Below are 115,343 nucleotides of genomic sequence, written 5' to 3'. Positions count from 1 at the left end.
ACCCTTGAAGATGCAATTAAGACAATTCTAAGAGACCGCGATAAATCCTCAAATAATATAACTGAAGTTCAAGTCATAGAGCTTCGCAGTCGACGTGTGCTTGGGACATCTGATCCTGGTAATCAGTCGATTGTTGGCAAAAAAACGACGGAAGACATAATTAAAAGAACTCTTGTTTTAGGAGCTGCGGATCAGGATGTACTTTATGATCTGAAAACAAATAGACGTGTCTGGGTTTTAGCCGTACCGGTAGACTATAATGAAAAAGTTATTGGTGCAGTTTATGTAATTGCAGATATGGAGAATGTTTTCGACCAATTAGATGAAATTAATCACATTTTCATCACCGGGACAGCCATCGCTTTAAGCATCACCGCATTATTAGGTGTTTGGTTGGCAAAAACAATTACGAGACCGATGACTGATATGCGTAAACAAGCCATTGCTATGTCAAAAGGAAATTTCTCAAGAAAAGTTAAAGTCTATGGCGATGATGAAATTGGCCAGTTGGCGGTTACCTTCAATAATTTAACGAAAAGGCTGCAGGAGTCACAATCTAGTACGGAAGGTGAACGGAGAAAGTTATCTTCTATTCTTTCCTATATGACAGATGGTGTCATTTCGACTGATCGTCGGGGACGGGTCATTTTGATTAATGAACCTGCTGCAAAGTTATTAGATGTTTCACGTGAAACAGTACTAAATCAACCCATCATTGAATTATTGGATCTTGAAGATGACTATACGTTTGAAGATTTATTAGAAGAGCGGGATTCCGTCATTTTAGACTATAGCAAGCCGAAACAACCGTATATTCTCCGGGCTAATTTTTCCGTTATTCAAAAAGAAACAGGCTTTGTGAATGGTCTTATTACGGTGCTTCATGACATTACTGAGCAGGAAAAGATTGAAGAAGAACGCCGTGAATTTGTGGCTAACGTTTCCCATGAATTACGAACGCCGTTAACAACGATGCGCAGTTATTTGGAAGCACTAGCGGAAGGGGCCTGGAAAGACGAAGCTATTGCACCTTCTTTTCTAAACGTAACACAAAATGAAACAGAGCGTATGATTAGACTGGTTAATGACTTATTACAGTTATCGAAAATGGATAGCCGGGATTATAAATTAAAAAGTGGCTGGGTGAATTTTAATGATTTCTTTAACCATCTAATTGACCGTCTTGAAATGTCAAAAAAAGAGACGATCACATTTAAACGATACATTCCTAAAGAATCGTTCTTTGTTGATATTGATGAAGATAAAATTACCCAAGTCCTTTATAATATTATCTCAAACGCGACCAAGTACTCGCCTGAAGGTGGTCAGATTACATTCAGGGTTAAGGACGAGGAAAAGTCTATTATCATCAGTATTAGTGATGAAGGTGTCGGGATTCCTAAAAGTAATTTGGAAAAGATTTTTGAGCGGTTTTATCGCGTGGATAAAGCTAGATCAAGGAATCTTGGAGGAACTGGCCTTGGCTTGGCGATCGCGAAGGAAATGATTGTTGCCCATGGCGGGAAAATCTGGGCTAAAAGCGTGGAAGGAAAAGGGACAACAATCTATTTCACCCTTCCTTACGAACTGGAGCAAGAGGATGATTGGTCATGAGTTTTGAAAGAATGAAAAGCATTGTTCTGCTGATATTAGTTTTTATAAGCGCGTATTTAACTTGGCAAATTTGGACCTATCAGCCCACTCTAAAAAGGACAGATCAGAGTGAGTATTTTAAAGTATTAAGTGATACAAAAAGTATTGCGGATGTTGTGAAGCCAAAGAATGCCCTTTTCCATGTGGGAGAGCGACATTTCCAAATAAACGACGAAGAGAAAATGAATAACATCCAGTCTGCGTTCTTGAACTGGTCATTATACAGCTTTGAAAAAGTCAATGAAACGGAATTTCTAAATATCCAATCAAAAGCGAATACAGAAATTAACTTTGCTGATCAAATTCCATTCAAGCTCTATAAGTCTGTATTTAATGTGGAAATGAATGAGGTTCCTGAGTTTTCTTTTGATAAAATCATATTTACTTCCGCAGATAGTAATATGGAAGAAGCGAAGATTTACTTTATTTCAACAGAAAATAAGACAGTTATTCAAACCATCGTCAATGGAGAAAGTATTCGTACGTTCTATGAGATATATTATAAACATGCGAATGAGTATCCTGAATGTATAAAGTATCAGGTCAGTAAGAGAAAGGAAATCTATGTTTTAAAAGACCCCGCTCCTATGAAGCAGTCTAGTTATCAACTGGGATATAGGAAGTCGATTATGAATAACTTTAAGTATGCCTTATTTAGTGATCCAACATCCGTTCGCCAAGAGTATGTCTCCAATGTTGAAGAATTTACTGATGGGACCAGGCTATTATCTGTTGACCGTAATTCATCGATGATTAATTTTATCAACCCTTCACAAAAGAGAAAAGTAGTTAGTAGTACTAGTGATTTATTGCAGCAAAGCATTGACTTTGTAAATGACCATGCAGGTTGGGATACAGGCGACCATACAGGTGAGTATGAAAGCTCATTTCGATTTTCCGAGCTATGGCAAGGGGAGCGAAGAGTAGTCTTTCGTTTATTTGTCAAAGGACTTCCGGTATTTAACGAAGTAGGGATGGCAGAAATTGAACAGGTTTGGGGTAATGAGGAAATCTTTCAATATCGACGCCCGTATTTTTATCTAGATTTACTTTATCCTGCAGAAGAGCCTGCTGAATTGCTTCCTTCTGGTGAAGAGGCGGTGACAGCTTTGAAAAATATAAGGAATTTTAACCCCGAAGTGCTTGAAGATCTTGAAATTGGCTATCAAATGACCAAGCCTACACCTGATTCGAAAAGTGTCATCTTGAAGCCTGCTTGGTATTACCAGTATGGAGGAACTTGGATCATCTTACCTTTTGAGCAAAAAGGAGAGGATCGATAATGGACTGGAATCGAACGAAGACCATATTCATCATGGTGTTTCTCATTCTTGATCTTTTTCTTTTGGATCAATTTATGGGGAAGAAAAGTGATAATAAGTATGATTACATGTCTCAAACTCCTATTGATGAGCTTTTAAAGGAAGAAAACATAACATATCCTCCTATGCCTAAACAAAAGCAGAAGGGAAACTATTTAGTAGCAAAAACGAAGGTTTTTAAAAAGGATGATCTGAAGTCTTTGAAAGACCAGGATCTTTTGATCGTAGATGTAGAGAGAACGAAACTAGTAGGCACGTTTAAAAATAAAACCAAGGTCAGTGAAAAGTTACAAACAAGTGAAATGGATCTTTTCATGAAGGAAAATATCTTTCATGGTGAGGATTATAGCTACTGGGCATACGATAAAACAATTAATTCAATTGTTTATTACCAGGATTTTGATAGTAAGATCTTTTATAATAACAGCAAGGGTAAGGTAACATTATTTTTAAATGAAGATAGGGAAATCGTTTCATACGAACAAACATATTTAGAAGATATTGAAGAATATAATGAACCGAAAGAAATGATCCTCCCGATAAAAGCCATCGAAGCTCTTTATTTAAAAGGAGATATTCCGCCAGATAGTGAGATAACCAATTTTCAACCTGGTTATTATAATTCTTTACAATCTAACACTTCCTCTTCATCTTTGCTGTTAGTGCCTACTTGGCGAATTATTGTAGATGATAAAAACGACTTGTTCGTAAATGCATTTGATGGAGAAGTAATTGAATTGAATACGGAGGAAAAAATATTATCGGAGTGAGGGGTATGAGTATGCATTTTAGTGTTCTCGCAAGCGGGAGTACGGGAAATGCTATTTTCGTCGAGACAGAGGAGCACTCTTTTCTTGTCGATGCCGGTTTGAGCGGCAAGGCGATGGAAGCATTATTCAGTGAAATTGGCCGCGATATGTCCAAGCTGTCAGGCATTCTTGTTACACATGAACATAGCGATCACGTTAAAGGCCTTGGGGTCATAGCGCGTAAATATAAATTACCCATCTATGCAAATATGAGTACATGGAATGCGATGGAGAGAATAATTGGCGAAGTACCGGTTGAACAAAAGTTCACATTTGAAATGGAACAGATTAAAACATTTGGGAATTTAAATATTGAATCATTTGGTGTTTCCCATGATGCAGCAGAGCCTATGTTTTACGTGTTCCATCAAGGTGATAAGAAGCTTGTCTTAATTACAGATACAGGCTATGTGAGTGATAGAATGAAAGGCATCATCAAAAATGCCGACATGTACGTGTTTGAAAGCAATCATGATGTATCAATGCTTAGAATGGGTAAATATCCTTGGAGTATTAAACGACGAATTCTGAGCGATTTTGGGCATGTTTCAAATGAAGATGCAGCAATTGCCATGAGTGATGTTGCGGGAGATCGGACAAAACGAATTTATCTGGCACATTTAAGCCTTGATAACAATATGAAAGATCTCGCACGTATGTCTGTTGAGCAAACATTGCAAACTAAAGGAATCGTCGTTGGAGAGCAATTCTCTCTCTATGATACAGATCCGAAAAAACCAACTGAATTAGTACTTGTTTAGGAATGAAAAGAGATACTCTTTTCATTCTTTTTTTGATAAAACATTTGTATAAGGTGTACTTGAAAGGTCGAAAATGGTAGGAATACATAATGAAGGGAAATTTTTTTATCTTTAGTCTTAAATGAGTATAATGGAAGAGATAAACAAAGACTAATGTATGCATTTATTTAATCTCAAAAGGAAGAGAGGATTGAACAAATTTGGGATACTACGATGATCATATGTATGAAAACAGAAACCAAAAAGGAAAAAGACGCCTAGGAGGATACTTTTTATCAACGGTCGCAGGAGTAATTGTCGGAGCATTGCTCGTTTTCTTCATGTTACAAGGTTATCCAAATTCTAATGGGCAGAATCAAAGCGGAAACATGAACGGACTAGGGAAGACAGAGCAAATCCAGCAGCAAGTATCTGTTAATGTCACGTCAGCTGTGACGGATGTGGTTGACAAGGTTGGTGCGGCGGTAGTTGGGATTACAAATATCCAGCAATCTAAATTTTGGGGAAATCAAGAAAGTCGTGAAGCGGGAACGGGATCAGGTGTTGTATATAAAAAAGAGAATGGAAAAGCCTACATAGTGACGAATAATCACGTTATTGAAAATGCAACGGAACTAGAGGTAACCTTAGTGGACGGAACAAAACTTCCAGCTATGTTGAAAGGAAGTGACCCATGGATGGATTTAGCTGTCGTAGAAGTCGATGGTACGAATGTTCCAACGGTTGCTGACTTTGGGACTTCGTCTTCTTTAAAACCAGGTGAACCAGTCGTCGCGATTGGAAATCCGTTAGGCCTACAATTTTCAGGGTCTGTAACGCAAGGAATCATTTCAGGCTTAGAGCGTACGATTGAAGTGGATATTAATAATGATGGTCAGGTCGATTGGAATGCAGAAGTTATTCAAACAGATGCAGCCATTAATCCTGGAAATAGTGGAGGGGCTTTAATTAATATGCGGGGTCAAGTCATTGGAATAAACTCCATGAAAATTGCAGAAAGTGCAGTTGAGGGGATTGGTCTTTCGATTCCAATCGATTCAGCGATCCCAATCATTCAAGATCTTGAAAAGTTTGGTGAAGTAAAGCGACCATTTATGGGAGTAAGCCTTGCATCAGTTGAAGAAATCTCACAATATCATCAGCAAAACACGTTGAAGCTACCTACAGATGTAATAAGTGGTGTTGCTATTACGAGTGTTCAATCGAATTCACCAGCAACAAAAGCTGGTCTAGAGGAATTTGACGTTATTGTTGCATTGGATGGGAAGGAAGTTTCCGATGTCGTTGATTTGCGTAAATACTTATACAATGAAAAGAAAATTGGTGATAAGCTGGAAGTAACCTATTACCGCAATGGTAAACAATTAAAAACGACCATGGATTTGTCAGTAGAACAACAAATGTAATGAAAAAACGGGGGAGTCTCATAAGGGTCTAACCTCGCACTCTAAATCAGATATGTAGTGTTCCATACACTTATCTTATTCTGTAGTTAGTTGTTGCGTGGTTTGACACATTACCCTTGAGGCACCCTCATTTTCATTGCATTTTTTCTGTTTTTTGTTAAGATAACATGTGGATAAGCGGGAGATTGGAAATAAAATGAGTGCAATCGTTAGATTTGTGGATAACTAATTCATATAAGCAAATAAAGAAATTAACCATGAATAATGTCGATATAAAGGAGAGAAATGAATGATTTATTGCTGTGATGATCATGTCGATATGGCACTGGATACTGTGGTGGTAGAGCAAGAAACGTATCCGACGCTTGATATTATACCTAATGAATTGAAGTTATCAACAACTTGTGGATATTGTCGAAACAAGGCAATATATATGGTAGGGAACTAATATTCCTATACAAGATGTGGATACTAAATGTGGATATGTGGATAACATTTGTGGATAACGTGTTTGTAAGCTGTTTGTAAAGTGAGGATAACATGAATATAACAATTATAACTGTAGGGAAACTAAAAGAAAAGTATCTGAAACAAGGCATCGATGAATATATGAAGCGGATGTCTGCTTATGCCAAAATGGAAATTATTGAACTTCCAGATGAAAAAGCACCGGAAACATTAAGTGAAACCGAAATGCTGCAAATTAAAGAAAAAGAAGGGCAAAGAATTCTAACTAAAGTCAATCCTGATGCCCATGTCATTGCCCTTGCAATCGAAGGGAAAATGAAAACCTCTGAAGAACTGGCAGACACGCTTGATAAGCTGGCCACTTATGGAAAAAGCAAAATTACGTTCATTATTGGAGGGTCATTAGGTCTAAGTAAAGAAGTCATGAAGCGCGCTGACGAGGCCCTTTCCTTTTCCAAAATGACCTTCCCGCATCAATTGATGAGATTGATCTTGGTCGAGCAAGTGTATCGGGCTTATCGGATCAATCGGGGTGAACCGTATCATAAGTAAATGAGGTTTTTCTACCATTAGATAACTAATATCAATTTCCATTAGACCGACAGCATTCAAGGAAATTAGGTAGTGGCATCAATTTATTTAAACTAGAAATAGTAAAAATGACTTTAGAAGAGAAGCATATGGCTCCTCTTTTTTTCATCTCAAAGGCAGACCATAAGAGCAAAAATGAGGATAAAATGGAGGTAGATTACTTGTTAAAATGGGTCCAATAAACATTAGGAGGAGATAAAATGAAAAAGAGTCAGGAATTCGCAATGATGCATTCTTCAGAGAAAGTATTATTTTAGGAAACGTTAGGGATTTGCATTTTGCCTTAACGCTTATCCCTCTCTCCTCCCTTACAACTAAAGATATTGCTTTATCCAATCTAGTTCACCTATTTCACCATTTTCAAATTAAGATGTAATTGTATTCTAAAATGGTATGATAATATATACATGGGAAACCCAAACCATATATTAAAGTAAAATAAGAAATTTCTAATAAACTATCAAAAAAGGGGTATATATGAAGGAAATTTATACTCAAATAAATAAAAAAGTATACTATACTGCAATGTTAATTGTAATAACCATCATGATAATGGGGTTATTTATTGGTAATCCACGTATGGGTGAGCATGGGGGCGGCTTTATCTTACATGTTACACTTGTGGTCATTCTATCTGTCTGTTTATTACTTTATCCTAGATATGTAACCCATGTTTTTAGAATAATACTAATAATAGTAGCGTCCGTTTACTTTTATACTCTTTTCTTTTTATATCCAGAGACTGGGTCCAACTTTATCTATCTATGTTTGATTCCAATAATCTCTATCTTGTTTTTTGATGCAAAGCTCTTTTACTTTTCTTTACTATTAAACAGTATATCAATAATGTTTACTTTTAGTTATATTATACTAATTGATCAAGGCAATCAATTCTACTTTATAAAACAAGATTTAACAGGAAATGTTATAAACTTTATAGGTAGTCAAGTGATTATCTATTGTGTATTTTATTTATCGTATGGACGAATTAAAAAACAGCAATTATATTATGAAAAAATAAAACAGACAGAGCGTTTGAAGATATCTGGCCAACTAGCAGCTGCTGTTGCTCATGAAATCAGAAATCCTTTGACAGTTGTTAAAGGATTTTTGCAGCTAAACGAAAAAGATCCTTCAGTTAGTGATGATATAAAGAGACACTATACTTTGATGATTGGTGAATTGAATGCAGCTGAGCACGTGATTTCTCAATTGTTATCTGTTGCAAAGCCAAATAATGATCAAGGAACGGAAACTGTGAATGTAAAGAATGTTCTTCAGACTGTAACAGATTTACTTCATTCATATGGACTTTTGAATGAGAATAATATTGAATTAAATGTAATAGAAGATTGTATTATCGTCGCAAATCCCATAGAATTTAAACAATTATTAATAAATATAATTAAAAATGCAATTGAGGCCTCCGAAATAGGTGATTCGGTTAAGATAACGGCTAATATGAAGAATGATTTTGTTGAGATTAAAGTAATCGATTATGGACAAGGAATGACAGAAGCAGAAGTAGGGTCTTTAGGTACTCCTTTTTACTCTTTAAAAAGTAAAGGGACGGGATTAGGTATGATGATTTGCTACAATATTGCAGCAAAATATAAAGGAACAATTGATATCCAAAGTTCGAAAGGTGAAGGTACTACGGTTACTATTAGCTTTCCATCAAAGAATAATACAATAGGGTCTAAAGGTAGAATCTAAATCGAACTTCCTTTTAAGAAGACTAGGAGGGATTCCACTGAATGTCCAGGAATCCAATTCTCTTACTTATGAAAAGTGAAACCTCATTTTGATTAGGTACGGTGAACCGTATCATAAGTAAATGAGGTTTTTTTGAAAAGTAGGGAAAGCACCGTTCCATTTATTGTGGAAGGTGCTGTTTTTTATTGGATGGACATTTGCAATGTGGCGGGGAAGTGTATAAAGAGTATTATAAAGGAGTACATGGCAAAGAGTACAAAATATCGGAAATTCTCTAGATAAAGATGAAAGCTTTAGATAATTAGTCCTGGTGTATACTAAAAAGGCTCACATTCTACTTAAATTTCAGGAGTATTTTTCAAATCAAAATATTTACTAGAAAAGGGTGAGAACGTGGATAAGGAATTTAAATTAGCTAGCCAACTATTAACGCTACTTGATACTGAACAAAGATGGTTTACCTTAGCCGAGATTGAAAAAAATTTAGGTCTCTCAGATAAAACAATACGTAAGATGGTTGAGGAGATCAACAAGCAATTGCCCTCGACTATGACCATTGAAGTTTCTAGAGGAAAGGGTATCTTTCTTCAACGTGATGGGCGAAGTAGAACTGTTAGTGAAGTGATTTCTAGCATGTTCAGAGAAACTATATTTTATCGACTGATGAATTTATTGTTTACGAATGTTGGTCGGTTCTCAGTGGAGGAGCTTGCTGGAGCAATGTTTATGAGTACTTCATCCCTGAAGAAACTGATTGTGCAGTTAAATAATAATGATCTGAAGCCGTATAAGTTACGCATTACCTATTCTACCCCTATGGTAAAAGGGGATGAATTGAATATCCGATATTTTTATTGGAAGTTATATGGTGATGCCTATGAGTTTACAGGATGGCCCTTTACGAAAATCAACTTCGATTTTATCAATCAGTTAATCACAAATATAGAGAATGAGAAAAAAATTGTTTATTTTATTAATTCCAAAAGGCGATTATCCTTTTTAGTGGCGATTGTATTGGAGAGAGTGACGAAAGGGAAATCTGTAAAAATTACCGAAGGCGGTTATCCTTGGGAAAAGGGAGCTTTTCATTTACCGGTGAAAGCCCTTGCAAAAGTACTTGAAGAAAGCTTCTCTATTGAATTACTAAAAAGTGAAATATACTTTATGCAATCACTGTTCAGTCTTAGCCAATATCATTATTATGAAGGGTCAGAAATGACACCGATGAAAGAAGTCGAATTACACAAGGATAAAGAAGAATATCAAATGGGTAATCGCTTGTTAACATTATTGGCAAAGGTTTACCCCAATATTGATGTAAAAGAGCGATTTACCTTGGAAATATATGAATTCTTTGACAAGCTATTAATCGATAATGCAATTCCCGAATGGATGACGATTTCAAAAAGCAATTTAACGACATACGTTCAAAAAGAGTGTCAGCAGATTTATCAAGAAGTGCAAACTTGCATGCAAAAGTGGCATACAGCTTATCCTTCTGTCTTGTATAATGACTTTCATTTAACAAAACTAACCTTACTTGTTCGTTCTAGCTTACGTTATAAAAGTAAAAAGGCCTTCTTAGTGATCGGAGAGGAGTTTTCAATCCGCCATTACATAGCGAATTTGATAAAGAAAGAAATTGGGGACCAATTGATCATTAATACTTCCATAATGAAGGGGCTGACAGATGAAATGGTGCAGCAACATCATATTGATTTCGTCATAAGTAATTTCCCGGTTGCATTAAAGACAGTGCCCGTTGTTATTATTTCTACAATTCCATCTAAAAGAGATTTAGATAATATTCGTAAAGAATTGCTTCTATAAATTTGGTCAATTATTTACCGTACCCTGCGTAAGATTCTGGTCTAGTTTGTAATGATAAAAAACTTTATGCTCATAGTAGTTTCTGAACTGATAAAACCTTAGGGAAAATCGTTCGGAAAATGCTAGAGCATCTTTTTTTATGGAGAATAGAAACGGTTTCCCTAGTAAACCTGAATTTAACATTAAAATTAATTGGAGGGAAAAATATGAGTGGGCATTTAGGTGCAAAAAAAGGAGAAATAGCGGATCGCGTGTTGCTTCCAGGAGATCCTTTGCGTGCAAAATTTGTAGCAGAACAATTTTTAGATAAGGCTTATTGTTATAGCGAAGTAAGAGGTATGTATGGGTACACAGGATTATACAAGGGTGTGCCGGTTTCAGTTCAGGGGACAGGGATGGGAAATCCATCGATGAGTATATATGGAACTGAATTGATAAACGATTATGGAGTGAAGAAATTGGTTCGCATCGGTACATGTGGTGCGATGCAAGATGAACTAAATATCCGCGATATTATATTAGCCCAAGCAGTGTCTTCAGATAGTAATTTGACGGAGAAGATTTTCTATGGCTGTAATTATGCACCTACGGCAGATTTTTCATTGCTAATGAAAGCCTTTCAACAAGCACAAAGCAAACAAGTAAATGTCTTTGTTGGCAACATTTATAATTCTGATGAATTCTATCGTGAAACATTAGACCGGCTTCACAAGTTTATGGATTTCGGCGTGTTAGCGGTAGAAATGGAAAGCACAGCCCTCTATACCTTAGCTGCTAAATATGGTGTACAAGCATTATCTATTTTGACCGTGGGTAGTCACTTATTAACTAATGAACGCTTAACCCATAAAGAAAGTGAACAATCCTTTTATGAAATGGTAGAAATAGCTCTTAATACAGTTATCGATGACTAATGTATAGGTAAAAGTAATGGGGTACGAAAAGAGAGTGGGAAACAAATGAAGGTCGTACTGTCCGGGTTGCAGTGGATGATTTTTATGATCGCAGGTGCAATTGCTGCACCAATTGCTATCGCAGATTTATATAACTTAACACCCATTGAAACATCTGGACTGATTCAGAGCACAATTATTACTTTAGGGATCGCTGGCTTTTTACAAGGCCTGATGGGTCATAAATTACCTATTCATGAAGGTCCGGCAGGTTTATGGTGGAGCATTTTTACCATTTACGCAAGTTTGGTGGGTGTATTATATACCTCTAACATTGCTGCCTTACAAGCTTTATGTGGAGGAATGATCATTAGCGGTGTTTTATTTATCCTACTTTCAGCATTTAAGCTAATGGATAAGATAGCCCGTTTATTTACGCCAACTATCACTTTTATCTATTTACTTTTATTGATCTTCCAATTAAGTGGTTCCTTTATGAAAGGGATGATGGGGATTACATCAAGCCACACGATGGTGGATGGTAAAGTACTTTTACTTAGTGTGATTGTAATTGGTATTACCTTTTGGTTAGGGAACAGCCCTTATGCTTTACTACAACAATTTTCAATCATAATTAGTATATTGATAGGTTGGCTATTATTTATGATTGGCGGTAATATGCCGGTGATTTCACAGGTGGATACACTATTTAAACTACCGGAGATGCTTCCGTTTGGAAGGCCTCGTTTTGATAGTGGGACTATAACTACTGCATTTTTGTTAACGCTGTTATTAATAACTAATGCGATTGCATCCATCCGGTTGATGGAAACTGTTATGAAACAAAAGCAATCAATGGATAATCGCCGTTATTTGCGTGCAGGATTTACGTCCGGGATTACGCAATTAATTTGTGGTTGCTTGGGGGCGATCGGCTCAGTACCTATTTCAGGAGCAGCGGGATATGTTGAACAAACAGGTATGAGAGAACGAATATCTTTTTTAATTGGATGTAGCTTAGTTATCTGTATATCCCTGCTTCCACCGATTATGAATGTAATCGCAGGTATTCCAGCTCCTATCGGCTATGCCGTTACATTTGTTGTTTTTGTTAAGATGGTTGGAATATCTTTGAAAGAATTGAAAAAGGTTATTCATGAAGAGCGAACATATATGGTTAGTGGCGTTTCTCTTTTAGTGGGTGTAGGTTTAATGTTTATCCCTTCATCAGCCACGATCCAGTTATCTCCGATCGTGATAGCCATTTTAAATAATGGATTAATTTGTGGAAGCCTTTTAGCTATTAGTCTAGAACAAGGATTAATATGGAAGGAAAAACATTGGAGTAAGCTTAAACAGTAAACAATGATATTTCGGAGGGGAAAAGATGCACTATTTAATTTCTGCTGTTGGTCTGATTATTGTTCTATTACTAGCATGGCTTGCTAGTAATAATAAGAAAAAGATTAAATATCGTCCAATCATTGTCATGATTGTTCTTCAAATTGTTTTAGGATTGCTTTTACATAAAACGAGTATAGGGGAATTTTTAATTAAAGGTTTTGCCGATAGTTTTGCAAAATTACTTGCATATGCCAATGAAGGTACTAATTTTGTTTTTGGTGGGATTGCAAATGAAGGGGCCCATACATTCTTCCTTTTTGTTTTGATGCCAATTGTTTTTATGTCAGCAATCATCGGGATTTTGCAACATTACAAAATACTACCGTTTATTATAAAGTATATTGGTTTAGTCCTAAGTAAAATAAATGGTATGGGGAAATTAGAATCTTATAATGCGGTTGCAGCAGCAATAGTAGGACAAAATGAAGTATTTATTTCGGTGAAAAACCAGCTTGGATTATTGCCTAAACATCGCCTGTACACCTTATGTGCGTCTGCGATGTCGACTGTATCCATGTCAATTGTTGGTTCATACATGACGATGCTAGAACCAAGGTATGTAGTGGTTGCATTAATATTAAACTTATTTGGTGGTTTTATCATTGCATCCATCATTAATCCGTATGAAGTTAAACCGGAAGAAGATATTATTGAAGTTCAGAATGAAGAAAAACAAACATTTTTTGAAATGCTGGGCGAATATATTATGGATGGTTTTAAAGTAGCTATAGTAGTTGGGGTAATGTTAGTTGGTTTTGTTGGGTTAATTTCATTAATTAACGGAATCTTCAGTGGTATATTCGGCATCTCGTTTCAAGGAGTCTTGGGGTATGCCTTTGCACCAATTGCCTTCCTAATGGGTGTACCATGGCATGAAACTGTTAATGCTGGTAGCATCATGGCGACAAAGCTTGTTGCGAATGAATTTGTTGCTATGCTCGACTTTGTTAAAATACAAGACGGTTTAAGTGAGCGTACAACAGCGATTGTATCCGTTTTCCTAATCTCATTTGCTAACTTTGGATCCATTGGTACAATCGTTGGTGCAGTTAAAGGATTGAATGAAAAACAAGGGAATGTTGTTGCTCGTTTTGGATTAAAGTTGTTATATGGCGCTACACTTGTAAGCGTTCTATCAGCTATCATTATCGGCATCGTATTTTAAATAGGTCCATAAGTGTTAACGGATCAAGCTTGCGGGCTAATCTGGTTTAATTATTGATTTTCAAGAAAAAGCGGCGATCAGGAAATAATAAATAAACTGCCCCTTTTTAAATTTGAAACTACAAATTAAAAAACCTCATTTAGATTAGGCAAGGTGAACCGTATCATAAGTAAATGAGGTTTTTCTAATATTAGGTATCTAATATCAATTTCCATTGGACCAACAGTGTACAAGGAAATAAGGTAGGCACATAAGCTTATTTATTGATGAAGTTATAGTGAAAATAGCTTTAGAAGAGGAGCACAATACAGCTTCTCTTTTTTTCGTTTCGAAGACAGACCATAAGAGCAAGAATGAGGACGAAATGGGGGTCGATTCCTTGTTAAAATGGGTCCAATAAACATTAGGAGGAAATAAAATGAACAAGATTCAGGAATTTAATCTGATGCATTCTTTAGAGGAAGTATTATTTTTAGGAAACGCATGGGATTTGCTTTCCGCCTTAACTCTTGAAAAGGCAGGATTCAAAGCCATTGGTACGACCAGTTGGGGAATTGCTAACTCACTAGGATATGCAGATGGTGAATTGATCGATTTTGACAGACATTTAGGCATCATCAAAACGATAACATAGAATGTGAAAATACCAGTTTCCGCTGATCTTGAGGCTGGGTATAGTGAAGACATTAACAAGATTATTGATAATGTTTTAAGGACGGCGGATGTGGGGGTAGCTGGTATCAATATTGAAGATTCATTGAAAAAATCAAATGGATTAAAAGAGATTTCACAGCACTGTAAACTTCTAGAGAAAATAAGAATAGCGTTAGATCATAATGGTTATAAAGATTTTTATATTAACGCTAGAACCGATACTTATTTTCGAAGGAAAACCCCGTTATTGGAAACATTAGAACGAGCAAAGGCGTATGTTGAGAGTGGTGCTAGCGGGATTTTTGTTCCCGGTTTGATCGAAGAGGATGAGATTAAAGAAATCACAATGAATATTAGTGCCCCACTAAATGTTTTATCTATACCTGGACTAACGAATTGTAATAAGCTTAAAGAATTAGGAGTGAGACGTTTTAGTTTTGGAAATGCACTATCTGACAAAGTAATCGCTTTTTTAGAAAAAAATGCTGCACAATTATTAGAGTTTAAGGATACCAAACATTTGTATGAGGGCTAGCCTTGAAAGGATAAGGAGTTTGATGATGGGTAATAACAATCTTTCGTTTGAAGAAATGTGGGAAAAGATCATTGCTTGTGATCGAAAGTATGATGGACTATTTTTTACAGCTGTGAAAACAACTAAAATATACTGTCGTCCTTCCTGCAGATCAAGGAAGCCGAAAAAAATGAATGTAGAATTTTACCATGACATCAATGAAGTTGAAAAAGCTGGTTTTCGCGCATGCAAAAGATGTCAGCCGGAAGTTGAGCATTCCCCGCACGTTGGGCTTGTCAGAGATATCATTACATTTTTACTCAATCATTATAAACAAAATTTGATATTAAAGGATATAGCAGATCAAGTCGGTTTAAGTCCCTATTATCTGGAACGTTTATTTAAACAAGAAACCTCTGAGACTCCGCGTACTTATTTAGAAAAAATACGCATCGATAAAGCAGCCCATCTTCTTAAATGCACAGGCCTGACGAACCTGGAGATCTGCTATGAGGTGGGATTTCAGGGTTCTTCCAATTTTTACAAAGTGTTTCGAAGCTTAAAAGACTGTTCACCCAGTGAATATCGAAAGGAACTCCAAAATGAATTGGATTGATCATGGATCTTATTTGGAGATTTATCCTCCTAAGGAATTTAATTTTGAAGAGTGTTTAATTTTTTTAGGCAGGTCCAATCAGGAGGTGCTTCATCAAACTGAAGGAGGATCTGTATATAAACTAATAAAAGTGAATGAATCTTTGATTTTATTTAAAATTGGATATATCAATGCTTCCATAAAAGTTGAATTCCCAATAAGCATCCCATCTATTCACTCTCGCAAAAAAGTGGCAGAGTATATTTGGGAATGGTTTGATTTAGGTCAGGATTTAGGGGGATTTTATCAAGTGGCTAGTCGAGATAAAGTTTTAAAAAAAATTGCTCATAAATATTATGGCTTACGGATGATGTGCATTCCAGATTTATTTGAAGCGCTAGTATGGGCGGTTATCGGACAGCAAATAAATTTAACATTTGCTTACACATTAAAGAAACGCTTCGTAGAACAATTTGGCGAATGTCTAACTTTTGAAGGGGAACCGTTTTGGTTATTCCCCTCATTTGAAAAAATTGCATCATTGAATGTGGAGGATTTAAGGAAACTTCAATTTACTGCTAGGAAGGCTGAATATATCATTGGCATTGCTAAAGCCATGATAAATGGGGAATTAACGAAAGAATTATTGCTTCAGAAACAAGATGATCAGCAAGTACAAAAATCATTAATGCTGACAAGAGGTATTGGAGCATGGACGGCAGATTATGTAATGATGAAATGTCTACACTATACCTCTTCCTTACCAATTGCGGATGTCGGCCTTCATAATGCATTAAAGAATTTATTAGGACTTGAGAGTAAACCGACGAAAGAAGAAATCAAAGAATTAGCAGAAGATTGGAAAGGTTGGCAGGCTTATGCTACCTTTTATCTTTGGAGGTCCTTATATGACAAAAATACATAAATTAGATTATGAATCGCCGATTGGAGTAATAGAAATAATCGGTACCCATGAAGCGATCAGTTCTATTCTGTTCTCTGAAGAGAATAAAAAGGTGGATTTCTTGCAACCCGGGATTCCTTCGGCTATAGCAGAATGCTATAACCAACTTGACGAATATTTTAAAGGCGATCGCCATGAATTTACATTCCCATATCAATTTGAAGGGACAAACTTTCAAAAAACAGTTTGGAACGCTTTAATAAAAATACCCTACGCTGAAACGAAATCCTATAAGGATATAGCCGTTTCTATCGGGAATGAAAAAGCCATTAGGGCTGTAGGGAGTGCAAATGGGAAAAACAAGTTAAGCATTGTCATTCCTTGTCACAGAGTAATCGGTTCAAATGGGAAATTAACGGGTTATGCAGGAGGCCTGTGGAGAAAGGAATGGCTGCTTCAACATGAGAGATCTCTAAAAAGGAACTTAGCATAAATAGAAATTAAGAACTTTAAACCACCTCATTTAGATTCGTTACGGTGAATCGTACCATAAGTAAATGAGTTTTTTTAGAGGCGTTTGATTTATTAAGTAATTGTTCTTTTCAAGCTATGCTTCAAAGAGAATGGAAAAGCTTACGTCACACTGCTGATGTTGCACCAGCGCAAGGCTTAAAAATGAGGGGAACTATGGTTGTCTCATCCGAACGTATGACAAGATCATAGTCCCTACACACAACCCTAATTCTAAATAGAAATAGAATCAAAAAGGAACACGTGATGGTTTCAAAAAACAGGTGCGTGTTCCTTTTAATGTAGCGATAAACCTATTTTTTTAATTTTAACTCGTCCACAGCAGTGTATCCTGCTTGAATAGCACCTTCCATAAAGTTAGGGAATTTGAGTGCTAATTCACTACTAGCAAAAACGACATTTTCATGCGGTGTTCTTAAAATTTCAGGTGCATCGATGAGCCCACCAAATTTCACTTTCGCACTATATCCGCCGCCATAATATGGATGATTCACCCAAACACTTTCCTGAACGTCAGTGTAGCCATGCGCGATTTTACCAAAGTAGCGCTCGAGTAATGCAGTCGCTTTTTGTAGGCGAGTCGTCGCATCAAGGTTAGCAAATTCCTGTGCTGTCCCTGCTCCGATGAACATTGTTAAACGCGCATCCTCCTGTTTTTTAGATGAATCCACAACCGAAACACCAGGCACACTTGTATAAATAACCCCATGAAGTGGCTGTTTATCCTGCCAAAACTTTCGAGGGTAAAGCCATGTTATTTTGATAATCGCTCCATTCACATAGCTTTGAAGCGCTGGCATAAAGTGTGTATTCAACGATTCGCTAAATTGAATTTGGCTTGCAATCGTTGGAGGGACCGCTATAATGACTGCTTGCACATAAAACACTTGCTTCTTCGTATGAACTTCATAGCCATCATTCACCTTGTGAATAGCTATAACAGGATGATTGGTGAGAAGCTCTTCTTGAAAAAGGGAAGCGAGATAATGAGTCAGCTCTTTAAATGGTTTTGCCCCTTGAAGGAGTAAATCATTTTGCTCCGATATATAACGTTTACTACTTTCGAATGATGCGATTGTACTTGCTTGTGAAGGGTGGATATTTAAAATTTCACAAAAATAACTTTCTAAAATACGACGGTCCTGCTCATTCGTTATAAACTCTTCATATAGGGTTTGTAGCGGAACATCTTCAGATAAACTGTCTTCTTCTATAGCGTGAAGTTTTTGGAAAATCGGAGTGGCGTCTAGTTTAGAATGATCATCCACTTCTATCAATTCGCTGTCTAGTGCAGTTTCTGCAACGGGAATGTTTGCCTCGCTTAATAGTTGATTGAAGGCATGCATATCATCATTAATAAATTGAGGACCTAACTCAAAATAATGTCCATTTTCATGTGTGATGGAATCTATCTTACCCCCAATGCGTTCAGTCGCCTCTAATAATACAAATGGAGTGTTTTGTTCTTTCAATTTCTTAGCAGCACTTAGGCCTGCTAAACCAGCACCGATAATAATGACTTGTTTGTGCATCTTACAAACCTCCGTTTGGATAAATCATAATTTTTTCGCCGTTTTCATCTAATTCTTCTGTAAAGGAGAAACCAAATTTTTGATACAGTTGGATCGCCACTTTATTTTGCTCAAATACGCTCAAATATACAGGTTGGTTAGGGTAGCGTTCGAGTAAATCTTCTAGAAGTGCGCGGAAAAAGTAGCGTCCGAGCCCCTTCCCCTGAAAGCGCTCGTCGATTAAATAGCGGTCGAGCCAAATCTGTTCATCAAATTTTCCATACATCGAAAAACCAATAATTTCTCCATTTTCATATAAAGCTAAGGGAATATAACGTGTGTCTTTTTCAGCATCTGCTAAACAATGGCTGACAGGCTCGATAAATCCCTGCTGTTGCTCTGCAATTTTTAAATCTAAAACCTCTTTTTTGTTCGAGTCTGTAATAGCTCGAATCCCAGTGAACATAATGTCAAAACCTTTCTTTCTTTTGTATATATAACTTAAGGTATATAGTTACTATATAGTCAAGAGAGGAGACTTCGCATGTCTGAAAAATATTTGACAACAGGAGAGTTTGCAAAACTATGTAAGGTTAATAAGCAAACAGTAATCTATTACGATCAAATTGGCTTGCTAACGCCTACTTATCGAAATGAAAAAGGCTACCGATTTTATTCTTTTCGGCAGTTAGAATTATTCAATGTCATTCATCTATTAAAAGAACTTGGGATGTCTCTAGAGGAAATTCAAAGCTATATGGAAAAAAAATCACCTGAATTGTTTTATTCTTTAATGATGAAACAAAAAGAAAAAGTGCGCATGAAAAAGAGGGCATTAGACAATTTAGAAAAAGTGATGGATGTGAAAATCAATATATTGGAGGAGGCCGAAAGGATAGATTTCAATCAAATTAGCTTTAAATATTTACCAGAAAGTATTTTATATTTAAGTCTAGATATAAAAGATATAACGGATGAAGAATTTGCAAAGGTAGTCACCCAATTCATCAATGAATTAAACGCGATGGATCTAGATACAGGGTTTCAAATTGGGGGCATGACCTTGCGCGAACAAGTATTAGAAGGTGAGTATACAAACTACAGCTATCTTTATATGGAGCAGCTAAAGCGAAAAAAAAACCAGACGTACTTTAAAACAGCACCGGGAATGTATGCAATTGGCTATCATTTAGGAAAGGAAGAAAATATTCATCTAACTTATGAGCATCTATTTTTAGAAATTCAACGCCAGAGTTATGAAATAGGGGACTATGTAATGGAAGAATATATTTATGATGGGGTCGTAAAAAATAGCGATGAGCACTACATTACGAAGATTCGGGTTCATTTGAAATAAAATATAAGAGAGATACTTCTATAAAGATGTCGTTTTCATAACAATTTTTTATCGCAATCCACCATTCGGATACGTTTGAAACACGCGCCCGATTTGGCAAGAGCCGCTTATGGATATTAAGTATTAAAAACCGCACTTAGATCAATAACGGGGAACTGTATCATAAGTAAGTACAAATTTACTTTTAGTGAAAGTTCTAAAGAACAATTCACTGTTCTTGGTACTTCTTACAGCTGGGGAATTATTTTCATTAAAGGCTATTTTTAATGAAGTAATTCTTTTTGTTTAATTTTGTATGAAGGACATGGGGATTTAGTCTACACGACTTATTCATATAGCCAATCTACTTATTTTATTGAGAAAGCATCCCAAATGCCACCATTGTGATTAGGTGAGTGTAGTGTGATAAAGGGTATTGGTGGCATTTTAACGCCATTTAGGTTTTGTGTGTGGTAATCAAATAGAAATGTTTGTTTTGATGTAAACAAGTCGAAAATATATAAAGGTGAACAGAACCTTGTATATTTTCGACTTGATACTAAAGTACCGGTCTATCATTCACATCTGTACTTGAACTTAGGCTCTGTCTGAATATAAAAAGCATTCCTTACTTGTGCACTCCAATTTGCAAAGGCTGATCTCCATTCAGGAGTGTTAAAGAATTGATCAACAGTTTGGGTTTCAGAATGCCAAACTATAAATAGGTTGAGTGGGGCAATTCCTCCTGCCCAAATTCCATTATTTGCGTCAGTATCTTCTTCCCTTACTAATAGTAAGGGTAGACCAAATTGAAAAGCCATTGAAGGTTCTACTTGTGAATAAACTGATCCTACCCAGAACGGAGTGGATGATGGAGGGGGGCCTGTATTGACGTCAACTGTTTGGATTTTAAAACGACGAAGGTTTACTGCTAACATTCCATAGCTTGATGAAACTAACCGACGAATATCAGTTAAAATGGATTCGGGATAACTTTCGCTTAAAGGTAATGTACGCGGAAAAAGCAAAGCATTCTCAATCTCGAAAATTAGACGGTTTAGAAACTGTTGTTGTTTGTTATTTAAATGAGTTGTCGTACTTAAAAATATGGGAATGCGATAAGCACGATCAATACATTCTTGATGTGCCGACTCTACTTTTGCGTTATCTTGACATAAAGAGCTATCCTCATTATTACTCACTTTCTCTTCAATCTTGCGTGAAAAGCTATACTTATCATTCCCCATTTCCTCACCTCCTTTTTATTAGTATATGGAAAAGGAATAAGTGAGATTGGACATAACAGCTAGGTTCCAGAATATAGAGGGAGTATAAAACGTAAATTAATACATTTTAATAATTTTATAAAAATTGATTTGATTTAACTGAAGCTGGAAATAAGTAATTTATTATTAGCTATCCAAAATAAGCTTTTTGGATGAAGTCAGTGTTGAGGAAAAAATATAACCCACAACGAGATTGTGGGAAAATGTTATATAGATATGAATACTTTGTGTTCAAAATTAACCATGTTAGTATGTTTTTTTTGGTGAACCGTATCATAAGTAAGGTTTTTCTGAATTAGGAGGATAGAGTTTTCACGCAATGCACATTTTAATGAGTTGTCGTGAATTATCTTATAGTTATATAATTAATAAACTGATTATATAGAGGAGTTGAAAAAGAATATGTTCACGCGATATAAAGTATTTTATTTTGTCTTTAGCCTGATGGCGGTAGCTATTGTTTTGACGGGTTGTGGAACATCAACAGAAAGTGGACAATCAGAGGGGAAGACGATAAAGGAATCGGACGAAAAACCGGATTATTCAACAGCTGTGAAAGAAAATCCAATCGTAACGATTACTATGAACAATGATAAAAAAATTATTGTTGAACTAGAGCCTTCTACAGCTCCCAATACGGTAGCTAATTTTATTTCTTTAGTTGAAGAAGGTTATTATGATGGTCTTATTTTTCATCGGGTTATCCCTGATTTTATGATCCAAGGAGGGGATCCTTCAGGAAATGGATCAGGTGGACCAGGATATTCTATTGAAGGTGAATTTTCTAAAAATGGTTTTGAAAATAATCTGAAACATGAACGTGGTGTCATTTCAATGGCACGGACGAATGATCCAAATTCTGCGGGATCGCAATTTTTTATAATGGTAGATGAAGCGTTAAATCTTGACGGAGAATATGCTGCTTTTGGGAAAGTAATAGAGGGTATGGAAACAGTAGATGCTATCGTTGCCGCTGAACGAGATTCTGCAGATAAGCCGTTAGAAGATCAGCAAATGAAAAAGGTCGAAGTGGATACGAAGGGCTTTGACTACCCTGCTCCAGAAGTGCGAGAATAGAGGATGTGATAATCCGAAATTGGGTGACTTTATCGTATATTGGGAGCGTCAATCCAACAGCTTGTTATAAGGGATTGGCAAGGAATACAATTTGATTAAAAGGGACAAGGAGACAGATACCTTGTCCCTTCTGTATTTTCTAGAACAGATATGGCGGTTGATACACCTTTTGTTAACCTTAAACTTGTTCATCTAGGAAATAAATGTTAAGCAGGGACCTGTCCTTGTGTCCCTTAAACTATATCGATATATTAAAATAATATGTTTCTTTATATTAATATAATTTATTTTTTTATATTTAGGCTGCTCTGAATAAATATTTTTGGTGGTTATTGGAATGGGAAATGGTAATTATCATGTAGGGAGGAGAAGGACTAGACAAAAGGTGATAAAATAAAAATAACAAAGAAACAAATCGAGTATAAGGGGGAGATTAAACGTGAATATAAATGTAAATGATCCACCTGATTATTCATCCGTTCCACAGGATAATGTAATCTTAGAACATTACGGAATAAATGAACTGAACTTTGAATCTATTAAAAACTATCGAGATAAGTTTTCATCTATTAAACCAAGACATCCTTGGAATGGGTTAGAGACAAAGGAATTTCTATACAAAATTGGTGCGTGGGGGAAGGTACGAAATACGAATAAGGAAGGCTTGACTCTTGCTGGCTTATTGATGTTCAGTGAGGAAAGAATCATTACAGAGGTATTGCCACAGTATTTTCTTGAATATCGAGAAAGCTTAGAGGAGATAATGACAGGGAATTGGTCCCAACGTTTTACATCGCAGGATGGAACTTGGTCGGGGAATGTATTTGACTTTTACTTTAAAACCAGTGCGGATTTAGCTGCTGATTTTAATGATTCATATACAGGTAGCGGTTTTACTCAGTCTGATGCTATGTCTTGCTTGCATGAGGCACTGATAAATGCATTAGTTCATTCTGATTATTATGGAGAAGGTGGCATTGTAATTGAAAAAGAAAGGAATTTGTTTCGATTTTCAAACCCTGGTCTTTTTCGGATATCAGTAGAACAAGCATTAGAAGGCAATATAAGTAATCTTCGCAATCCCAACCTCTTCAAAATGTTCCTTTTAATTGGGCTTTGTAAAAGGACCGGTTCTGGATTGAAAAAGGTGGGAATAATATGGGAGAACTATGGAGAGGGTGCTTTTGATTTAACCCAAGTTCCAGAGTCAGAACGTACGGTTCTCATGTTACATGTAAAATCAAATTTGATAGAGGAAGAAGAACATGTAGAAGAAATAGTCGAAAGTGATCACTTTTTATCTTTTGGAGACGAAATATCTTTGATGGGGAGTTCTGATGACACAGATAACTCCGTAAATAAGGAGGATAACTCCTATAATAAGAAAGGGAGCTCCGTAAGTAATGAAGACGACTCCTTGAATAAGGGAGATAACTCCTATATTAACAATAGTAACTCCTATAATAAGGATGTGAACTCCTTTAATAAAGAAAATAACTCCGTGAATAAAGAAAATTCTCCTTTTGTTAGTACTTCTAACTCCGTTAATAGTGAAGTGCATGTAACAAACTATGAAAAAATAGATATAACGAGCATTGGTTCAATAGATGAACAAAAGGAGAAAGAAACAAACCTTTCTTCTTTAAAGGAAGTGGAAGAAGAATTATGGGAGATTGCAGAGCTTGCTAGAAGAAAAAGACGTTTAAAGCCAAGCACAATGGAAGAGATTATAGTCAGGCTCTGCACCAAAAAGCCATTAAGGTTAAAAGAAATGGCCTACTTATTAGAGAGAACACCTGATGGATTAAGAAATAATTATTTAGTAAAGCTATTAAACAATGAGAAAATAAGACTGAAATATCCAGATCAATTAAATCATCCGAAGCAAGCCTATATAGTTGTTAAGAAACAAGAAAATTAAAGGAAGTGACAAGGGGACAGGTATCTTGTCCCTTCTGTATTTTCTAGAACAGATATGGTGGCTATTTTCTTCTTTTCATAGAACTCTCTATCAAATGATTTGACTATGACCTTTTGACTTGTGGGATGGTATTGGGGGATTGTTTTCTTCCACATAGGGACATGGGACCTGTCTCTACCCATAAGAATAGGTTGACAACATCTTTTTTTTCTGTAATAATATGTTTAATTAAATACTGGTACCTTTAATTCAGTCCCGTGAGGCTGACAAGGACAGCGGAAATAATGAACATTGCTTTGGTAGCCTGTGTATATAGGATACCTATGTTCATTGTGTAAAAAAGCTTCTTGTCAGAAATGGCAAGAAGCTTTTTTTATTTCTTAATCTCCTAAAATTATCGAAGCTTTCTTCGGTACCAGTTTCTTATCAACTAACGTATTGGAGGAATTGGTATGACAAAGGTAGATACAGAATTCTCGTTTCAGGCAGTGCCACAAGTAAATCGGAATGGGTTTTGGAAAATTCTTGCGGTGATGCTCTCACTTAGCTTTTTCTCAGCGAGCATGTGGTCTGGAGGAACATTAGGAACTGGATTGTCGTTTATGCAGTTTTTATGGATTGTGTTAACAGGGAATCTTGTACTTGGGCTTTATACAGGTGCATTAGCTCATATTGCAGCAAAAACGGGGCTATCAACACATTTATTGACTCGATATGCATTTGGTGAAAAAGGTTCTTATTTATCTTCATTTTTACTAGCTTCAACTCAAGTAGGCTGGTTTGGTGTCGGTCTTGCGATGTTTGCAGTCCCTGTTGCAAAAGCGACTGGGGCCAATGTTTATCTGTTAATTGCGATTTTTGGATTGTTAATGACTGTATCATCCATTTTCGGGATGAAGACTTTGACAATTTTAGGAATTGTTGCTGTTCCTGCCATTGCGGTTTTCGGTAGTTATTCGATGTTTGATGCAGCTGATGTAGCTGGGGGGATTCAAGGATTGTTCGCTTATGAACCGACACAGGCAATAGGCCTTGCAGCAGCATTAACTATTTGTATCGGTTCATTTATTAGCGCTGGTACGCTTACACCCGACTTTGCTCGGTTTTCTAAGACATCGCGATCTGCTGTAATTGCTAATGTGATTGCATTCTTTCTTGGGAATTCGCTTATGTTTTTATTCGGTGCAGTCGGTGCTATGGCATATGGTAAATCTGATATATCAGATGTGATGTTTTTACAAGGGTTAATGATACCTGCTATTATTGTTCTTGGTTTGAATATTTGGACAACTAATGATAGTGCGTTATATGCTTCAGGTCTAGGATTTTCAAACATTACGAAATTACCAAAACATAAAGTTGTTGTTTTCAACGGAATTATTGGAACAATGGCAGCGATGTGGCTTTATAACAACTTTGTTGGATTCTTGACGATTTTAGGCTCCACATTGCCATCAATAGGAGCGATTATATTAGCAGACTATTTTTTACTAAAGCGCGGAAAATATCAACCATTCGAAACGATGAAATTTAAAGCGGTAAATTGGATCGCTATATTAGCATGGGTAGGTGGAGTAGCAATTGCTAATTTGGCACCAGGCATCCCACCAATTAATGCACTATTAGGATCTGCGATTATTTACGTAGTAATGATGAAATGTCTACCTCAACGGGAAGAAAAAGTGACAAATAAAATGTATGAAAAGGTGAGTTAATCCGTGATTATTAAAAACGCAAAACTTAGAGGAAAAGAAGGCCTTTGGCACTTAATTATACAAGATGGCAAAATAAATAAAATTACTCAAATACTCGAAGATGTTGATGGAGGAGAAATCATTGATGTTGATGGATCTCTTGTCCTGCCACCTTTTATTGAGCCGCATATCCATCTAGATACAACGTTAACAGCGGGTGAACCGGAGTGGAATAAAAGTGGCACCTTATTTGAAGGAATTCAAAGATGGGCGCAAAGAAAAGAAACGCTAACGATTGATGATGTAAAAACAAGATCAAAAACGGCTTTAAAATGGCAAATTGCTCAAGGTATTCAGCATGTCCGTACACATGTAGATGTAACAGATCCAGAATTAACGGCTTTAAAAGCAATGTTGGAAGTAAAGGAAGAAATGGCTCCCTATGTAGATCTTCAACTTGTTGCATTTCCACAAGAAGGCATCCTTTCATATCCTAATGGGGAAGAATTGATGGAGGAAGCATTGAAAATGGGCGCCGATGTTGTAGGCGGCATTCCTCATTTTGAATTTACAAGAGAATACGGAGTGGAGTCGTTAAAAATTGCTTTTGACCTCGCTGAAAAATATGATCGATTAGTTGACATCCATTGTGATGAAATTGATGATGAACAGTCACGATTTGTAGAAGTTGTAGCTGCGGAGGCCTACAAACGTGGATTAGGTACTCGCACAACAGCGAGCCATACAACGGCAATGGGCTCTTATAATGATGCATATACGTATAAATTATTCCGCTTATTAAAGCTTTCTTCCATTAATTTTGTATCAAATCCGCTTGTGAATATTCACCTTCAAGGAAGATTTGATACGTATCCAAAACGAAGAGGCCTAACAAGGGTAAAAGAGTTACAGGAAGCGGGTTTAAATATTTGCTTTGGCCACGATGACATATTTGACCCATGGTACCCACTTGGAACAGGGAACATGCTTCAAGTGTTGCATATGGGAATCCATGCTTCACAACTAATGGGCTATGAACAAATTGTAAATTCAATCGATTTAATCACTAGCAATAGTGCTAAAACGTTGCACATTGAAAAGGATTACGGAATCGAAGAAGGTAAACCAGCTAACTTCATCGTCTTGTCTGCAGAAAATGAATATGAGGCAATTCGCAAGCAAGCAACAGTTAGGTATTCCTTCAGAAACGGCAAGATTATTGCCGAAACAAAGCCAAGTGAAGCAACAATAACTTTGGATCAATTTGAAGAGAAGATTAATTTTAATAGATAGAAGACATTTAGGCACAACTTTAATAGGGTTGTGTCTTTTTTTATCCCACATTAAAGGGCAGAAAAACCCCTACCTCAAGAATTAAAGAGAAGCAAAGAAAGTAGGTGGCGGATAACTGCCGATAAGTATTGAATCAGGAGAGGGCTTTAAGGTTCGTATAAATCATTTAGATTTACTACGGTGAACCATATCATAAGTAAATGCTAAGTTTTTAACGGTATATTAAGTCTGTCCACTATCCTTAAATTCAGCAATGCAATGTTCCCATTCCTTTTACAATTCTGCTCGAGACACAAAAAAACCTCCTCAACTATCTAGTTGAAGAGATTATCTCATTGCTTCAATTTGGTTAGTAGCAGGAATCATTCGACGCTTACTATAAAATTAAAAATGAGGGTGCCCCTAAGAGCTTAACTAGGCAACCATACTATACAGTTCCAATTAAGTGTAAGTACAACTATGAACTGTGTATAGGGAGCACAATCAACCCTTAAGGCATCCTTATTTTTATTGATAACTATCAAATCTTATTTTGTATAGTTATCAAAATAACCTTGTATAAAGACAATAGGTGTACCTTTATCGCCGCTACCTGAAGTTAAATCGGATAGAGAACCGATCAGGTCAGTAAGTTTTCGAGGAGTAGTCCCTTGTGCTTCCATAGCACCGACAAGATCCGCATCTTTATTGTTAATGTATTGAGAGATCGCTTGTTTAAGTTCTTCACCTCTTAAATCAGCAAAGTTATTATCAGCAAGATATTTTAACTTTACTTCATTAGGTGTGCCATCAAGTCCTGATGTGTAAGCTGGTGATACGACTGGATCAGCCAGTTCCCATATCTTACCTACTGGATCTTTAAACGCTCCATCGCCATAAACCATAACTTCAACATCTTTGCCAGTTTTCTCTTTAAGCATTTGCTGAATTTTATCAACGATAGGTTGGCAATTACGTGGGAAAAGTTTAATACTATCTTCAGTTGCTTTATTAGATCCAAGCAACCCGTATGCTTCATTACATCCGCTGCCATCAATAGACTCCGATAAAATATTATCGAGGCTATAAATTTTTTCGCCGCCGTTTGCTTTTAAGATTCTCTTTGTTCTAAATCTTGTATGAATATCGCAAGTAAGGACACTCTTCGTGTAATCTAAGATTGTCTTTGCGTTGTTAGAGAAGATTACTTCGCATTCAACGCCGTATTCTTCAACTAGCGATTTATAATATTCAATATAATCAACACCAGTAAAAGGATGTTTATTATAGCCAAAATGATCACGGAATTGTTTTTCTGTTAAAACATCTGTCCAAGGGTTAATTCCCTTTTCATCAAGAACGTCTATATCAACTAAGTGATTTCCAACTTCATCAGATGGGTAGCTAAGCATTAAAACAATTTTTTTAGCCCCTTTTGCAATACCACGTAGCAAGTTTGAAAAACGATTACGACTTAAGATAGGAAAAATAACACCGACAGTATCTTCTCCGAATTTTGCTTGAACATCTTTAGCAATATGATCAATAGTCGCGTAATTCCCTTGAGCACGAGCTACGATTGATTCTGTTAATGTAACGATATCTTTATCATTAATGTTAAAACCTTCAACTTCTGCAGCTTTTAATACGCTATCTACAACGATTTCTTCTATATTGTCGCCTTGATTTATGATCGGACAACGAAGCCCTCTAACGACTGTTCCAACTATTCTTTCCAATATAATCTCCCCTTATCATTAGTAAAGTTAATTTATATTATGTCCCTTCTTGTACTATACATCGGTTTAGTGATATAAGTAAAATGAATATATCAAATGGTAGGTATAAGGGGTGGTTATATGATAAGTAAATTAGATTTGTATAAAGTATTTTGTAAGGTAGGAAAAAGTGAAAGCTTTTCTAAGGCAGCAAAAGATCTTTATATGACACAACCAGCTGTCAGTCAAGCAATTATGCAATTAGAAAGGGAATTAGATATACGTCTTTTTAATAGAACCCCAAAAGGTGTAACTTTAACAAATGGGGGTAGTCTTCTATTTGAGTATGTTCATTCTGCCATTAATTTAATTAATGTTGGGGAAGAAAAGATTTTAGAATTTAAGAATTTAACGACAGGGGAATTAAAAATCGGTGTAGGTGATACGATTTCTAGATATTTTTTACTTCCTTATTTAGAAGCTTTTCATACTAAATATCCTAATATTAAATTAAAGATTGTTAATGGTACAACATTAGAAATTTGTTCTATATTAAAATCAGGAGAGGTGGATATTGCAATTTGTAATTTTCCACTTGATGATCCTACATTAGAACTTATACCGTGTATTGATATCCATGATATTTTCGTTTGTGGGGAGAAATATAAGCATCTATTATCTAAGCCATTAAGCCTTAATGAAGTAGTAAAATTACCATTAATACTACTTGAGCCGAAATCTATTTCCAGAAAGTATGTAGAGGATTATATGATATCTAGAGGTATTAAGATTTCTTCAGAATTTGAATTAGGCTCACACGATTTATTATTGGAGTTTGCCAAAATAAATTTAGGGATTGCGTGTGTGACTAAGGAATTTTCCCAAGAATATTTAAATAATGGATTATTATATGAAGTTCAATTAATGGAGGAAATACCGAAGAGAAGTATTGGGGTCTGTTTTCTAAAAAGCGTGCCGCTATCACCAGCTTCAACAAAATTTGTTGAGATCATAGAAAGTAAATAAGCATAAGTGAATGTTCTAAAAGGAGCCGAGAAGTTCTGTTAGCGATTGTTTCAAACCTTTCGCGTATGCAGTAATACGCGAGGACTGGACTTTTTGAACAACCTCCTCTTTATTTGTATATCCCCCCCACTTCAAATTGTCGTTAGAAAATGAAGTGGTGGGTAGTTCAAACGCTCGCCACGTACATTGTAAGGATGTTGTACAGCATGCTGTCGATAAAAAACAAGATAAATTTTCATTTGACGTTTTGCCAGGTGTTCTTTATGATATGAAAGAAGAGAATGCCCGAGCTAAAACGGGAGAGGTTCATAGCTGATACCCTCTATAAAAAACTATGGATACATGACATTATGCCATGTCCATACTGGACATGGCTTTTTATATTTTATCCTTTTAGTTGGTATAGAATGATTAGCGGATTGCTCTTTTAAAACAGTGTCGGGAAACCATTTACAAGGGGGATTTTTTTATGTCTGGCCGAAGCAATGAAGAAGGTTTAAAGGATTTGACGTTATTAGGTAACCAACATACACAATATTCATTTGATTATGCACCGGAGGTATTAGAAGCAGTAGATAATCTTCATTCGAATCGTGATTATTTCGTGAAATTTAATTGTCCGGAGTTCACTAGTTTATGCCCACTGACACATCAGCCTGATTTTGCAACGATGTATATCTCCTACGTTCCAGATCAAAAAATTGTAGAGAGCAAATCACTAAAGTTATATCTATTCAGTTTTCGCAATCATGGTGATTTCCATGAAGATTGCGTTAATATTATTATGAACGATCTTATTAAATTACTTGACCCAAGATATATTGAAGTGTGGGGGAAATTCACACCACGTGGCGGAATTTCCATCGATCCATGGTGCAATTATGGGAAACCAGATACCAAGTACGAAGAGATGGCCCATTTTCGTTTGATGAATCATGATCTTTATCCTGAAAAAATAGATAATCGTTAAAGTAATGAATGGAAGTGGTCTAAGGATTATTTCCCTCTTAAACTGGGTAAACATATAGTAATTCAAGCATTTGTAAGTACGAAAATAAGGTATTCATGTGAGGTTGCTCATTTTCATTTAAAAACGGAAATTCTGCTGGATTTGTTTATTACCAGTGGAATTTCCATTTTTGTTTGTATGAGGATTAAAATTTTGCAATGATTAAACTTGTGTTCGTTTTCTTAAATGCATCGATGAGATTTTTATTTACGTTTTGATCTGTAATAATGTAATGAATTTTATCAAGTGATGCAATCCCAATTGTGACATTCTTACCAAATTTTGTGCTGTCAGCGGCAACATAAATTTCTTTAGATAATTCAATCATTTTTTTTCTCGTGTTTGCTTCTTCTAAATTATAATCAGAAATTCCTTTTTCGATCGTAATTCCACTGGTACAAATAAACGCTTTTACTATATTTAATTCGCTAAAATTAAATAAATAATCATAGGCTACTACAGACTGTTCATTATGTCTGACTTTTCCTCCGATGATAATCAGCTCGACATCACTATTTATTAGTTCTAATACAACAGGAATTGAATTCGTCACTACCGTTAGCTTCTTCTTATTTTTAATGTATTTTGCAATTTGATAGGTTGTCGAGCCACTATCTATAAAAATACAATCGCCGTCATAGATCAATTCGCTACATTTTTGTGCGATTACTTCTTTTTCATTTATATGACTGACCATGCGTTCGTCAATTGTAGATTCCCCAAATCTTGCTTCGATTAGTTTAACTCCACCATAAATTTTTTCGATTTTCCCTTGTTTTGTAAGCAGGTTTAGATCTCTACGAAGGGTATCAACAGAGATTTTTAGTTCTTCAGTTAACTCAGATATTTTGAGAACCTTTTTTACCATTAATAAATCAATAATTTTCTGTTGCCTTTCAACCGGAAACATATATTCACCTACTCAAAGTTATCATTTTTTAAAGCGGTATTAATTCTAGTGTACTGATATCCATTTATATATTCAATATATTTACATAAACAATAAGATAAGATAGTTATGAATGAAGTTTAAGTTATGCATAACTTGGTACTGAATTAGATAGAAATTATGCAATATTTACATAGTATTTACGTTAATCATTACTTTAATTTACATATAGTTTTTATACTAAGGTTGTGTTTAAGGAGGTGAACAGTTTGCTGAAATTACAAAATGTAAGCAAACAATTCGATAGAAAAGTAGTTTTAGATGACATAAATGTTGAAATTAAAACAGGTGAAATTGTTTCATTATTAGGTCCGAGCGGAAGTGGCAAAACGACATTATTAAATATTATTTTAGGATTAACCCAATTGGACCATGGCAGGATTATCTTTAATGATATGGATTTGAGCAATGTATCAATGAAGAATCGCGGATTCAATATCGTATTCCAAGATTATGCGCTTTTCCCTCATTTAAGTGCCTATGAAAATATTATATATGGTTTAAGAAATAAGAAGGGACTAGTATCAGAAACAGAACTGCAGGAGTATATTGATTTCTTAGAGTTAAAACCACATTTGGCTAAGAAAATCGGTGAGTTATCGGGTGGTCAGAAACAAAGGGTAGCTCTTGCAAGAACGTTAGTCATGAAACCAAAAATATTATTATTGGATGAGCCATTGAGTGCACTAGACGGGGTCATTAAAGAATCCATTAAACAACGTATTCAATCCATTGCTAGAGAATATAAGCTTACGACGATTATTGTAACGCATGATCCAGAAGAAGCATTAACATTGTCAGATAAAATCCTAATTATCAATCAGGGGAATATTTCTCAATTTGGAACACCTCAGGAAATCATTAATCAACCAAATAATGATTTTGTGAAAGAATTTATCCTTAAACAATTACAGATTAAGAGACAAAATATTTATAACTTATTTGGTGAAAAATATGCCTAATGTAAAAATAGAAATGCGAGTCATCTTCTTATCTATATTCTTGTTATTTACCGTCTTTCTATTATTGCCTCTTGGCACTTTATTTGTTCGCTCGTTTGAAACAGATCAAGGATTTGGTATCTCGAATTACCTTTCAATTCTGTCAAGCAAGGACTTAAATGAGGCATTTGGAAACAGTATAAAAATTTCTAGTATGACGGCTGTAATCACAACGATTCTAGCATTTACTCTTGCTTACGCCGTCAACTGTACAAGAATTTACCGCCCAATAAAAACGGTCATTAAAACGGGAATTCTAATCCCGATGTTACTTCCAACGATTACTTATGGATTTGCCATTATGTATTCATTTGGAAATCAGGGCTTACTAACTAAGATCTTTGGACGGAATTTATTTGAAATTTATGGATTTAATGGATTACTAATGGGCTATGTAATTTATACATTACCAGCAGCGTTTCTTCTTATTAATAATTCTTTTAAGTACATTGATAAAAAATTTATCATCGTTTCAAAGTTAATGGGTGATGGCTCGTTAAGAAGTTTCTTGAATACAATCGTACAGCCATTGTTGGGAACCTTAGGTGGAGCATTTGTTCTTTCCTTTATCTTGAGTTTTACGGATTTCGGAATACCTGCTTCAGTAGGTGGGACGTATTATGTTGTGGCGACTCAATTGTACCAAGTTATGCTTGGCTCCATTCCAGATTTTAATAATGGTGCTGTCATTGCCATACTGATGTTACTACCAGCGGTGTTTGGTGTATTACTACTGAATTATCTCGAAAAACTGAATTTTCATTATGACAAGTTTAGCAATATAGAGCTAATTCAACATAAATGTAGAGATATTTGTTTGGGGATCATTTCCTCGGCAATTATAGTGGCAATGCTCTCTGTTTTTGCCGTCATGTTTATTGCACCTTTCTTAAATAGTTTTCCTTACGATCTTACTTTCACATTGAAACATGTGTTAAGCATATTTCAATCAAGTAATTTAACAGATATCTATAAAAATTCATTACTAGTTGCTGTATTAACGGCTGTATTAGGTACGTTGGTCGCCTATTGCTCAGCCATTCTAAACGCTCGAACATCTTTAAGAGGGAAATCAACAATTGATATTGTTTCAATGATTACGAACACAGTCCCAGGTATGGTATTAGGTTTATCGTATTTACTGCTTTTTAATGGCAGTAGTTTAAAAGGGACATTCACAATTATCATACTATGTAATATTGTTCACTTCTTTACTACACCCTATTTAATGGCGAAAAATTCGCTGTCTAAAATGAACCCATCTTGGGAAACAACTGGAGAATTATTGGGGGATAGCTGGATAAGGACAGTCTATCGAGTGATTCTACCAAACTCAGCATCGACAGTGATTGAGATGTTTAGTTACTATTTTATCAATTCAATGGTTACAGTTAGCGGGATTATCTTTTTGGTTACAGCCCAAACTTCATTAGTCGCTAGCGAAATTAAGGAGCTACAGCATTTTGCTAAATTCAACGAAATATTTGTTTTATCTTTACTAATCTTTGTGACAAATTTATTCATTAAATTACTTTGTGATTATTTTCAAAAGAAACAATCAATAAATCGTTAAACATTGACTATTTAAAGTGGGGGAAAATGATGTTTAAAACCATTAAGGGAATTATGCTGTCTCTGTTTGCTTTAGGTTTAGTATTTGCATTAGTAGGTTGTAACAGTAATAAAGAGGATGGGTCAGAAAAGGTTGTTATTTATACAAATGGTGATGAAGAAGCAACCATGGCTATGGAAAGTGCATTAAAGAACGCTGGATACGAAGGAAAGTATGTTCTCCAGTCTTTAGGAACATCTGAATTAGGTGGAAAGCTTATGGCAGAGGGAGACCAAATTGAAGCCAATTTAGTCACCATGAGCTCTTATTTCCTAGAAAGTGCTCAAGAAAAACATTCGATGTTTACAGACTTAACTTTTGAAACTCATGCATTAGAACAATATACACCATTTTATACACCCATTTTAGCTATCACAGGTTCAATTTTTGTAAATACAGAAGTAATTAAACAAAAAGGCTTAACAATGCCAACAACTATTAAAGATTTAACGAAACCAGAATATAAAGGTTTAGTGTCAATTCCAAATATTATGGACTCTTCAACAGGTTGGTTATTAGTTCAAGCAGTTATTAGTCAATATGGCGAGGAAGAGGGAAAATCCATTCTTCATGATTTAATTGCAAATAGTGGCCCACATCTTGAAAGTTCAGGTTCAGGTCCAATTAAGAAAGTACAAGCTGGGGAAGTAGCGGCTGGTTTTGGACTTCGTCATCAAGTGGTAGCAGCTAAAGAATCAGGTGCACCAATTGATTATATTGATCCAATTGAAGGGAATTTTTCTCTTACAGAATCAATTGCAGTTGTGAAAAAAGACGACGAAACGACGAAGCTAGCAATGAAAATGGCCGAAGTAATTATCAAAGATGCTAGAAAAGATCTATTGAAATACTATCCAGTAGCACTTTATGAAGGTGAAACGGTTTCTGATACTCACAAACCGACATACTCTATGAAATTTGAAAAACCACTAACAGTTGAACTATTAAAGCAACACCAACAATTTTTCAATGAAGCAAAATAGTTAAAAAGGGAGTGAAGGGAATATGAAAAACTATAAACTTTTAACACCAGGTCCATTAACTACCACAATTGCAGTAAAAGAGGAAATGCTCTTTGATCGTTGTACTTGGGATCATGACTATAAAGAAATCACACAAAAAATAAGAGCTCAACTTCTTGAATTCGCAGGTGCTACTAGAGAAGAGTATACAGCAGTACTCATGCAAGGAAGTGGTACGTTTGCCGTTGAATCTGTGATGACTTCTACCATTTCGCAACAGGATAAGGTTTTGATCGTAACGAACGGCGCATATGGCGAGCGTGTTGTAAAAATGGCCCAATACATCGGACTAAACTTTAGGGAATATAGTGTAGCGTACAATGAATATCCAAATGAAGTGGAAATCAGGGACATTTTAGAAGAAGATCAGGAAATTACGCATATCGTTATGGTACATTGTGAAACAACGACAGGCATTTTAAATCCAATCGACATGATTTCAAAGCTGTCGAAGGAGTATGGAAAAACATTAATTATTGATGCTATGAGTAGTTTTGGAGGAATGGAAATGAATGTTCCTGAACTAGGAATTGACTATTTAATTAGCAGTGCAAATAAATGTATTCAGGGTGTTCCAGGATTCGGATTTGTCATTGCTAAATTAGAGAAACTTAAAGCATGTGAAGGGCATGCCCGGAGTTTGTCACTAGATTTATTTGACCAATGGAAGAAAATGGATCAATATGGAAAATGGCGCTACACTTCGCCAACACATGTAGTGGCTGCATTTTCTAAAGCAATTGATGAATTAGTAGAAGAAGGCGGTATTTCAGCTAGATTTACTCGCTATCAAAATAATAATCAGATTTTAAGAGAGAGACTTGAAAAAGTAGGGATTCATGCCTATATTTCAGCTGAAAAACAATCACCCATCATTACAACATTTCTTTTTCCAAATGAACAATTCAACTTTGTAGACTTTTATTCTTTTGTGAAAGAGAGAGGGTATGTCATCTATCCAGGGAAACTAACGGACGTAGATACATTCCGAATTGGAAATATCGGTGAAATCTATGAAGAAGATATTCAGGAATTATGCAATATTATCGAAGAATATATGGGAGTGGTGGCAAAATGAATAAAATAGAAGGCGTAATATTGGATTGGGCTGGAACAACAGTTGATTTTGGATGTTTTGCACCAGTGAATGTATTTGTTGATATTTTTAAGAATGCGGGTATTGACGTAACGATGGAGGAAGCAAGAGCCCCAATGGGGATGCTGAAAATTGACCATATTCGTACGATGTTGTCCATGCCTAGAATATCTGCTTTATGGGAAGAAAAACTTGGGCGAATATTTAATGAACAGGATGTAAAGAATTTGTATGCTGAATTTGAACCTGCACTTATGGCTTCATTATCAGAGTATACAGATCCCATTCCCAAGGTGATTGAGACTGTTGAGGTATTGAGAAATCAAGGGCTAAAGATTGGTTCAACAACAGGATATACAAATCTTATGATGGATGTCGTCGTTCCTAATGCTTTGAAAAAGGGCTACAGCCCGGATTGTTATATTACCCCTGATGAAACAAATTCTCTTGGAAGGCCGTATCCGTATATGATTTATCGAAATATGGAGCTACTTAAACTATCAGCATCATGGAAGGTAGTAAAAGTAGGTGATACCATTTCAGATATTAAAGAGGGAGTCCATGCAGGAGTTTGGTCAATTGGTGTTATAATCGGCAGCTCTGAAATGGGATTAAGCTTCGATGAATTTAATAGTTTATCAGAATCTGATAAAGAAGCTGTCACCTTTAAGGTAGAACACTCTTTCATGCAAAACGGGGCAGATTTTACGATTAAAACAATGAGTGAACTTCCCGAACTAATAGAAAGAATTAATGGTCTTATTTCAGAAGGTAAGCGACCTAACGCAAGATAAACAATTTAGCCAGATACGAATAGAATGATTGAACCAGTTACACTCTAAAGTATTCCAAAAGACAACTTTTAAGGAAATAGAAAGATAAAAGGTTAGTCAGGGAGAGCAACAAAAGAACCAACTAGTCAAGCTAAATAGGGAAAGAATAAGTAAGAAAGACCATACCCCCCTTGAGAATATGTCCATTCTTAAGGGGAGATGGTCTTTCTTACTTTTTAAATAGTAAATACATAAAATAAGGCGCACCGATTAACGAAACCATAATGCCTGCAGGAATACCATCAGGGTCAACTACATTACGTCCGATTGTGTCTGCAAGTAATAATAACCAGCCCCCAATTAGAATTGCCACGGGGATAAATAATTGATTTCGAGGGCCAACTAAGGCTTTGGCAATATGTGGAGCCATAAGGCCGATAAATGCAATTCCTCCTGTTACAGAAACGGCCGAAGCAGCCAGCGCAACGGCTGTTAAAAGCAACACGATACGTTCTTTTTCGATAGAAACTCCAACACCGATTGCCACTGGCTCACTTAATCCAAGAATATTCAAGCGATTTGCTTTGTATAAAGTAAATGGGATAAGTATGGCTAACCATGGAAGAATCGCCCATATGAAAGGCCAATCAGTACCCCAAATATTCCCTGCGAGCCATTTTGCAATAAAATCTACTTTTGAACGTTCAGCAGATGAAATGAGGACAATCATAATCCCGGAAAGTGCCATGGAAAATCCAACGCCGATTAGAACTAATCGAACTGGTTGAAGGCCTGTATGTCTGTTATATGAAAAAACATAGATCAGACATGCAGTGATTAAAGCACCGATAAAAGCAACAAGTGGAAGCAAATAAACAAATGAACCTGCTTCTATAGGGAAAAATAAAAAGAAAACGGCAATTGCAACACCTGCTCCTGAGTTAATCCCGATAATACCAGGATCAGCTAGGTCATTTCGTGTAATCCCTTGTAAAATTGCACCAGATAAGGCAAGTGCCATCCCTGCCAAAAGTGTAATAATGATTCGGGGGAATCGAACTGAAAATAAAACAAATTCCTCTTTAAACGTACCTTGACCTAGAAAGGTTGGAAGCAATCTGTCATAGGATAAAGAGGAATATCCTAGCCCTAACCCAATAATGGTTGTAATCGTAATAAGTACTAATAAAGCGAATAAAATTAGTCGCTGCTTTTTTATTAAAGCTGGTTGAATCATGAGAATGCTTTACCTCCTTTACGTACAATTAATAGGAAGAAAGGTAAACCTATCATCGCAACAATGGCTGCCACAGGGGTTTCATATGGAGCATTGATTATACGTCCAAGTGTGTCAGCAAAAAGCATAAAGGTGGCCCCTAGGATGGCTGACATGGGTATGATAAAGCGGTAGTCCGTTCCGACAATTGCACGGACCATATGTGGTACCATTAAACCAATGAATGCCATATTGCCTACAAGTGCAACAGCAGCACCAGCAAGAAGTACAATGACAAGAAAAAGAATGGACTTTATTTGTGCTGTCTTTTGGCCTAATCCAACCGCTACTTCTTCACTTAAACTAATAATGGTGAGCTGTCTGGAAAGGAACAAGGAAATAAGTATACCTACAGAAATAAATGGAACAATGACTTGAAGTTGATTCCATGAAGTTCCAATCATTCCCCCGGCAGTCCACATGGACACATCTTTTGATAGTTTAAAGTAAATGCCAATACCTTCTGCAATTGCGTATAAGAATGCAGAAACAGCAGCACCAGCTAATACAATCCGAAGTGGAGAAAAGCCTCCCTTTTTCATTGCCCCAATACCGAAAACCATAGCGGCTCCGACTGCTGCTCCAATAAAACATGCAATCATCAAACTAAAGTAATTGGCTGAGGGAATAAATGCCAAAGTAAAGGCAAGTGCCGCATTTGCACCAGCGGTTAATCCGAATAAACCTGGATCAGCAAGTGGGTTTCTCGTCATTCCTTGCATAATAGCCCCAGCGACGGCAAGTGCGGCTCCAACAAAAATTGCTGCAATTTCACGTGGTAAGCGAATCTCACGAATGATAGAAGTTTTATCATCTGTAACATGAGAAGTAAGCGCTAGCCAGACATCGTGAATGGCGATATTTGCTGCTCCAAATATTATGGAAACAATAAACATACCTAAAAACAAAAGGAAACCTATTATCAGTTTATATCCAAATGGAATGAATTTTTTATTATTTATAGTCATGAGCCTCTCATCTTTTCATTTTTATTTAACATGTTCTTATTTAAAGTAAAGAGGAATTCTTAATAAGAATTCCTCTTTACTTTAAGTATTAGTTACCAAGAAAGCTTTTTATAAAGTAGTCAAGTTGGAAATCTAATGTTATTGGATCGTTAAAATAGAACTCTTTCGCATTTACTTCAAATAGATGATGGTTTTTAACAGCTGGAATGTTTTTATATGTCTCTGTTTCTTGGAATGAATTATCCTGATCAGAGTCTTTACTAAAGATGACATAATCTCCAGCATACTCCGGAAGAACTTCTAGCGACAATGCAAAGTACCCATCCTTTAAAGCCATTTCTTTTACTTTTTCAGGCATTTTTAATTTCATTTCTTGGTAAAGAATTTCTGTGCCACGGCCCCAGTTATCGCCGAATACATAAAGCTGTTTGTCAAAATTCTCAATGACAGAAACAGTAGTGTCTGCACCGATTTTTGCTTTAATGTCTTCCCCAGCATTATGTGCACGTTTTTTGAAATCATCAACCCAAGCTTGGGCTTCTTTTTCCTTATTTAAAAGTTTCCCGATTTCTAAATGTTGTGTTAAGTAATCTACTTTTCCGTATGTATATGTGACAGTAGGAGCAATCTCACTTAATTTATTAATATTTTTAATCGTTGATAGACCGATGATTAAATCTGGATTTAATTCAATAATCTTTTCTAAGCTTTCATCAGATACCTCTTCAACATCTTTTAATTCCTTTTCAAAACGGGGGTTCATTTTAGACCATGAATCTACACCAACAAGATTCACGTCTAAAGCCATCACGTTACCTGTAAAGCTGGAAAGTACAACAACACGTTTTGGATTAGCAGGAACTTCAATTGGTCCATTTTCAGATTGGTATGTAATTGTTTCTGACTTTTCCTCTTTTTTTGCTGTGCTCTCTTTCTTTTCATTCCCCTCGTTACTACAAGCACTAATAATTAGCACTAGCAGTAGAGTAAATGGGATTAGGAACTTTTTCATTTTCATAGTCTCCTTTTAATAAGTTGTATGTGACACACATAGGTTTGTTAGTTCTAGGATCCCGTCCAATTTCTGCGTCAATATGAAAGACCTTTTTTAAAACGTTATGATTAATAACTTCTTCGCAATTCCCGGCTTTCACAATTTCGCCATCTTTTAAAGCAATAATATAGTCAGCAAACCGAGCTGCTTGATTTAAATCATGTAGGACCATGACAATCGTACGTTCCTGTTCAATATTTAGTTTTTGCAAAAGCTCTAGAACCTCTAGTTGATGAGCCATATCTAGATAAGTTGTAGGTTCATCTAGAAAAATCATTTCGGTTTCTTGTGCAAGAGCCATAGCGATCCAAACACGTTGACGTTGTCCTCCTGATAGTGCATCTACAGGGCGGAACTTAAAGTCTTTCGTACCTGTGACTTCAAGTGCCCAGTCAATGACTTCATAATCTTTTTTTGACAAGCGGCCGAAGCCTTTTTGATAAGGAAAGCGACCATAAGATACTAGTTCACCGACTGTTAATCCACTTGCACTTTCGGGCGTTTGTGGAAGGATTGCCATTTTTTTTGCAAGTATTTTTGTGCTCTCTTTTGAAATATTTTCTCCATCTAATACGACTGCTCCAGATTGATGGGAAATAATACGAGTAATAGCTTTCAATAGTGTTGATTTGCCACACCCATTGGAACCAATGATAGTAGTGATTTTTTTATCTGGAATTTCTATATTGAGATTTTTTACAATTAACCGTTCACCATAACCAATGTTTAGGTCATCTGTATATAGGCGTGCCATGGTGCAACCCCCTTTTGGAACATTTAAGCTTTATGTAGTGATAATGATTATCAGTTTCAAACACATTCTTAATATAAATCTATACAATTCTGCTGTCAACCATTATTTTTATTGTAAAAGTCAAGAATAGGATGTATTCTTTATTGATAATGATAATCAATTTTAATTAGATGTTAAGAGGTGTATATAGATGGAGAAAGAGGAATTATTTGATGTGACTGTCATTGGAGGAGGTCCAGCAGGTCTTTATTCAACTTTTTATAGTGGACTTAGAGAAATGAAGACGAAACTTATCGAATATCAGCCCCAATTAGGTGGGAAAATACATGTATATCCTGAGAAAATGATTTGGGACGTTGGTGGCCTGACGCCACTACCAGGAGCAAAATTAATTGAACAACTTGTTGAACAAGGATTAACATTTAACCCAAAAGTCGTGTTGAATGAAAAAGTAGAGTCTATTGCACGTAATGAAGATGGCATTTTTGTCTTACAAGCCGCCTCCGGTCAATTGCATTTCTCGAAAACAGTGATTGTTGCTGTTGGGGGTGGAATATTGAATCCTCAAAAGTTAGAAATAGAAGGTGCGGAGAGATTTGAAGTATCTAATTTAAATTACACAGTAAAATCATTAAAACAATTCAAAGATAAAACAGTGATTATCTCAGGTGGAGGTAATTCTGCCATAGATTGGGCTAATGAATTAGAACCCATTGCCAAAAAAGTGTATGTAGCATATCGAAAGGATGAATTAACAGGACATGAAGCACAAATTACACAATTAATAAAAAGTTCTGTGGTTTGCTTCTATAATACATCGATTACAAAACTAATGGCTAGTGAGAATCATGAGGTCATTGAACGTGTCGAACTGACGAATTCTGAAACAGGGAAGGTTTCATATTTGCCAATTGACGAAGTAATTATTAATCATGGTTATGAACGTGATGCGGCACTACTTGAAAATAGTGCATTAAATATTGCACTCGCAGAAAATTATTATATTGCAGGCACTGCCACTAGTGAATCTTCAATAGATGGGCTATACGCCGCTGGAGATATTCTACAATACGAGGGGAAGGTCCATTTAATTGCCGGTGCTTTCCAAGATGCAGCGAATGCCGTTAATAAGGCTAAACAATTCATTCAACCTGAAGCTAGTAAAATTGCGATGGTCTCCTCCCATAATGAAGTCTTTAAAAAGCGGAATAGGGATTTAGTTCAACAAATGATTAGGTAGGTGGTCATATTAAGATATCCAGTTAAAAGGGCTGATTCTCATCGTGTTGCTGTAAATAATCATTAATCAGTCCTTTTTAAAGGAGTGGCATATCGTTTCCTCCGTATAAGTCAAAAACCAGATTATCAATGATTCGATTTAACATCGTCTTTTCAAATGGGGGTGTTATCAGTAAGGCTCTATTCTAGCTCCTTATTACGGAACCATTTGGATATGAAGCTGTTTATCATTGTAAAGAGCGGAGAGCGCATTTTTGCCTCATATTGCGTTCATAAACAAGCTATAAATGGTAACTAAATTTCCTATTGTTTCGTTGAAAAATAATTTTTATAACGCTTACAAAAATGTTATTGACGAAAGGAATGGAGGGTGCTATTCTACTTATACAGTAGTTAATTAGTTTATTAAACTAATTACCTACATATCTCGAGATGCAATAAAAAAATTTTTTATATGTTGGTGTAAGGGCTTACAAATAAAGGCAGAACAGTTTTCAAGGGGTAAGGTAAATCTATTTATGATCCATTTACTATGTAGTAGTTATTGTTAAATAACGAACTGGAGATTATGAATGGAATCAAGATGATGGGGAAATGACGCTTATAAATGGAGGGGTAAAAAATGGGTCAAGCTGCCAGGAAACTAACTCAAGAAACAGGAACAACAAATGGGGTAAATAGAAAGTTTGGTATGAGAGATAAACTTGGTTATTTGTTTGGTGATTTCGGGAATGATTTCTTCTTTATTCTTGTTGCTTCATTCTTAATGGTTTACTACACAGACGTTTTTCATATTAATGCAGCCACTGTGGGAACGCTCTTTTTAGTTGCCCGATTATGGGATGCTGTGGCGGATATTACATGGGGTCGTTTCATTGATACAAGAAAAGCAGGGAAGAATGGTAAATTTAAGCCATGGATTTTCAGAATGTCTTTCCCACTCGTTATTTCAGGTATATTAATGTTTGTTCACATTCCAGGTATGTCTAATGGGTTTTATCTGGCATATGCTTTTGTCTCGTATATTATCTGGGGGACTTTATATAGTACAGTAAATATCCCTTACGGCTCAATGGCGTCTGTAATTACAAGTAATCCTGTTGAACGTACATCTTTATCCACTTTCAGAGCTTTGGGTGGTGCGATGGCAGGTCTAATTATTAATGTAGTTGGCCCATTGATCTTATTTGTAGATAATAAGGCAGATTCAGACCGTTTTCTAATGGGAGCCATTATCTTTGGTATTCTTTCTATCTCTTGTTATATGGCATGTTATAAATTATCGACTGAACGTATTGTCGCACCTGAAACTGACAAGCCAAAAGGTAATTTAGGTCAAACAGTAAAAGGTCTTATGAAAAATAAACCGTTAATTTGGCTTCTTGCCTCAGCTCTAATATTTTTAGTGTGTTTCATGCTTACGGGCGCAGTTAACGTGTATTTATTTAAAGATTATTTTGGTACGGCTGCAGCATTAAGTATCGTAGGATTTATTGGAACAGCTACTACATTTATTGCTATGCCAATGGTGAAACCATTAGTTGCTAGGTTTGGTAAAAAAGAAGTAGCAGCAGCAGGTGTGTTATTGGCAGCCGTTGTATATGCTATTTTATACTTCTTACCTAACTTATCTGCTACTCAATTTATTTCTCTATTAACTGTTGCAATGTTTGGATATGGATTCTTTAATTTAGTAGTTTGGGCATTCGTAACAGACGTGATCGATTACCATGAATACTTAACAGGTTTACGTGAAGATGGAACGGTATATTCTATCTATTCATTTGCTCGTAAAGTGGGCCAAGCAATTGCTGGTGGTGTTGGTGGTTTTGCGATTGCAGCTGTTGGGTACGATGCAACTCGTGAAGCGCAAACGCAAGGCGCATTAGATGGTATTCATGCACTAGCTACTTTAGTGCCGGCGGTCATCCTTCTAATTGTGTTCTTAATTTTAACATTCTTATATCCATTGAATAAGAAACGTACTATCCAACTTGCTATTGATTTGGCTGAAAAAAGAAAAGCCTAAAATTGGATCATACAAAAGTAGGAGTCCCAAAGGGGTCTGCCCTCGCACTCTATAAACTGTATATAGAGTGCGAGGGGACAGACCCTTTCGTTATGTGACACCCTCTAAGTTTTGCTGTGATTTTATTTATGTATTAGCATCTGATAGTAGATTTGCCATAGAAAATCTTATCAAAGACAGTTGCAAACCAGAGATTAAAATAAAAACACGATGAAGCGATTAAAGCCTTCATCGTGTTTTGCATTTCTAATAGGATAAGGTTATTCTAGTCCTTCAATTACTAGATCTTTCGCAGGCAAGAAATCTTCACCCGTCGCCAAATAGGTAACGTTTACCTTATCTCCTTCTTTTAAGTAGATGGACTTTGGATTTTTTTCAGAAGAAATCATATAGCTTTGGTGGTTGTCTAATAGAAAAGAAACAACAGTGAAATCTCCAGCCTTTTCTTTATAGACTCTGATCACCGTTCCGTTTATTTTCCTATCATCTGCTTTGGAGCTTCCATCGACCGTTCCTCCTCCTCTTTGCAAGGCTGTTTTATACTGTTTTAACGCTTCATTTGGGGTAATCCCATATACAGATATTTCTGGATTAGCTGCAGATACGATAAAGTAATTTTGCAGAAAGCCGTTAGAATCAAGTACAGGTGTTAACCAGCTAGCTTCACCGTAAAAGTTATAGAGAACAGACATTTCTCCATGCCATTTCTTTTCAATGAATTTTTTTTCAATAATTTGCAAAGCCCCTTGTGAATCCATATAAGATTCTTCTAGGTTACCCGTATAGTAAGTGGCAATGCCCGTTCTTGAGTTTGTCAGTGAGTAACCAAGCATGGAATCGACGCCTTCTTTCGGACTTGTAAAATCAGTGAAATAATACATCTCTCCATCTTCGTTAAAAATCGGCGTTACATTGGCCACTGTTCCTTCATCTGATGGAAGTTTCACGTCTGATTTACCAAAAATGCTATTCCAAAATCCATGGACATAGTTTCCGAAATAACTGTTTTGTAAGCTGACTACTTCAGGAGAGACAGCACCATCTATAAACTCTGGGACGTCTGCTAAATTATATGCTTTCGTTTTGCCGTTTTTCGGATCTACAACAACTAGACCTTTTACAGTAAATCCATTTCGTGCGGAAATAAATTCACCAAACGAACGGATATAATAAGGTTTCCCCTCATCATCAATCTCTAGATATGCATCCCCATAAAAGATATGTTTCGGGTATTGCATCCGAATATGACGCTCAACATTTTTATTGAAATAGGAGGAAGGAGTATAAATCATTTCTTCCTTCATAAATTTTGGATTAGCAGTAGAATCAGTAGCACTTAAAATAAAGTAGCCAGGAATCTCTTCTCCATTCCACCATTTGAAAAATCCTGAAAATTCAACTGGAGCAATGTATACATATTCCCCATTTACCTTTTGGATCTGCAAGTTTCCAAGCTCGTAATAGCTTGTATTTGGGACTTGGCCAAATGCCTTTCTCATTTTGTTGCGTGCAAATTGTGGTGGTACACTCGCAGGGGTCACCTTCTCATCAAAAGGCTTGATTTCTACCTTTTCTTCCATTTTTGCTAGTTCATATTTTTCATCCGCATTAAATATACCAGCTGTTAGGAAATAGGCCCCAAGGATGAGACTTCCAATCAATAGAACAGCTTTAATTAACCTTTCCTTCCCAGATGCAAGTACAGCCCCACCGGCGGTAATAATGATTACGAACAGCCATAAAGAAGATAGGTTTCTATCCAGATTACTTAGATAATAGAATGCAAACATAATAAGGATTAAAAGGACAATTGCAACGATCATGGCACTGATTTTTAGCGATTTTTCCTCTTTTTTATTTGATTTTTTACTTTTATAGACGGGTACAAGAATTATTGCAGAAACTATTCCAATAATAAGTGAAAATAGCAAGATGTTTCCCATAAAGCATCCCCTTTCAAAATTTATTGTCCCATTGTTTCATTAGTAATACGGATAACTTAGTGGAAAAGATTCATAAAATTTTTACCAAAAGTTTTGCTAAATAGTGTGCCACTTCTTTCTTTAAATACAACTTTACTTATTGGATTAATTATAATTGTATATAATTATTGATATCAAATATCACAATAGTCTGCTAAATCAATAGAAAGTTTGTAGTTTTCCTTAAATGAAGGACTTGCAAAGTGAACTTCATTTAACCTATTGATTTATTGCCCACGGTTTGAATATCGTGCGCCATATCTCGGATCGAATTGGTGTGATTTATTTGGGGAAACTTGTTGAAATTGCGACAAGTGAAGAGTTGTTCTTGCATCCAGCTCACCATTATACAAAGGGACTTATTAGCTCCGTTCCTATAGCTGACCCATCCCGTCCTAGAGAGTTGATTTCCATCCAAGGAGAAATACCCTCACCGGCTAACCCCCCGTCAGGTTGCAGATTACACACTCGTTGTAGAGAAGAACAGCCTAAATTTCACGAGGTTTAAAAAGGACACTAGGTCGCTTGTCATTTCCCAGCCTGATATGGATCGGGAGAAAAGGGTAGAGGTTTTAGTGAGCAATATAGCCATAGCCCTTCAAGTTCAAAGATCCTTGTTAATCTTAACCTTTCTGAGAATTGTGGTAGGCATTTTTCATGAATACAGCAGAAGATACGAACAAGCATAATGTGACTAGAAGGAATGAGATGTATCTTGTCAGTCATCTATGTTTCTTCTAGGAACGGCAAGTGGATTATCCAGGATTCATCCTGCTTAAACAGCCAAAAAGGGGCGTCTCAAGCAAAGTATCAGATCCTTTACTTGAGACGCCCTTGTTTTGTTACTTTATCATGCTATAAAAGTTTGGTGGGAAAAGCCAGTTTCATTATTTGGTAGATTCTTGTCGCAGTTTTTTCACTTCTTCAAGCTCAGAAATTGTGACTAATTGATAGTCTTGTGCTTTAAGCTGTTTAATGATGTCCACAGCAGCCTCTGCACTTGTGGAGTAAATGTCATGCATAAGGACAATCTTACCATCACTAACTTTGCTCATCACTGAATGGACAATATGGTCTTTGTCTCGTGATTTCCAATCTTCGGGATCAATATTCCACAGAGCAACGCTCAAATCCCCCAAGTATTGACGAACGTCATTATTAATTGCTCCATATGGTGGACGGATATGAATAGGCTCATGACCGCTTACTTTCTTTATGATCGCTTGAGTGTCAAAAATTTGGTGCTGTATTTGTTCTTCCTTCAGGCGGGTTAGCTGCGGGTGATTCCAAGAGTGATTGCCAACCTCATTGCCTTCCTCAAACATTCTTTGAATGATCTCTGGATAATATTGAACTCGATTTCCTAGTACAAAGAATGTGGCGTGACTGTCATATTCTTTCAATGCATCCAGGATTAAAGTTGTCGGTCCTTTACTTGGACCATCATCAAAGGTAAGGGCGATGACTTTTTTATTAGGGTCAATTCCACTCGGCTTTGGAAGCTCTGACACGATATGACTGGGTGGAGTTTCTTTAATCTTATTTTTGTTCGCTTTTGTGTTTTTGTATGAATCTTTAAGAATTGAATCGAATACTGCTTTTTTAACAGCAATCGATTTTGTATCGGAATACCCAGTTGCTCCTAGAAACGGTTGGAAATACAAGACGATGGCATCTTCAAGCAAAGAAAATTGGCTGAAGTTATCTTTGTTCGGTTCAGTTTTTGCTTTTAAAATCTCTGATTCCGCAAGTTCTTTATTCTTCTTCAATTCGGTATAAGCAATCATCGATAAACTGTTCAGATAATCACTATTTTTATAGAAAATATCTTGTAATGAAATCTGTTTTTGTGACGGAAGATCAAAGGTAAATGTTTGGATGGAAGGTACTCCCCATTTACCATCAGTAAATTGATACTTATTAAATAGAACGGTTACTGTTTGTTCACTATAATGAGTGATATCGTATGTAATCGTTAGTTCAGTGGAGGTTTTCTTTGGGATATTCTTCTGCGCAATCGTTTGCTGATAGCTGGCTATTTCTTCATTTACATAAGCTTTTAACGCTTGATCAATTTTTTTTATTTGTAATGTTGGATAACTAACAGAATATCCCCCATGGGTTTGGTCTTTAATCATTGTTTGTATTTCTACTGTCGGATATTTTTCATCTGTAAAAATTTCTACTTCCTTTTTGACAGTGGCCTGTGCTCGTTCTGAAATGACATATCTTATGGAGATTACTAGTACGAATATGCATACTAATAATGTAAAAACGCGCTTTAATTTGATTCTTTTAAATTTCTTCACTTTTTTTTTCATATTACGAGTCCCCTTATACTATCAGTCTATCAGATAGACGTTTGGAGGAAAAGATTTGTTTCAGGAAACGTCAAATTTCTTACCTTTTCTTTGTTTGTAAATTTCACCAATATTTTTTATGGACCGTACAAACTTTTTCAAATAGTTACACGTCTATCCAATGTAACACCAAATGGTACGTACCAACTTCAAGAAAAAGGAGCTCTTTCGTGTAATGAAACAGGATGTCTGCCAATTACTTGTAACAACAATTACTGAAAAAAAGAAAACTATTACGGGCTGGCTTTCAGCTATGTGAAAAATAAAGAAGACGCCCTTGATATTATTCAGGAGTCCATAAAAAAGGCATTAATCACCGTCGACAAGATTAATGATTCTCAATCGATTAACAGCTGGTTTTATAAGATTATTGTTCACGCTGCATTAGATTTTTTGTGCAAACAAAAGAAAGTGACACTTACTGATGTAGAAACGTTAGAGTTTTTCAGTCAGGGTCAAGTGGATGATTATCAAAATGTTGACTTGCAGAAGGCACTGGACGAACTGCCGGTTAAATATAAATCTATCATCATCCTCCGTTATTTTGAGGATCTTAAGAGTGAAAATATCAAAGCGCAGATGGTTGAGCAGATGAAAGCAGATCCGAACAAAATTTACTGGATGAATGACGATGTACCAGAAAGATTTGAAAAAATAGATAAAGATCAAAATTTTTATATTAATGATCAGAACAAGTTAGTTATCGCATTTGATCAATTTGAGGTTGCACCGGGCTATATATGGGTTTAGTAGAGTTTACTATTCCGACAGACATCATTTCAGACATTCTGGTTGGGAAAGGCTATATTAGGTAACGTTTCAATGGGAGGATAGGCTTTGCCTTTCCTCCTATTTTTGCGTTTTAAATTCCCTTGATGTTTTAAATCTCCATATTACATAGAAATGTTTAGAAGCTGTTTATAGGACTTTGGTATAAATGGTGATTTTTGTTAAGTGAATTACCTTTTGGGTATGTAACTATTTTAAAGTATAGTAAAATAAGCGTACGGTATCATTAAATTGATAGTATGCAAGAGTTTATGAAGATTCACTTTATCCCGCATTGACGGGCAGTAATCCCCTTAAAGATTAGTGGAATCGAAGAAGCGTAGGTGAGATAACTGTCCGTAAAAGCCCGATTGGTTCAGCTAACAATCAGTGGGATGAAGAACCCCCACTGATTGAAGATTCACTTTATCTGCTTAGAAATTCATAATAAAGGTTGGAAAAAAACATTCATATGAAAAAAACAAAAATAAAATTAATTTTTGGATTGGCTATATTCTTAGTCGTATTCTTCACGGGTGTAAATATCCTCGCATCCTATTTTACTATTAAAAAGACAACAGAAGAATCGATTGCTGTCCACAATATAGAGACAGCAAAGAGCATCGCAGCTTCCATGGATATAGATTTGTACAAGAAGTTTCTTGAAAACCCGGTAAAGGGTAAAGAATATAGGGCTATCCATAAATACTTTAATGATGCAAGAGATAAAACCGGAGCTTTACATCTCTATTCACTAGCTATTGATAACCCTAGAATCTCGAAAGTGATGATAGCAGGAATGCCAATGGCGAAAAATGTAGAAATAGGCATGGTGTGTACGGTTCCAGAAAAACAGGTTAAGCAAGCTTATTATGGGAAAACCTTTTATACGGGCATTATTAATGATCCGGTATATGGACAATATCTTACCGTTGGGGCGCCTATTATTGATAACAAAGAAGAGATAATTGGTTTTCTAGCCATTGATATAAGTACAGAAGCGCTTAATCATATCGGTGACAATGTAATAAAGAATAATTTATATATGCTGATTTTTAATGGCCTGTTCGTAGTAGTTTTGCTCTTTTCTTTTTTTATCATTGAAAAATGGTACCAAAGAGAATTGAAAAAAGAAGTGGGTGAAACAGAAGTAACGTATCAATCGGAGTTTCGTTCCTTAATCTCTTCTGTGCAGTCTTTACGACATGATTTTTCTAACCATATTCAAGTAATCCACGGTTTATTGAAGCTGGGCAATCATGAACAAGCTTTAGAGTATTTAACGTATCTCTTTAAAGAAGTACATGCGATTGAGAATATTAACTTGAATGTAAACAACCCAGGTTTATCTGTATTAATGGAAACAAAAAAGCTTACCGCAGAAAATCATATGGTAGAGATCGAGTTTGATATATCCGATGATTCATTCTCAAAAATTAAGTCGACTGATTTGATAAAAATCCTGTCTAATTTAGTTGATAATGCGATTGAAGCTACAATTGAACTTCCAGAGCCCGATCGGAGAATTAAGGTAGCTTGTAACGTAAGTAACAGTCAATATATATTTGAAGTAACGAACACCGGACTTGTTATGAATGAAAAGGTGATAGAGAATGTCTTTGAAAGAGGCTTTTCAACTAAGAAAGAAAAGGCGGGCAAGATAAGAGGGCAGGGATTGTTTATCGTAAAAGAAATTGTGAAAAGATACGATGGACATATCAAGTTTCATGTGACCGATCGTGAAATAGTGGTTACATGTAATATACCTAAGCCATAATTCTACAAAAAACCAACCAGATGAGAAGATCTCTGGTTGGTTTTTTGTAGAATTATCGTTTTCGAGGCGTGTAGTTGAGCTCGGAAAATAATTCTTCCTTTTCAGCTTTAGTCAGATCACGCCACTGTCCTACCGCAAGTCCGCCAAGCTTAATATTCATGATACGAATTCGCTGCAAACTCACTACTTGATAATCAAGAGTAGAGCACATACGACGAATTTGCCGATTTAAGCCTTGAGTCAGTATTATTTTGAAACTGTTTTTAGAAAGTTGAATGATTTTACAAGGAAGAGTCTTAGTATCTAAGATATCTACGCCTGAAGCCATATTGCTTAAGAATGAGTCGGTGATGGGCTTGTCTACTTGTACAATATATTCTTTCTCGTGTTTGTTTTCAGATCGTAGAATTTCATTTACGATATCGCCATCATTAGTGAGCAAGATTAACCCTTCTGAATCTTTATCGAGTCTTCCTATATGAAAAATACGCAATGGGTGGTTCACGAAGTCAACAATATTTCCTTTAATATGTTTTTCCGTAGTGCTTGTAATGCCTACTGGTTTATTGAGAACAAGGTATACACTTTGTTGTTCGATTATAACCGGTTTCCCATCTACTCGCACATCATCTCCGGGTTCAGCCTGGCTGCCCAATTCAGCCGTAACTCCATTAATCGTCACTTTGCCTTCAGCAATCCACTTATCGGCACCCCGTCTTGATGTAATCCCGGATTCACTAATATACTTATTAATTCGCAAAAGTACGCACACCTTTACATTTAGATTTGTGATTCTAAGATAACGTAAATACATGTCAGTACACAAGGGCATACGTAAGAATCTTCAATTTCTTTCACTCCACTTTCAGCCGGTTGGCAATGATCATGACTGATATAGGTAAAGTTAGAGAAATAGAAAAGAGAGAATTTAAGCACGAGCATTCCTACCCGCGAAAAGTGGGAGCGCTCGGTACTACATATCAAGGTTACAATCCGGAATGAAAAGAAAAACGGAGATCTTTCACTCAACATATATAATCTGCATAAAAAAATCTGGTGTTTAAATCCGGCCGTCTAGTACGGGGCATTCTCAGTAAAAATAGCAAATTCTATTAGATGGTGTAATAGAAGTGGTAGCATACTAGTTTATTCTTCAAATTAATGGATCATGCTTTTAAAATTCATGCAGATCTGTCCCCTTTTTATGAAAAAATAAGGGAGGAATTGTAATTTGTTAATATTTAAAAAATTTCGTGTAACTGCAATTGAACTGTGATACGATACTATTTGTTTCAAGTAGTATATAAAATTAAGAAGGTGAAATTTTGGTTTCAAATTCTACGAAAATGCAGAAGGATTTTAATATATTCTCCCTCACATGGCCTATTTTTTTAGAGATTTTTCTATTTATGCTTATGGGGATTGTCGATACATTTATGTTGAGTGCAATTTCTGACAATGCTGTTTCTGGTGTAGGTGCTGCCAATCAATACCTTCATATCGCCATTCTTATCTTAGAAGTAATCGGTAATGGTGCGGCCATCGTTATTGCTCAGTATATCGGTTCAAGAAAAATACTGGAAGCCGCTAAAATATCAGCTATCGCAGTTGTCCTTAATTTAATAGTCGGTGTCATGATCAGCGTTGTCTTTGTTTTTTATAGCGAGAGAATGATGCAAGGCTTAAACTTATCAGGGGATATCCTCTTTTATGCTCAAAGTTATTTGAAGATTGTTGGAGGAGCCATTTTCCTGCAAGCGATTATTAATTCATTGGCTGCCATCATTCGCGTTCATGGTTTCACGAAGGAAGCGATGTTTGTTTCACTTGGAATGAATGTAATTCATATACTAGGGAATTATGCACTCATCTTTGGGAAATTTGGTTTACCCGAATTAGGTGTTCAAGGTGCGGCTATTTCTTCGGTCATTAGTCGCTTTCTTGCGCTGCTTGTATTCTTTTGGCTTCTGTATCGAGTGATGGAAGTTCGTGTGAAGCTGGAGTATTATTTCTCTTTATCACGGGAGTATATTAGTAAAATACTAAAAATTGGTTTACCATCTGCCTTGGAGCAGGTCATGTATCAAACATGTCAAATCGTGTTCTTATATTATGCAACTTATCTCGGTGCTAGCTCACTGGCGGCAAGACAATATGCTACGAACATCTCTATGTTCATTTACTTGTTTGCTATGGCAATTGGGATGGGAACAGCAATTATAGTCGGTCGTTATGTCGGTGGAAATCGGAAAGATGACGCGTACTTTCGAGTATGGAAAAGCGTGAAGTGGGCAGTAGCCGTTACATTGGGTATGGTAATGTTTGTTATTCTACTTCGAAAACCATTGATGGGACTGTTCTCTGATGACCCCGAGATTATTCGAATGGGTGCAAGTGTCCTGCTTTTGAGTATCCTGCTTGAAACCGGTCGTACGATAAACATTGTTTTGATTAATTCATTGCGTGCATCAGGAGACGCCAGATATCCAGTTTTGATTGGGGCGTTTTCAATGGTTGGAATGAGTCTTCCACTAGGATATTTCTTTGTCTTCCACCTTAATCTTGGCTTACCTGGGATTTGGCTTGCGATTGCAGCTGATGAGTGGACACGGGCATTTATCATGATTTTCCGGTGGAAGAGCCGAAAATGGGAGAAGCATGCACTTGTTAAACATGATGATCTAAAAGTGGAACCAGTTGTTTCTCAATAAATAATGAAGCAAAGAGACCTTATCTCAGAAAAAGGTCTCTTTTTATTTGATAAACGTCCACTATGTTATTAATCAAAAAATCACCATATGCAAATGTTGCCATTTTGATTATAATTAAAATATAGAATATTCAAACAAATCAAGGGGGAAGATATTGAAGATAAGAAAAATACAAAATAATTGTCGAACAGATTACTTATTTGAACTACGATTTTGCTATCTTTTTGTGCAAACGTTTGCTGCTAAGAATACGAAAGTAACGATCTATTATCTAGAAGTAGCAAACGACAAGAAAGAGTATGGTCTTTGGCTCTTGTTTGAAGGGAAAGATGGTCAAGAGGTAGCTTACACAGGAGATATTGAATATGGAAACATGGCCAGGCTGACTGTATCGGATGAAGAAGGAATCAAGAAACTTGGTTTCATACTTCGTCAAAGCAAGAATGCCGAGACTTTTGCAAATAAGAAATTTAAAGACTGTTTTATTACAAAATTCAAAGAAGATGGGACCGTGGAAATTTGGATCATGCAAGGGGTTGAACGGGTGTATTATGATTCATCATAAAAAGACCAGATGCCGAAAATTTTTAGTGCAAAAATAGATAAGGTGAACGAAATTACATTAGAAACCAATTTTCATTTTTTGTTAAGTGATGGAAAATTTGCTGGGGTTACATTGGAGGGAGCACAAATTAAAGAAATTCAAGCCTTTGAGGAAAATGAAACGACGACAAATAGGATAAAAATAATGACGAAAGAAAATCTTGATTTGGAAACGACGTATACAGTATCGAAGCGGTTATTTGGAACTTCAACTGTGGAGATGGGCGCTGCGATTCGATCTGAAGAATTTGATACCCTTTATTATTACGATGGAAATGATTTAGGGAATGTGTACACCAAAAAGAAGACCGCTTTTCGACTTTGGGCCCCTACAGCAAGCGAAGCCAAGGTTGTGAAGTATGATAAGTGGGACGACCAAGTTGGGAAAGAAATAACGATGACACAAGCGGAAAAAGGAACATGGAAGCTTGAAATACAAGGAAACCAAGATGGCTTGATTTATACGTATAAAGTGAAGACTGGTGACGAGTGGACAGAAGCAGTCGATCCGTATACACGTGCTGTTACCGTAAATGGTAATAAAGGTGTGGTCGTGGACTTAACGAGTACAAATCCAAAGAACTGGTCAACAAAGAAACCCGCTCTGAAGAAAGCGGAGGATGCTATTTTTTATGAGTTGCATATTCGTGATGTATCGATCCAAGAAGAAAGTGGTATTAAGCATAGGGGGAAATATTTGGGGGTAGCTGAGCTTGGTACAAAGGGTCCGCAAGGTGTGAAAACGGGACTTAGTCATATTAAAGACCTAGGCGTTACCCATGTTCAAATTATTCCGATGTATGATTACCACACCGTTGATGAAACAAGGTTGGATGAAGAACAATATAATTGGGGCTATGACCCGAAGAATTACAATGCACCAGAAGGCTCCTATTCAATGAATCCATATGAACCAAAGGTACGGATCAGGGAAGTGAAACAAATGGTTCAAGCACTTCATAAGCAGAACCTTCGTGTTGTCATGGATGTTGTGTATAACCATATGTACTCCGCTTGTGAATCGAATTTCCACCAATTAGTTCCGGGCTATTATTTCCGTTATAACGAGGATGGAACATTGGCGAACGGTTCCGGTGTCGGCAATGATACTGCTTCTGAACGGAAAATGATGCGCAAGTTCATCGTTGATTCAGTCACTTACTGGGCAAAGGAATATCATCTTGATGGTTTCCGTTTTGACTTAATGGGGATCCACGATGTTGAAACGATGAATGAAATACGTAGGGCCTTAGATAAAATAGACCCAAGCATCATTGTAATTGGCGAGGGCTGGGACCTAAATACTCCGCTTGATGCCGAAAAGAAAGCTAACCAAAAGAATGCAGCTACGATGCCGCGAATTGCTCATTTCAATGATCGTATTCGTGATGGTTTAAAGGGAAGCGTATTTGAAGAGCGTGACACAGGTTTTGTAAACGGTAAATCGGGGCTCGAGGAAATAATTAAAAAAGGAATTTCCGGAACAAGTATAGATAGCTATCTTGATCCGGAGCAAATTGTTACGTATGTAGAAGCTCATGACAACCACACACTTTGGGATAAGCTTGCATTGACGAACCCTGAAGCCACGGAAGTGGAAAGGAAACAAATGCATAAGCTTGCTTCATCAATCATTCTAACCTCACAAGGAATTCCGTTTATTCATGCTGGTCAGGAATTCATGCGCACAAAAGGCGGAGACCATAATAGCTATAAGTCACCAGACGCGGTCAATCAACTTGATTGGAAGCGGAGAGCGGAATATTACCAGGAAGTTGAGTATATGAAGGGACTTATTCAACTACGAAGGAAATATCCAGCATTTCGCCTTGGAACAGCGGAGGAAGTTCATCAACATTTGACCTTCTTGGAAGCACCGGAAAATGTTATTGCCTATACTTTGACAAGTCCGGAAAAAAAGTCAAAAACGGAACTAACTATCGTTCATAATGCAAATAAGCAGGCTATTGATTTTAGTATTCCAAACAGAGGAAAATATTCTCTGCTTGTAAATGGGCAAAAAGCTGGAACAAAAGCATTAGCGAAAATCCAATCCAATGAAATCACAGTTCCTGCATTAAGTACTTTCGTGTTGGAAACAAAGTAAATGTAGAATCAAACAGCACCCTATTCAGGTAAGTTCACTGAATCGGATGCTGTTTTTAAAAGTATAAGTATTTTCAAGGAGTTTTGGTGTTGAGCGTAAGCGCCTATCCTCTCCATATAGCTTTATTGGCTTATGCTATGTCTGAAATTGACCAAGGCACTTACGCATTTCTTATCAGGAGGCTTCCGTTTTTGACCGTTCTACTAATAGGGTTTGTGGAATTTTCCATAGTTGAGTCCATTTGATGATGGAAGCAATGATAATTAAAAGACCTAGAATTAGCATAATGATAGAAAGAATTCCATTTAATACACTGTAGCCGGCATTTTCTGCATTTAAGTAAACATTTTTAATCATCCAGTACCCTGCTACGTTAACTGTTACATACAAGTATGCTAAGGGGATAAGGCATGTTAGCATATACCACCGCTTGTCGGCTATCTTGAGGACAACAGTTGCACCGACAATAAGACCGATAGCAGCCATTAATTGGTTCGATACTCCGAATAGTGCCCAGATGGAACTAATATCACCGGAGAAAAGGAGATATCCCCAGATAAAGCAGGCTAGAGCACTTGCAAAAATATTAGCAGGTAGTGAATCTGTCCGTTTTAACGGTTTAATAAAGTCTCCCAGGAAATCTTGGATCAGATAACGCGAAACTCGTGTTCCTGAGTCGATGGCCGTTAAAATAAAAACAGCCTCGAATAGAATAACAAACTGGTAGAAATAGGACGCCAGTTTTTCGAAAATTGGAATTTCAGTGAAGATGTACGTCATCCCGACAGCAAGTGTAACGGCTCCACCCGTTCTTCCTTCGAGATCCATTCCAACTTCTTCGCTCAGTTTATCGAGATTAACCGTTTCCATTCCTAATGTTGCATATTTCTCTGGAGTTGAGTTGATTGCGAAATAATCGCCTGGTTGCAGGGAAACTGCTGCAATTAAAGCCATAATCGCAACTAAACATTCAACTAGCATGGCCCCAAAAGCAACGCCTTTAATGTCACTCCAACGATTAATCATTTTTGGTGTTGTACCAGAACCAACGAATGCGTGGAAGCCTGAGATTGCTCCACAAGCAATCGTAATGGAGATGAATGGCCAAACCGGACCGGCGATAATTGGTCCACCACCATTAATAAATTCTGTAAAAGCTGGAAACTGAACAGCTGGGTTTACATAAAATACGCCAATAATCAATGCTGCGAATACACCAATCTTCATGAATGTGCTTAAATAATCACGTGGTGCTAGCAATAACCAGACTGGTAAAGCGGCTGCAAAGAATGCATAGATTGGTAGAATAAGAGCAAGTGTACTTTTTTCAAACGTTAACAAATCACCAAATGCCGTGCCTTGGATGTTTGGTCCAAAGAAGATAGCAGCCATGATAAGAGCAAAACCTACAATCGTCGCACCTTTTAAGTTGCCTGTTTTTTTATGATACAATCCAACCCCCATTGCAATTGGAATTGTTATTCCGACAGCGAATGTTCCCCATGGGTTTCTTTCTAATGCACTCAAAACAACTAATGATAGACCTGCCATTGTAATCGTGATGATAAATAACATCGCTAAGCCTGTACAAAATCCCGCCACAGTGCCGAGCTCTTCTTTTGCTACTTCTGATAGAGATTTTCCATCTCGGCGCATGGAAGCGAAGAGAACAACCATGTCGTGGACAGCTCCACCGACTACAGCCCCAATCAGTAGCCAAAGTAATCCTGGTAAATAACCGAACTGGGCAGCCAATATTGGGCCAACTAACGGACCCGCTGCAGCAATCGCCGCAAAATGATGACCAAATGTAACCCATTTATTTGTAGGTACATAATCTTTCCCATCTTCTAATTTATGGGCCGGTGTTAGCTTTGAATCATCAAGCTTCAAGACCTTTGCAGCCATGAATGTACCATATAAACGATATACAATTAAGAGTATACAAATAGAACCGATGACTATTGTAATCGCATTCATTTCTTCTTTCCCCCATTCCTTCGTCCTCTACTACTATCATACTAAACGGAAATAGAGATTATAGCGTTTTCATTTTGAAATACACAAATAGGAAGTTGAGTTGCAGAAACGGAAAGGTGAGATGCAAAATACTCAGAAACCAAGAATTTGCTTCAATTCTTTAACATAGGTGCGACTAACAGGAACTTTTGATCTGTCTTTCATAATTAAATGATAGGTGGAATTAAACCAAGGCTCTATTTCTATAATATGATCCATGTTCACAATGAAACTGCGATGAACGCGGATAAATTGTCCTCTGTTTAGCTTCTTCTCTAGAACAACCAATGCTTCACTGACTTTATATGTGTGTTCCATCATTTTGATGATAGATTTTCCCTCAAATGATTCTAAATAAAGAATATCATCACATGTTAATAAAATAATTCTTTCATCTACAAGGACAGCCATTTTACCAGTGTGGTCTTTTTTCAAAGAAGGGTGGATGGTGCTTTCCTCCTCACCAATTCTTTGCATTTGCTGGATTTTCTCTAGTGTTTTTTGAATACGATTTTCATCAAAAGGTTTTAATAGATAGTCGAGTGCGTTTAATTCAAATGCTTGGAGGGCATATTCATCATAGGCTGTTGCAAAGACAATCGCCGGGATTGGGTCTAGAGTGAGTAAATGCTTGGCTAGCTGTAAACCATTATCTTCAGCAAGTTCAATATCTAAGAAGACTAGATCCGGTTTAAGCCTTGAAATATCTACAACTGCATCTTCCAGACAATCACTTTCTCCTAAGATTTTGACTTGTTTGCTTTGAATGAGTAGATATTTCAATTCATCTCTTGCTAATGGTTCATCGTCAACTATATAGGCTTTCAACATTTTGATCAAAAACTCCTTTACTATCGAGCGGGATGGCAATCGTAATGGTTGTTCCAAAGTTCACTTCACTGTTTATAGTTAAACGGGCTTGACCATTATAAATGCCCTTTAGACGCTGACTAATATTAAAAATGGCAGTGCCTGTCCCTTTTTTTGACTGCATGATTTGTTTACCAAGTACTTCAATTTTTTCGGCAGGAATTCCTTTTCCATTATCTGTGACAACGATTCGCATCGTATTATTTTGGGTGAAAATTCTTATTGTGATAATTCCATTACTATTGCTCTTTCTAATGCCATAATGAATGGAGTTCTCAACGATAGGTTGCAAGGTAAATGGTGGAATAAGTACTTTATCGAGACCGGGCTCTATTTGAAAGTTAATGTCGTACTTGTCTGGGAAACGAGTTTGTACTAATGACAAGTAGGCTTTAACATTTTCTAATTCCTTTTCTAAGGGAATGAGCATCTGTCTCGCTCCATGTAAATTACCCCGGAAAAATGAACTTAGATCAAGTAGTAATTTTCGAGCCTTATTTACATCTGTGCGACATAGTATGGAGATTGTATTCAGGCTGTTAAATAAAAAGTGCGGATGAATTTGTGCTTGTAAAGCTTTAATTTCTGCATCTTTCAATAGCTTCATTTGCCTTTCTGCCTCTGCAAGCTCTAATTGTGTGGAGAATAAGTTAGCTAAACCTTCTGCTAACTGTTGCTGTACCCGATCTAATTTGTCTGGTTGGGTAAAGTACATTTTTAATGTACCTACTGTTTTCCTTTGTACCTTTAAAGGCAAGACGATGGCTGCTTGTAATGAACAATGGTTATGAAAGCAGAAGATGTCTTCTCTTGACCTTGCAATGGAAATGACTCCGCTTCCAAGAACTCGTTTGGTTAAACCTGTAGCAAGTTGCGCTTTGGGTATATGATGGTCTGAACTTTCCCCAACATGGGCAAGGACTTGACGTTCATCTGTTATAGCAACCGCGTCGGCATCTGTCAGCTTCAGTATGATTTTTGATATTTCCTTGCTGGAGCGAATGTTTAAACCTTGGCGGAAGAATGGTAAAGTTTGATCGGCAATATGAAAGGCTTGGTTCGTTTGGCTTGCACGTGCACGTTCTTCATCACGGATCATCGATTGAATGATGAACATAAATAGCAATGTTCCGAATCCGTTGACGAAAATCATAGGAAGCCCAATGATTTGAACAAGATTCAGTGCATGGTCAAACGGCTTGGCGGTCATTAAAAGGATTAGCATCTGTACAGTTTCTAATGTCATTCCGGTCAAGACAGCAAAAGTAGACGTTATTTTTTTCCCATTCTGCTTTCGTTTTCTGCCAAAATATCCAGCAGCCACTCCAGCCAAAATAGTAGAGAGTGCACAAGAAAATGCTGTAAATCCACCAAGTGTATACCGGTGGATACCTGCAATGAAACCTGCTCCAATACCAACCGAAGGACCACCGAGTAACCCGCCAATGACGACACCCATCACTCTTGTATTGGCTAGTGCACTTTCTGGGTTTATTTCTGAAAGCCATTCAGCTTTCGCGATGGTATTGTGATGAATTTCAATTCCTGTGTAATTGCTGATGACTCCGAATGCCCCGAATAGCAAAATGAGCATGACTTTCTCATTTGTTTTGTGCTCATTTTGTACAATTTGGCGAAACGATTTCATTTGTGAGAATAGAAAAGCAACAATAACAATAATTCCAACTTTTTCAAGCATTAGTGGTGCTAAATTGAACATTGTCACTCGTCCTTTCAAACACGATTATTAGGTTATGGACAGTATTTCGAACTCACACCTTATTATAAGGATTTTTTTGCATACACAAAAGAACATAATTTATAAAAGCCGAATCAAATTTTTAAACTGGACTGTTTTCTCGTTGTCTATTAAAAAGCTAATATATACTTTGAATAGGAATCCATCATTGCTACCGTAAATATTGGCGTAAAAAATTTTCTGTCTATAAATTGAACGATTGAATTTTGCTTTTTTCAAGAAGGTTTCAGACTTTTTTGTGATTACGGTAATTATATGTTTAACTAAAGGAATAGTAGCGTGCATTCGATTTTTCGTCTCCCCTTTGTTAAAACTTAGAGCGACAGGTACCTCAGATTATCCTGAATGATAGGAAAAAGCGGGGATCTTTCATTCAACTTATATTATAAAGAAACATGCAAGTAGCGAAAAATTATTGGGTATTAATGAAAGGATGAACATGCAGCCATTTACTGAAAAAGTAATTACTATTATTCAAAATATCCCAGAAGGAAATGTAATGACCTATGGCCAAATTGCTAAATTGGCTGGTAGTCCAAGAGGCGCACGACAGGTTGTTAGAATCCTACACTCCATGAGTGAAAAATATCATCTTCCATGGCACCGGGTAGTAAATTCAAAAGGGTTGATTGGAATTAAGGACGATGAGCATTTTCATGATCAAAAGCTTTCCTTACAAAGTGAAGGAGTTGAATTCATGATGAATGGTTCAATAAATCTTAGTGAATTTCAGTTTCATCCGGAGACTGTGTATGAAGACTATACATAAACAAAGTGACTGGTGACGGAATCTTATATTGTGAAAAAATAAAGGAGGATATCCCAGGGTCTGACCTCACGAAAGGGTCAGACCCCGCAACCGCAATTTACAGTTCAAATTAAGCGTAAATACTACTATGAACTGTGTATAGAGTGCGAGGGCAAGACCCTTGTGGGACATCCTCTTCATCTCACTTCGCCTTTTCCTCAAATAACTCAGCAATGCCAACAATTACGTTTACAGACTTCATCATATTGTCTACTGAAACAAATTCGTATTTTCCATGGAAGTTCTCGCCACCAGTAAAAATATTCGGTGTTGGCAGTCCCATATAAGATAGCTGAGACCCATCTGTCCCGCCTCGGATTGGCGAAATCTTTGGTTTAATATTAAGATTTTTCATTGCTTCATAAGCAATATCAACAATCTCTTTGACCGGCTCAATTTTTTCTCTCATGTTGTAATATTGATCAGTCATTTCAAGCAAGATACTGTCATGACCGTATTTTTCTTTTAATTCGTTTACGATGTTTTCAAGCATCATTTTCTTCGCTTGAAACTCGCCTTTATCAAAGTCGCGAATTATATACACGAGCTTCGTTTGTTCAACATCCCCTTGAAATGAAAGCAGGTGATAAAAGCCTTCGTAGTTTTCCGTAAGCTCAGGCGCTTGTTCAGCTGGTAGCCTGTTTTGCAGTTTCATAGCAATTTTCATTGAGTTGACCATTTTCCCTTTTGCTGTACCAGGATGGATATTGGTTCCATTCACTGTAATCTTGGCGCCGGCCGCGTTAAAGCTTTCATATTCCAGTTCACCAAGTGGGCCACCGTCTACTGTGTATGCGTATTTCGCATCAAAAGCAACAACGTCGAATTTATGAGGACCTCGTCCAATTTCTTCATCAGGTGTGAAGGCAACACGAATTTTCCCATGTTTGATTTCAGGGTGCTGAATCAAATAGCTCATTGCTGTCATAATCTCGGCAATCCCCGCTTTGTTATCGGCACCAAGAAGCGTCGTGCCATCTGTCGTAATCAGCGTGTGGCTTTTATAGTTAGACAAAGAAGGGAAATCCTTAAGTGATAGCACAATATGTAGGTTTTCATTCAACTGAATGTCTTTTCCGTCATAATTTTCAACGAGCTTAGGCATTACATTTCTTCCTGTGAAATCCGTTGCGGTATCAATATGTGCTAAGAAACCGATTGTTGGTACGTTCTTCGTTGTATTCGTGGGCAACGTTGCCATTACATACCCGTTTGCATCAATCGTCACGTCTGCCATCCCAATTTCTTTTAACTCATCAACAAGCATATGTGCGAGCGTCATCTGACCAGGTGTTGAAGGACAAGATAGACTTTCTTCGTTGGATTGAGTATCGACTTTAACATAAGAAGTAAAACGGTCGATGATTTCTTTTTTCATTTTAGTTCAGCTCCTTTAAGATATGTATGATTATCTTATCACGATTAGATCGCCCGTTCATATAGGGAGTTCATGAGACAATATTCACTTTACTAATCATAGTTTCGAAAACGAGAATGAATGGAAGTACGTTACCGAAGAATATCCTATAACAGGTGTCCTGTTCATCGTTTTCTGCTGAAGAAAGAGCGAATGATATTGTTCAATGATGGGTTTTCTACACATCCTATGTTATAACTGTAGTACGATTTACGATTGAAGGGAGCAGAATCATTGTATTTTTTAGAGAAAATTGAACCTCATCTATTGAGCGAGGATATTCATATCAAGGAATTTGTCTTACAAGTATTACGTGATTTTCCAAATGTTCCAGAAGAGTGGACGGCAAAATTGGTTAAAAGGATGGTCGATTCTAATTCTATCTTTATGTTTATGGAGCTAAAGAAGCATACACTTAACGAAGAAGCTGTGCAGTTTTTAATCGAAGGAGCAAAAGTCGCAGCCCCAGAAAAGCTACATATGTATCAGCAGTTACTTACGATAGTGGAGCCGGAGTTAGCAGTAGAGTACAAGCAAGAATTATCTACTTTCTTACCTGAGGATGTCTTTCGGTTATATGACATTCTCATTCATGGAGATGAACACCAAGTATGGATGGAGTATAGAAGGTTACTTAATAAACTAGATCGATCCCAGGAATATAATGAAGCCCTTTTTCAACAAGCAAGACATGCGGCCAATGTTCTTGCAAAAAAAGGTTGGATTACAGATACTGAGATTGCTCACATATTAAATGAAAACTTGAATGAGGATTATTTCAAGTTTGCAGGGATCTTCGCTGTTTATTTAATTGGAGCTCTCGGAAAAAAAGAGTATATTTCACTACTGGCAGGGCTTCTGACGAGAGAAGATGATGTATTATTGGAGGTTACAGCGGATGTATTGATCAGCTTTCAAACCGACCAAGTGGTGAATGAGGTTTCTCTTTATGTAAAGAATCCTGATGCCATTATTTATGGAGCGTCTATACTTGGGACGATTAAATCAGATTTGGCTGTGCAAGAGCTGAAGCAAGCATTCGATATGTTAGAGTATGAAGAAGATGCAGTATTTCTCATTGAAGCATTAGCGCATCAATTAACCGATGAAGTAAAACCGTTCATTGACGAATATATGGAAGAAGGCATGGAATCGTTTATGATTGAATCTGAACAGCTTGCATATAGCTATTATAAGATCATGGGATATGAGCATCCAGAACTGGAAAACTGGCGAAGGATTGCAGATGCTAAGGAAAGTTCTTTTTAGAGAGACAAAAAGGGGGTAGACAAAGTCTGTCCCCTTTCCTCATGTATGAAGGATACGGGGCGGGGCTTCGCGACTTATTAATCAAGACAATCTACTTAGCAGGTATACTTATTTTATTATAGAAAGTACCTTGAAATTCAGCTTCGCACCGCCACCATTGTGATTAGGTGAGTGTAGCGTGCTATATGATTGATCCTTCATAGTAAATGGTGGTGTTTTAATGCCATATAGGTTTTGTATGAAAAGATCCAATGTACCATAGAATTTTAATTTTATTCATCGTCTGAACTCACTTCCGCTAACGCCCAAACCGAAACACTTCCGCCTGTAACGGGGAATTCCGCAAAGCCGTCATCTGCAATCGTAATCTTATCTCGCCGATTATTCGTCAGATCGACCCATTCTTCACCAGCACGCTCTTCGCCAACGAACATTCTTTTTTTACCACTGTCGCCATTAGAAATAATAACAGCACAGCCAGAATATTCAATTTCTCGAACGCCACGGCGGACCCAGCCGATAATATTCTTATGATCGAAATAATCTTCTTGATCGCCATAGGCTTTATGGTAACGGGCAAAGAGAAGCGGGTCGATGTCTGCTTTTTTTTCCGGGATAGGCTCGGGACCGCCTATTCCATAATAATCGCCATAAAAAACGCAAGGATAACCATCTTTTCGAAGCAAAATTAACGCATAGGCCGTTTGTTTAAACAAATCTTCTACCCACGATTCTAATGATTCATTAGGTTGTGAATCGTGATTATCAACAAAAGTTACGACATTCATTGGATGGGAGTGGACGAGTGTATCATCAAATATCGTTGCGAGGTTACACTTTCTGCCAGCCTTGGAAGCATGGCATAATTTATAATGAAGAGCCACATCAAAGAGGTCAATCTTATATTCGGTATGATCAAGGTAGGAGCGACAAGCTTCCAAATTAGGATTCCAGAATTCCCCGACGAAATAGAAATTTCCCTCTGTGTGTTCAAGCATGGCATTTGAAAAGTCTCGAATAAAGTCGTAGTTAATATGTTTAATGGCATCTAGTCTAAACCCGTCACAATGAACGGTATCAATCAGCCATTTCCCCCATGAAATCATCTCGTTGGTAACATCAGGGTGTTCATAATCAATATTCGCAAACATTAAATAATCGTAGTTTCCAAATTCATCAGCTACCTTGTCATTCCATTTTTTTTGCAAAATGCGGTAGATGCCCCTTTTACCAGTTTTGGCATCGTAGTCGGTGCCATTAAAATGTTCATAATTCCAGGTAAAGGAAGAGTATTGACCACCGCGATTCGGAAAAGTAAATTTCGTCCAGCCTTCAATTTCAAATGGCTCGGAAATTTCATCATTTCGATTGAATGGGTCGACTTCAATGACTTCGAATACTTCCGTTTCATCTGCTCCAGCTTTATGATTCATGACTAAATCGACATAGACACTGATATTGTGATCATGACAGGCCCTGATTGCCTTGTGTAAATCATCCTTCGTGCCATATTTTGTCCGCACCGTTCCTCTTTGGTTAAATTCACCAAGGTCGTAAACATCGTATATCCCATAACCGTTATCTTCAGCTGCTTGACCTTTTGTTATAGGGGGAATCCATACACAGTCTATTCCACTTTCCTTCAATTTCGGTGCAGTTTCAGCCAACCTCTTCCAATGTGTACCGTCCGTCTCAACATGCCATTCAAAAAACTGCATCATCGTATGATTCCGATTCATGATTATCCCCCGTCTCGACACTTCTTTTTGTATTAAGCACATGGGGCGGGGCTTCGCGATTTACGAATATAGCCAATCTACTTAGTGGGTATACTTCTTTTATTGAGCTACCTTTCAATCCGGCTTCGCACCGCCACCATTGTGATTGGGTGAGTGTTGCGTTCTACTTCATGGTAGATAGTGGCGTCTTAACGCCATATAGGTTTTGTATGAACCAAGTTACCTCAAATTGTACCCTAGTTAGCGCCGCTTTAAAACCTTAAGAAATTCTTAAGAATTCTAGTTAGTAAATGTTAAGATTTACCCTTTAGAATGTAAATTAATTCAAACTAACTCTGATATAGTAAAGAAGGGAGTGTGGAAAAAATGACAAAATCATTTTCTGTGTTGGTGGTAGATGATGAAAAAGAAATTCGCGATGCAATCGAAATATATTTGAAATACGAAGGCATTAAAGTCATCCAAGCTGGTGATGGCATCGAGGCAATCGAAAAGCTGGATGAGCATCCGATTCATCTTATTATCCTAGATGTGATGATGCCAAGAATGGATGGGATTGCGACAACCTTCAAAATTCGTGAACAAAAGAATATCCCGATTATTATTTTAAGTGCGAAAAGCGAAGATACAGATAAAGTATTGGGGCTCCAGGTTGGTGCAGATGATTATGTCACAAAGCCCTTTAATCCGCTTGAGTTGATAGCTCGCGTTAAATCGCAGCTGCGTAGGTACGTGACGCTTGGGACGTATGAAGACTCTAACAAGATAATCGATTTAAATGGACTGACCCTGGACCCGGAAGCCAAGGTAGTTGAGGTCAATGGAGAGGCAGTAAAGTTGACTCCGATTGAATATAGAATCGTCGAGCTTCTGATGAATCATCCCGGTCGAGTTTTTTCGATTCAAGACATTTATGAACGTGTTTGGAAAGAGCCGGGCTATAATGCAGAAAATACAGTTGCCGTACATATTCGAAAGATCCGTGAAAAAATTGAAATTGATCCGAAAAATCCAAGGTATCTAAAGGTGGTATGGGGAATTGGGTATAAAATGGAAAAGTAATTATCTATTCGTTATTTGGTTGGTTTTATTTGCATTTGGTTTAAAAGGAGTCTTTTTTATTGGCGATTATAGCAACCGATATTTGAACAAGGATTACTATGAAACAGACTTCTTTGAAAATCATTTTAGTCAGTTTGTGGATACTATTAATTTGCTAGAATTAAATGGCGTAACAGTAGAAGATGTGAAAAAAAAACTGGTTGTTACATCTGAGGAAATTGAAGAACATCGTTATCGATATGGCGGACTATCTGAACAGCTTCAAAATATAAAAGATCAATACGAGAGTCGCATTTCGGACGCGAATCTAGCTGGAAATAAGGAATCAGTCGAAGCCTACACGAAAGAACGTGATAGAAAAATAGCAGACATAACGAAAAACTTTAATAGTGATGAGTATGTAGAAGCTAAGATTCGCAAAGAAAAGGAGCAACAGGTCGATCGTTATTTTCAAGAACGTGAACTTAACTATCGCAATGAATTGAACGATTATAAAGAGGTGTTTAAATATTATCTAAAAGACACATCAACGGGTAAAGTGTTCACTAATGTGAATATGAATGAAAAGGACCATCTTGATGAAATTTTTACGAATAAAAGTATGTGGTATGTGCGGACATTTCCTTCCGGTAAATATGGCTATCTACAACCAGGAAGTAATGACTCAGCATTAGAATCTTTATCTGGCATCCCAGGAATCGGAGCAAATAATCGGTTTGAGGGAAAAATAGGCGTTTCAAAATCTGCTCCAGCGAGCAATCCAGTCATTCTGGATTACAAAAATTATCAAACAGATAAAGTTTACTTTTATACAATTCTTGGACTTACTGTTTTGGCCATCTTTTTATGCTTGTATTTTTATAGAAAAATAAGGCCCTTTCAGCGGATGGCTGAAGTTAAGTGGATTACTTATTACGAGCGGTTTCCAATCGATATCAGGGTGGTTATTTTCGGAATTACGCTGGCGTTGGCTGTACCAACTTTGGCCTTCAATCTGGAACCTGGTAGCTATGGTAATGTGGGTATTTCTGGGTATGGTAATGTGGTAGATTGGGTTATTGATGTAATTGGACTTTTTTTCCTTACAATAATGATAATGATGTTAGTCACGTTCCAAGCAGTCGAATTAATCAATGTTTATAAAAAAGGCAGTGATCATCTAAGAGTTGAAGGGGAGCGATCCGTATTAGCCCGTTTGTTTCAAACATTGCAGCAGTCGTTTCTTTATACAAGTGTGGGCGTCCGGATCACAATTATACTATTCGTTATTTACACTTGTGGTTTCGCCTTTTCTGCTGTAGTTTGGGAACCTTCACTTATTATCGGTTATGTCCTAGGGTTACTATTTATAGGGCTGCCGACCGTATTGTATATATTCAATCGCACCGGTTATTTTAATAGGATCATTAAGCATGCGAATGAGCTCGTAAATGGAAATATGAACGGTGATATAGAGGTGAAGGGGAAATCGGTGCTAGCTGGCTTAGCTCGAGATATTAATAGTATGAAACAAGGTGTTAAATCTTCAAAGTCTGAACAGGCCAAAAGTGAACGATTAAAGACAGAGTTAATTACAAATGTCAGTCATGATTTACGTACACCGCTTACGTCTATCATTACTTATTCTGAGTTGTTGAAGAATCCAAATCTAACAGACGAAGACCAGAATGCTTATATTGAAATCGTCAATCGCAAATCCAAGAGATTGCAAGTATTAATTGAAGATCTTTTCGAAGCTTCAAAAATGGCAAGTGGAAGTATTAATCTTAACAAGGGACAGGCGGATATCGTCCAGCTTCTTCAGCAAGCACTTGCCGAACATGATGAAGCCATAAAGAAATCAACGCTACAATTCCGTATCAATTGTCCAGATCATCCTGTGTATGCCATTGTTGATGGGCAGAAGATATGGCGGGTATTTGATAATCTGATTGGCAATATTCTAAAGTATTCGATGGAACAAACAAGGGTCTATATATCCGTTGAAAAAATGAACAATCAAGCCGTGATCACGTTCAAAAATGTGACAAAGTATGAGCTCGGTGACAGTGTCGATGAAATGTTTGAACGATTTAAACGAGGAGATACGTCACGTCATACAGAGGGTTCAGGACTTGGGCTTGCCATTGCCAAGTCTATTATGGATATGCATGGCGGTGATTTGGAACTTGAAATTGATGGAGATTTATTTAAGGTTACCGTGAAAATAAATACGATGTAAGTCAAATAGAAGAGGTGGACCCAAAAGAGTTAGACCTCACGCTCTATAACACCGTTTATTGTGTCATGTTCACGCCTTAAACGTAATATAGTGGATGTGGGGACTGACCTTTTCGTCATATTATTGATCTCAACTTCATTTTGACATGAATAAATGAATCGATTCGCTTCTTTTATTGTTATCAATCTAGTTTTGCTATTTTTAACCCAAAAACTATATGAACCTTTTTAAACAGGTTGGGCTTCAAATAAAGAAAGAGGGTGTCACCATTTCATAATGGGACACCCTCTTTGTAACATAAATGGTTTCGTATTAGATAACACCTTGTGCAATCATATTGTCCGCAACTTTAATAAAGCCAGCGATGTTTGATCCAATGACTAGATTTCCTGGTTCACCGAATTCTTCTGATGCTTTTAAGCTATTTTCATAAATGTTTTTCATAATCGTTTGCAGTTTTGCATCAACTTCTTCAAATGTCCAAGAAATTCGTGAACTATTCTGTGCCATTTCTAAAGAAGATACAGCTACTCCACCAGCGTTTGCAGCTTTTGCTGGAGCAAAGAGCACTTCATTATTGTGGAAGAGGTCGATTGCCTCTAATGTAGAAGGCATATTTGCTCCTTCTCCAATTGCTTTTACTCGATTTGAAATAAGGATCTCTGCATCATATTCATCCAATTCATTTTGCGTGGCACATGGTAGGGCAATATCGCAAGGTACAGTCCAGATGCCCTTGCTACCTTCAAAGTACATAGCGTGCGGATGAATGTCTGTGTATTCGCTAAGTCGTTTTCTTTCGACTTCTTTCAGTTGTTTCAAAGTAGCTAAATCAATGCCCTTTTCATCGTAAATATATCCATTCGAATCACTGCACGCAACAACTTTCGCTCCAAGCTCAACGGCTTTTTCAATTGCGTAAATCGATACATTACCTGATCCTGACACTGTCACAGTACTGCCTTCAAAGCTCAAACCTTTGCTCTGTAGCATTTCTTGTACGAAGTAAACGACACCATATCCAGTTGCTTCTGTTCTGGCAAGACTACCTCCATAGCCAATTCCTTTGCCAGTCAGTATACCAGCTTCATAACTACCGCGGATGCGTTTGTATTGCCCGAATAAGTAGCCGATTTCTCTTGCCCCTACGCCGATGTCCCCTGCTGGAACATCAATATCAGGACCGATATGGCGATAAAGCTCTGTCATGAAGCTTTGTGTAAAGCGCATCACTTCAAGATCTGATTTTCCTTTCGGATCAAAGTCAGAACCGCCTTTACCGCCACCTATTGCTTGACCTGTAAGGGAGTTTTTTAGAATTTGCTCAAAGCCTAGAAATTTAATAATGCTTGCGTTCACAGTCGGGTGAAACCTAAGTCCGCCTTTGTATGGACCGATTGCACTATTAAATTGAACGCGGAAACCACGATTCACTTGAACTTTTCCCTTATCATCAACCCATGGTACTCTAAAGGTAATCATTCGCTCAGGTTCTACAATTCTTTCAAGTATGTTATGTTCAATATATTGTGGGTATTTTGCGAATACTGTAGTAAGAGAGAGGAAGATTTCTTTAACGGCCTGATGAAATTCAGACTCATGCGGATTGCGCTGTTTAACAAGCTCATATACGTTGTTTACATATTCTTCAGCTGCTTGTAATTGACCTTGTAATGGCTCTTGAACCACCATGATGTATCACTCCTTGAATAGTTTAATTTTGATTTAATTACATTTTATCTCTTACAATTAACCTTAACAATCTGAATAATAGATAATAATCATGCCTTTTTGAGATGAAAGAATTAGATGACAAGTTGAATGCTCGAAAAAAATGCTTCACCCTGCACTTTTTCTCATCATGTTACAAAGGACTGAGAAGGACTATTTTGATCACGCTCATTGTTACAGCCTCTAAATAAGTAGCTGGTGTAAACTTAAATGAACCCTTTTGCATTTTTCCTATAATGCATGAGATGATAGAATGAAGCGTGAAAATTATTTTAAAGGATGTTACAAATGAATATAAAAATAAAAAACAACTTCATCAATAAGATGGCTAAGGGATATCCGTTAATTGAAAAAGATGCTGTGATAAACAGCCAAGATCTTCAGGAAGAGGGAAAGATCATCAGAGTAACAGATGAGAAAGGGAAATTTCTAGGTAAAGGGTATTATGGCATTCAAAACAAAGGAATTGGCTGGATTCTTACGCATAGCGAGTCGGAAGAAGTGAACCAGTCTTTTTTTGATAAAAAGCTGCAAAAGGCGATTGCGTTAAGAAAACCGTTTTTTGAAGACCCTGATACGACAGCTTTTCGTATCTTTAATGGCGAAGGAGATGGAATTGGTGGCCTAATTATTGACTATTATGATGGTCATTTTGTGTTGAGTTGGTATAGTGCGGGAATTTACTCATTTAAAGAGCTTGTGCTGAAAGCTTTGCTTAATAGTGTGGTGGTTAAATCAGTGTATCAGAAGAAACGCTTCGATACAAAGGGGCAGTATATGGATGAAGATGATTTCGTCATGGGAGAAGCGCCTGAATTTCCACTGATAGTCAAAGAAAATGCTGTGAATTTTGCTGTGTATTTAAATGATGGAGCTATGGTTGGTGTATTCCTTGATCAACGAGAAATCAGAAAAACCATTCGTGATACATATGCAAAAGGGAAAACGGTGCTGAATATGTTTTCTTATACAGGAGCTTTCTCTGTTTTTGCAGCACTGGGTGGAGCGATTAAAACAACAAGTGTTGACCTTGCCAATCGCAGCCTGCCAAAAACGAGCGAGCAATTTAGTGTGAACAGTATTGATCCCATCGAGCAGAATATTGTTGTAATGGATGTGTTCAATTATTTTAAATATGCAATCAAGAAGAACCTAACGTTTGATATGGTGATCCTCGACCCACCAAGCTTTGCTAAATCAAAGAAATTTACTTTTAGTGCAGCCAAGGATTACAAGAATCTATTAAAGGATACAATCGCAATCACAGAGGATGATGGAGTTATAGTAGCCTCTACCAACAGTAGCACTTTTGATATGAAAAAATTCAAAGGTTTCATTGATGCAGCATTTAAAGAAAGTGGTTTTAACTATAAAATAGAAAAACAATTTTCGTTACCGGATGATTTTAAAACGATTGAGGAATTCAAAGAAGGAAATTATTTAAAGGTTGTTTTCATTAGAAAGCTGAAGTGATAACTAAAATGGTGCTGTCCGATAACGAAAGGGTTAGACTCCTATATTATATCGTTTATAATACGAGTAAATGAAACAATAAACGGTGTATATAGTGTGAGGCCAGACCCTTTCAGGACAACCCCGTTTCACGTGAAACAATTTGTCACTTTAGCGAGAAAAAGCCAGACACCTCAATAATCTGATCTCTATAAAGTTATACGATTTCACTTCTAGAAATAGACCTCTTCAACCAATTTTCCCCTTCAACGAGTCGTGTGACCATCATGGCACATACTGTATTTCCCGTAGAGTTTAACAGGGTCGCTGGAGCATCAATAATCGTACTAATTACAGCGATAATCGGCAGAACGCTTGGTGGAAAGCCAAAAATGCTAAGAATCAACATTTCGCCAATCATGCCACCTCCAGGAATTGCACCCATTACTGCTCCGACTAAGAAAGAGACTGCAATAATACTTAAGATGTTTGACGGGCTTGTCACGTCTTTGCCAAACAAAGTAAATAAGAAGACGATTTTCAATACACCACCAAATACCGAGCCGTCCTTGTGCATGTTTGCACCAAGTGGGATCACCGTTTCAGCGATATCCTTTGGTACGCCCATCTTACGAGTAGATTCGAGATTCGCCGGAATACTGGCAGCACTTGAACAGGTAGCGATCGCTGTGATGGATGGTGTAAATGCATTTTTCCAGAAAATCTTAACACCTTCACTACGTCCTGCAAGATAAGCATATAAAGTGAAGAATCCGAAGTAGTACACGAGGGTTAATAAGAGATAAAGAACAAATCCTCTGGCATATCCTTCAAGAATATGTGGTCCGAGTTGACCAATCACCGCGGCAAAATAAGCGCCAAGGCCAATGGGAGCATAATACATCACCATTTTGACCATTTTCATCATAACCGCTGTTTCGCCCGTTAGAAATGCAGCGACTGGCTTGGCCACTTCACCAGCTAATGCTGTAGCAAGGCCGAAAAGAACAGAGAAAACAATTAGTTGAAGCATATTGCTTCGCGATAACAATAAAGAAAAATCGGAAACGGTAAAGGTATTTACAAGCTGCCCGAGCACGGAGATATTTTCTAATGAAGTTTCTGGTTTTTCCGCTTGCTCCATTAAACTTTTAATAGCAGAAGTATCAGTGCCCTCTAATGGATTGACAATACTTGTTCCTATAAAAGCAAGAAGAGCAGAAATAATTGCAGTCCCAAGGAAGACAATGACAATACTCCCCATAATCCTACCAAGGCGTTGCATACCGCCCATATTCGCGATGGCAGCTATGCTAAAGAATACGAGAGGGACAATCATCATGAACATGAGGTTAAGAAACAAGTCACCTAATGGTTGTATAACAGATGTCTTTGTTCCGAATACAACTCCAGCAATACCACCAATGATAATTGCGATAAGTAACGTAAGTGATGATTTATAATTGGATAAAAATTTTTTCAAAACATCTAATCCTTCTTTCATGAAAAATGATATAGATACATAGAGTTTATTATTATATGTAAAATACAGTTTTGCAGTCAATTTTTTGAAGGACTGTAGTAAGCTCTGTCCAATTTATTAATAAAAAATATCCATGAGCGTCTGCTCTCAACTTAACGATGAAAAAGGTTCAGATTCTCAGATTGTATCACCTAATGAAGGTGGCGGTGCGGAGCTGATTTTGCGAAGCCCCACCCCTTTTCCACAGAATGGGAGGGTTTTGATGGCTTATGTAACGGTTGAGCAAGGGATTGACATCTATTATGAAGAAAAAGGGACTGGAAGACCGGTAATTTTCCTGCATGGTGTATGGATGAGCAGCCGCTTTTTTGAAAAGCAGCTGTCTTATTTTGCAGAGAATTATCGCTCTATCCTTCTAGACTTTCGAAGCCATGGACGTTCTTCACATGTTCACCATGGAAATACAGTAGCGACGTATGCCAAGGATTTGCATGCATGTATTGAAAAATTGGATTTAAAGGATGTTGTGCTCGTTGGCTGGTCGATGGGTGCTTTCGTCGTATGGGATTATATAAGGCAGTTTGGGTCAGAAAATATTCATTCAACCATCATAGTAGATGAGCTAGCTTCGGATTTTAAATGGCCTGACTTTGACATTGGAGCCTTCGATATTGCGACATTAAGTGCCTTTATGACGGAAATCCAGACGAATCGTTCAGAGTTTTTGACAGGGTTCCTAACTTCTATGTTTAAAGATGAATTGAAACCAGATGAGGTAGCCTGGATGCTTGAAGAGGTAACAAAAATGCCTGAATCTATTGCGAGTGCCATTTTATTTGATCAGTCGATTGTCGATTACCGGGGTTTTTTGCCAAGTATCACCGTACCTACACTGCTTTGCTTTGGCCGAGAAGAAAAAGTTATTCCTGTTGCAGCTGGTGAACATCTGAAGGAAAATATATCAGGTTCACAACTTGAAATATTTGAAAACAGCTGTCACTGTCCATTTTTAGAAGAAACAGAAAGGTTTAACGAGGTAGTTGATCGATTTATACAAACAGAATAGCTGATACAAAGAGCATGATTATCCTATCATGCTTTTTTACGTCGAATGCATCTATTTATGAATTCTTTTACTGGAATTATCGTAATAAAGGTAGATGGTGGAAAAATGATTAAATATGAATACAAAACAAGTAAACTTGAAAGCAGAGGCTTTTTTAAAACCAATTTGGAAAATGATGTAGTATTAAATGAATTAGGTGCAGAGGGATGGAAGGCGATTTCGCCTTTTACTCAGGGAATATCTGGTACTGCTGCTGTTGTTCCCTTTACTACAGGCTTAAGTATGATTCTTTTGTTTTCTACGATCTAGCCATTTGATTTTCATGAAAATAACGATACTATAAAGGAAACTAGGTTTTGGAGAGATGTAGATGGAAATAAGGACAACGACCACTTACGAGATTATTGAGGTCTGTTTATTGGCAGGGAAGATTATGCTCAGTAGCGGTGCAGAAACGTATCGGGTTGAAGATACGATGACTCGAATTGCTGCTTCATACGGAATCCGCTCGTCTCATTCATTTGTGACACCCACGGGCATTATTTTTTCAATGGATGGAAACGATCCGACAAAGTTGATTCGGATTTCAGAACGCTCCACAGATCTGCGTAAAGTAACGAATGTAAATAGTATTTCCCGGCAAATAAGTAGCGGTGAACTAACAGCGAAAGAAGCGTTGGTAAAGTTAAAGGAAATAGAGGTTTCAAATCTTGCTTATCCGAAATGGCTTCAGATCTTTGCTGCGTTTATTGCAAGCGGCTGCTTTATGATTATGTATCAGGGGCTGTGGACGGACTTCTTGGTAGCATGCTTTGCTGGAGGTCTTGGCTTTTCAGCTCTTGTTTATCTGCACAAACTGCTAGAGATTAAATTTTTTGCTGAATTTATTGCATCTTTAATCATTGGAACCTTTGCGTTTATCGCCGTTTCCTATAACTTGGGTACATATGTAGATAAAATTATTATTGGAGCAGTTATGCCGCTTGTACCTGGTCTCCTCATTACAAATGCAGTGAGAGATTTAATTACCGGCCATCTAGTATCGGGAATTGCTAAAGGAGCGGAAGCGTTTTTGACAGCGTCAGCAATCGGGTCAGGGATTGCGGTTGCCTTAATATTTTTGTAATAGAGGTTGGTTCAAAAACTCCGGTAAAAAAACTTGCGAATTGCTTCGAGGCTCTTTTTATCCTCCTTTTTGAACACGCACTAATACTACGAGGGAGACGTAAATGATTACACAGCTTATTACGAGTTTTATTGCGTCAGCAGCATTTGGGGTTATTTTTAACGCTCCAAAGGGATCTTTAGTGAAATGCGGCTTCATTGGAATGGCGGGGTGGTTTGTCTATTATATGCTTTATTCCAGGGATGTTAGTAGCATTATGGCTACACTCGTGGCCTCATTAATTGTGGCTATTATCAGTCAGTTCTTTGCAAAGTTGTACAAAATGCCGGTTATTATATTTAGTGTGGCAGGGATTATTCCGCTTGTTCCAGGCGGGTTATCGTATGACGCCATGCGTCATTTTGTTGAAAATGATTATAACATCGCGATTCAACTTGCAGCCAAGGTTATCATGCTTTCAGGAGCTATTGCGATGGGCTTACTGTTCTCAGAAGTGATCAATCAGTTACACCAAAAATTTATCAAACGAAGGAAATTAACAGGTACTTTAGAAGGGGATTGAAATTCCTATTGTATGAATAAATAGATCCCTCTATATAGAAAACGGCTGAATTTATTTCGGTCTTTTTTTTATTCTTTAAAAGTTTTTTAAAAAACTTGCAGGGGATTTACATGATTGTACGTCTAAATAAATAGAGAGAAAAGAGGTGATACAGGTGGAGAAGGATGAACAGCTTATAAAGAGAATCGTAGCCGGAGAACAGGATCAGTATCGTGAGCTGATATCCCGTTATCAGGTTAGGGTGTTTGCAATTGCGTATAAAGTAAGTAAAAGTACCAAAGATGCTGAAGATATCACCCAGGAAGTATTTCTTCAGCTGTATCGTTCTCTTTCTCAGTTCAAAGGTGATTCCAGTCTTTCTACATGGATCTATAAGATTGCGATGAGTAAGACTCTTGATTATCGGCGCAAGCAGATTAGACAAGTAGCCTGTGAAGGGGAGGCAAATCTTTATGACATTCCTTTCGGGGCTACACCGGAAGATCTACTTCTTCAAAAAGAAGACAAAGAACTTGCACGTGCCTATATGGAAAAACTCCCAGATACATATAAGGAAGTGGTCCATCTTTATTACTTTCGGCAGCAATCTTATCGTGAAATAGCCTCTACATTAAATGTTGCGGTCAAAACCGTGGAATCTAGACTATATCGAGCCAAACTTATCATGAAAAAACAAGGGAAGGGAGAGGAACTTTGATGAAGCACATCACCGAAGAACAACTTATCGCGTATATACAGAATGAACTCTCCGGCAAAGAAATAGAAAATCTAGAAAATCATTTAATCGGTTGTAGTCAGTGTAAGGGAGAGTTCATTGTAATTGAAGAATTAACGAATGAATGGAATGAGCCATCTCTTGAGCTATCCGTTGATGTAACGCTTGATGTTATGAGCGAGATTGAGAAAACGGAAAAGCAAAAATTTGTACGGAAAAACAAACGTAGTACCTATCTCGACTTTATCCTTGCGGCAGCGGCAACAATCCTATTTTCTCAGCTGAAAATTGTTGATTATATCATTGATACCTCTGATCATGTGATAGGGATTTCGTCCGTAACAGTAGAACAAGCTAATCATTCTTTAGAAAAAGGAATGAGTTCTCTGAATAAAATTAACTTGAAAATACAGTCAAAAACTGGAGGGGAGAATAAATGAAACAGCCAAAGAAATGGATATATATCCTATCAATCTTGCCGGGACTTGGGCAATTTTATCTAGGATTGATGAATAGAGGCCTGCAATTAATGTTGTTATTTTTCGGGGGAGTGTTCATTACCGCTCAATTATTCGGTGGTCTTGCCATATTCCTGCCAGTGCTTGTTTTCTATGCGTATTATGACGCATTAAATCATTATCGCACGATTATTGAAACCGGTGAAAGAGACGACGAAATGCTATTTCACTGGGATGTTCTTCAAGGGAAGAAGAACGTAATCGGATGGATCCTGATCGTAGTCGGTCTAATAAGTTTCATGCAAATGTTCATGAACTGGCTTCCAAGCGGACTTACCCAATATATACCTTATAATTTCCTGCAACAGATTGTCTTGGCGTCAATCTTAATTGGGTTTGGGTCTAAGCTTCTTCGCGGCAGAAAAGAGGAAACACAATGAGGAATTGGAAGATTGGTTCGATTACTGCGGGCATTCTTTTAATCGTAATTGGGTTGCTGTGGCTTATGCAATCCTTCTTATCCATTCCTTTTGCAAAAGTACTAGTCTATTCATGGCCAATCATTTGTATTTTACTTGGCGTGGAAATTCTCATTCTTCACTTTTTTAGAAAAGATCAAAAACTAGGTATCCACTGGCTTAGTATTATATTACTAATACTAATTGGTGGGGCATCCTTAGTCTTCAGTTTCGGAAAAGCGGCCATGGATGAGCTGGGATTTAGCTTCCAGCCTTCTACCTATAACATGCAAGAAGAGCTTGCACTTTCTTCTACGATAGAGGAAGTGGTTATTTCGCTGCCCAGTGAAGATGTATTTATAACAGGGACTGATGAACAGAAAGTTAAGATAGAAGGAAAATTGAGTGCAAATGTAAGAAACGATAAACAGCTAAAGAATAAAGTAGACGAGCAGTTTTCGCTGAAACAAATTGGAAATAAAGTGTATCTGGATTTGATAGATTCTGAATTTGAACTAAATGATATGACTAGAATAACAGGACGCCTGCATATATCTGTGCCAAAGCAGGCGGTAGTGAAAGTAGATGTAGGCAAGGGCTCTATCGGGATTGATAATATCCATGCACCAGCAAAGCTACAAACGTCTAATGGAGATATCACTGTGAATGCCTATACCGGTACATTGTTTGCGCAGACTCATGGGGGAGACGTGATGCTGACAGATAGTTTTCTTACTGGAAGTTCAATCATTGAATCATCTAGCGGAGATATTGTCTGGAGTATTTTACAGGATCAACCAATTACACTGGATGCCTCCACAAATTATGGTGAAATCAAAGGGAATATTAACTGGAAAATTTCAGCTCCAGTAAACGAATCGGAAGAAAAAAGACAAGGAACGGCGAAGCTTGGCAGTGGAATTCATTCTATAATGCTGGCAGCAGAAAATGGGAATGTCATTGTTACGAAAAATTAAAGGTTGACTGTGAAGGGGTGAGAAACCTCTTCTTTTTTGTCCTTTCATTGGCTTATGCCCAAGAGAAATCAATGAGCTAGAAATGAAGATTCATAATATTCAATATAAATTTCCGGATCTGGGATATTGTACTTTACACCATCTTTATTCCTTGGGTCATTTTTATCAACGCTAGGGACCATATCGTTTTTGTCATGGGAACTCCCCATTCCACTTATAATCTGTCTTTTTAGATCCTGTGCGTATTGGTTCCTCCTGAAAGGCCAATTATGGGAGAAACTTTCATAGAGTATACAAGTAGAATTCATTCTATTTTGCCTGTGACAGATTATTGTCACGAAAAATTAGAGAGTAGCTGTGGAAGGGGAGTTCACCACTCTTATTTTTGTAAAGTTCAAATAGAACTCTCAATAATTTACCAGTATATGTTAGGATGATAATATAACTATTGGGGAATGTGGTGATTAATTGATGGAAAGAAGTCCTGTCATTCGAATGAATAACGTAAGAAAGAATTATAGCGGTGTAGATGTGTTGAATGGAATTGATCTTGAAGTCTATGAGGGGCAAATTATCGGGTATATTGGCCCGAATGGAGCGGGGAAGAGTACGACCGTCAAGCTTATGCTGGGGTTGATTGAAGACTATAGCGGCAGTATGGAGATCTTTGGTCGTGACATTGCAGATGGAGATATTTCATATAAAAAAAGAATTGGCTATGTTCCTGAGGTCGTAGATATATACGATAATTTGACAGCACGTGAATACCTTACATTTATTGGTGAACTGTATGGACTTGATTTCCAGACAGCGGATACTAGGGCCTTTAAGATGGCAGAATGCTTTGGGATCAAGGATGTATACGATAGTAGAATTGCTTCTTATTCAAAAGGAATGAAGCAAAAGGTGATGCTGATATCTAGTATGCTGCATAATCCAGATCTTCTCTTTTTAGATGAACCATTGAGCGGGCTCGACGCGAATAGCGTGATGGTTGTGAAAGAAATTATGTCTTTACTCGCAAGTCAGGGGAAGACGATATTCTATTCATCACATATTATGGATGTTGTTGAAAAAATCAGTGACCGTATTATTTTGATTAATAAAGGACAAATTATCGCAGATGGAACATTCTCTGAACTGCAGCACAGCAATAAGGAAGGATCATTAGAGCAGATTTTCAATCAGCTTACCGGCTTTAATGAACATAAAGATATTGCCATGGAGTTTGTTTCAAGCTTCCAAGAGGTTCACGAATGAAGGATTTTAAAATATTGTTGTTATTGGATCGGTTAAGATGGTTGTTTGCGAAGTTCGGTATTGATTATCCAATTATGAGGAAGATTCTTCAAGTGAAATTACTGATGGACAGTCGGAAGGCCCCTGCGATCATTGGGCAAAGGAATAAGAAGAAACAAAGAAATGATTCAAATCAGTTTATTCAATCACTTTGGATATACCTAATCATAGGCTGTTTTATGATCATCTTTATTGTGTTCGGTGATCATTTTCTATTCCAAATGAGTCTCTATTTCGGCGTATTAATGTTCATGGTCATGATGTCTGTTGTTTCTGACTTTTCGACAGTTTTGCTGGATACAAGAGATAAAGGAATGATTCTAACGAAGCCGGTAAACAGCCGGACACTAGGATTGGCGAAAGCGATTCACGTGACAATTTATATGTTTTATTTAACTATTGCTTTTTCCGGGCCAGCGCTAATCGTGTCCTTATTCAAGCATGGTTTTCTTTTCTTCATTCTTTTTATTATAGAGCTCATATTTGTAAATATTTTAATTGTTGTATTAACAGCTCTATTATATATGTTTGTACTTCGCTTTTTTGATGGAGAAAAGCTGAAAGACGTAATTAATTACTTTCAGATTATGTTGTCATTAGGGATGGCTATTGGCTATCAAGTTTTAGTAAGGGTGTTTGAATTTGTCGATTTGGAGATTGTGTTTAACTTGTCTTGGTGGCATTATTTGATCATTCCAATTTGGTATGGCGCTGCATTCGAATATGTAATGAATGGCATGGATCGTATGTATTTAATGCTCACACTATTCTCGATTGCTGTGCCAATTCTAGCTATTTTCTATTATCTTAAATTACTTCCAACCTTTGAACATAATCTTCAAAAATTGTCGAGTGTACAAATACCAAAAAGGAAGAGTACAAAAAGTTTATTTTCACGGGGTGGAAAATGGATTTGCCAAAGCCGTGAAGAGAGAATCTTTTATCAGTTTGCCCATAAGATGATGAAGAATGAGCGTGAATTTAAACTGAAGGTTTATCCAATCTTGGGCATGTCGATTGTCATTCCCTTTATCATTCTATTCAGCTTTCTTCGGGAAAGTAATCTGAGCGAGATTACGGCTAATAATAGTTATATCATTATTTACTTCTCAGGACTAATGATTCCGACTTTAGTCCTGATGGTCCAGCATTCATCTAACTATAAAGGCGCTTGGATTTATAAAGTGGCACCGCTTGGCGATTTGTCCGCTCTGAAAACAGGTACACTTAAGGCAGTGTTAATGAATTATGTAGTGCCAACTATGCTGTTTGAAGGTGTCCTTTTTACTATATTGTACGGGGGTAGGATTATCCCGGATCTATTTGCGGTATTACTAGCCTTTAGTTTTTTGACTGTACTTTGTTTTCAACTGTTTACTCCATCCCTCCCTTTCTCAGAACCGATGGATACGGTCCAGCAATCGCAAGGCGTTAAGACCTTTCTTAGTTTGATCCTGATTGTACTGTTAATGGGTGTGCATTATTTGGCCATCCGTTTGTGGGATTATGGCGTGTATATGTATCTTATTGTCCTATTCTTTGCGAATGCACTGATGTGGAGAAAAATCAATTGAAGGAACAGCGTGTCGTTAAAAGGTTACTCTACGAAGGAAGATCTATTTAAAATTGGGAGACCAACTCCCAGAAGTTGACGGAGAATCTCTGCAATTGTATAGATGTTTCAATTTAATTGGTTCCCGTATAAGGTAATGGCGCAAAGCTCCTATTCCTTTACACAAAAACCCGAAGCTTAATTACCGTTTCGGGTTTTTCTCTGTACTGTTAAATTGTTTACTTTATTCCTGTATGAGACAGATGAAAATGCTTTAGACCAACTACTTCCTTGATCAACAACTCTGCCAATCACCTGTATGGTTTTTAGCAAGTTATCTAACTAATAGCCAAATCCCTGTCTGGTTTATAGGTGGGGATTATTTGGCGATTGCTCTTTAACGAGAATTTCATCAAATTTCTTGCTAGTTACTTTTCTTGTAGAAAAGAGTGTTACAACAATGAGATTTGGTACGATTCCAGGGGTGGTAAGTGAGAAAAGTGGCGTCCCAAATAGAATGGCTAATTCATCTTCTGCCCCTATATTTTAGGATTATGCCTATAAATAATTAAAGCAATATTCTAATAACAGTGAATATAAATAATCATAGTTTTATATGATTAGGAAAGGGGTACAAGTATTTTAAGATGTTGTACGGAAGAAAGTTACATAATCACTACACTTAAGTAAGGCTTAAATAAAAATGGGGAGGATGGTTTGATGAAAACATTTAAGATAGTGAGTTTGTTATTCGTGGTGGCGCTAGTATTGGCTGCGTGTGGCACAAAAGAGGTTGGGAATGCTGGAGCAGGAGATGCCGAAGCCAAGAGCTATCGAGTAGGAATTGATACGACATATCCACCATTCGAATATGAAGAAAAAAATGGAGACTACACAGGCATTGATATTGATCTCATTAATGCCATTGCTGAAGATCAAAATTTCAAAGTAGATTTCAAACCGATGGATTTCGGTGGGATTATTCCTGCGATGCAGGCGGGTCAGCTTGATGTGGCAATTGCTGGAATGAGTATTACAGATGATCGGAAGAAAGTCGTAGATTTCACAGATCCATATTTCAAAGCAGGTTTGACAATGGTTGTGAAGCAAGGGGAGACAAGTATTAAGTCAATTGAGGATCTGGCAGGTAAAAAGGTAGCGGCGAAAAAGGGAACAACGGGAGCTAAATTCGCAACAGAAAAAGCCGAAGAAATAGGTTTTGAATTGGTCCAATTCAATGATAGTCCTGCGATGTTCCAAGATGTGGCGAACGGAAATTCAGATGTTTTAATTGAAGACTATCCTGTTATCGCCTATGCGATTGCCCAAAGTACTCTTGACCTAGAAATCGTCGGTGATCGTTTAAACGGGGATGAATACGGCATTGCTGTTTTGAAAGGAAAAAACGACGAATTACTAAAGAAAATGAATGAAGGCTTGGCTAACTTGAAAGATAGTGGTAAATACGATGAGATTGTTAATAAATATTTGAATGAATAATCAAGGGATATGTAGTTGGTCGGGGCACGAATGTACTCGTGCCCTTTTTTTGAAAGGGGAGTCCTTATGGATGTAGTTAGGAATGCACTGCCCTATTTAATGGACGGGCTGAAGGTTACATTATATATCTTTATCATTGCTCTTATTTTAGGTTTCATAATTGGATTAATCGTGGCATTGCTACGTTTGGCGCCGATAAAACCCTTAAACTGGATTGCTAAATCCTATATAAATGCCATTCGTGGAACACCATTCATCGTACAATTGTTCTTCATTTATTTTGGCTTAAATACAATACCATGGATTTCGATGGACAAAACAACTGCGGGGATCGTAACGGTCGCCATTAATGCCGGAGCTTACTTTGCTGAAATCATCAGGGCGGGCATTCAGTCCATTGATAGTGGTCAAGCAGAGGCAGCGAGGTCACTTGGGTTAACAAGTACACAAACGATGCGATATATCGTTCTCCCACAGGCATTTCGACGAATGCTCCCAACCTTTACAAACCAATCAATTATTAGTTTAAAGGATACATCACTGCTATCAATTATTGGCATTGCTGATTTAACCCAGCGTGGACAAATCCAGCAGGCGGCGACTTACGAATCCTTTAAAATTTGGCTAATAGTAGGAATTATCTATTTCATTATTATCTATGCATTAACCCTACTAGCCAATTTCTTAGAAAGGAGGTTTGAATTACGATGAGCATTATTCAAGTGAGACATTTAAAGAAGTCATTTGGAAATCTTGAAGTTTTAAAGGATATCAGTACGGTTATTCAAGAAACCGAAGTGGTTTGTGTGATCGGCCCGTCTGGTTCTGGGAAAAGCACGTTTTTACGATGCTTGAATCGACTTGAAGATATTACTGATGGCGAAGTCATTGTGAACGGTCATATCATTTCAAGTAGTACTGTGAATATCAATAAAGTACGTGAGGAAGTCGGCATGGTGTTTCAACAGTTTAACTTATTTCCGCATAAAACGGTGCTAGAAAATATCACACTGGCGCCGATGAAGGTTCGGCTAACAACTAAAGATGCAGCGAAAAAAAGGGCGTATGAGCTGCTAGATAAAGTAGGCTTGAGAGAAAAGGCAGATAGCTACCCAGCCCAGCTTTCTGGCGGGCAAAAGCAGCGGGTCGCGATTGCAAGGGCGCTTGCGATGGATCCAAAAATTATGCTATTTGATGAACCAACTTCAGCTTTGGATCCAGAGATGGTTGGCGATGTACTTGATGTCATGAAACAACTTGCCAAAGAAGGTATGACGATGGTTGTTGTCACACATGAGATGGGATTTGCCCGCGAAGTAGGCGATAGAGTCATGTTCATGGACGGTGGCTATGTGGTGGAAGAAAACGTTCCTGAAGAACTATTTAGTCATCCACAGCATGTACGGACGCAATCATTTTTAAGTAAAGTTTTATAGATCCATAAGGAGGGGGCGTCCCATTAGGGTCTGACCTCGCACTCTAAATCAGTATGAAGTGTTTTATACACTTATCTTATCCTGAATTTAGTTGCTGCGGGGTCAGACTCTTTGCTTTGGACACCCACCTTCCTATTTTTTCAGTTTCTATATACTAATATAATTTAAATAAAATTAGTAAATCGAAATTATTTTATTATTTTTACTAATAATTATGAGAAATAAACACTAAAATGGGGATTATAATAATAGAACTAAAAAATAAATCGAATTTGCACCATTAGAAGGAGTCTTTATTTTGTATACCTTGTTAGCCTAATATGTTTTTGCTATAATCAATTTTGCTTAATGATCTTATCATTTGTACAATGCGCAAGGGGAAATTGGAATGATTTTATTTTTGAATACGTTTTCGTTAATGGGAAATGTACTGTGTATTTGGGCATGATATAAGTTGTAAATGAAAACTTATATGAATGATAAGTAGTCAGACGTTCAACTTTAAAATACTACCTAGTGGAGGTAACAAATGAATTATTTAATCTCAATCGTAGGATTAATTGTAGTTCTTGCTCTTGCCTGGATTGCAAGTAACAATCGCAAACAAGTAAAAATTAGACCTATAATCCTGATGATTATTATCCAATTAATCCTAAGTTATGTATTATTGAATACTAAAATTGGTCTTGATGTCATTCAAGCAATTGCAAATGGGTTTACGAAGTTATTAAGCTTTGCGAATGAAGGGATTAGCTTTGTTTTTGGCGGAATTACCAATAAAGGCGAATTTCCTTTTTTCCTAAATGTTCTACTTCCCATTGTATTTATTTCTGCATTAATTGGAATTCTACAGCATATTAAAGTTCTTCCTTTCATAATGAAATGGATTGGATGGGCACTTAGTAAAGTGAATGGCATGGGGAAGCTTGAATCATACAATGCTGTAGCATCTGCACTTGTTGGACAATCTGAAGTATTCATTACTGTAAAAAAACAGCTCGGTCAATTGCCTGCTCATCGTCTATATACATTATGTGCATCAGCGATGTCCACAGTCTCCATGTCAATTGTTGGGGCATATATGACAATGGTTGATCCGAAATACGTCGTGACGGCTGTTGTTATTAACCTATTCGGTGGTTTCATTATTTCATCCATCATTAATCCATATACAGTGACGGAAGAAGAAGACATCCTCGTTGTTCAAGAGGATAAACAAAGCTTCTTCGAAATGCTGGGTGAATATATTATGGATGGTTTCAAGGTCGCGATTATTGTTTCTGCGATGTTAATTGGCTTTGTTGCCCTAATGGCACTCGTGAATAGTTTGTTTGATATGATTTTCGGGATTTCCTTTCAAAGTTTAATTGGATATGTCTTCTCACCAATTGCTATTCTAATGGGGGTGCCTGCCTCAGAATCGGTAATGGCTGGTGGCATTATGGCGACTAAATTGGTTACGAACGAATTTGTGGCGATGCTTTCTTTAGGCGATGTAGCTTCTAGCTTAAGTGAAAGATCAATTGGCATCATTTCTGTATTCCTTGTTTCCTTTGCGAACTTCTCTTCAATTGGTATCATTTCTGGTGCTGTCAAAGGCCTTCATGAAAAACAAGGGAACGTTGTTGCTCGCTTTGGTTTGAAGCTTCTATACGGTGCAACCTTAGTTAGTGTATTAACATCCATTATCGTAAGCTTTATTCTATAATCTGAAGTGGTAGAGTTGTCTTATAAGGGTCTGATCTTGAACTCTCTATACAGTATAAAGTGTGATATATACTTTATACTGTATTTAGTTGTTGCCTGGTCGGGCCCTCTTTCTTTTGAGACAACACCTAAGAACCAGAGTAGAGTATTTTATTCCAAGTTAACAAATTGCAATACCCCACGGATGGTAGTTTCACTAATATTAACAAGGAGTGATGCGGATGAATGATTTTGGTGATAAACGGGAATTAGAATTAGCAACGTTTGCTGGTGGTTGTTTTTGGTGTATGGTTTCTCCTTTTGATGAGATAGAGGGAATTCTTCAGGTTGTTTCCGGTTATACAGGAGGACATGAACCAAATCCTACGTATAAACAAGTGAAGTCAGGCACCACTGGACATGTAGAAGCCGTCCAGATTACGTATGATCCTGCCAATATATCCTATACAAAATTATTAGAGCTATATTGGCAGCAGATCGATCCAACGGATGCAGTCGGGCAGTTTTCTGACAGAGGCCCAGCATATCGGTCTGTCATTTTTTATCATAATGAACATCAAAAGCAAGAAGCTGAGAAGTCTAAAGTGCAATTAACGGAAAGTGGCCTGTTTCAAGAACCGATTGTAACTGCAATCCAAAAGGCTAAGATTTTCGTTAGAGCAGAAGAATATCATCAGGATTTTTACAAAAAGAATGCATTTCGATACGCCTTATATCGACAAGGAAGCGGTCGTGAACTTTTTCTGAAGAAGTACTGGCCTAAGGATAAATCAGAGCTGAAGGACCGATTGTCTGCTATGCAGTATTTTGTGACTCAAGAAAATGGCACGGAACCACCTTTTGAAAATGAATATTGGGATAATAAGCAGGAAGGGATTTATGTTGATATTGTTTCAGGAGAGCCTTTATTTAGTTCAAGCAATCAATATGACAGCGGCTGCGGTTGGCCAAGTTTTACTAAGCCGATTCTTTCCGGATATGTGAAGGAAAACATAGACGTAAGTCACCGTATGACAAGAACAGAAGTACGGAGTAAAGAAGCTGACTCGCATTTAGGCCATGTTTTTGAAGATGGTCCTGGTCCAAAGGGACTCCGCTATTGTATTAACTCTGCTTCTTTGCGGTTTATTCCGAAAGCGAGAATGAAAAAGGAAGGCTACGGTGACTTGCTACTGTTATTTCATGTGAAATAATGAGTAACATGGATAGGATAAGTATCAAGGGGATTCAAAGTAATATAGGTAGAAAATAGAACGATTCTTTTTTAGCTGGAGGTGGAACATGGACTATCAATTACACCCATTTGGAGACAATGGAATCATGATTGAGTTGGGGACTGCAATTTCTCCGGATATACAGAAAAGAGTGCGTACAATTGCTTCTTTTCTTGATCAATATCCATTTGTGTGGATGATTGAATATATCCCGGCATTTACGTCTGTGACTGTGTTATATGATATAGGGCATCATGAACTTGTTAAGGATGGTTGTTTCCCATATGAACAGGCATGTGAGGAGCTAAGAGAGGCAATTGAGGGATTATCGCTTGAAGAAGGTCAGCTTCCAAGGTTGATAGAGATTCCTGTCTGCTACGGAGGTGAACTAGGTCCGGATTTGAAATTTGTAGCTAGACATAATGGACTTAGCGTTGAAGAGGTCATTAGAATTCATAAAACAAGGACTTACAACATACATATGATTGGGTTCGCGCCTGGTTTTCCATATATGGGTGGAATGTCTGAAAAGATTGCTACGCCAAGGAAAGAAACACCTCGCTTAACCATTCCTGCTGGTTCTGTTGGAATTGCAGGTAAACAAACGGGTATTTACTCAATTGAAACTCCTGGAGGCTGGCAGATCATAGGGCGTTCACCCGTTCAATTATTTCGACCTTTCAATAATCCACCTAGCTTATTACGGGCAGGGGATGTGATCACATTTAAAGAAATCACGTATCAGGAATACATAGAATGGGAGGATAGGGATGATAAAAATAATTAAACCAGGCCTTCTTACAACCGTTCAGGATTTAGGAAGGTATGGCTTTCAGAAATATGGGATTATTGCAAGCGGAGCGATGGATCAGTTGTCACATCGAATCGCCAATCTTCTAGTTGGAAATGACGAAAGCAAACCAGCGCTTGAGATTACATTAATAGGTCCAGTTATTGAATTTACTGAGACAGCCCTTATCTCGCTTGCGGGAGGGAATTTATCTCCGAAAATTAATGGATGTGCAATTGACCTGTGGCGCCCAACTCTAGTAAGCAAGGGTAGCACACTATCATTCGGCCCGTGTAAAACGGGCTGCCGCGCGTATCTAGCGATAGCAGGAAGTTTTCAAATTACAACGGTTATGGGGAGCGACTCCACTTATTTAAGAGCAGGAATAGGTGGTTTTAAAGGGCGAGCGTTAAAAGCTGGTGATGTTCTCAGGTCAGAACCAATGAGTAAATGCAGTACAAGGATTTTTCAGCGATTATCGAAAAGGTTAGCTGAACGGGATTATATTGAAGCTACTTGGATGGCAGACCCGATTCTCTCTTCTTGCTATATGGGCAAACCACCAATCAGAGTGATAAAGGGTCGACAATATCACTGGTTTACAGAAGAAAGCAAACAGGATTTTTTTCAAAAAGAGTTCATGGTGACTTCGCAATCAGATCGGATGGGCTACCGATTAAAAGGGGAACCACTGGCTTTAGCTACTGCAGAAGAAATGGTTTCCGAGGCGGTGGGCAATGGATCTATCCAGGTACCAGCTGAGGGAAACCCGATTGTTTTATTGGCAGATCGGCAAACAACAGGCGGCTATCCAAAAATTGCTCAAATCGCAACAGTTGATTTGCCAATTATCGCCCAAGCAAAGCCAGGGGACAAGCTACAATTTAAACTAATTTCGCTCAAAGAGTCTCAATTGATGTATTTGGAAAGAGAAGAGCGGATCAGACAATTAAAAATAGGTATCTCGCTTTTACATGGATAGGAGGGACAAAATGTTTAAGGTAGATTTAAACTGTGATATGGGCGAAAGCTTTGGTACATATAGGATGGGGAGAGATGAGGAAATACTAAATTATGTTAGCTCTGTAAACATTGCTTGCGGTTTTCACGCAGGCGATCCTTCTACGATGAGAAAAACAGTGAAGTTAGCTTTAGAGAAGAATGTTGGTATTGGCGCTCATCCAGGTTTTCAAGACTTAGTTGGTTTTGGTAGAAGGGAAATGAGCTTGACCCCTAAAGAGATAAGCGATCTTGTATTGTATCAAATTGGTGCGCTATCTGCATTTGTAAAAGCGGAGGGGGGGAAGCTTGCGCATGTAAAACCACATGGAGCTCTTTATAATATGGCAGCGAAAAACGCAGCTTTATCTGATGCAATCGCAGAAGCCGTTTATCAGGTAGATCCAGAGCTTATATTGTTTGGGTTGGCTGGTAGTGAACTCATTAACTCAGGAGAGAAAATCGGACTACATACTGCTTCGGAAGTTTTCTCTGATCGGACGTACCAACAGGATGGCTCATTAACTCCTAGAAAAGATGCTGATGCATTGATTACAGATCCTAAGCTTGCGGTCGGTCAGGTGCTGAAGATGGTTCTGGAGAATAAGGTGAAAACCGCCCAAGGAACAGACTTCATAATCCAAGCAGACACAGTTTGCATTCATGGTGACGGGGAGCATGCGGTCGAGGTAGCTCAGTTTATTTCAGCTGGGTTGGAGCAATCTGGGGTTAAAGTCAGTAAAATAAGTAGATGAAACATCGTAAATTACTTTCTTATCTGTAATTTTCGTATTCAGATAGTCAGAAATAAAAGGAAAGAGGCTGCCCCACATGCAGGGCCGAGACCCCACATCTGCTATATATCGTTTATATTTCGCGTAAATGACAGAATAAACGGTGTATAGAGTGTGAGGACAAGACCCTTTGAGACATCCTCTTCTTTTTATTTTATAGTTTAAATGAGCTTTTCAATTCAACGATTTGGTTCAGGACCAGATGTCCCTCTGTTGTATGTTTTGGATCTACATTGTAATAGCCGTGACGGAAGAACTGGTACTTATCTTGCGGTTGAATATCTTTCATATTTGGCTCAACAAACCCTTGTAAAATCTCAAGTGAATGAGGGTTTATAAGTTCAAGGAATGTTTTTTCTTCTTCCTCTTCATTAGGCTCTTCATCAAGAATTAATGGTTGGTAATTACGGAATTCCGCTGGTACTGCATGGGTAGCATCCACCCAGTGCAAGGTTCCTTTTACTTTGCGGCCAGTAAATCCAGAGCCACTTTTCGTTTCCGGATCATATGTGCAGCGAAGCTCAACTACATTGCCTTCTTCGTCTTTAATAACTTCCTCACACTTAATAAAATAAGCATGCTTCAAGCGAACTTCATTGCCTGGGAAAAGTCGGAAGTATTTCTTCGGTGGATTTTCCATGAAATCATCTTGTTCCACATAAATCTCACGAGAGAATGGAATTTGTCTTGTACCCATTTCTGGATTTTCCGGATTGATTTCTGCTTCAAGCCACTCTACTTGGCCTTCTGGGTAATTTGTAATGACCACTTTAAGCGGTTTTAAGATTCCCATTGTCCGAGGTGCTTTTAGCTTCAAATCTTCACGAACGAAATGATTGAGAACTTGACTGTCAATGGTTCCATATGCTTTTGATACACCGATTTCATAACAGAAAGCACGAATGGCTTCAGGTGTATAACCACGTCTTCTTAACCCTGAGATTGTTGGCATACGAGGGTCGTCCCATCCATCCACAACGCCTTCATCGACAAGTTGCTTCAGTTTACGTTTACTCATTACGGTATTGGTCAGGTTCAAACGTCCAAACTCATATTGTTGTGGGATACTTGCCATCTCACATTGCTCGACAACCCAGTTATAAAGTGGACGTTGGTCTTCGAATTCAAGGGTACAAATGGAATGTGTCACGCCTTCAATCGCATCCTCAAGTGGGTGAGCGAAAGCGTACATTGGATAGATACACCATTTGTCGCCTGTGTTATGGTGTTCGGCATGTGCGATTCGGTAAATGACGGGGTCACGAAGGTTAATATTCGGAGAAGTCATATCGATTTTTGCACGGAGAACTTTTTCACCGTTTGCAAATTCGCCATTGCGCATTTTTTCAAAAAGATCCAGATTTTCTTCAATCGACCGATCACGATACGGGCTGTTCTTCCCAGGCTCAGTTAAGGTCCCTCGGTATTCGCGAATTTCATCAGCGTTTAAATCATCAATATAAGCTAAGCTCTTCTTGATTAATAAAACAGCGCGGTCGTACATTTCATCGAAGTAATTGGAAGCAAAGAAGAGGTTATCCCAGTCGTAGCCGAGCCATTTTACATCCTCTTTGATGGAATTTACGTACTCTATATCTTCTTTCAGCGGATTCGTATCATCGAAACGCAGATTGGTTTTTCCGCCAAATTCATCCGCTACACCAAAGTTCAAAATGATTGATTTAGCATGTCCAATGTGTAAATATCCGTTAGGCTCAGGTGGAAAGCGAGTGATGACGTGATCATGCTTTCCTGTCTCTAAATCTTCTTTAATAATATTCCTAATAAAATTTGAAGAATTATGTTCCAATTAAGTTCGACCTCTTTCATATATAAACTCGTATACTTTACATTTAATTTTATCTTCATATATACCATAAATACAGATTTTTTTCCATGGATTGCGCCAATTGTGATTGTACATGCGTTCATTATCGGTCGTCCATACGCTCCTTATTCATATCTTTTCCAAATAAGCAGGGAATACCCTGAATGAAGACAGATTATGTACCTTCTGTTTTTTAGCGTGAGTTCCTCAAAAAGACGCTTAATTCAAATGAATTCCTCATTTATTCTTCCCTTGGCCTATACAACCGCTTCGTTTTTTTGAGACCCTTTATACAGGAGTACGTGCCTTAATCCTATTTTCAAGAACGATTTTATGGAAATATCAGAAAGTAAAGGAGTGGAATAATCGTTAGGACCTACTAATTGTCCTGCTCTTTCTATAATTATTCACTTTGTTCAGCTACAGGAATGAAGTATAATAGAGCAAATCTAGTAAAGAAAGTTGGAATAACTAATGACACCATTTGCTCAAGATCACTTACCTACATTTAAGGAAAATAAAAAAAATACAGGTAGACTTATGATAAAATGTCCCGATCAGCCAGGTATTGTTGCAGCTGTATCTTCTTTTTTACAAAATTTTGAAGCGAATATCATCGAATTAAGTCAATATTCGATGGACCCTAATGGTGGTACGTTTTTTACAAGAATTGAATTTGAGTGCCCGGAGCTAGAGAAGAAAGCTATGGGGATGACAGAAGCCTTTGAAACGATTGCGGATCAGTTTTCAATGGAATGGACATATACCAATGTCAGTGACCTTAAGAAAATCGCGATTTTTGTTTCAAAAGAGCCCCATTGTTTGCTGGAATTGCTTTGGGAATGGCAAAGTGGAGATTTACTGGCAGATATTGCGCTGGTTATCAGTAATCATGAAGATGCTCGTGAAATCGTTGAATCTCTTCACATTCCGTTTTATTATCTACCGGCTAATAGGGACATTCGTAAAGAGGTTGAGGCTAAGCAGCTAAAGCTTCTTGAGGAATATGAGGTGGATTTGATAGTTTTGGCAAGATATATGCAAATTTTAACTCCAGAATTTGTCTCAGCCCACCCAAATCGGATTATTAATATTCATCATTCCTTTTTACCGGCATTTATTGGAGCAAGGCCGTATGAACGCGCTTATGATCGTGGAGTAAAACTAATTGGAGCAACTTCACATTATGTAACCAATGACCTCGATGAAGGGCCGATTATTGAGCAAGATACCGATCGAGTTGATCATCGCGATCATGCGGATGACATGAAGAAAATCGGCCGTTCCATCGAGCGACGGGTATTGGCGCGTGCAGTCAGATGGCATCTTGAGGATCGAATCATTGTTCATCATAACAAAACGGTTGTATTTTAAAGATTAGTGAAACGTATAAATGACTTTGACAATCGCTTTGATCTCTAATTCACCAGGTTGGATCTGTGTGGAGGCAGCCTTTGCTACAAAGCTGGTTTGATAGAGAACTGGTAGTGGTCCAGCAGGGATTTCTTCAATGATTTCGGGAATCTGCTGCAGAGTAACGTCAGCAGCCTTTGCTAATGCTAATGCTTTTTGTTTAGCGTTTTGTAGGGCAAGTTCAAGTGTTTGATTATAATACATATCATGCTGAGATAATGAAAAGCGAATATTTGAAACAGAATTGGAGCCATTTTTGATGGAAGTGTCAATCATGCTGCCAACTCGATCGATATTTTTGGTTCGTATTTCCAAAATGTGATGTACTTTATAGTTTCTAAAAATTTCTTTACCATCCAGATAATCATATTGCGGATCCATTCGATATTCTTTCGTCTTAATTTGATCATCTGGAATGCCAAGTGAAGCTAAACCCTTCAGAATATTAGCCATGGCTGTAGCATTTTGTTGTTGAGCTATGGTGGGGTCCTTATTTTCTGTAATTGCACCTAATGTAATAATTGCCTGATCCGGAGAAGCTTGAATGGTTGCTTCTCCGATGACGGTTAATTTGTTTGGGCATTCATGTGAATGTTGGTTGGTTTTATCTTGAAAAGGAGGGAAAGACCCGTAATTCATGTGTAAGAACACATCCTTTCTGAGATATTTCTATCTATTTAAGATACGATTATCGTCAGGGGAACATGCTTTTTTTAAAGAATAAAAGGGGGGTGTCCCAAAAACAAAGGGCCAGACCCTTATGCGACACTCCCTTCATATTCTTAAGCCGAGGGTTATTCCAATATAATTTGTTTTAACGGCTCAACTGCCGGACCTTCTAAAACTTCACCAGCGATTGAGAATCGAGAAGCGTGGCAAGGGCAGTCCCAAGTACGGTCTCCGCTGTTCCATTCTACTTCACAGCCCATATGGGTACAGGTAGAGTCAACAATATGCAAAGTTCCTTCCGTGTCCCGGTAGCATCCTGCCTTGTCCCCGTTAACCCTAACAATGGCTCCTTCGTCATTCGTTAAATCCTCAGGCAATTTAGACACCATAGCAAATTTCCCTTGGATTAAGTGTTTGGCAACATCAAGATTATCTTTTACAATATTTTCTGCACCTTTCCATTGTGAACGTGAAGGGCTAAAGAGCTCTGCATAGCGATTGTCCTCGTTCATGATCTCATCTGTCATGATTTTTGCAGCTATAGTTCCTTTCGTTATTCCCCATTTGGCAAAACCTGTTGCAACCAGGACGTTTGGATGATTAGACGCTATACGCCCGATATATGGTAGATGATCAGGAGTTACATAGTCCTGAGCTGACCAGCGATAAGGAATGCCGTTAATTCCAAAATGCTTTTCTGCAAAGTCATGAACAGCTTCGTAATGTTCCATCATTGAAATCCCTTGCCCTGTTTTATGTGTTTCTCCTCCTATAAGAACAAGCTTTTCCCCATTTATAGTGGTATAACGGAATGTTCTCGATGGAGTGTCCGCACTAATATACATCCCACCAGGGAAATCATTCTTTGTTTTAACAGCTAATACATAGGAACGCTCAGCGTGCATTCTTGCAAAATAAAGACCCATTTCGTCATTAAAAGGAAAATGTGAAGCCGTGACTACATATTTACAAGCTATTTTTGCCCCATTACCTGTAATAATTACTGGTCTTTCCCCAACTTCAACTTTCATGGCTGTTGTATGTTCAAAAATTGCTCCTTTAGCATTTGTTATAAGAGGGAGAAGGCCGGTTAGATATTTTAATGGGTGGAATTGGTACTGATTTTTCATGATGATTGCAGCTTGACACGGAACAGAAAAAGGAATGGTATTCGTATATTCACCAGGAATTCCAAGCCTTTCGTAGGCTTTCATTTCACGTTCAATTTTACTAGCATATTCATCAGTTTCAGCATAAACATATGCATCTTCCATAGTTAAATCACAGTCAATATCATGTGTTTCAGCCGTTTGCTTAATGAAATCCATGGCTTCTTTATTCGCTTGATAATATAACTTTGCCTTTTCTTCACCGTGATCTGTAATGAGTTGATCATAAATTAAGCCATGTTGTGCGGTAATCTTCGCGGTAGTATGTCCGGTCGTTCCTGTCAAAATAGAGCCTGCTTCGATTAGAACCGTTCGTATGCCTTCTTTCGCAAGTAGGTAAGCGGTCGTGATACCGGCAATTCCTCCGCCAACTATAGCGACATCTGTTTCTATATCTTGAGTAAGCTTTGGGAAATCTGGAAAGGAGAGATGATCTCGCCAATAAGGTTCAGGGAATTTAGGTAAATCATAATAATGTTTATTTGGGTTTGGCATGGAATGTTGCCTCCTAATCATCTAAATTAAAACGTGTAAAATTTGTGAAGCTCTCCTATGTACAAGCAGCAATCCGTGTAGGGGAAAAGGTAATACCCGTGCCTAACTTCCGCCAATTATTACCATGCCCAGATTTATTGGATTATACACATTATTTTTAAAATGATATTTATGATAAGAAGGGGAGGGAGTATTATTAACCCGATTCGGTCAATAATAATCGAATTTAAGGAAAAAGGATTATTGTTTACAATTCGGTGTACAAGTAAACAAAATTGTAAACAATGTGTACAAAATTCGTTTACTTGTATACAAATATGTACACATGTTGATTTAGAGGGATGTGTACATATTTAATAGTGTTGTATACAACAATGCATGCGGGGGAAATCTTGAATTTGCGTCTATTGGGTTATTGACCAATCTCTTAAACTTTCATATCCTTAAATAGATGTAATAACTTCATTACATACACAGAGTGAGTAGAAGGGATTGGTTAGATGAGTACGACAAGAACCGCTGCAGTCGATGTAGGAAATGATGCAATCAAAGCTATATTTGGAAAGATGGATTCAGAACTCTATATCCCGAACGTTATTGCTCGTGATATTGAGGATCGACCAGTCATTGGAATAGAGGAACTTGATCAACAGGATCCTATCGAAGGAATTCACATTCGGGTTCACTCCCCTGCTCTTCTTGAGAATAATGCGATTTATCGGGTTGGCAGTTTGGCAACGAAAAGTGATAATCCCTTTGAATTAGATCCAGGGAGCAGTAAATCAGAGGAAGATCAAACGCTTATTATGTTGTTTGCTGCATTAGCGCTTGATGCAGTCAATGAAAATCAAGCCGCTGTTTTCAAAAAAACAAATAATGTAATAGATGCAAACTATACTCTCGGAACAGGATTACCGCTTCGTGAAGTGAAAGAAGGAAAAGACGTTGGGTACCGTTCTAAACTTATTGGCTCTGTTCATCAGGTAGAGTTTTTAATAACTCCTAAATATCAAGGGTTGAAAGTAAATATTAAATTTGATGAAGTGAAGGTGTATCCGGAAGGGTTTGCAGCGTATATCAACCTTGTGATGGATAACCATTCAAACATTATTAATAGAGACTTAATAGACAAACAAATATTAATTCAGGATATTGGTGGATTATCTACAGATATCGCTGTGATTAAAAATCGTAAAGTGGATGATGATAAAGCGCAGGGCTTTAACCTCGGTGTAGCAGAGGCACTGGAAGCCATTCGTGAGGAAATTCGTAAAAAGCACGGTGTTGAGCTTGATAGCAGACGTGACGTAGTTGAAATTATTACAAAGAAAAATGATCGTAATCACATTATGGTTCGCGGTTCAAGAACGAGTGTTCATGATATTACTGATCGAATTCTTGGAGAACTGGCAAAAAAACAATACCGTCATCTCCGTAATGTTTGGCAAAAAAACTCACAAACAGAAATTTGCTATTTTGTAGGCGGCGGTTCCATCGTATTGAAGGATTATTTGAAAACATTGAATAACCATTTAGATGGCTATAACATTGATTTCTTTGAAGATGAGAAAGAAAGCATCTGGATGATGTCCAATGCGTATTACAAATTGATAACTGATTTTGTAAGGAAAAACTCAAAAGTAGAAGGTAAAAAGCAAGAGCAAAAAGCAGGATCTACTAAATAGGTGTAATGAATGAAAAAACCAACTTCAAGTATTCAAAGGGGACAAGCGATTACCTTCCGAATTCCTTCTGATGCTCCAGATCACACATTAAGGCAATTGCAAAAATTAAAGGAGACAGAAAAACGCAACTTTTCTAGCACGATTGCAGAATATGTAATGGAAAGCGTAGGACGTACAACATTCCAAGATCAAGAAATGATTGCGATTCCTCTGCCTCATAAATTAAGTAAAGCACAACGGGATTGGTTGAAGCACACACACTCCGAAGCTTTACTTGGGAGTATTCTCTACCAGCTTTTAACAGATCCGCTTCGGGCAACTTCTCTGTTTGCTTCTTTGAATAGCAGCGCACTTGATATTGAAGATGCCCTGTACTTACAAGAGGAACCAGCTGCTTCAGTAAAACTTGAGATGAACGAAGAAGAAATACAGAATCAAGAAAAGGAACCTGAACTTGATTTAGACGATGACTTTGATTGGAGTCGGATGAATCAAGAAACAGAGTCCCAAGAAGAAAGTGATCAAGAAGGTCTTGATGATTTATTAGGTGATTTTCTTGCGCAGATGAATAAATAACGAGGGTGTCCAAAGAGGGTCTGATCTCATACTCTATGGACGGTTTATAAGTGGTACATGCACTTAATTTGAACTGTTCATAGTGGGTGGGGGGAAGACCCTTGTGTTAGGGGCACCTTCCTTGTTGTCTGGATTTCCAAAATAGGAATAGCTGTATAAACAGAACTCCCTCACCTGTAAAAATTGCTAGATTGACAGCGATCATGTGGCTAACGTTAAAAAGAAAGTAATCAATCGATATTTCTCCATTCTCGTTGTATTTCTTTGAACAATTATAATCCTCGCAAAATGAAACCTCCTTTTTCCGTTTTAAGATCGGTCAAGAAGGGGAATAATATGTGAAGCTTTCGTAAGCAAAGCCCCAAAAAACCTAGCATTTGCTAATCTATAATTTTATATAAGGTAGGTTGTGAATGATAGCGCAATTATTTGTTTCCTAAAAATAATGCTTATGCATACTATTTATAAGACAATATCAAACTGAAGAAATGGTATACTGGCATAAGTATTTTAACTAAAAATGTACGGAGAGTAGGCAGGTGTGAAATGAAATTTACGGAACTTGGGATTCGTTTAACAATTGAACAGATGTTAAACCAGAACGGAATTCATGAACCAACAATAATTCAAGAACGAGCAATTCCAGAAATTATTGCAAAAAAAGATGTCATAGCAAAGGCGCAAACGGGAACAGGAAAAACATTAGCGTTTTTACTTCCTATTATTGAAACAGTGGATCTCGAGGCTCGACATATTCAATCGTTAATTGTTACGCCGACAAGAGAGCTTGCGCTGCAGATTACTGCAGAACTTCAGAAGTTTGCAGACAATATTGAGGGCTTAACTGTTTTGGCCGTATACGGGGGACAAGACGTAGAGCGTCAGATGAAAAAGCTTGAACGGGGTATTTCTGTTGTCGTAGCGACTCCGGGTAGGCTTCTTGATCATACGAGACGTGGAACGATTGATCTTTCGCAGGTTGACAAGCTTGTGTTGGACGAAGCTGACCAAATGCTCCATATTGGGTTTTTGCCAGAGGTAGAAGAAATTATCGAGCATCTTCCACATGAGAGACAAACCTTATTGTTTTCAGCAACCATGCCTGATCAGGTGAAACAGCTCTCGAAGCGTTTTATGCAAAGTCCAGTTACGATATCGGTTAAAAGTGAAGGTGTGACCGTTAAAGAGATTCGTCAGGTTGTCATCGAAACAACAGACCGTGCCAAGCAGGCAACGTTGTTTAAAATGATTGATGAAGAGCGTCCATTCTTGGCTATTGTTTTTTGCAGAACAAAGCGCAGAGTATCTAAACTGCATGATGCATTGAAAAGTGCAGGATACAATGTGGATGAATTGCACGGAGATCTGTCCCAGGCGAAAAGAGAACGGGTGATGAAGAGTTTCCGTGATGCCGCGATTCAAGTATTGGTGGCTACAGATGTAGCTGCACGGGGGCTGGATGTTGAAGGGGTTACTCATGTGTTTAATTATGATATTCCAGAAGATACAGAAAGCTATATTCATCGGATTGGGCGTACAGGACGCGCTGGCGAACATGGTTTGGCAGTTACCTTTGTCGCGGCAAAGGATGAAGATGAACTGATGGAAATAGAAAACGGGATTCAATTGAAATTGGAGCGAAGAAGAATCGAAGGGATTAAAGTGAATGAAGCAACAGAAGCTCCACGTAAGCCAAAACGCTTTCAAGGGAATAATGCGCGTCAAGATTACAACAAGCGTCATGGAATAGAGAGTAAAGGAACGAAGAAAGAAAGCGGAAGAAAGCGTGGGGGCGAAGGCAGGGGTCCTCAAGATTCAACTGCTTCTACTCGTATTTCTTCATCAAAAGGAAAAAGCAATCGACGATCTAGATAGTAAAGAAGATGTTATAAGGGTCTGATCTTGTCCTCTTTATACAGTATATAGTGCAGAATATACGCATTTAATACTGTATTTAGTAGGTACGGGATCGGACCTTTTTCTCTTGTGGTACGCTCTTTTGTCCTGCCTAGAAAATATACGCCTTAAGACGTACTTAAAAATATACCTCTAGCTCGTTATGGGGAATTTGAAAACAAGATATGCTAGTAATACGAAATGACGAAAGGAGGAAAATAAAGTGAAAAAATTCGGATTGTTTACAGTGGGGGCGATTGCAGCACTCATTTTGCTTGCAAATGTAGGGCCACTCATCGGTTTAGCTATCTCTTTAGGGATTCTGTATTATAGTTTCAAACAATTACTAAGTGCAGAATCAGTATTTGCAAAAATTGCCTGGGTGGTCGTCCTATTAATTGCCTTAAGTTTTGCTATCTCAAGTTTCCCTTCAGTATTAGGCCTCGTGGCAGCGTACATTCTCTTTGTTGTGTACCGCAAATGGAATAAATCAAAAGAAACGATCATCGAAGAAAGTGATGATCCATTTACAAATTTTGAAAAGCAATGGGCCAATTTAAAAAAATAAGAAAAACAATTACTGCATTATGCGCAAAGGTGAACAGTGAAATACATTAAAGTTGCTTAGCTTAGCTATGAATAACAAGGTGGCGGAGAACCCGCCCCAATTATTAGGAGGAATTCAAATGACCAACTTATTCTCAAGAATTAAGCAAACAATTACTGCAGATTTTCATGAAATATTAGATAAAAAAGAAGAAAAGAACCCGATCGCTTTATTAAATCAGTACTTACGCCAATGTGAGGCTGAAACTGAAAAAGTACGTAAAATGGTAGAACGCCAATATCTATTAAAAAATGAATTTCAAAAAGAGCTTCAAGAAGCGACAGATCTTGCAGAAAAACGAAAGCATCAAGCGGGGATTGCTGAGCAAGCAGGAGAAAGTGAGTTGCAAAACTTTGCGGATATAGAAAGTCAACAATACGCAGAGCGGGCTGTACGTCTTAAAGAGGCACTTCAAGAAAATGAAAAGCAATTAAGTGAGCTTGAACAAAAGTATCGTGAAATGAAGCATAAACTAAAAGATATGAGCATAAAACGCATGGAGTTAATGGGGCGTGAAAACATAGCACGTGCACATCACCGTATTAATACAGTTTTAGATACGACTGTTTATTCTAATAAGCCGATTGCTAAATTTGAAGAAATGGAAAGCTATTTGGACCGGCTGGAACACGGGATTAACTCATCCTACCACCGCAACACAATTGACGCAAAGATTATTCAGTTGGAAAAGGATCTGAAAAATAAAGATGCGCAATCAATATCATAAAACATATTTAATACCATCAAATATAGAGAAGGAATAGGTAATGTAACTTTAATGAATTGCTCTCTTTAAGTGAACGAAACTATGTCCCCTTTTCCTTCATATAAAACTCATGGTATTCTAAATGAGGGTGTCTCAAGTAAAGAGTCAGACCCCACAACTTCTAAAGACAGTATAAGATACATGTGTGAAACACTATGTACTGATTTAGAGAGTGAGGTCAGACCTTTATGAGATTCCCTCATTCGTTCTATCTTAAATTGTTGAAAAACCTTCATCTCCTATATAGGTGGCGGATGACAGCAAATTAATAGAATCGAACGAGACAGCTAACGGAGGAGATCCCTATGTTTAAACAACTGAAAACAGAATACTTAGGCTGGATATTTCTCATTGGTATCATCCTACTTATATCTGAACTCGTCTTCTTTGATGGAGGTCTCATTTACTCGCTTGCTTTAGCAACTGGTTGTCTGTATATCGGTAGAAAACTATCTCCACGCTCTGTGGGGAAAATTTTATATTTAATCGGGATTGTCAGTTCAGTTGTTATTGTATTAAATATGATGATTTTTAAGTTTTTTGTTTTTGCTATATTTGTTTATATCTTGCTTGTATATTTCCAATCGAAGAAAAACCCAGAGTGGGTAAAACCGTATTTAATGGAGCCTGAACAAAAAAAGGAGCAGATTGAGTCAGAACCTTTATTGAAAAAAGAGTATTTGTTTGAAAATAAACTGATGGGGCATCAGAAGACAACAGATGATGTTTATGAATGGAATAATATTAATATTCAACGTGGAATCGGCGATACGATTATTGATTTAAGTCACACTATCCTCCCGAAAGGTGAAGTGGTCATTTCTATTCAAAGCTTTGTTGGTAATCTTCAAGTACTTGTCCCATATGATACCGAAGTCAGAATTCATCATTCTGTCATTGCAGGAAGAGCAGTCATTTTTCAAAAACAAGAAACAAAGGTATACAATCAAATTCTTTCATACCAAACAGCAGAATTTGAAGCGGCGGACCAAAGAATCCATCTCATCACTTCAGTAGTCGTGGGCGATATTGAGGTGAAGCGAGTATGAATATCGTAACGCGGCAAATTGCAGCTTCTATGGGTGTAGCATTTTTGATTGGTCTTGTGTTAACAGTAGGACTGTTTTTTTCATTTCCATTGAACAACTGGGCGATGTTGTGGGAAACAAAAGTGATGGATCTACCATTTATTTTGTTTTATATTAGCTTGATTGTCCTGATCGGAATTGGATGTGGCCTCGTAACAGGATTGTCTTGGAAACGGCAGTTAAAAGAGATTAGTGACGAGCTTTATTTCGTAGAACAAGGACGACCACCATCCAGCAATGAAAACTACTCTGTTTTGGAATTAACGACGATTTCTAAACAAATTGTCCGGGTGCATCACCAAGTTTCTGAACAAACTAAATTATCACAGAAGCTGGCAAATGATAAAGCAGAAGATCAGGAGAAAAGAATTCAAGAGATGGTTGTGAGAGAAAGAAACCGATTAGCCCGCGAGCTACATGATTCTGTTAGCCAGCAATTATTTGCAGCATCGATGCTCATGTCTGCAATTACTGAATCAAACGGTGATGAAGATACCAGCAGTGCTAAGCAGCTGAGAATGGTTGAGAGCATGATTCATCAGTCACAGCTTGAGATGAGGGCGTTGCTCTTACATTTACGCCCCGTACCGCTTCATGATAAATCTCTTCAAGAAGGAATTGAGGAATTGCTTGTGGAATTGTCGCAAAAGGTGCCAATGAAGGTGAAATGGAAGCTTGAGCCTATTCCGTTGAAGAAAGGGATTGAAGACCATCTGTTTCGAATTCTCCAAGAATCTGTTTCTAATACATTACGTCATGCGAAGGCAAATTCGTTGGAAGTTTTATTGATTGAGCGTGATGGTTTGTTAATCTTACGGATTGTTGATGATGGAGTTGGCTTTGACGTAGAAGCGAATAAAGCTGGCTCATATGGTATGAACAACATGTATGAACGGGCAGTTGAAGTAGGTGGAAGCTTGAAGGTGATTAGCCTTTTGAATAAAGGAACAAGACTTGAAGTGAAAATACCGATGCTAAATGCTGGAGGTGAGCAAGGTGATTAATGTCATTTTTATAGATGATCATGAAATGGTTCGAATTGGCGTATCGGCGTATTTGTCGGCACAGGCAGATATTCAAGTGATTGGTGAAGCTGATGATGGTGCAACAGGTGTGAAAATGGCGCTTGAATTGCGACCTGATATTATCCTGATGGATTTGGTCATGAAGGAAATGGATGGGATCGAAGCAACTAGATTGATCATAGAACAATGGCCAGAGGCAAAGATTATTATCGTAACAAGCTTTTTGGATGATGAGAAGGTGTATCCAGCTTTGGAAGCTGGTGCAACTAGCTATATGCTGAAAACTTCAAAAGCGAGTGAAATCGCTAATGCTGTGCGTTCTACATTTCATGGTCAAATCGTGCTTGAACCAGAAGTTACCGGGAAAATGATGGCGAAGATGAGGAAGAAATCAGAAACAGCTGCTCATGAATCATTGACCAATCGGGAAATGGAAATATTACTTCTAATGGCTCAGGGAAAAGCAAATCAGGAAATTGCAGATGAGCTGTTTATCGCTTTAAAAACAGCCAAAGTGCACGTGAGCAGCATTTTAAGTAAACTTGGTGTTCAAGATCGCACACAGGCGGTTATATATGCCTTTAAACATTCTTTGGTGGAGTGAGAAAAACGGATATGGTACGACGAGTACGGAGAGAAATTCGTTAAAAAATAAAATTAACTCTATTAAGGTGACATGAGCAGGGATACATGATAGCTTTTCGCTAATCGGCCCCCTTTTCCCAAATAAAAACAATGAATGAAAAGGGAATATTAACCTATTTTAACTAACCAGCAACGGGGATGGAAAAATCTTGCGTTGATGGAAGTTTCACTTTATCGGAAATTTGGAGGATTTATGAAATCAACAAACATACAAACTGCAATAGAGGTAGGTCGTTTATTAGAGGGGGAAAGTATCCCTTATCAATTTACTTATGCAGCGGCATTGCTGATTCAAGGCGTTTCAATACAAGAACCAATTGAAATGACTGTTGATGTTCAGTGGGATTTATTTAATGAGGCTCACCGGCTATTTACCGCCTATTCACCATCTCAACCTACAAAAACGCCTGAGTATGCATCGTTTCAATTTAGTTTGGATGACCAGTTCATTCGAGTTGCTTGCAGGTATAATACGACAATAAAGACCAATCCTTATCGGATTTCAATGATAACTGAAGAAACAGAATTGTGGTGCCAATCCCTTTATAGCTATTTTTATGACGAAGAGATGGCTGTGTACGCTAATCAGATCCATACGTATTTAGCGGGAGTGCAGCAAGGTTTTACCAAGGAAAACGAAGCCGCTTGGAATCAGAATAATTATGTTGCCTTAGTGAATCGCTACGGAGAGCCTGAACAACTTGCGCCCAAAATCCTCCATAATCCAAAATGGCGTCTACAGCCATTTTACCGGTATATGGGGAATGTTCATGGAAAAAAAGTGATGCATCTGATGGGCTCAAATGGAGTGAAAGCTGTAGCAATAGCTGCGCTTGGAGCTGAGGTAAAGGTCGTCGATTTTTCACGGGAAAACGCAGCATTTGCTAAGGCGTTGGCCGAAGCAGCACAAGTTTCAGTGGACTATATAATATCTGATGTCCTATCGTTAACTAAGGACCATGCTAATAATGACCATGACCTAGTTTTGATGGAACTTGGCGTTTTGCATTATCTAATCGATTTAGCACCGTTAATGGATAAGATTCAAGCCATCTTAAAGCCAGGGGGCCAATTTATATTGCATGAATTTCATCCGATTTCTACCAAGCTGATTACTTCATCAGGAAAAAAGCATAAAGTCACCGGGAATTACTTTGATCCTACGATTGAATCAACCGATGTTGCATTCTTCAAACATATGCCGGACGGTGAACAAGGAAAACTATCACAAGTGGTGCAGCGAAAGTGGACAATCGGAGAGCTTGTTACGGCAGTTGGGAAATCAGGGCTCGTTATCAAGGTGCTTGAAGAGGAGCCGAATCATAAGATGCATGATATTGGATTGCCAAAAACGTATACACTCGTGGCGGAAAAGAGACAAGGGATTTGAATACCTAAGGCAACACCCCTCTCTATCGTGTATAGTCAAGTGAGTTGACGAGAAGTGCTTATTGCTTGTTTTTTGATTGTAGAATTTGTATAGGATGTGCTAATGTCAACGCTCATTCACATATGGCGTCAATACTCCTATACTAGGATATTAAGCAAAACAGAGAGACTTAAGGAGGTAAGAGCCTTAAGTCTTTTTCATCGTTGGATTTTAGAGCAGACGCTCATGAATGTTTATGTTGTTCAGTCGTACCGATTCTTAATTTATGCTAACATTTGTCTTGACTAATACTAGTGTTTTAATATAAGATTATTCTAATTATTACCACAATTTAATATGTTCTTATCAAGAGAGGTGGAGGGACTGGCCCTTTGAAGCCCGGCAACCGTTGACAATTGTCAGTGCGGTGCTAATTCCAGCGGAGTAATGGCTCTGGCAGATAAGGTGGAATGCATATGCAAACTTCTTCTTATCGGAGAAGTTTTTTTGTCTTATCAAAGAAAGAGTATTAATTTTATCATAGAGGAGATAGGAAAATGAGATACGGTTATTGGTTGCCGATATTCGGCGGATGGCTACGAAATGTGGAAGATGAGAAGATGCCCCCAACTTTTGAATATGCAAAAAAGGTAACGCAGGCTGCAGAAAATTGGGGCTATGATACAACACTTGTTGCTGAACTCAATTTAAATGATATTAAGGGTCCGGAAAGTGATTCACTTGAAGCGTGGTCTACGGCTGCTGCCCTTGCTGCTGTGACAGAGAAAATTGAAATTATGACAGCTGTCCGACCTGGTTTTCATAACCCAGCGGTAACGGCAAAAATGGCGGCGAATATTGACCAAATCTCAAACGGCCGTTTTACATTGAATGTTGTCTCTGCATGGTGGGAAGAAGAGGCTCGTCAGTATGGAGGAACTTTTACAGCTCACGATGAACGCTATGAGCGAACAGAAGAATTCATCGAGGTCCTTAAAGGGTTGTGGACAGAAGATACATTCTCCTACGATGGAAAATATTATTCCATTGCCAATACTCATTTGCATCCGAAGCCTGTACAGCGCCCGAATCCGATTCTTTATGCTGGTGGAGAGAGCGAACGTGGCAAGCAAACCATCGTCAATCAATGTGATGCATATGTCATGCATGGTGGAACAGTTGAGGAAGTGGCAGTGAAAATTCAAGGGATGAAACAGCAAAGAGAAGCAGCAGGGAAATCACCATTTTCAAGCTTCGGAATGGCTGCTTACGTCGTTTGCCGAGATACAGAAGAACAAGCCCAGGAAGAGTTAGCCCGAATTACGGATGTGAAAGAATCAAGTGGCTATGCCGGATATAACGATTTTGTCAGCAAGTCACAGCTTGAGCAACAGGTCAAGCTATTCGACTACTCCGTTTCAAATCGTGGGCTACGTCCAAATCTCATTGGAACACCTGACCAAATTGCTGACCAAATTCTTGCCTTTGAAGAAGTGGGAGTAGATTTATTGTTGTTGCAATTCTCACCACAGCTTGAGGAAATGGAGCGATTTGCTAAACAAGTAATGCCGCTCGTTGAAGAAAAACGTTCAAGAGTTAAAATATAAACAAAAAGACTATTTTAGGAGGCAATAAAATGAGTAAAATTTACGTTATTCATGAAAACAGCGAGTGGACCACTCATTTAACGAAACGGTTAGAGGAACTCCAATTGCCATATGAGGAATGGCATCTTGATAATGGAATCGTCGATTTGACGGAAGCCCCGCCAGAAGGAGTATTTTATAGCCGAATGAGCGCTTCTTCTCATACAAGAGGTCATCGTTATGCTCCGGAATTAACGGAAGGTGTCTTATCATGGTTGGAAGAGCACGATCGAACCGTATTTAATGGTACGCGTGCTTTACGCTTAGAGCTAAGCAAGATTAACCAGTATACTGCTTTAAGAAAACAAGGGATTACCGTACCAAAAACGATTGCGGCAATCGGTAAGGAAAACATTCTCCAAGCAGCTGAAAAGATAGGAACTGCTTCGTTTATTACTAAGCATAATCGTGCAGGAAAAGGGCTAGGTGTTCAATTATTCCATTCTATAGAAGGGCTAAAGCAATATTTGGATGGACCAACATTCGAAGAACCTGTAGATGGCATTACCTTGATCCAAGAATATATTAAAGCCCCAGAACCATTTATTACGCGCTGTGAGTTTGTTGGTGGTAAATTTGTCTATGCGGTTCAAGTGGATACTTCAGAAGGCTTTGAACTATGTCCTGCTGATGCTTGTCAAATCGGTGATCTATTCTGCCCAGTGGGAGAGGAAGTAGAAGAAAAGCCGAAATTCCAAATTGTCGAAGGGTTTAATGAACCAATCATTGAAAAATATGAACAATTTTTGAAGGCAAATCAAATTACCGTTGCTGGCATCGAATTTATCCGCAATGAAAAAGGTGAGATATTTACATATGATGTGAATACGAATACCAATTATAATTCAGACGCTGAGAAGGCAGCTGGGAAGTATGGCATGCTTGAATTGGCGAAGTTTTTAGGGGCTCAATTGAAAACAACAGAGGCCGTTAGATAATCGTGAAAAGGGCTCCTCCTTATTAAAATAAGGGGAGCCTTTTTGTTAAGGTGAAAAACGAGAGTGTCTCATAAGGGTCTGACCCTGTGCTTTTTGAGACGCCCCTTTTATATAAACATTAAGCCTGTGCTTCGTTATTGTCCACCCAGTCTTCAACATTCCAGACTTTTGTCACCCAATCTTCATAAAAATCAGGTTCATGGCAGACCAGGACAATAGTTCCTTTATATGCCTTCATCGCACGTTGTAATTCTTCTTTAGCTACAACATCTAGGTGATTCGTCGGCTCGTCAAAAATGAGCCAATTGCTTTCGTTCATCATCAATTTACAAATACGTACCTTTGATTGCTCTCCACCGCTTAGTTGATTCATTGGGCGGGTGATATGTTCATTTTTCAAACCAACGCGAGCAAGAATACCGCGCACTTGTGCTTGTTCTAAGCCAGGGAAAGCATTCCAAATTTCATCAATCGGCGTTGTGTTTCCAGCCTTTACTTCTTGTTCGAAATAAGAAGGGAAAAGGAAGTCTCCGAGGCTTCGTTTTCCGCTAAGTGGTTCGATTTTCCCGAGAATGGTTTTTAATAATGTTGATTTTCCAACACCATTCATGCCGACAACTGCAATTTTTTCACCGCGTTCAATCGTCATTGTTAGTTTTGGAAGAAGTGGGTGATCATAGCCGATTTCAAGATTCTCCCCTTCGAAGACAAAGCGGCTGCTACCGCGTGATTCCTTGAAATCGAATGTTGGTTTCATAGCTGTTTCAGGACGATCGATTCGTTCAATACGCTCAAGTTGCTTTTGGCGGCTTTTCGCACGACCAGATGTCGAGTAACGAGCTTTGTTTTTGGCAATGAAGTCTTCTTGCTTTTTAATGAAATCTTTTTGTTTTTCATAGGCACTGATATGTTGATTCTTATTAATTTCCGCAAGTTCAAGGAATTTTTCATAAGTAGCTGTATAACGAGTCAGCTTAGAAAATTCAAGATGGAAAATTATATCCACTACACCGTTCATAAACTCTGTATCATGGGAAATTAAAAGAAAAGCATGTGGGTATTCTTTTAAGTAACTGCTTAACCAGCGAATATGCTCTACATCAAGGTAGTTGGTTGGCTCATCGAGTAAAAGGACCTCAGGTTGTTCGAGCAAGAGCTTAGCTAATAATACTTTTGTTCGCTGGCCACCGCTCAAGGAAGCGACATCACGATCGAGACCGATGGCATCCAAGCCAAGGCCGCGGGCAGCCTCTTCAATCTTGATATCTAAAGTATAAAAACCGCCAGCTTCTAGCTTATCTTGAATCTTCCCCATTTGTTCGAGTAGATCTTCCAATTCCTCTGGAGTGGCAGTTCCCATTTTTTCCGTTACTTCATTCAATAATCTTTCCTGTTCGAATAAAGGAAGGTAAGCATCTCGTAACACATCACGCATAGATCTTCCTTTTGTAAGGACGGTATGTTGATCTAAATATCCGTATTCGGTACCTGGTGTCCATTCCACGCGTCCAGTATCATGAATCAACTGTCCTGTGATGATGTTCATCATGGTTGATTTTCCAACGCCGTTTGCACCGACTAACCCAATATGTTCGCCAGCCATCAAACGGAATGATACATCTTTGAATAGTGTACGATCACCGAATGAATGGCCTAATTTATCTATAGAAAGTAAACTCATTTCTTTTGGAACCTCCAATGAAAAGTAAAAAACTCTATTTTTTATCATACTAAAATCCTTGATAGATTGCTATGCTTCACCAGGAAGAATTGAATGGGAATTCGTAGTGAAGGATTTATCGACAAAATTCCCAGGAAATCGATGTTTCGCCCTTCAAGCTATTTTGTGAGATAATGGGCGTAAAGCTTTTTAAGGAAAAATAAGAAAGTGTATAGGTTTTCGACGAGTTTTATGCTGTTCTTATTATGGAATTTTGAAAGGGTGTTTTTTTATGAGTAAAACTGTCGTGCTGGCCGAGAAGCCATCAGTTGGAAGAGATATAGCAAAGGTCTTAAATGCGCACAAAAAAGGGAATGGTTTTTTTGAGGGCGATCAATATATTGTAACTTGGGCGCTCGGTCATTTAGTGACCCATGCAGATCCTGAAGCCTATGATGAAAAATATAAGGCGTGGAAGCTTGAAGATTTGCCGATGTTACCGTCTACATTGAAGTTGGTTGTTATTAAACAGACAGGCAAACAATTTCAAGTTGTCAAAACTCAGCTGAATCGTCCTGACGTTAAGAATGTTGTAATTGCAACTGATGCTGGTCGCGAGGGAGAGCTTGTGGCTCGTTGGATTCTAGAGAAGGCAAATGTAAAAAAGCCGGTGAAGCGTCTTTGGATCTCATCTGTAACAGATAAAGCGATTAAAGATGGATTCAACAAACTGCGTGATGGGAAAGAATATGAAAATCTATATGCCTCAGCCGTTGCCCGTGCAGAAGCGGACTGGATTGTCGGCATGAATGCCACACGTGCATTAACGACAAAGTATAATGCCCAATTATCATGCGGGCGGGTGCAGACGCCGACTGTGGCGATGATCGGTGCACGCGAAGAAGAAATTAAAAGGTTTCAGCCAAAACCATTTTATGGTGTAACTGTAACGACTGAACCTAAGCTCCGCCTCGTATGGCAGGACAGCAAGACAAATGATATTCGGACTTTTGATAAAGCAAAGGCAGAGAATGTACTTACTGCTGTGAAAAATAAAAAAGCAGAAGTGGTGGATGTACAAAAAACACATAAAAAATCATTTGCTCCACAGCTATATGATTTAACAGAACTGCAAAGAGATGCGAATAAAAAGTTTGGTTATTCAGCAAAAGAGACCTTATCGATTATGCAAGGATTGTACGAAAGTCATAAAGTTTTAACCTACCCAAGAACAGATTCACGCTTTTTATCATCAGATTTAGTAGATACATTAAAGGAACGGCTTCAAGCAGTCAGTATTAAGCCCTACGCTCCATATGCAGCTAAAATTCTACGTAGTCCTATGAAAGCTAATAAATCTTTTGTGGATGATAGTAAAGTTTCCGATCACCATGCGATCATTCCTACTGAGCAAACACCGCTTCCTGGGAAACTAAGCGATAAGGAATCAAAAATATATGATTTAGTTGTCAAAAGGTTTCTAGCGGTTCTAATGCCGCCGTTTGAATATGAGCAAACAACAATCAAAGTGAATATTGGCGGGGAAAACTTTGCAGCCAAAGGGAAAGTGGTCTTGAAGTCGGGCTGGAAAGATGTCTACGATTCTCACTTTGAAGATGAGGAAGCGAGCGATGGTCTTGCTGAACAATTGCTACCATCAATCAAAAAGGGAGAGATCCTTTCTGTTTCATCTATTAAAGAAACGCAAGGAGAAACAAAACCTCCAGAACCATTTAATGAAGCTACATTGCTTTCAGCGATGGAAAACCCAGCGCGATTTATGTCAGGAGAAAGCAAAGATTTGATTAAGACAATAGGGGAGACGGGTGGAATCGGAACCGTTGCTACAAGAGCTGATATTATAGAGAAGCTGTTTAATTCTTTTTTAATAGAGAAAAAAGGAAAAGAACTCCATGTTACATCAAAAGGAAAGCAACTGCTAGATTTAGCCCCGCAAGAGCTACGTTCCCCAGCACTAACGGCACAATGGGAGCAAAAGTTGACAGCCATTGCTAAAGGGAAATTGCCGAAACAAGCCTTTATCAGTGAGATGAGAGATTATGCAAAAAGCATCGTCCAAGAAATCAAAAGCAGTGATAAGAAATTTAAGCATGATAATATCACAGGAAGTAAATGTCCGGATTGTGGCAAACTTTTATTAGAAGTGAATGGGAAAAAAGGCAAGATGCTGGTTTGTCAGGACCGTGAGTGTGGCTACCGAAAAGGTGTGTCTCGTGCCACGAACGCTAGATGTCCACAATGTCATAAGAAAATGGAAATGCGTGGTCAAGGAGAAACGCAAACCTTCGTTTGTAAATGCGGATATCATGAAAAGTTATCTTCTTTTACTAAAAGAAAAGGGAAGAATAACAACCAAAAGGCTACCAAGCAAGACGTATCGAAGTACCTTAAACATCAGAATAAAAAAGAAGAACCTATTAATACAGCACTTGCTGATGCCTTAGCTAAGTTGAAGTTTGATAAATAAGTGAAAAAAGCCTGCAGTGTAATTAATGCACTGCAGGTTTTTTATTTATCCTTTATTAATAATTTTTAAAATTAGTTGTTGACTTCTGTATCCTGAAATAGTAATATTTAATTTGTTGCTAACGCAGTTCTAGCAAATTAGACACTTTCACTTTTGGAAATTTCACGAAAGTTAACGAAATTCAATATAACTCTTAAATTCTTTTATTTTCTGTCTTAGAGGCAATGATATTATTTTTAAAAAGTTATTGACAAAATGAAAGATGAGATGATATGATGTTGTCCTGTCTTAAACAAATAGTTCTTTGAAAACTAAACAAAGCAGAAACGTCAACGTTTTAATTTAAGTGAGTACACACTATAAAAACAATGAGCAAGTCAAACACTTTATTGGAGAGTTTGATCCTGGCTCAGGACGAACGCTGGCGGCGTGCCTAATACATGCAAGTCGAGCGAATAGATGGGAGCTTGCTCCCTGATATTAGCGGCGGACGGGTGAGTAACACGTGGGCAACCTACCTGTAAGACTGGGATAACTTCGGGAAACCGGAGCTAATACCGGATATGTTCTTTTCTCGCATGAGAGAAGATGGAAAGACGGTTTCGGCTGTCACTTACAGATGGGCCCGCGGCGCATTAGCTAGTTGGTGAGGTAATGGCTCACCAAGGCCACGATGCGTAGCCGACCTGAGAGGGTGATCGGCCACACTGGGACTGAGACACGGCCCAGACTCCTACGGGAGGCAGCAGTAGGGAATCTTCCGCAATGGACGAAAGTCTGACGGAGCAACGCCGCGTGAACGAAGAAGGCCTTCGGGTCGTAAAGTTCTGTTGTTAGGGAAGAACAAGTACCAGAGTAACTGCTGGTACCTTGACGGTACCTAACCAGAAAGCCACGGCTAACTACGTGCCAGCAGCCGCGGTAATACGTAGGTGGCAAGCGTTGTCCGGAATTATTGGGCGTAAAGCGCGCGCAGGTGGTTCCTTAAGTCTGATGTGAAAGCCCACGGCTCAACCGTGGAGGGTCATTGGAAACTGGGGAACTTGAGTGCAGAAGAGGAAAGTGGAATTCCAAGTGTAGCGGTGAAATGCGTAGAGATTTGGAGGAACACCAGTGGCGAAGGCGACTTTCTGGTCTGTAACTGACACTGAGGCGCGAAAGCGTGGGGAGCGAACAGGATTAGATACCCTGGTAGTCCACGCCGTAAACGATGAGTGCTAAGTGTTAGAGGGTTTCCGCCCTTTAGTGCTGCAGCTAACGCATTAAGCACTCCGCCTGGGGAGTACGGCCGCAAGGCTGAAACTCAAAGGAATTGACGGGGGCCCGCACAAGCGGTGGAGCATGTGGTTTAATTCGAAGCAACGCGAAGAACCTTACCAGGTCTTGACATCCTTTTGCCCTCCCTAGAGATAGGGACTTCCCTTCGGGGACAAAAGTGACAGGTGGTGCATGGTTGTCGTCAGCTCGTGTCGTGAGATGTTGGGTTAAGTCCCGCAACGAGCGCAACCCTTGATCTTAGTTGCCAGCATTTAGTTGGGCACTCTAAGGTGACTGCCGGTGACAAACCGGAGGAAGGTGGGGATGACGTCAAATCATCATGCCCCTTATGACCTGGGCTACACACGTGCTACAATGGATGGTACAAAGAGCTGCAAACCCGCGAGGGTAAGCGAATCTCATAAAGCCATTCTCAGTTCGGATTGTAGGCTGCAACTCGCCTACATGAAGCCGGAATCGCTAGTAATCGCGG

General features: G+C 37.9%; 92 protein-coding genes, 1 rRNA gene, 4 pseudogenes and 2 riboswitches (2 of these 99 running past the window's edge). Of the genes and pseudogenes, 74 read left to right on the top strand and 23 right to left on the bottom strand.

Annotated features, from left to right (window positions below; genetic code table 11):
- The 16 genes and pseudogenes from walK to AC625_RS23465 form a co-directional block, all read left to right on the top strand.
- A protein-coding gene (gene walK, locus AC625_RS23535; RefSeq protein ID WP_049683479.1) for a cell wall metabolism sensor histidine kinase WalK crosses the window boundary here: on the top strand, positions 1-1,614 show its 3' portion. Its footprint begins 219 nt before the window's first position; only the last 1,614 of its 1,833 coding nucleotides appear in the window; the start codon falls outside the window, past its left edge; the stop codon is at positions 1,612-1,614.
- Positions 1,611-2,936, top strand: coding sequence for a YycH family regulatory protein (locus AC625_RS23530; RefSeq protein ID WP_049683478.1), 1,326 nt, complete (start codon positions 1,611-1,613; stop codon positions 2,934-2,936). The genes walK and AC625_RS23530 overlap by 4 nt, the downstream gene beginning before the upstream one ends.
- Positions 2,936-3,745, top strand: coding sequence for a two-component system regulatory protein YycI (locus tag AC625_RS23525; RefSeq protein ID WP_049683477.1), 810 nt, complete (start codon positions 2,936-2,938; stop codon positions 3,743-3,745). The genes AC625_RS23530 and AC625_RS23525 overlap by 1 nt, the downstream gene beginning before the upstream one ends.
- 5 nt (positions 3,746-3,750) lie before the next feature.
- Positions 3,751-4,545: an MBL fold metallo-hydrolase gene (locus AC625_RS23520; RefSeq protein ID WP_049683476.1), complete on the top strand. Its 795-nt coding sequence runs from the start codon at positions 3,751-3,753 to the stop codon at positions 4,543-4,545.
- Between the two features lie 200 nt (positions 4,546-4,745).
- Positions 4,746-5,951, top strand: a complete 1,206-nt coding sequence (locus AC625_RS23515; protein ID WP_049683475.1) for a S1C family serine protease — start codon at positions 4,746-4,748, stop codon at positions 5,949-5,951.
- Positions 5,952-6,240: 289 nt separating this feature from the next.
- Complete coding sequence (locus AC625_RS26200; protein ID WP_082191220.1) at positions 6,241-6,399, top strand: CxxH/CxxC protein; 159 nt, start codon at positions 6,241-6,243, stop codon at positions 6,397-6,399.
- 92 nt (positions 6,400-6,491) lie between these two features.
- The gene (rlmH, locus tag AC625_RS23510; RefSeq protein ID WP_049683474.1) at positions 6,492-6,971 is read left to right on the top strand and encodes a 23S rRNA (pseudouridine(1915)-N(3))-methyltransferase RlmH; all 480 of its coding nucleotides are present in this window, start codon (positions 6,492-6,494) and stop codon (positions 6,969-6,971) included.
- Between the two features lie 516 nt (positions 6,972-7,487).
- Entirely contained in the window at positions 7,488-8,726 is a 1,239-nt protein-coding gene (locus AC625_RS23505; protein WP_049683473.1) for a sensor histidine kinase, read from the top strand.
- A 393-nt stretch (positions 8,727-9,119) separates the two neighbouring features.
- Positions 9,120-10,556, top strand: a complete 1,437-nt coding sequence (locus AC625_RS23500) for an AcpB/EbpR/MafR family transcriptional regulator (protein ID WP_049683472.1) — start codon at positions 9,120-9,122, stop codon at positions 10,554-10,556.
- A gap of 206 nt (positions 10,557-10,762) precedes the next feature.
- Positions 10,763-11,470 (top strand): purine-nucleoside phosphorylase, encoded by a 708-nt coding sequence (gene deoD, locus AC625_RS23495; RefSeq protein WP_049683471.1) that lies wholly within the window; start codon positions 10,763-10,765, stop codon positions 11,468-11,470.
- A gap of 45 nt (positions 11,471-11,515) precedes the next feature.
- Positions 11,516-12,811, top strand: a complete 1,296-nt coding sequence (locus AC625_RS23490) for a purine/pyrimidine permease (RefSeq protein ID WP_049683470.1) — start codon at positions 11,516-11,518, stop codon at positions 12,809-12,811.
- Positions 12,812-12,836: 25 nt separating this feature from the next.
- Entirely contained in the window at positions 12,837-14,018 is a 1,182-nt protein-coding gene (locus tag AC625_RS23485) for a NupC/NupG family nucleoside CNT transporter (protein WP_049683469.1), read from the top strand.
- A 418-nt stretch (positions 14,019-14,436) separates the two neighbouring features.
- Positions 14,437-15,207, top strand: a pseudogene (locus AC625_RS23480) (isocitrate lyase/PEP mutase family protein).
- A 25-nt stretch (positions 15,208-15,232) separates the two neighbouring features.
- Complete coding sequence (locus AC625_RS23475) at positions 15,233-15,802, top strand: bifunctional transcriptional activator/DNA repair enzyme AdaA (RefSeq protein ID WP_180320140.1); 570 nt, start codon at positions 15,233-15,235, stop codon at positions 15,800-15,802.
- The gene (locus AC625_RS23470; RefSeq protein WP_049683467.1) at positions 15,789-16,706 is read left to right on the top strand and encodes a DNA-3-methyladenine glycosylase family protein; all 918 of its coding nucleotides are present in this window, start codon (positions 15,789-15,791) and stop codon (positions 16,704-16,706) included. The genes AC625_RS23475 and AC625_RS23470 overlap by 14 nt, the downstream gene beginning before the upstream one ends.
- Positions 16,690-17,178, top strand: a complete 489-nt coding sequence (locus AC625_RS23465) for a methylated-DNA--[protein]-cysteine S-methyltransferase (protein WP_049683466.1) — start codon at positions 16,690-16,692, stop codon at positions 17,176-17,178. The genes AC625_RS23470 and AC625_RS23465 overlap by 17 nt, the downstream gene beginning before the upstream one ends.
- A gap of 331 nt (positions 17,179-17,509) precedes the next feature.
- On the opposite strand, the gene AC625_RS23460 is transcribed toward AC625_RS23465, so the two are convergent.
- Together AC625_RS23460 and AC625_RS23455 are read right to left on the bottom strand one after the other, a co-directional pair.
- Positions 17,510-18,748: a flavin monoamine oxidase family protein gene (locus AC625_RS23460; RefSeq protein ID WP_049683465.1), complete on the bottom strand. Its 1,239-nt coding sequence runs from the start codon at positions 18,746-18,748 to the stop codon at positions 17,510-17,512.
- Position 18,749: 1 nt separating this feature from the next.
- Positions 18,750-19,193: a GNAT family N-acetyltransferase gene (locus AC625_RS23455; RefSeq protein ID WP_049683464.1), complete on the bottom strand. Its 444-nt coding sequence runs from the start codon at positions 19,191-19,193 to the stop codon at positions 18,750-18,752.
- 78 nt (positions 19,194-19,271) lie between these two features.
- Here AC625_RS23455 and AC625_RS23450 point away from each other — a divergent pair, with 78 nt between their 5' ends.
- The gene (locus AC625_RS23450) at positions 19,272-20,084 is read left to right on the top strand and encodes a MerR family transcriptional regulator (RefSeq protein ID WP_049683463.1); all 813 of its coding nucleotides are present in this window, start codon (positions 19,272-19,274) and stop codon (positions 20,082-20,084) included.
- Between the two features lie 554 nt (positions 20,085-20,638).
- Here the strand turns inward: AC625_RS23450 and AC625_RS23445 are convergent.
- Complete coding sequence (locus tag AC625_RS23445) at positions 20,639-21,265, bottom strand: hypothetical protein (protein WP_049683893.1); 627 nt, start codon at positions 21,263-21,265, stop codon at positions 20,639-20,641.
- Between the two features lie 486 nt (positions 21,266-21,751).
- On the opposite strand from AC625_RS23445, the gene AC625_RS23440 reads away from it, so the two are divergent.
- The 4 genes from AC625_RS23440 (at position 21,752) to AC625_RS23425 (ending at position 27,334) form a co-directional block, all read left to right on the top strand.
- The gene (locus tag AC625_RS23440) at positions 21,752-22,426 is read left to right on the top strand and encodes a peptidylprolyl isomerase (protein ID WP_082191219.1); all 675 of its coding nucleotides are present in this window, start codon (positions 21,752-21,754) and stop codon (positions 22,424-22,426) included.
- 439 nt (positions 22,427-22,865) lie between these two features.
- Complete coding sequence (locus tag AC625_RS23435; RefSeq protein ID WP_049683462.1) at positions 22,866-24,347, top strand: transcriptional regulator; 1,482 nt, start codon at positions 22,866-22,868, stop codon at positions 24,345-24,347.
- Positions 24,348-24,799: 452 nt separating this feature from the next.
- Positions 24,800-26,062 (top strand): cytosine permease, encoded by a 1,263-nt coding sequence (gene codB, locus AC625_RS23430; protein WP_049683461.1) that lies wholly within the window; start codon positions 24,800-24,802, stop codon positions 26,060-26,062.
- A gap of 3 nt (positions 26,063-26,065) precedes the next feature.
- Entirely contained in the window at positions 26,066-27,334 is a 1,269-nt protein-coding gene (locus tag AC625_RS23425) for a cytosine deaminase (RefSeq protein ID WP_049683460.1), read from the top strand.
- A 527-nt stretch (positions 27,335-27,861) separates the two neighbouring features.
- Here the strand turns inward: AC625_RS23425 and AC625_RS23420 are convergent.
- On the bottom strand, positions 27,862-29,052 hold the full coding sequence (locus AC625_RS23420) for a coenzyme F420-0:L-glutamate ligase (protein ID WP_049683459.1): 1,191 nt from the start codon (positions 29,050-29,052) through the stop codon (positions 27,862-27,864).
- 120 nt (positions 29,053-29,172) lie between these two features.
- Between AC625_RS23420 and AC625_RS23415 the strand changes: the two genes are divergently transcribed.
- From AC625_RS23415 to queF, 3 genes are all read left to right on the top strand, one after another.
- A complete protein-coding gene (locus AC625_RS23415) occupies positions 29,173-30,057 on the top strand; it encodes a LysR family transcriptional regulator (RefSeq protein WP_049683458.1) in 885 nt (294 codons plus the stop codon).
- Positions 30,058-30,214: 157 nt separating this feature from the next.
- A complete protein-coding gene (locus tag AC625_RS27085) occupies positions 30,215-30,373 on the top strand; it encodes a hypothetical protein (protein WP_180320139.1) in 159 nt (52 codons plus the stop codon).
- Positions 30,353-30,399, top strand: a riboswitch (PreQ1 riboswitch). (Overlaps the previous gene by 21 nt.)
- 127 nt (positions 30,400-30,526) lie before the next feature.
- Complete coding sequence (gene queF / locus AC625_RS23410; protein ID WP_049683457.1) at positions 30,527-31,027, top strand: preQ(1) synthase; 501 nt, start codon at positions 30,527-30,529, stop codon at positions 31,025-31,027.
- 184 nt (positions 31,028-31,211) lie between these two features.
- Here the strand turns inward: queF and AC625_RS23405 are convergent, their stop codons facing one another.
- Entirely contained in the window at positions 31,212-31,976 is a 765-nt protein-coding gene (locus tag AC625_RS23405) for a DeoR/GlpR family DNA-binding transcription regulator (protein ID WP_049683456.1), read from the bottom strand.
- Between the two features lie 248 nt (positions 31,977-32,224).
- Between AC625_RS23405 and AC625_RS23400 the strand changes: the two genes are divergently transcribed.
- From AC625_RS23400 to phnX, 5 genes are read left to right on the top strand one after another with little or no spacing between them, the layout of a single operon-like run.
- Positions 32,225-32,977: an ABC transporter ATP-binding protein gene (locus AC625_RS23400; protein ID WP_049683455.1), complete on the top strand. Its 753-nt coding sequence runs from the start codon at positions 32,225-32,227 to the stop codon at positions 32,975-32,977.
- On the top strand, positions 32,970-34,589 hold the full coding sequence (locus AC625_RS23395; RefSeq protein WP_049683454.1) for an ABC transporter permease subunit: 1,620 nt from the start codon (positions 32,970-32,972) through the stop codon (positions 34,587-34,589). The genes AC625_RS23400 and AC625_RS23395 overlap by 8 nt, the downstream gene beginning before the upstream one ends.
- Positions 34,590-34,618: 29 nt before the next feature.
- Positions 34,619-35,611, top strand: coding sequence for an extracellular solute-binding protein (locus tag AC625_RS23390; RefSeq protein ID WP_049683453.1), 993 nt, complete (start codon positions 34,619-34,621; stop codon positions 35,609-35,611).
- A gap of 22 nt (positions 35,612-35,633) precedes the next feature.
- Positions 35,634-36,728, top strand: coding sequence for a 2-aminoethylphosphonate--pyruvate transaminase (gene phnW / locus AC625_RS23385; protein ID WP_049683452.1), 1,095 nt, complete (start codon positions 35,634-35,636; stop codon positions 36,726-36,728).
- Positions 36,725-37,540 (top strand): phosphonoacetaldehyde hydrolase, encoded by an 816-nt coding sequence (gene phnX / locus AC625_RS23380; protein WP_049683451.1) that lies wholly within the window; start codon positions 36,725-36,727, stop codon positions 37,538-37,540. The genes phnW and phnX overlap by 4 nt, the downstream gene beginning before the upstream one ends.
- A 208-nt stretch (positions 37,541-37,748) precedes the next feature.
- Here the strand turns inward: phnX and AC625_RS23375 are convergent, their stop codons facing one another.
- The 4 genes from AC625_RS23375 to AC625_RS23360 all read right to left on the bottom strand — a co-directional run bounded on the left by AC625_RS23375 (position 37,749) and on the right by AC625_RS23360 (position 41,571).
- Positions 37,749-38,756, bottom strand: coding sequence for a FecCD family ABC transporter permease (locus AC625_RS23375; protein ID WP_049683450.1), 1,008 nt, complete (start codon positions 38,754-38,756; stop codon positions 37,749-37,751).
- On the bottom strand, positions 38,753-39,763 hold the full coding sequence (locus AC625_RS23370) for a FecCD family ABC transporter permease (protein ID WP_049683449.1): 1,011 nt from the start codon (positions 39,761-39,763) through the stop codon (positions 38,753-38,755). The genes AC625_RS23375 and AC625_RS23370 overlap by 4 nt, the downstream gene beginning before the upstream one ends.
- Before the next feature lie 88 nt (positions 39,764-39,851).
- A complete protein-coding gene (locus tag AC625_RS23365) occupies positions 39,852-40,775 on the bottom strand; it encodes an iron-hydroxamate ABC transporter substrate-binding protein (RefSeq protein ID WP_049683448.1) in 924 nt (307 codons plus the stop codon).
- On the bottom strand, positions 40,726-41,571 hold the full coding sequence (locus AC625_RS23360; RefSeq protein WP_049683447.1) for an ABC transporter ATP-binding protein: 846 nt from the start codon (positions 41,569-41,571) through the stop codon (positions 40,726-40,728). The genes AC625_RS23365 and AC625_RS23360 overlap by 50 nt, the downstream gene beginning before the upstream one ends.
- Before the next feature lie 190 nt (positions 41,572-41,761).
- Between AC625_RS23360 and AC625_RS23355 the strand changes: the two genes are divergently transcribed.
- Both AC625_RS23355 and AC625_RS23350 read left to right on the top strand, forming a co-directional pair.
- Positions 41,762-42,811 (top strand): NAD(P)/FAD-dependent oxidoreductase, encoded by a 1,050-nt coding sequence (locus tag AC625_RS23355; RefSeq protein ID WP_049683446.1) that lies wholly within the window; start codon positions 41,762-41,764, stop codon positions 42,809-42,811.
- Between the two features lie 621 nt (positions 42,812-43,432).
- A complete protein-coding gene (locus AC625_RS23350) occupies positions 43,433-44,839 on the top strand; it encodes an MFS transporter (protein WP_049683445.1) in 1,407 nt (468 codons plus the stop codon).
- 260 nt (positions 44,840-45,099) lie between these two features.
- Here AC625_RS23350 and AC625_RS23345 read toward each other — a convergent pair whose 3' ends face one another.
- Entirely contained in the window at positions 45,100-46,782 is a 1,683-nt protein-coding gene (locus tag AC625_RS23345) for a membrane protein (protein WP_049683444.1), read from the bottom strand.
- 289 nt (positions 46,783-47,071) lie between these two features.
- On the opposite strand from AC625_RS23345, the gene AC625_RS26195 reads away from it, so the two are divergent.
- Positions 47,072-47,329 carry an oligopeptide/dipeptide ABC transporter ATP-binding protein gene (locus tag AC625_RS26195; RefSeq protein ID WP_342671007.1) on the top strand — a complete coding sequence of 86 codons (258 nt, stop codon included), beginning with the start codon at positions 47,072-47,074 and terminating at the stop codon, positions 47,327-47,329.
- A gap of 379 nt (positions 47,330-47,708) precedes the next feature.
- On the opposite strand, the gene AC625_RS23340 is transcribed toward AC625_RS26195, so the two are convergent.
- Positions 47,709-49,142 (bottom strand): polysaccharide deacetylase family protein, encoded by a 1,434-nt coding sequence (locus AC625_RS23340; protein ID WP_049683443.1) that lies wholly within the window; start codon positions 49,140-49,142, stop codon positions 47,709-47,711.
- A 294-nt stretch (positions 49,143-49,436) separates the two neighbouring features.
- Here AC625_RS23340 and AC625_RS28025 point away from each other — a divergent pair.
- From AC625_RS28025 to AC625_RS23330, 3 genes and pseudogenes are all read left to right on the top strand, one after another.
- Positions 49,437-49,691, top strand: a pseudogene (locus AC625_RS28025) (sigma factor); the annotation flags it as partial.
- A gap of 48 nt (positions 49,692-49,739) precedes the next feature.
- A pseudogene (locus AC625_RS28020) lies at positions 49,740-49,996 on the top strand (RsiV family protein); the annotation flags it as partial.
- 425 nt (positions 49,997-50,421) lie between these two features.
- Positions 50,422-51,726, top strand: coding sequence for a sensor histidine kinase (locus tag AC625_RS23330; protein WP_049683442.1), 1,305 nt, complete (start codon positions 50,422-50,424; stop codon positions 51,724-51,726).
- A gap of 52 nt (positions 51,727-51,778) precedes the next feature.
- Here AC625_RS23330 and AC625_RS23325 read toward each other — a convergent pair whose 3' ends face one another.
- Entirely contained in the window at positions 51,779-52,486 is a 708-nt protein-coding gene (locus AC625_RS23325; RefSeq protein ID WP_049683441.1) for a pseudouridine synthase, read from the bottom strand.
- A gap of 586 nt (positions 52,487-53,072) precedes the next feature.
- On the opposite strand from AC625_RS23325, the gene AC625_RS23320 reads away from it, so the two are divergent.
- A complete protein-coding gene (locus AC625_RS23320; protein ID WP_082191302.1) occupies positions 53,073-54,437 on the top strand; it encodes an MATE family efflux transporter in 1,365 nt (454 codons plus the stop codon).
- Positions 54,438-54,678: 241 nt separating this feature from the next.
- Positions 54,679-57,147 (top strand): annotated as a pseudogene (gene pulA, locus AC625_RS23315) (type I pullulanase); the annotation flags it as partial.
- Positions 57,148-57,321: 174 nt separating this feature from the next.
- Here the strand turns inward: pulA and AC625_RS23310 are convergent.
- The 3 genes from AC625_RS23310 to AC625_RS23300 form a co-directional block, all read right to left on the bottom strand.
- On the bottom strand, positions 57,322-59,127 hold the full coding sequence (locus AC625_RS23310; protein WP_049683439.1) for a carbon starvation CstA family protein: 1,806 nt from the start codon (positions 59,125-59,127) through the stop codon (positions 57,322-57,324).
- A 132-nt stretch (positions 59,128-59,259) separates the two neighbouring features.
- Entirely contained in the window at positions 59,260-59,997 is a 738-nt protein-coding gene (locus AC625_RS23305) for a LytR/AlgR family response regulator transcription factor (RefSeq protein WP_049683438.1), read from the bottom strand.
- The gene (locus AC625_RS23300; protein WP_049683437.1) at positions 59,975-61,756 is read right to left on the bottom strand and encodes a sensor histidine kinase; all 1,782 of its coding nucleotides are present in this window, start codon (positions 61,754-61,756) and stop codon (positions 59,975-59,977) included. The genes AC625_RS23305 and AC625_RS23300 overlap by 23 nt, the downstream gene beginning before the upstream one ends.
- Before the next feature lie 478 nt (positions 61,757-62,234).
- On the opposite strand from AC625_RS23300, the gene AC625_RS23290 reads away from it, so the two are divergent.
- Positions 62,235-62,564 carry an MGMT family protein gene (locus tag AC625_RS23290; RefSeq protein WP_049683435.1) on the top strand — a complete coding sequence of 110 codons (330 nt, stop codon included), beginning with the start codon at positions 62,235-62,237 and terminating at the stop codon, positions 62,562-62,564.
- A gap of 181 nt (positions 62,565-62,745) precedes the next feature.
- On the opposite strand, the gene pepT is transcribed toward AC625_RS23290, so the two are convergent.
- Positions 62,746-63,981: a peptidase T gene (gene pepT / locus AC625_RS23285; protein WP_049683434.1), complete on the bottom strand. Its 1,236-nt coding sequence runs from the start codon at positions 63,979-63,981 to the stop codon at positions 62,746-62,748.
- Between the two features lie 273 nt (positions 63,982-64,254).
- On the opposite strand from pepT, the gene AC625_RS23280 reads away from it, so the two are divergent.
- The gene (locus AC625_RS23280) at positions 64,255-65,289 is read left to right on the top strand and encodes a hypothetical protein (RefSeq protein ID WP_049683433.1); all 1,035 of its coding nucleotides are present in this window, start codon (positions 64,255-64,257) and stop codon (positions 65,287-65,289) included.
- A 272-nt stretch (positions 65,290-65,561) separates the two neighbouring features.
- On the opposite strand, the gene AC625_RS23275 is transcribed toward AC625_RS23280, so the two are convergent.
- Positions 65,562-67,028, bottom strand: a complete 1,467-nt coding sequence (locus tag AC625_RS23275) for an alpha-amylase (protein ID WP_049683432.1) — start codon at positions 67,026-67,028, stop codon at positions 65,562-65,564.
- Between the two features lie 366 nt (positions 67,029-67,394).
- Between AC625_RS23275 and AC625_RS23270 the strand changes: the two genes are divergently transcribed.
- Both AC625_RS23270 and AC625_RS23265 read left to right on the top strand, forming a co-directional pair.
- Positions 67,395-68,090, top strand: coding sequence for a response regulator transcription factor (locus AC625_RS23270; RefSeq protein WP_049683431.1), 696 nt, complete (start codon positions 67,395-67,397; stop codon positions 68,088-68,090).
- Positions 68,068-70,311, top strand: coding sequence for a sensor histidine kinase (locus AC625_RS23265; protein ID WP_049683430.1), 2,244 nt, complete (start codon positions 68,068-68,070; stop codon positions 70,309-70,311). The genes AC625_RS23270 and AC625_RS23265 overlap by 23 nt, the downstream gene beginning before the upstream one ends.
- A 312-nt stretch (positions 70,312-70,623) precedes the next feature.
- On the opposite strand, the gene gdhA is transcribed toward AC625_RS23265, so the two are convergent.
- Positions 70,624-72,003 carry an NADP-specific glutamate dehydrogenase gene (gene gdhA, locus AC625_RS23260; protein ID WP_049683429.1) on the bottom strand — a complete coding sequence of 460 codons (1,380 nt, stop codon included), beginning with the start codon at positions 72,001-72,003 and terminating at the stop codon, positions 70,624-70,626.
- Positions 72,004-72,321: 318 nt separating this feature from the next.
- Between gdhA and AC625_RS23255 the strand changes: the two genes are divergently transcribed.
- A complete protein-coding gene (locus AC625_RS23255) occupies positions 72,322-73,515 on the top strand; it encodes a class I SAM-dependent rRNA methyltransferase (protein WP_049683428.1) in 1,194 nt (397 codons plus the stop codon).
- Between the two features lie 196 nt (positions 73,516-73,711).
- Here AC625_RS23255 and AC625_RS23250 read toward each other — a convergent pair whose 3' ends face one another.
- Positions 73,712-74,977: a dicarboxylate/amino acid:cation symporter gene (locus tag AC625_RS23250; protein ID WP_049683427.1), complete on the bottom strand. Its 1,266-nt coding sequence runs from the start codon at positions 74,975-74,977 to the stop codon at positions 73,712-73,714.
- A 262-nt stretch (positions 74,978-75,239) separates the two neighbouring features.
- Here AC625_RS23250 and AC625_RS23245 point away from each other — a divergent pair, with 262 nt between their 5' ends.
- The 18 genes from AC625_RS23245 to AC625_RS23155 all read left to right on the top strand — a co-directional run bounded on the left by AC625_RS23245 (position 75,240) and on the right by AC625_RS23155 (position 91,591).
- Positions 75,240-76,043: an alpha/beta fold hydrolase gene (locus AC625_RS23245; RefSeq protein ID WP_082191218.1), complete on the top strand. Its 804-nt coding sequence runs from the start codon at positions 75,240-75,242 to the stop codon at positions 76,041-76,043.
- Positions 76,044-76,100: 57 nt separating this feature from the next.
- Positions 76,101-76,352, top strand: a complete 252-nt coding sequence (locus tag AC625_RS23240; protein WP_180320138.1) for a DUF4177 domain-containing protein — start codon at positions 76,101-76,103, stop codon at positions 76,350-76,352.
- A gap of 61 nt (positions 76,353-76,413) precedes the next feature.
- On the top strand, positions 76,414-77,169 hold the full coding sequence (locus AC625_RS23235; RefSeq protein ID WP_049683424.1) for a threonine/serine exporter family protein: 756 nt from the start codon (positions 76,414-76,416) through the stop codon (positions 77,167-77,169).
- Between the two features lie 103 nt (positions 77,170-77,272).
- Positions 77,273-77,731: a threonine/serine exporter family protein gene (locus AC625_RS23230; RefSeq protein ID WP_049683423.1), complete on the top strand. Its 459-nt coding sequence runs from the start codon at positions 77,273-77,275 to the stop codon at positions 77,729-77,731.
- Between the two features lie 154 nt (positions 77,732-77,885).
- Positions 77,886-78,428, top strand: coding sequence for an RNA polymerase sigma factor (locus tag AC625_RS23225; protein WP_049683422.1), 543 nt, complete (start codon positions 77,886-77,888; stop codon positions 78,426-78,428).
- The gene (locus tag AC625_RS23220; RefSeq protein ID WP_049683421.1) at positions 78,428-78,886 is read left to right on the top strand and encodes a zf-HC2 domain-containing protein; all 459 of its coding nucleotides are present in this window, start codon (positions 78,428-78,430) and stop codon (positions 78,884-78,886) included. The genes AC625_RS23225 and AC625_RS23220 overlap by 1 nt, the downstream gene beginning before the upstream one ends.
- Positions 78,883-79,344 (top strand): hypothetical protein, encoded by a 462-nt coding sequence (locus AC625_RS23215; protein ID WP_049683420.1) that lies wholly within the window; start codon positions 78,883-78,885, stop codon positions 79,342-79,344. Before AC625_RS23220 ends, AC625_RS23215 begins: the two co-directional genes overlap by 4 nt.
- Complete coding sequence (locus tag AC625_RS23210) at positions 79,341-80,339, top strand: DUF4097 family beta strand repeat-containing protein (RefSeq protein WP_049683419.1); 999 nt, start codon at positions 79,341-79,343, stop codon at positions 80,337-80,339. The genes AC625_RS23215 and AC625_RS23210 overlap by 4 nt, the downstream gene beginning before the upstream one ends.
- A 471-nt stretch (positions 80,340-80,810) precedes the next feature.
- Positions 80,811-81,599, top strand: a complete 789-nt coding sequence (locus tag AC625_RS23200; RefSeq protein ID WP_049683417.1) for an ABC transporter ATP-binding protein — start codon at positions 80,811-80,813, stop codon at positions 81,597-81,599.
- On the top strand, positions 81,596-83,212 hold the full coding sequence (locus tag AC625_RS23195) for a hypothetical protein (RefSeq protein ID WP_049683416.1): 1,617 nt from the start codon (positions 81,596-81,598) through the stop codon (positions 83,210-83,212). Before AC625_RS23200 ends, AC625_RS23195 begins: the two co-directional genes overlap by 4 nt.
- A gap of 698 nt (positions 83,213-83,910) precedes the next feature.
- Positions 83,911-84,690, top strand: coding sequence for a transporter substrate-binding domain-containing protein (locus AC625_RS23190; protein WP_049683415.1), 780 nt, complete (start codon positions 83,911-83,913; stop codon positions 84,688-84,690).
- A gap of 66 nt (positions 84,691-84,756) precedes the next feature.
- Positions 84,757-85,401 carry an amino acid ABC transporter permease gene (locus AC625_RS23185; RefSeq protein ID WP_049683414.1) on the top strand — a complete coding sequence of 215 codons (645 nt, stop codon included), beginning with the start codon at positions 84,757-84,759 and terminating at the stop codon, positions 85,399-85,401.
- Complete coding sequence (locus AC625_RS23180; protein WP_049683413.1) at positions 85,398-86,126, top strand: amino acid ABC transporter ATP-binding protein; 729 nt, start codon at positions 85,398-85,400, stop codon at positions 86,124-86,126. The genes AC625_RS23185 and AC625_RS23180 overlap by 4 nt, the downstream gene beginning before the upstream one ends.
- Positions 86,127-86,655: 529 nt before the next feature.
- Complete coding sequence (locus tag AC625_RS23175; RefSeq protein ID WP_049683412.1) at positions 86,656-87,834, top strand: NupC/NupG family nucleoside CNT transporter; 1,179 nt, start codon at positions 86,656-86,658, stop codon at positions 87,832-87,834.
- A 220-nt stretch (positions 87,835-88,054) separates the two neighbouring features.
- Positions 88,055-89,026: a peptide-methionine (R)-S-oxide reductase MsrB gene (gene msrB / locus AC625_RS23170; protein ID WP_425415470.1), complete on the top strand. Its 972-nt coding sequence runs from the start codon at positions 88,055-88,057 to the stop codon at positions 89,024-89,026.
- A gap of 88 nt (positions 89,027-89,114) precedes the next feature.
- Complete coding sequence (gene pxpB / locus AC625_RS23165) at positions 89,115-89,834, top strand: 5-oxoprolinase subunit PxpB (RefSeq protein ID WP_049683410.1); 720 nt, start codon at positions 89,115-89,117, stop codon at positions 89,832-89,834.
- Positions 89,818-90,819: a 5-oxoprolinase subunit C family protein gene (locus AC625_RS23160; RefSeq protein ID WP_049683409.1), complete on the top strand. Its 1,002-nt coding sequence runs from the start codon at positions 89,818-89,820 to the stop codon at positions 90,817-90,819. Before pxpB ends, AC625_RS23160 begins: the two co-directional genes overlap by 17 nt.
- A gap of 10 nt (positions 90,820-90,829) precedes the next feature.
- A complete protein-coding gene (locus tag AC625_RS23155; protein ID WP_049683408.1) occupies positions 90,830-91,591 on the top strand; it encodes a LamB/YcsF family protein in 762 nt (253 codons plus the stop codon).
- A 193-nt stretch (positions 91,592-91,784) separates the two neighbouring features.
- On the opposite strand, the gene AC625_RS23150 is transcribed toward AC625_RS23155, so the two are convergent.
- A complete protein-coding gene (locus AC625_RS23150) occupies positions 91,785-93,440 on the bottom strand; it encodes a glutamine--tRNA ligase/YqeY domain fusion protein (protein WP_049683407.1) in 1,656 nt (551 codons plus the stop codon).
- Between the two features lie 492 nt (positions 93,441-93,932).
- Here AC625_RS23150 and purU point away from each other — a divergent pair, with 492 nt between their 5' ends.
- Positions 93,933-94,832 (top strand): formyltetrahydrofolate deformylase, encoded by a 900-nt coding sequence (gene purU / locus AC625_RS23145; protein WP_049683406.1) that lies wholly within the window; start codon positions 93,933-93,935, stop codon positions 94,830-94,832.
- A gap of 3 nt (positions 94,833-94,835) precedes the next feature.
- Here the strand turns inward: purU and AC625_RS23140 are convergent, their stop codons facing one another.
- Together AC625_RS23140 and AC625_RS23135 are read right to left on the bottom strand one after the other, a co-directional pair.
- Entirely contained in the window at positions 94,836-95,510 is a 675-nt protein-coding gene (locus AC625_RS23140; RefSeq protein ID WP_049683405.1) for an SIMPL domain-containing protein, read from the bottom strand.
- Between the two features lie 155 nt (positions 95,511-95,665).
- Positions 95,666-97,204, bottom strand: coding sequence for an FAD-dependent oxidoreductase (locus AC625_RS23135; RefSeq protein WP_049683404.1), 1,539 nt, complete (start codon positions 97,202-97,204; stop codon positions 95,666-95,668).
- A 500-nt stretch (positions 97,205-97,704) separates the two neighbouring features.
- Between AC625_RS23135 and AC625_RS23130 the strand changes: the two genes are divergently transcribed.
- The 11 genes from AC625_RS23130 (at position 97,705) to AC625_RS23080 (ending at position 109,445) form a co-directional block, all read left to right on the top strand.
- Entirely contained in the window at positions 97,705-98,889 is a 1,185-nt protein-coding gene (locus tag AC625_RS23130) for a ParM/StbA family protein (RefSeq protein WP_049683403.1), read from the top strand.
- A gap of 9 nt (positions 98,890-98,898) precedes the next feature.
- Positions 98,899-99,465 carry a hypothetical protein gene (locus tag AC625_RS23125; RefSeq protein WP_049683402.1) on the top strand — a complete coding sequence of 189 codons (567 nt, stop codon included), beginning with the start codon at positions 98,899-98,901 and terminating at the stop codon, positions 99,463-99,465.
- 546 nt (positions 99,466-100,011) lie between these two features.
- On the top strand, positions 100,012-101,340 hold the full coding sequence (locus tag AC625_RS23120; protein ID WP_049683401.1) for a DEAD/DEAH box helicase: 1,329 nt from the start codon (positions 100,012-100,014) through the stop codon (positions 101,338-101,340).
- Positions 101,341-101,584: 244 nt separating this feature from the next.
- Complete coding sequence (locus tag AC625_RS23115; RefSeq protein ID WP_049683400.1) at positions 101,585-101,929, top strand: lmo0954 family membrane protein; 345 nt, start codon at positions 101,585-101,587, stop codon at positions 101,927-101,929.
- Between the two features lie 118 nt (positions 101,930-102,047).
- Positions 102,048-102,695, top strand: coding sequence for a PspA/IM30 family protein (locus AC625_RS23110; RefSeq protein WP_049683399.1), 648 nt, complete (start codon positions 102,048-102,050; stop codon positions 102,693-102,695).
- Positions 102,696-103,039: 344 nt separating this feature from the next.
- Entirely contained in the window at positions 103,040-103,783 is a 744-nt protein-coding gene (gene liaF, locus AC625_RS23105; RefSeq protein WP_049683398.1) for a cell wall-active antibiotics response protein LiaF, read from the top strand.
- Positions 103,780-104,826, top strand: coding sequence for a sensor histidine kinase (locus AC625_RS23100; RefSeq protein ID WP_049683397.1), 1,047 nt, complete (start codon positions 103,780-103,782; stop codon positions 104,824-104,826). The genes liaF and AC625_RS23100 overlap by 4 nt, the downstream gene beginning before the upstream one ends.
- A complete protein-coding gene (locus AC625_RS23095; protein ID WP_049683396.1) occupies positions 104,819-105,451 on the top strand; it encodes a response regulator in 633 nt (210 codons plus the stop codon). Before AC625_RS23100 ends, AC625_RS23095 begins: the two co-directional genes overlap by 8 nt.
- A 234-nt stretch (positions 105,452-105,685) precedes the next feature.
- Positions 105,686-106,882 (top strand): class I SAM-dependent methyltransferase, encoded by a 1,197-nt coding sequence (locus AC625_RS23090; protein WP_245645070.1) that lies wholly within the window; start codon positions 105,686-105,688, stop codon positions 106,880-106,882.
- A 339-nt stretch (positions 106,883-107,221) separates the two neighbouring features.
- A riboswitch (SAM riboswitch) is annotated at positions 107,222-107,328 on the top strand.
- Positions 107,329-107,418: 90 nt separating this feature from the next.
- Positions 107,419-108,468, top strand: coding sequence for an LLM class flavin-dependent oxidoreductase (locus AC625_RS23085; protein ID WP_049683395.1), 1,050 nt, complete (start codon positions 107,419-107,421; stop codon positions 108,466-108,468).
- Between the two features lie 29 nt (positions 108,469-108,497).
- On the top strand, positions 108,498-109,445 hold the full coding sequence (locus AC625_RS23080; protein ID WP_049683394.1) for an ATP-grasp domain-containing protein: 948 nt from the start codon (positions 108,498-108,500) through the stop codon (positions 109,443-109,445).
- 118 nt (positions 109,446-109,563) lie between these two features.
- Here AC625_RS23080 and AC625_RS23075 read toward each other — a convergent pair whose 3' ends face one another.
- Positions 109,564-111,126 carry an ABC-F family ATP-binding cassette domain-containing protein gene (locus AC625_RS23075; RefSeq protein ID WP_049683393.1) on the bottom strand — a complete coding sequence of 521 codons (1,563 nt, stop codon included), beginning with the start codon at positions 111,124-111,126 and terminating at the stop codon, positions 109,564-109,566.
- A 271-nt stretch (positions 111,127-111,397) separates the two neighbouring features.
- On the opposite strand from AC625_RS23075, the gene AC625_RS23070 reads away from it, so the two are divergent.
- Both AC625_RS23070 and AC625_RS23065 read left to right on the top strand, forming a co-directional pair.
- Positions 111,398-113,593: a DNA topoisomerase III gene (locus tag AC625_RS23070; protein ID WP_049683392.1), complete on the top strand. Its 2,196-nt coding sequence runs from the start codon at positions 111,398-111,400 to the stop codon at positions 113,591-113,593.
- 386 nt (positions 113,594-113,979) lie between these two features.
- A 16S ribosomal RNA gene (locus AC625_RS23065) occupies positions 113,980-115,343 on the top strand; it runs 209 nt beyond the window's last position.

Source organism: Peribacillus loiseleuriae, assembly GCF_001183985.1.
Lineage (GTDB): Bacteria > Bacillota > Bacilli > Bacillales > DSM-1321 > Peribacillus > Peribacillus loiseleuriae.
This window is presented reverse-complemented; position numbering and strand designations above follow the sequence as displayed.

What these genes read in the sequence shown, in the direction of transcription:
- AC625_RS23305 (WP_049683438.1), bottom strand. Translation starts at nt 59,997, where the DNA reads ATGTTGAAAGCCTATATAGTTGACGATGAACCATTAGCAAGAGATGAA.
- AC625_RS23450 (WP_049683463.1), top strand. Translation starts at nt 19,272, where the DNA reads ATGTCTGAAAAATATTTGACAACAGGAGAGTTTGCAAAACTATGTAAG.
- AC625_RS23390 (WP_049683453.1), top strand. Translation starts at nt 34,619, where the DNA reads ATGTTTAAAACCATTAAGGGAATTATGCTGTCTCTGTTTGCTTTAGGT.
- AC625_RS23470 (WP_049683467.1), top strand. Translation starts at nt 15,789, where the DNA reads ATGAATTGGATTGATCATGGATCTTATTTGGAGATTTATCCTCCTAAG.
- AC625_RS23360 (WP_049683447.1), bottom strand. Translation starts at nt 41,571, where the DNA reads ATGGCACGCCTATATACAGATGACCTAAACATTGGTTATGGTGAACGG.
- AC625_RS23175 (WP_049683412.1), top strand. Translation starts at nt 86,656, where the DNA reads ATGAATTATTTAATCTCAATCGTAGGATTAATTGTAGTTCTTGCTCTT.
- AC625_RS23100 (WP_049683397.1), top strand. Translation starts at nt 103,780, where the DNA reads ATGAATATCGTAACGCGGCAAATTGCAGCTTCTATGGGTGTAGCATTT.
- AC625_RS23155 (WP_049683408.1), top strand. Translation starts at nt 90,830, where the DNA reads ATGTTTAAGGTAGATTTAAACTGTGATATGGGCGAAAGCTTTGGTACA.
- AC625_RS23235 (WP_049683424.1), top strand. Translation starts at nt 76,414, where the DNA reads ATGGAAATAAGGACAACGACCACTTACGAGATTATTGAGGTCTGTTTA.
- AC625_RS23110 (WP_049683399.1), top strand. Translation starts at nt 102,048, where the DNA reads ATGACCAACTTATTCTCAAGAATTAAGCAAACAATTACTGCAGATTTT.
- AC625_RS23090 (WP_245645070.1), top strand. Translation starts at nt 105,686, where the DNA reads ATGAAATCAACAAACATACAAACTGCAATAGAGGTAGGTCGTTTATTA.
- codB (WP_049683461.1), top strand. Translation starts at nt 24,800, where the DNA reads ATGACAAAGGTAGATACAGAATTCTCGTTTCAGGCAGTGCCACAAGTA.
- AC625_RS23130 (WP_049683403.1), top strand. Translation starts at nt 97,705, where the DNA reads ATGAGTACGACAAGAACCGCTGCAGTCGATGTAGGAAATGATGCAATC.
- AC625_RS23195 (WP_049683416.1), top strand. Translation starts at nt 81,596, where the DNA reads ATGAAGGATTTTAAAATATTGTTGTTATTGGATCGGTTAAGATGGTTG.
- AC625_RS23215 (WP_049683420.1), top strand. Translation starts at nt 78,883, where the DNA reads ATGAAACAGCCAAAGAAATGGATATATATCCTATCAATCTTGCCGGGA.
- AC625_RS23210 (WP_049683419.1), top strand. Translation starts at nt 79,341, where the DNA reads ATGAGGAATTGGAAGATTGGTTCGATTACTGCGGGCATTCTTTTAATC.
- AC625_RS23350 (WP_049683445.1), top strand. Translation starts at nt 43,433, where the DNA reads ATGGGTCAAGCTGCCAGGAAACTAACTCAAGAAACAGGAACAACAAAT.
- AC625_RS23135 (WP_049683404.1), bottom strand. Translation starts at nt 97,204, where the DNA reads ATGCCAAACCCAAATAAACATTATTATGATTTACCTAAATTCCCTGAA.
- AC625_RS23520 (WP_049683476.1), top strand. Translation starts at nt 3,751, where the DNA reads ATGAGTATGCATTTTAGTGTTCTCGCAAGCGGGAGTACGGGAAATGCT.
- AC625_RS23405 (WP_049683456.1), bottom strand. Translation starts at nt 31,976, where the DNA reads ATGTTTCCGGTTGAAAGGCAACAGAAAATTATTGATTTATTAATGGTA.
- deoD (WP_049683471.1), top strand. Translation starts at nt 10,763, where the DNA reads ATGAGTGGGCATTTAGGTGCAAAAAAAGGAGAAATAGCGGATCGCGTG.
- AC625_RS23185 (WP_049683414.1), top strand. Translation starts at nt 84,757, where the DNA reads ATGGATGTAGTTAGGAATGCACTGCCCTATTTAATGGACGGGCTGAAG.
- AC625_RS23455 (WP_049683464.1), bottom strand. Translation starts at nt 19,193, where the DNA reads ATGTTCACTGGGATTCGAGCTATTACAGACTCGAACAAAAAAGAGGTT.
- AC625_RS23080 (WP_049683394.1), top strand. Translation starts at nt 108,498, where the DNA reads ATGAGTAAAATTTACGTTATTCATGAAAACAGCGAGTGGACCACTCAT.
- queF (WP_049683457.1), top strand. Translation starts at nt 30,527, where the DNA reads ATGTCTGGCCGAAGCAATGAAGAAGGTTTAAAGGATTTGACGTTATTA.
- AC625_RS23340 (WP_049683443.1), bottom strand. Translation starts at nt 49,142, where the DNA reads ATGAAAAAAAAAGTGAAGAAATTTAAAAGAATCAAATTAAAGCGCGTT.
- AC625_RS23180 (WP_049683413.1), top strand. Translation starts at nt 85,398, where the DNA reads ATGAGCATTATTCAAGTGAGACATTTAAAGAAGTCATTTGGAAATCTT.
- AC625_RS23230 (WP_049683423.1), top strand. Translation starts at nt 77,273, where the DNA reads ATGATTACACAGCTTATTACGAGTTTTATTGCGTCAGCAGCATTTGGG.
- AC625_RS23460 (WP_049683465.1), bottom strand. Translation starts at nt 18,748, where the DNA reads ATGCACAAACAAGTCATTATTATCGGTGCTGGTTTAGCAGGCCTAAGT.
- pepT (WP_049683434.1), bottom strand. Translation starts at nt 63,981, where the DNA reads ATGAAAAAAGAAATCATCGACCGTTTTACTTCTTATGTTAAAGTCGAT.
- AC625_RS23525 (WP_049683477.1), top strand. Translation starts at nt 2,936, where the DNA reads ATGGACTGGAATCGAACGAAGACCATATTCATCATGGTGTTTCTCATT.
- AC625_RS23085 (WP_049683395.1), top strand. Translation starts at nt 107,419, where the DNA reads ATGAGATACGGTTATTGGTTGCCGATATTCGGCGGATGGCTACGAAAT.
- phnX (WP_049683451.1), top strand. Translation starts at nt 36,725, where the DNA reads ATGAATAAAATAGAAGGCGTAATATTGGATTGGGCTGGAACAACAGTT.
- AC625_RS23125 (WP_049683402.1), top strand. Translation starts at nt 98,899, where the DNA reads ATGAAAAAACCAACTTCAAGTATTCAAAGGGGACAAGCGATTACCTTC.
- AC625_RS23255 (WP_049683428.1), top strand. Translation starts at nt 72,322, where the DNA reads ATGTTACAAATGAATATAAAAATAAAAAACAACTTCATCAATAAGATG.
- purU (WP_049683406.1), top strand. Translation starts at nt 93,933, where the DNA reads ATGACACCATTTGCTCAAGATCACTTACCTACATTTAAGGAAAATAAA.
- AC625_RS23440 (WP_082191219.1), top strand. Translation starts at nt 21,752, where the DNA reads ATGTTCACGCGATATAAAGTATTTTATTTTGTCTTTAGCCTGATGGCG.
- pxpB (WP_049683410.1), top strand. Translation starts at nt 89,115, where the DNA reads ATGGACTATCAATTACACCCATTTGGAGACAATGGAATCATGATTGAG.
- AC625_RS23370 (WP_049683449.1), bottom strand. Translation starts at nt 39,763, where the DNA reads ATGACTATAAATAATAAAAAATTCATTCCATTTGGATATAAACTGATA.
- AC625_RS23505 (WP_049683473.1), top strand. Translation starts at nt 7,488, where the DNA reads ATGAAGGAAATTTATACTCAAATAAATAAAAAAGTATACTATACTGCA.
- AC625_RS23240 (WP_180320138.1), top strand. Translation starts at nt 76,101, where the DNA reads ATGAATTCTTTTACTGGAATTATCGTAATAAAGGTAGATGGTGGAAAA.
- AC625_RS23200 (WP_049683417.1), top strand. Translation starts at nt 80,811, where the DNA reads ATGGAAAGAAGTCCTGTCATTCGAATGAATAACGTAAGAAAGAATTAT.
- AC625_RS23485 (WP_049683469.1), top strand. Translation starts at nt 12,837, where the DNA reads ATGCACTATTTAATTTCTGCTGTTGGTCTGATTATTGTTCTATTACTA.
- AC625_RS23190 (WP_049683415.1), top strand. Translation starts at nt 83,911, where the DNA reads ATGAAAACATTTAAGATAGTGAGTTTGTTATTCGTGGTGGCGCTAGTA.
- AC625_RS23070 (WP_049683392.1), top strand. Translation starts at nt 111,398, where the DNA reads ATGAGTAAAACTGTCGTGCTGGCCGAGAAGCCATCAGTTGGAAGAGAT.
- phnW (WP_049683452.1), top strand. Translation starts at nt 35,634, where the DNA reads ATGAAAAACTATAAACTTTTAACACCAGGTCCATTAACTACCACAATT.
- AC625_RS23375 (WP_049683450.1), bottom strand. Translation starts at nt 38,756, where the DNA reads ATGATTCAACCAGCTTTAATAAAAAAGCAGCGACTAATTTTATTCGCT.
- AC625_RS23465 (WP_049683466.1), top strand. Translation starts at nt 16,690, where the DNA reads ATGACAAAAATACATAAATTAGATTATGAATCGCCGATTGGAGTAATA.
- AC625_RS23355 (WP_049683446.1), top strand. Translation starts at nt 41,762, where the DNA reads ATGGAGAAAGAGGAATTATTTGATGTGACTGTCATTGGAGGAGGTCCA.
- AC625_RS23365 (WP_049683448.1), bottom strand. Translation starts at nt 40,775, where the DNA reads ATGAAAAAGTTCCTAATCCCATTTACTCTACTGCTAGTGCTAATTATT.
- AC625_RS23300 (WP_049683437.1), bottom strand. Translation starts at nt 61,756, where the DNA reads ATGTTCAATTTAGCACCACTAATGCTTGAAAAAGTTGGAATTATTGTT.
- AC625_RS23290 (WP_049683435.1), top strand. Translation starts at nt 62,235, where the DNA reads ATGCAGCCATTTACTGAAAAAGTAATTACTATTATTCAAAATATCCCA.
- msrB (WP_425415470.1), top strand. Translation starts at nt 88,055, where the DNA reads ATGAATGATTTTGGTGATAAACGGGAATTAGAATTAGCAACGTTTGCT.
- AC625_RS23490 (WP_049683470.1), top strand. Translation starts at nt 11,516, where the DNA reads ATGAAGGTCGTACTGTCCGGGTTGCAGTGGATGATTTTTATGATCGCA.
- liaF (WP_049683398.1), top strand. Translation starts at nt 103,040, where the DNA reads ATGTTTAAACAACTGAAAACAGAATACTTAGGCTGGATATTTCTCATT.
- AC625_RS23245 (WP_082191218.1), top strand. Translation starts at nt 75,240, where the DNA reads ATGGCTTATGTAACGGTTGAGCAAGGGATTGACATCTATTATGAAGAA.
- AC625_RS23140 (WP_049683405.1), bottom strand. Translation starts at nt 95,510, where the DNA reads ATGAATTACGGGTCTTTCCCTCCTTTTCAAGATAAAACCAACCAACAT.
- AC625_RS23270 (WP_049683431.1), top strand. Translation starts at nt 67,395, where the DNA reads ATGACAAAATCATTTTCTGTGTTGGTGGTAGATGATGAAAAAGAAATT.
- AC625_RS23345 (WP_049683444.1), bottom strand. Translation starts at nt 46,782, where the DNA reads ATGGGAAACATCTTGCTATTTTCACTTATTATTGGAATAGTTTCTGCA.
- AC625_RS23160 (WP_049683409.1), top strand. Translation starts at nt 89,818, where the DNA reads ATGATAAAAATAATTAAACCAGGCCTTCTTACAACCGTTCAGGATTTA.
- AC625_RS23330 (WP_049683442.1), top strand. Translation starts at nt 50,422, where the DNA reads ATGAAAAAAACAAAAATAAAATTAATTTTTGGATTGGCTATATTCTTA.
- AC625_RS23475 (WP_180320140.1), top strand. Translation starts at nt 15,233, where the DNA reads ATGGGTAATAACAATCTTTCGTTTGAAGAAATGTGGGAAAAGATCATT.
- AC625_RS23395 (WP_049683454.1), top strand. Translation starts at nt 32,970, where the DNA reads ATGCCTAATGTAAAAATAGAAATGCGAGTCATCTTCTTATCTATATTC.
- gdhA (WP_049683429.1), bottom strand. Translation starts at nt 72,003, where the DNA reads ATGGTGGTTCAAGAGCCATTACAAGGTCAATTACAAGCAGCTGAAGAA.
- AC625_RS23320 (WP_082191302.1), top strand. Translation starts at nt 53,073, where the DNA reads ATGCAGAAGGATTTTAATATATTCTCCCTCACATGGCCTATTTTTTTA.
- AC625_RS23220 (WP_049683421.1), top strand. Translation starts at nt 78,428, where the DNA reads ATGAAGCACATCACCGAAGAACAACTTATCGCGTATATACAGAATGAA.
- rlmH (WP_049683474.1), top strand. Translation starts at nt 6,492, where the DNA reads ATGAATATAACAATTATAACTGTAGGGAAACTAAAAGAAAAGTATCTG.
- AC625_RS23275 (WP_049683432.1), bottom strand. Translation starts at nt 67,028, where the DNA reads ATGAATCGGAATCATACGATGATGCAGTTTTTTGAATGGCATGTTGAG.
- AC625_RS23120 (WP_049683401.1), top strand. Translation starts at nt 100,012, where the DNA reads ATGAAATTTACGGAACTTGGGATTCGTTTAACAATTGAACAGATGTTA.
- AC625_RS23075 (WP_049683393.1), bottom strand. Translation starts at nt 111,126, where the DNA reads ATGAGTTTACTTTCTATAGATAAATTAGGCCATTCATTCGGTGATCGT.
- AC625_RS23310 (WP_049683439.1), bottom strand. Translation starts at nt 59,127, where the DNA reads ATGAATGCGATTACAATAGTCATCGGTTCTATTTGTATACTCTTAATT.
- AC625_RS23530 (WP_049683478.1), top strand. Translation starts at nt 1,611, where the DNA reads ATGAGTTTTGAAAGAATGAAAAGCATTGTTCTGCTGATATTAGTTTTT.
- AC625_RS23415 (WP_049683458.1), top strand. Translation starts at nt 29,173, where the DNA reads ATGATAAGTAAATTAGATTTGTATAAAGTATTTTGTAAGGTAGGAAAA.
- AC625_RS26200 (WP_082191220.1), top strand. Translation starts at nt 6,241, where the DNA reads ATGATTTATTGCTGTGATGATCATGTCGATATGGCACTGGATACTGTG.